General features: G+C 54.7%; 110 protein-coding genes, 3 tRNA genes and 2 pseudogenes (1 of these 115 only partly in view). 38 read left to right on the top strand and 77 right to left on the bottom strand.

What is annotated here, in order from left to right:
• Window positions 1–173: the final stretch of a DUF986 family protein gene (locus ACNQ0T_RS01245; RefSeq protein ID WP_022648449.1), read on the top strand. 286 nt of this gene lie to the left of the window's left edge; only the last 173 of its 459 coding nucleotides appear in the window; the start codon falls outside the window, past its left edge; it ends in the stop codon at window positions 171–173.
• Window positions 174–573: 400 nt separating this feature from the next.
• Window positions 574–1,140: a manganese efflux pump MntP gene (gene mntP, locus ACNQ0T_RS01240; protein ID WP_032622454.1), complete on the top strand. Its 567-nt coding sequence runs from the start codon at window positions 574–576 to the stop codon at window positions 1,138–1,140.
• Here mntP and rlmA read toward each other — a convergent pair.
• The 6 genes and pseudogenes from rlmA to mgrB form a co-directional block, all read right to left on the bottom strand.
• A complete protein-coding gene (gene rlmA / locus ACNQ0T_RS01235) occupies window positions 1,137–1,952 on the bottom strand; it encodes a 23S rRNA (guanine(745)-N(1))-methyltransferase (protein WP_023306472.1) in 816 nt (271 codons plus the stop codon). The two genes, mntP and rlmA, sit on opposite strands and share 4 nt — an antisense overlap.
• A gap of 39 nt (window positions 1,953–1,991) precedes the next feature.
• A complete protein-coding gene (gene ftsI / locus ACNQ0T_RS01230; RefSeq protein ID WP_023300357.1) occupies window positions 1,992–3,737 on the bottom strand; it encodes a peptidoglycan glycosyltransferase FtsI in 1,746 nt (581 codons plus the stop codon).
• A gap of 216 nt (window positions 3,738–3,953) precedes the next feature.
• Window positions 3,954–4,163 carry a transcription antiterminator/RNA stability regulator CspE gene (gene cspE / locus ACNQ0T_RS01225; protein WP_001062678.1) on the bottom strand — a complete coding sequence of 70 codons (210 nt, stop codon included), beginning with the start codon at window positions 4,161–4,163 and terminating at the stop codon, window positions 3,954–3,956.
• 12 nt (window positions 4,164–4,175) lie between these two features.
• A pseudogene (locus ACNQ0T_RS01220) lies at window positions 4,176–4,320 on the bottom strand (DUF2627 domain-containing protein).
• Window positions 4,321–4,989: 669 nt separating this feature from the next.
• Window positions 4,990–5,277 (bottom strand): YebO family protein, encoded by a 288-nt coding sequence (locus tag ACNQ0T_RS01215; protein WP_023300358.1) that lies wholly within the window; start codon window positions 5,275–5,277, stop codon window positions 4,990–4,992.
• 74 nt (window positions 5,278–5,351) lie between these two features.
• On the bottom strand, window positions 5,352–5,495 hold the full coding sequence (gene mgrB, locus ACNQ0T_RS01210) for a PhoP/PhoQ regulator MgrB (RefSeq protein WP_003859906.1): 144 nt from the start codon (window positions 5,493–5,495) through the stop codon (window positions 5,352–5,354).
• Between the two features lie 160 nt (window positions 5,496–5,655).
• Between mgrB and ACNQ0T_RS01205 the strand changes: the two genes are divergently transcribed.
• Window positions 5,656–5,895, top strand: a complete 240-nt coding sequence (locus ACNQ0T_RS01205; protein ID WP_022648454.1) for a YobH family protein — start codon at window positions 5,656–5,658, stop codon at window positions 5,893–5,895.
• 63 nt (window positions 5,896–5,958) lie between these two features.
• Here ACNQ0T_RS01205 and kdgR read toward each other — a convergent pair whose 3' ends face one another.
• Complete coding sequence (gene kdgR / locus ACNQ0T_RS01200) at window positions 5,959–6,750, bottom strand: DNA-binding transcriptional regulator KdgR (protein ID WP_022648455.1); 792 nt, start codon at window positions 6,748–6,750, stop codon at window positions 5,959–5,961.
• A gap of 178 nt (window positions 6,751–6,928) precedes the next feature.
• On the opposite strand from kdgR, the gene ACNQ0T_RS01195 reads away from it, so the two are divergent.
• Window positions 6,929–8,302 (top strand): MFS transporter, encoded by a 1,374-nt coding sequence (locus tag ACNQ0T_RS01195; RefSeq protein WP_417929412.1) that lies wholly within the window; start codon window positions 6,929–6,931, stop codon window positions 8,300–8,302.
• 52 nt (window positions 8,303–8,354) lie between these two features.
• On the opposite strand, the gene htpX is transcribed toward ACNQ0T_RS01195, so the two are convergent.
• The 4 genes from htpX to ACNQ0T_RS01175 form a co-directional block, all read right to left on the bottom strand.
• The gene (htpX, locus tag ACNQ0T_RS01190; protein WP_003859899.1) at window positions 8,355–9,236 is read right to left on the bottom strand and encodes a protease HtpX; all 882 of its coding nucleotides are present in this window, start codon (window positions 9,234–9,236) and stop codon (window positions 8,355–8,357) included.
• Between the two features lie 193 nt (window positions 9,237–9,429).
• Window positions 9,430–11,478, bottom strand: a complete 2,049-nt coding sequence (prc, locus tag ACNQ0T_RS01185) for a carboxy terminal-processing peptidase (protein ID WP_003859896.1) — start codon at window positions 11,476–11,478, stop codon at window positions 9,430–9,432.
• 19 nt (window positions 11,479–11,497) lie between these two features.
• Window positions 11,498–12,184 (bottom strand): RNA chaperone ProQ, encoded by a 687-nt coding sequence (gene proQ / locus ACNQ0T_RS01180; RefSeq protein ID WP_003859895.1) that lies wholly within the window; start codon window positions 12,182–12,184, stop codon window positions 11,498–11,500.
• 96 nt (window positions 12,185–12,280) lie between these two features.
• Entirely contained in the window at window positions 12,281–12,778 is a 498-nt protein-coding gene (locus ACNQ0T_RS01175; protein ID WP_006811006.1) for a GAF domain-containing protein, read from the bottom strand.
• A gap of 132 nt (window positions 12,779–12,910) precedes the next feature.
• Between ACNQ0T_RS01175 and yebS the strand changes: the two genes are divergently transcribed.
• From yebS to ACNQ0T_RS01155, 4 genes are all read left to right on the top strand, one after another.
• On the top strand, window positions 12,911–14,194 hold the full coding sequence (gene yebS / locus ACNQ0T_RS01170) for a membrane integrity lipid transport subunit YebS (RefSeq protein ID WP_022648459.1): 1,284 nt from the start codon (window positions 12,911–12,913) through the stop codon (window positions 14,192–14,194).
• Entirely contained in the window at window positions 14,163–16,796 is a 2,634-nt protein-coding gene (locus ACNQ0T_RS01165; RefSeq protein WP_022648460.1) for a PqiB family protein, read from the top strand. The genes yebS and ACNQ0T_RS01165 overlap by 32 nt, the downstream gene beginning before the upstream one ends.
• Window positions 16,797–16,852: 56 nt before the next feature.
• Window positions 16,853–18,316 carry a 16S rRNA (cytosine(1407)-C(5))-methyltransferase RsmF gene (rsmF, locus tag ACNQ0T_RS01160; protein ID WP_045308319.1) on the top strand — a complete coding sequence of 488 codons (1,464 nt, stop codon included), beginning with the start codon at window positions 16,853–16,855 and terminating at the stop codon, window positions 18,314–18,316.
• Window positions 18,317–18,420: 104 nt separating this feature from the next.
• The gene (locus tag ACNQ0T_RS01155) at window positions 18,421–18,660 is read left to right on the top strand and encodes a YebV family protein (protein ID WP_006811010.1); all 240 of its coding nucleotides are present in this window, start codon (window positions 18,421–18,423) and stop codon (window positions 18,658–18,660) included.
• Window positions 18,661–18,694: 34 nt separating this feature from the next.
• Here ACNQ0T_RS01155 and pphA read toward each other — a convergent pair whose 3' ends face one another.
• The gene (pphA, locus tag ACNQ0T_RS01150; protein WP_395036114.1) at window positions 18,695–19,339 is read right to left on the bottom strand and encodes a protein-serine/threonine phosphatase; all 645 of its coding nucleotides are present in this window, start codon (window positions 19,337–19,339) and stop codon (window positions 18,695–18,697) included.
• A gap of 167 nt (window positions 19,340–19,506) precedes the next feature.
• Between pphA and ACNQ0T_RS01145 the strand changes: the two genes are divergently transcribed.
• Window positions 19,507–20,487 (top strand): VirK/YbjX family protein, encoded by a 981-nt coding sequence (locus ACNQ0T_RS01145; RefSeq protein ID WP_417929409.1) that lies wholly within the window; start codon window positions 19,507–19,509, stop codon window positions 20,485–20,487.
• A 367-nt stretch (window positions 20,488–20,854) separates the two neighbouring features.
• Here the strand turns inward: ACNQ0T_RS01145 and ACNQ0T_RS01140 are convergent, their stop codons facing one another.
• The 3 genes from ACNQ0T_RS01140 to yobA are packed head-to-tail and all read right to left on the bottom strand — an operon-like array spanning window position 20,855 to window position 22,452.
• Window positions 20,855–21,193 carry a YebY family protein gene (locus tag ACNQ0T_RS01140; protein WP_022648464.1) on the bottom strand — a complete coding sequence of 113 codons (339 nt, stop codon included), beginning with the start codon at window positions 21,191–21,193 and terminating at the stop codon, window positions 20,855–20,857.
• A 16-nt stretch (window positions 21,194–21,209) separates the two neighbouring features.
• A complete protein-coding gene (gene copD, locus ACNQ0T_RS01135; protein WP_023300432.1) occupies window positions 21,210–22,079 on the bottom strand; it encodes a copper homeostasis membrane protein CopD in 870 nt (289 codons plus the stop codon).
• Between the two features lies 1 nt (window position 22,080).
• Window positions 22,081–22,452, bottom strand: a complete 372-nt coding sequence (gene yobA / locus ACNQ0T_RS01130; protein ID WP_058646906.1) for a CopC domain-containing protein YobA — start codon at window positions 22,450–22,452, stop codon at window positions 22,081–22,083.
• 137 nt (window positions 22,453–22,589) lie between these two features.
• Here yobA and ACNQ0T_RS01125 point away from each other — a divergent pair, with 137 nt between their 5' ends.
• From ACNQ0T_RS01125 to exoX, 3 genes are all read left to right on the top strand, one after another.
• Entirely contained in the window at window positions 22,590–22,820 is a 231-nt protein-coding gene (locus ACNQ0T_RS01125) for a DNA polymerase III subunit theta (RefSeq protein ID WP_003859784.1), read from the top strand.
• A gap of 111 nt (window positions 22,821–22,931) precedes the next feature.
• Entirely contained in the window at window positions 22,932–23,570 is a 639-nt protein-coding gene (locus ACNQ0T_RS01120; protein WP_023300434.1) for a nitrilase-related carbon-nitrogen hydrolase, read from the top strand.
• Between the two features lie 24 nt (window positions 23,571–23,594).
• Entirely contained in the window at window positions 23,595–24,257 is a 663-nt protein-coding gene (gene exoX, locus ACNQ0T_RS01115) for an exodeoxyribonuclease X (RefSeq protein ID WP_022648468.1), read from the top strand.
• Here the strand turns inward: exoX and ptrB are convergent.
• Window positions 24,239–26,314: an oligopeptidase B gene (gene ptrB, locus ACNQ0T_RS01110; RefSeq protein ID WP_063150087.1), complete on the bottom strand. Its 2,076-nt coding sequence runs from the start codon at window positions 26,312–26,314 to the stop codon at window positions 24,239–24,241. The genes exoX and ptrB overlap by 19 nt on opposite strands.
• Window positions 26,315–26,389: 75 nt before the next feature.
• Window positions 26,390–27,040, bottom strand: a complete 651-nt coding sequence (locus ACNQ0T_RS01105; RefSeq protein WP_022648470.1) for a tellurite resistance TerB family protein — start codon at window positions 27,038–27,040, stop codon at window positions 26,390–26,392.
• 172 nt (window positions 27,041–27,212) lie between these two features.
• Here ACNQ0T_RS01105 and purT point away from each other — a divergent pair, with 172 nt between their 5' ends.
• Window positions 27,213–28,391, top strand: a complete 1,179-nt coding sequence (purT, locus tag ACNQ0T_RS01100) for a formate-dependent phosphoribosylglycinamide formyltransferase (protein WP_417929407.1) — start codon at window positions 27,213–27,215, stop codon at window positions 28,389–28,391.
• Between the two features lie 61 nt (window positions 28,392–28,452).
• On the opposite strand, the gene ACNQ0T_RS01095 is transcribed toward purT, so the two are convergent.
• The 5 genes from ACNQ0T_RS01095 to zwf all read right to left on the bottom strand — a co-directional run bounded on the left by ACNQ0T_RS01095 (window position 28,453) and on the right by zwf (window position 35,493).
• On the bottom strand, window positions 28,453–29,799 hold the full coding sequence (locus ACNQ0T_RS01095; protein WP_417929406.1) for a hypothetical protein: 1,347 nt from the start codon (window positions 29,797–29,799) through the stop codon (window positions 28,453–28,455).
• A complete protein-coding gene (locus tag ACNQ0T_RS01090; protein WP_417929404.1) occupies window positions 29,720–30,958 on the bottom strand; it encodes a type VI secretion system Vgr family protein in 1,239 nt (412 codons plus the stop codon). Before ACNQ0T_RS01090 ends, ACNQ0T_RS01095 begins: the two co-directional genes overlap by 80 nt.
• Window positions 30,959–31,290: 332 nt before the next feature.
• Entirely contained in the window at window positions 31,291–31,932 is a 642-nt protein-coding gene (gene kdgA / locus ACNQ0T_RS01085; RefSeq protein ID WP_023300441.1) for a bifunctional 4-hydroxy-2-oxoglutarate aldolase/2-dehydro-3-deoxy-phosphogluconate aldolase, read from the bottom strand.
• A 39-nt stretch (window positions 31,933–31,971) separates the two neighbouring features.
• The gene (gene edd / locus ACNQ0T_RS01080) at window positions 31,972–33,783 is read right to left on the bottom strand and encodes a phosphogluconate dehydratase (protein WP_038416268.1); all 1,812 of its coding nucleotides are present in this window, start codon (window positions 33,781–33,783) and stop codon (window positions 31,972–31,974) included.
• Window positions 33,784–34,017: 234 nt separating this feature from the next.
• A complete protein-coding gene (gene zwf, locus ACNQ0T_RS01075) occupies window positions 34,018–35,493 on the bottom strand; it encodes a glucose-6-phosphate dehydrogenase (protein ID WP_022648481.1) in 1,476 nt (491 codons plus the stop codon).
• 354 nt (window positions 35,494–35,847) lie between these two features.
• Here zwf and ACNQ0T_RS01070 point away from each other — a divergent pair, with 354 nt between their 5' ends.
• On the top strand, window positions 35,848–36,717 hold the full coding sequence (locus ACNQ0T_RS01070) for a MurR/RpiR family transcriptional regulator (RefSeq protein WP_003859769.1): 870 nt from the start codon (window positions 35,848–35,850) through the stop codon (window positions 36,715–36,717).
• 114 nt (window positions 36,718–36,831) lie between these two features.
• A complete protein-coding gene (pyk, locus tag ACNQ0T_RS01065) occupies window positions 36,832–38,274 on the top strand; it encodes a pyruvate kinase (protein ID WP_003859767.1) in 1,443 nt (480 codons plus the stop codon).
• Between the two features lie 43 nt (window positions 38,275–38,317).
• On the opposite strand, the gene lpxM is transcribed toward pyk, so the two are convergent.
• From lpxM to znuA, 3 genes are all read right to left on the bottom strand, one after another.
• Window positions 38,318–39,289, bottom strand: coding sequence for a lauroyl-Kdo(2)-lipid IV(A) myristoyltransferase (lpxM, locus tag ACNQ0T_RS01060; RefSeq protein ID WP_022648482.1), 972 nt, complete (start codon window positions 39,287–39,289; stop codon window positions 38,318–38,320).
• 119 nt (window positions 39,290–39,408) lie between these two features.
• A complete protein-coding gene (gene mepM / locus ACNQ0T_RS01055; RefSeq protein WP_022648483.1) occupies window positions 39,409–40,728 on the bottom strand; it encodes a murein DD-endopeptidase MepM in 1,320 nt (439 codons plus the stop codon).
• A gap of 15 nt (window positions 40,729–40,743) precedes the next feature.
• Window positions 40,744–41,688, bottom strand: a complete 945-nt coding sequence (gene znuA, locus ACNQ0T_RS01050) for a zinc ABC transporter substrate-binding protein ZnuA (protein ID WP_032622452.1) — start codon at window positions 41,686–41,688, stop codon at window positions 40,744–40,746.
• Between the two features lie 77 nt (window positions 41,689–41,765).
• Between znuA and znuC the strand changes: the two genes are divergently transcribed.
• The gene (gene znuC / locus ACNQ0T_RS01045) at window positions 41,766–42,521 is read left to right on the top strand and encodes a zinc ABC transporter ATP-binding protein ZnuC (protein ID WP_003859757.1); all 756 of its coding nucleotides are present in this window, start codon (window positions 41,766–41,768) and stop codon (window positions 42,519–42,521) included.
• On the top strand, window positions 42,518–43,303 hold the full coding sequence (gene znuB, locus ACNQ0T_RS01040) for a zinc ABC transporter permease subunit ZnuB (protein ID WP_022648485.1): 786 nt from the start codon (window positions 42,518–42,520) through the stop codon (window positions 43,301–43,303). Before znuC ends, znuB begins: the two co-directional genes overlap by 4 nt.
• Window positions 43,304–43,355: 52 nt before the next feature.
• On the opposite strand, the gene ruvB is transcribed toward znuB, so the two are convergent.
• The 6 genes from ruvB to aspS all read right to left on the bottom strand — a co-directional run bounded on the left by ruvB (window position 43,356) and on the right by aspS (window position 48,611).
• The gene (gene ruvB, locus ACNQ0T_RS01035; protein ID WP_006811035.1) at window positions 43,356–44,366 is read right to left on the bottom strand and encodes a Holliday junction branch migration DNA helicase RuvB; all 1,011 of its coding nucleotides are present in this window, start codon (window positions 44,364–44,366) and stop codon (window positions 43,356–43,358) included.
• An 8-nt stretch (window positions 44,367–44,374) separates the two neighbouring features.
• Window positions 44,375–44,989 (bottom strand): Holliday junction branch migration protein RuvA, encoded by a 615-nt coding sequence (gene ruvA / locus ACNQ0T_RS01030; RefSeq protein WP_022648487.1) that lies wholly within the window; start codon window positions 44,987–44,989, stop codon window positions 44,375–44,377.
• Between the two features lie 80 nt (window positions 44,990–45,069).
• The gene (gene ruvC / locus ACNQ0T_RS01025) at window positions 45,070–45,591 is read right to left on the bottom strand and encodes a crossover junction endodeoxyribonuclease RuvC (RefSeq protein WP_014884319.1); all 522 of its coding nucleotides are present in this window, start codon (window positions 45,589–45,591) and stop codon (window positions 45,070–45,072) included.
• Between the two features lie 34 nt (window positions 45,592–45,625).
• Entirely contained in the window at window positions 45,626–46,366 is a 741-nt protein-coding gene (locus ACNQ0T_RS01020; protein WP_003859747.1) for a YebC/PmpR family DNA-binding transcriptional regulator, read from the bottom strand.
• Window positions 46,367–46,393: 27 nt separating this feature from the next.
• Window positions 46,394–46,837, bottom strand: a complete 444-nt coding sequence (nudB, locus tag ACNQ0T_RS01015) for a dihydroneopterin triphosphate diphosphatase (RefSeq protein WP_023300445.1) — start codon at window positions 46,835–46,837, stop codon at window positions 46,394–46,396.
• 1 nt (window position 46,838) lies between these two features.
• Complete coding sequence (gene aspS / locus ACNQ0T_RS01010) at window positions 46,839–48,611, bottom strand: aspartate--tRNA ligase (protein ID WP_023300446.1); 1,773 nt, start codon at window positions 48,609–48,611, stop codon at window positions 46,839–46,841.
• Window positions 48,612–48,874: 263 nt separating this feature from the next.
• Here aspS and ACNQ0T_RS01005 point away from each other — a divergent pair, with 263 nt between their 5' ends.
• Genes ACNQ0T_RS01005 through cmoB form a run of 5 tightly spaced genes read left to right on the top strand, consistent with a single transcriptional unit; the run spans window position 48,875 to window position 52,455 of the window.
• Window positions 48,875–49,441: a hydrolase gene (locus tag ACNQ0T_RS01005; RefSeq protein ID WP_023300447.1), complete on the top strand. Its 567-nt coding sequence runs from the start codon at window positions 48,875–48,877 to the stop codon at window positions 49,439–49,441.
• Entirely contained in the window at window positions 49,438–50,256 is an 819-nt protein-coding gene (locus tag ACNQ0T_RS01000) for a DUF72 domain-containing protein (RefSeq protein WP_023300448.1), read from the top strand. The genes ACNQ0T_RS01005 and ACNQ0T_RS01000 overlap by 4 nt, the downstream gene beginning before the upstream one ends.
• A gap of 51 nt (window positions 50,257–50,307) precedes the next feature.
• Window positions 50,308–50,703, top strand: a complete 396-nt coding sequence (locus tag ACNQ0T_RS00995) for an MAPEG family protein (protein WP_199126385.1) — start codon at window positions 50,308–50,310, stop codon at window positions 50,701–50,703.
• Between the two features lie 40 nt (window positions 50,704–50,743).
• Window positions 50,744–51,487, top strand: coding sequence for a carboxy-S-adenosyl-L-methionine synthase CmoA (cmoA, locus tag ACNQ0T_RS00990; RefSeq protein ID WP_003859735.1), 744 nt, complete (start codon window positions 50,744–50,746; stop codon window positions 51,485–51,487).
• On the top strand, window positions 51,484–52,455 hold the full coding sequence (gene cmoB, locus ACNQ0T_RS00985; protein ID WP_032648765.1) for a tRNA 5-methoxyuridine(34)/uridine 5-oxyacetic acid(34) synthase CmoB: 972 nt from the start codon (window positions 51,484–51,486) through the stop codon (window positions 52,453–52,455). Before cmoA ends, cmoB begins: the two co-directional genes overlap by 4 nt.
• Before the next feature lie 260 nt (window positions 52,456–52,715).
• On the opposite strand, the gene cutC is transcribed toward cmoB, so the two are convergent.
• Window positions 52,716–53,459, bottom strand: a complete 744-nt coding sequence (gene cutC, locus ACNQ0T_RS00980; RefSeq protein WP_023300450.1) for a copper homeostasis protein CutC — start codon at window positions 53,457–53,459, stop codon at window positions 52,716–52,718.
• A 78-nt stretch (window positions 53,460–53,537) separates the two neighbouring features.
• A complete protein-coding gene (locus ACNQ0T_RS00975; protein ID WP_015570274.1) occupies window positions 53,538–54,098 on the bottom strand; it encodes a VOC family protein in 561 nt (186 codons plus the stop codon).
• Window positions 54,099–54,336: 238 nt separating this feature from the next.
• On the opposite strand from ACNQ0T_RS00975, the gene argS reads away from it, so the two are divergent.
• Window positions 54,337–56,070, top strand: coding sequence for an arginine--tRNA ligase (argS, locus tag ACNQ0T_RS00970; protein ID WP_022648494.1), 1,734 nt, complete (start codon window positions 54,337–54,339; stop codon window positions 56,068–56,070).
• A gap of 45 nt (window positions 56,071–56,115) precedes the next feature.
• Here argS and ACNQ0T_RS00965 read toward each other — a convergent pair whose 3' ends face one another.
• The 18 genes from ACNQ0T_RS00965 to ACNQ0T_RS00880 all read right to left on the bottom strand — a co-directional run bounded on the left by ACNQ0T_RS00965 (window position 56,116) and on the right by ACNQ0T_RS00880 (window position 75,503).
• Window positions 56,116–56,556 (bottom strand): DUF3421 domain-containing protein, encoded by a 441-nt coding sequence (locus ACNQ0T_RS00965; RefSeq protein WP_022648495.1) that lies wholly within the window; start codon window positions 56,554–56,556, stop codon window positions 56,116–56,118.
• Between the two features lie 45 nt (window positions 56,557–56,601).
• Window positions 56,602–56,892: a hypothetical protein gene (locus ACNQ0T_RS00960; protein WP_022648496.1), complete on the bottom strand. Its 291-nt coding sequence runs from the start codon at window positions 56,890–56,892 to the stop codon at window positions 56,602–56,604.
• Between the two features lie 244 nt (window positions 56,893–57,136).
• Window positions 57,137–58,276 carry a glycoside hydrolase family 88/105 protein gene (locus ACNQ0T_RS00955; protein ID WP_280005053.1) on the bottom strand — a complete coding sequence of 380 codons (1,140 nt, stop codon included), beginning with the start codon at window positions 58,274–58,276 and terminating at the stop codon, window positions 57,137–57,139.
• A gap of 4 nt (window positions 58,277–58,280) precedes the next feature.
• The gene (locus ACNQ0T_RS00950) at window positions 58,281–59,864 is read right to left on the bottom strand and encodes an MFS transporter (RefSeq protein ID WP_022648498.1); all 1,584 of its coding nucleotides are present in this window, start codon (window positions 59,862–59,864) and stop codon (window positions 58,281–58,283) included.
• A gap of 261 nt (window positions 59,865–60,125) precedes the next feature.
• Window positions 60,126–60,518 (bottom strand): flagellar protein FlhE, encoded by a 393-nt coding sequence (flhE, locus tag ACNQ0T_RS00945; RefSeq protein ID WP_048966690.1) that lies wholly within the window; start codon window positions 60,516–60,518, stop codon window positions 60,126–60,128.
• Window positions 60,518–62,596, bottom strand: a complete 2,079-nt coding sequence (gene flhA / locus ACNQ0T_RS00940) for a flagellar biosynthesis protein FlhA (protein ID WP_003859723.1) — start codon at window positions 62,594–62,596, stop codon at window positions 60,518–60,520. The genes flhE and flhA overlap by 1 nt, the downstream gene beginning before the upstream one ends.
• Window positions 62,589–63,737 (bottom strand): flagellar biosynthesis protein FlhB, encoded by a 1,149-nt coding sequence (flhB, locus tag ACNQ0T_RS00935; RefSeq protein ID WP_022648500.1) that lies wholly within the window; start codon window positions 63,735–63,737, stop codon window positions 62,589–62,591. The genes flhA and flhB overlap by 8 nt, the downstream gene beginning before the upstream one ends.
• A 149-nt stretch (window positions 63,738–63,886) precedes the next feature.
• On the bottom strand, window positions 63,887–64,531 hold the full coding sequence (gene cheZ, locus ACNQ0T_RS00930; protein ID WP_022648501.1) for a protein phosphatase CheZ: 645 nt from the start codon (window positions 64,529–64,531) through the stop codon (window positions 63,887–63,889).
• A 10-nt stretch (window positions 64,532–64,541) separates the two neighbouring features.
• Window positions 64,542–64,931, bottom strand: coding sequence for a chemotaxis response regulator CheY (gene cheY / locus ACNQ0T_RS00925; protein WP_000763862.1), 390 nt, complete (start codon window positions 64,929–64,931; stop codon window positions 64,542–64,544).
• Window positions 64,932–64,948: 17 nt separating this feature from the next.
• Entirely contained in the window at window positions 64,949–65,998 is a 1,050-nt protein-coding gene (locus ACNQ0T_RS00920; protein WP_014884341.1) for a protein-glutamate methylesterase/protein-glutamine glutaminase, read from the bottom strand.
• The gene (gene cheR / locus ACNQ0T_RS00915) at window positions 65,995–66,861 is read right to left on the bottom strand and encodes a protein-glutamate O-methyltransferase CheR (protein WP_017384409.1); all 867 of its coding nucleotides are present in this window, start codon (window positions 66,859–66,861) and stop codon (window positions 65,995–65,997) included. Before cheR ends, ACNQ0T_RS00920 begins: the two co-directional genes overlap by 4 nt.
• A 19-nt stretch (window positions 66,862–66,880) precedes the next feature.
• Window positions 66,881–68,482 (bottom strand): methyl-accepting chemotaxis protein IV, encoded by a 1,602-nt coding sequence (gene tap, locus ACNQ0T_RS00910; RefSeq protein WP_417929401.1) that lies wholly within the window; start codon window positions 68,480–68,482, stop codon window positions 66,881–66,883.
• A gap of 44 nt (window positions 68,483–68,526) precedes the next feature.
• Window positions 68,527–70,194: a methyl-accepting chemotaxis protein II gene (gene tar / locus ACNQ0T_RS00905; protein ID WP_252065524.1), complete on the bottom strand. Its 1,668-nt coding sequence runs from the start codon at window positions 70,192–70,194 to the stop codon at window positions 68,527–68,529.
• A gap of 86 nt (window positions 70,195–70,280) precedes the next feature.
• Entirely contained in the window at window positions 70,281–71,243 is a 963-nt protein-coding gene (locus tag ACNQ0T_RS00900; protein WP_063147773.1) for a spore coat U domain-containing protein, read from the bottom strand.
• Entirely contained in the window at window positions 71,240–73,624 is a 2,385-nt protein-coding gene (locus tag ACNQ0T_RS00895) for a fimbria/pilus outer membrane usher protein (RefSeq protein ID WP_417929400.1), read from the bottom strand. The genes ACNQ0T_RS00900 and ACNQ0T_RS00895 overlap by 4 nt, the downstream gene beginning before the upstream one ends.
• Entirely contained in the window at window positions 73,600–74,361 is a 762-nt protein-coding gene (locus ACNQ0T_RS00890; protein ID WP_058677592.1) for a molecular chaperone, read from the bottom strand. Before ACNQ0T_RS00890 ends, ACNQ0T_RS00895 begins: the two co-directional genes overlap by 25 nt.
• Before the next feature lie 16 nt (window positions 74,362–74,377).
• A complete protein-coding gene (locus ACNQ0T_RS00885) occupies window positions 74,378–74,923 on the bottom strand; it encodes a spore coat U domain-containing protein (RefSeq protein WP_022648507.1) in 546 nt (181 codons plus the stop codon).
• Between the two features lie 7 nt (window positions 74,924–74,930).
• Complete coding sequence (locus tag ACNQ0T_RS00880; RefSeq protein ID WP_022648508.1) at window positions 74,931–75,503, bottom strand: spore coat protein U domain-containing protein; 573 nt, start codon at window positions 75,501–75,503, stop codon at window positions 74,931–74,933.
• A 427-nt stretch (window positions 75,504–75,930) separates the two neighbouring features.
• Here ACNQ0T_RS00880 and ACNQ0T_RS00875 point away from each other — a divergent pair, with 427 nt between their 5' ends.
• On the top strand, window positions 75,931–77,190 hold the full coding sequence (locus ACNQ0T_RS00875; RefSeq protein ID WP_023306494.1) for a dicarboxylate/amino acid:cation symporter: 1,260 nt from the start codon (window positions 75,931–75,933) through the stop codon (window positions 77,188–77,190).
• A 96-nt stretch (window positions 77,191–77,286) separates the two neighbouring features.
• On the opposite strand, the gene cheW is transcribed toward ACNQ0T_RS00875, so the two are convergent.
• The 6 genes from cheW to flhD form a co-directional block, all read right to left on the bottom strand.
• Window positions 77,287–77,790: a chemotaxis protein CheW gene (cheW, locus tag ACNQ0T_RS00870; protein WP_003859699.1), complete on the bottom strand. Its 504-nt coding sequence runs from the start codon at window positions 77,788–77,790 to the stop codon at window positions 77,287–77,289.
• A 19-nt stretch (window positions 77,791–77,809) separates the two neighbouring features.
• Complete coding sequence (gene cheA / locus ACNQ0T_RS00865; RefSeq protein WP_022648510.1) at window positions 77,810–79,819, bottom strand: chemotaxis protein CheA; 2,010 nt, start codon at window positions 79,817–79,819, stop codon at window positions 77,810–77,812.
• Between the two features lie 4 nt (window positions 79,820–79,823).
• Window positions 79,824–80,753 carry a flagellar motor protein MotB gene (motB, locus tag ACNQ0T_RS00860; protein ID WP_022648511.1) on the bottom strand — a complete coding sequence of 310 codons (930 nt, stop codon included), beginning with the start codon at window positions 80,751–80,753 and terminating at the stop codon, window positions 79,824–79,826.
• Window positions 80,750–81,637: a flagellar motor stator protein MotA gene (gene motA, locus ACNQ0T_RS00855; RefSeq protein ID WP_417929396.1), complete on the bottom strand. Its 888-nt coding sequence runs from the start codon at window positions 81,635–81,637 to the stop codon at window positions 80,750–80,752. Before motA ends, motB begins: the two co-directional genes overlap by 4 nt.
• Window positions 81,638–81,760: 123 nt before the next feature.
• Window positions 81,761–82,339, bottom strand: a complete 579-nt coding sequence (gene flhC / locus ACNQ0T_RS00850; protein WP_022648512.1) for a flagellar transcriptional regulator FlhC — start codon at window positions 82,337–82,339, stop codon at window positions 81,761–81,763.
• A 2-nt stretch (window positions 82,340–82,341) separates the two neighbouring features.
• Window positions 82,342–82,692, bottom strand: a complete 351-nt coding sequence (gene flhD / locus ACNQ0T_RS00845; protein WP_003859693.1) for a flagellar transcriptional regulator FlhD — start codon at window positions 82,690–82,692, stop codon at window positions 82,342–82,344.
• Between the two features lie 796 nt (window positions 82,693–83,488).
• On the opposite strand from flhD, the gene uspC reads away from it, so the two are divergent.
• A complete protein-coding gene (uspC, locus tag ACNQ0T_RS00840; RefSeq protein WP_022648513.1) occupies window positions 83,489–83,917 on the top strand; it encodes a universal stress protein UspC in 429 nt (142 codons plus the stop codon).
• Between the two features lie 15 nt (window positions 83,918–83,932).
• On the opposite strand, the gene otsA is transcribed toward uspC, so the two are convergent.
• From otsA to ACNQ0T_RS00810, 6 genes are all read right to left on the bottom strand, one after another.
• Entirely contained in the window at window positions 83,933–85,357 is a 1,425-nt protein-coding gene (gene otsA, locus ACNQ0T_RS00835) for an alpha,alpha-trehalose-phosphate synthase (RefSeq protein WP_058677595.1), read from the bottom strand.
• A complete protein-coding gene (gene otsB, locus ACNQ0T_RS00830) occupies window positions 85,332–86,135 on the bottom strand; it encodes a trehalose-phosphatase (protein ID WP_022648515.1) in 804 nt (267 codons plus the stop codon). Before otsB ends, otsA begins: the two co-directional genes overlap by 26 nt.
• 153 nt (window positions 86,136–86,288) lie before the next feature.
• Window positions 86,289–87,269: an arabinose ABC transporter permease AraH gene (araH, locus tag ACNQ0T_RS00825; RefSeq protein WP_022648516.1), complete on the bottom strand. Its 981-nt coding sequence runs from the start codon at window positions 87,267–87,269 to the stop codon at window positions 86,289–86,291.
• Between the two features lie 14 nt (window positions 87,270–87,283).
• Window positions 87,284–88,798, bottom strand: a complete 1,515-nt coding sequence (gene araG / locus ACNQ0T_RS00820; RefSeq protein WP_417929393.1) for an L-arabinose ABC transporter ATP-binding protein AraG — start codon at window positions 88,796–88,798, stop codon at window positions 87,284–87,286.
• Window positions 88,799–88,869: 71 nt separating this feature from the next.
• Window positions 88,870–89,859 (bottom strand): arabinose ABC transporter substrate-binding protein AraF, encoded by a 990-nt coding sequence (gene araF / locus ACNQ0T_RS00815; RefSeq protein WP_023300466.1) that lies wholly within the window; start codon window positions 89,857–89,859, stop codon window positions 88,870–88,872.
• Between the two features lie 315 nt (window positions 89,860–90,174).
• Window positions 90,175–90,732, bottom strand: a complete 558-nt coding sequence (locus tag ACNQ0T_RS00810) for a DJ-1/PfpI family protein (protein ID WP_048966695.1) — start codon at window positions 90,730–90,732, stop codon at window positions 90,175–90,177.
• Window positions 90,733–91,236: 504 nt separating this feature from the next.
• Here ACNQ0T_RS00810 and ACNQ0T_RS00805 point away from each other — a divergent pair.
• Both ACNQ0T_RS00805 and ACNQ0T_RS00800 read left to right on the top strand, forming a co-directional pair.
• Window positions 91,237–91,740, top strand: coding sequence for a non-heme ferritin-like protein (locus tag ACNQ0T_RS00805; RefSeq protein WP_022648520.1), 504 nt, complete (start codon window positions 91,237–91,239; stop codon window positions 91,738–91,740).
• Window positions 91,741–92,317: 577 nt separating this feature from the next.
• A complete protein-coding gene (locus ACNQ0T_RS00800) occupies window positions 92,318–93,661 on the top strand; it encodes an anaerobic C4-dicarboxylate transporter (protein WP_063147768.1) in 1,344 nt (447 codons plus the stop codon).
• An 80-nt stretch (window positions 93,662–93,741) separates the two neighbouring features.
• Here the strand turns inward: ACNQ0T_RS00800 and ACNQ0T_RS00795 are convergent, their stop codons facing one another.
• On the bottom strand, window positions 93,742–93,993 hold the full coding sequence (locus tag ACNQ0T_RS00795; protein WP_003859683.1) for a DUF2766 family protein: 252 nt from the start codon (window positions 93,991–93,993) through the stop codon (window positions 93,742–93,744).
• Window positions 93,994–94,099: 106 nt separating this feature from the next.
• On the bottom strand, window positions 94,100–94,183 hold the full coding sequence (gene azuC, locus ACNQ0T_RS00790) for a stress response protein AzuC (RefSeq protein WP_003859682.1): 84 nt from the start codon (window positions 94,181–94,183) through the stop codon (window positions 94,100–94,102).
• A 214-nt stretch (window positions 94,184–94,397) separates the two neighbouring features.
• Between azuC and ACNQ0T_RS00785 the strand changes: the two genes are divergently transcribed.
• Window positions 94,398–95,816, top strand: a complete 1,419-nt coding sequence (locus tag ACNQ0T_RS00785) for an MFS transporter (protein WP_417929391.1) — start codon at window positions 94,398–94,400, stop codon at window positions 95,814–95,816.
• A 42-nt stretch (window positions 95,817–95,858) separates the two neighbouring features.
• On the opposite strand, the gene ACNQ0T_RS00780 is transcribed toward ACNQ0T_RS00785, so the two are convergent.
• Window positions 95,859–96,497: an RpiB/LacA/LacB family sugar-phosphate isomerase gene (locus ACNQ0T_RS00780; RefSeq protein WP_003859680.1), complete on the bottom strand. Its 639-nt coding sequence runs from the start codon at window positions 96,495–96,497 to the stop codon at window positions 95,859–95,861.
• 245 nt (window positions 96,498–96,742) lie between these two features.
• Here ACNQ0T_RS00780 and yecR point away from each other — a divergent pair, with 245 nt between their 5' ends.
• Complete coding sequence (gene yecR, locus ACNQ0T_RS00775) at window positions 96,743–97,081, top strand: YecR family lipoprotein (RefSeq protein ID WP_022648524.1); 339 nt, start codon at window positions 96,743–96,745, stop codon at window positions 97,079–97,081.
• A 200-nt stretch (window positions 97,082–97,281) separates the two neighbouring features.
• Entirely contained in the window at window positions 97,282–97,779 is a 498-nt protein-coding gene (gene ftnA, locus ACNQ0T_RS00770; RefSeq protein WP_022648525.1) for a non-heme ferritin, read from the top strand.
• 36 nt (window positions 97,780–97,815) lie between these two features.
• On the opposite strand, the gene ACNQ0T_RS00765 is transcribed toward ftnA, so the two are convergent.
• Window positions 97,816–98,055, bottom strand: coding sequence for a YecH family metal-binding protein (locus ACNQ0T_RS00765; RefSeq protein WP_032622412.1), 240 nt, complete (start codon window positions 98,053–98,055; stop codon window positions 97,816–97,818).
• 188 nt (window positions 98,056–98,243) lie between these two features.
• Here ACNQ0T_RS00765 and tyrP point away from each other — a divergent pair, with 188 nt between their 5' ends.
• On the top strand, window positions 98,244–99,455 hold the full coding sequence (tyrP, locus tag ACNQ0T_RS00760) for a tyrosine transporter TyrP (RefSeq protein WP_417929389.1): 1,212 nt from the start codon (window positions 98,244–98,246) through the stop codon (window positions 99,453–99,455).
• Window positions 99,456–99,483: 28 nt separating this feature from the next.
• On the opposite strand, the gene ACNQ0T_RS00755 is transcribed toward tyrP, so the two are convergent.
• Entirely contained in the window at window positions 99,484–100,152 is a 669-nt protein-coding gene (locus ACNQ0T_RS00755) for a YecA family protein (RefSeq protein ID WP_038416285.1), read from the bottom strand.
• Between the two features lie 411 nt (window positions 100,153–100,563).
• Between ACNQ0T_RS00755 and ACNQ0T_RS00750 the strand changes: the two genes are divergently transcribed.
• The 6 genes from ACNQ0T_RS00750 to ACNQ0T_RS00725 all read left to right on the top strand — a co-directional run bounded on the left by ACNQ0T_RS00750 (window position 100,564) and on the right by ACNQ0T_RS00725 (window position 106,173).
• On the top strand, window positions 100,564–101,685 hold the full coding sequence (locus tag ACNQ0T_RS00750; RefSeq protein ID WP_417929387.1) for a branched-chain amino acid ABC transporter substrate-binding protein: 1,122 nt from the start codon (window positions 100,564–100,566) through the stop codon (window positions 101,683–101,685).
• A gap of 68 nt (window positions 101,686–101,753) precedes the next feature.
• Window positions 101,754–102,668, top strand: coding sequence for an ABC transporter permease subunit (locus tag ACNQ0T_RS00745; RefSeq protein WP_003859667.1), 915 nt, complete (start codon window positions 101,754–101,756; stop codon window positions 102,666–102,668).
• An 11-nt stretch (window positions 102,669–102,679) separates the two neighbouring features.
• On the top strand, window positions 102,680–103,954 hold the full coding sequence (gene livM / locus ACNQ0T_RS00740) for a high-affinity branched-chain amino acid ABC transporter permease LivM (protein WP_417929386.1): 1,275 nt from the start codon (window positions 102,680–102,682) through the stop codon (window positions 103,952–103,954).
• Entirely contained in the window at window positions 103,951–104,826 is an 876-nt protein-coding gene (locus tag ACNQ0T_RS00735) for an ATP-binding cassette domain-containing protein (protein WP_023300474.1), read from the top strand. The genes livM and ACNQ0T_RS00735 overlap by 4 nt, the downstream gene beginning before the upstream one ends.
• Before the next feature lie 8 nt (window positions 104,827–104,834).
• The gene (locus ACNQ0T_RS00730; protein WP_417929385.1) at window positions 104,835–105,539 is read left to right on the top strand and encodes an ABC transporter ATP-binding protein; all 705 of its coding nucleotides are present in this window, start codon (window positions 104,835–104,837) and stop codon (window positions 105,537–105,539) included.
• Between the two features lie 163 nt (window positions 105,540–105,702).
• A complete protein-coding gene (locus ACNQ0T_RS00725) occupies window positions 105,703–106,173 on the top strand; it encodes a hypothetical protein (protein ID WP_063146296.1) in 471 nt (156 codons plus the stop codon).
• Window positions 106,174–106,178: 5 nt separating this feature from the next.
• Here the strand turns inward: ACNQ0T_RS00725 and ACNQ0T_RS00720 are convergent, their stop codons facing one another.
• Genes ACNQ0T_RS00720 through ACNQ0T_RS00710 form a run of 3 tightly spaced genes read right to left on the bottom strand, consistent with a single transcriptional unit; the run spans window position 106,179 to window position 107,763 of the window.
• Complete coding sequence (locus ACNQ0T_RS00720; RefSeq protein ID WP_045308586.1) at window positions 106,179–107,105, bottom strand: LysR substrate-binding domain-containing protein; 927 nt, start codon at window positions 107,103–107,105, stop codon at window positions 106,179–106,181.
• A gap of 29 nt (window positions 107,106–107,134) precedes the next feature.
• Window positions 107,135–107,458 carry a hypothetical protein gene (locus tag ACNQ0T_RS00715; protein ID WP_045308587.1) on the bottom strand — a complete coding sequence of 108 codons (324 nt, stop codon included), beginning with the start codon at window positions 107,456–107,458 and terminating at the stop codon, window positions 107,135–107,137.
• 2 nt (window positions 107,459–107,460) lie between these two features.
• Window positions 107,461–107,763, bottom strand: coding sequence for a DUF4225 domain-containing protein (locus tag ACNQ0T_RS00710; protein ID WP_225303286.1), 303 nt, complete (start codon window positions 107,761–107,763; stop codon window positions 107,461–107,463).
• On the opposite strand from ACNQ0T_RS00710, the pseudogene ACNQ0T_RS00705 reads away from it, so the two are divergent.
• A pseudogene (locus ACNQ0T_RS00705) lies at window positions 107,701–107,832 on the top strand (integrase); the annotation flags it as partial. The gene ACNQ0T_RS00710 and the pseudogene ACNQ0T_RS00705 overlap by 63 nt on opposite strands.
• A gap of 133 nt (window positions 107,833–107,965) precedes the next feature.
• Here the strand turns inward: ACNQ0T_RS00705 and ACNQ0T_RS00700 are convergent.
• The 6 genes from ACNQ0T_RS00700 to uvrY form a co-directional block, all read right to left on the bottom strand.
• Window positions 107,966–108,052 (bottom strand) — tRNA-Leu (locus tag ACNQ0T_RS00700).
• A gap of 11 nt (window positions 108,053–108,063) precedes the next feature.
• A tRNA-Cys gene (locus ACNQ0T_RS00695) sits at window positions 108,064–108,137 on the bottom strand.
• 51 nt (window positions 108,138–108,188) lie between these two features.
• Window positions 108,189–108,264 (bottom strand) — tRNA-Gly (locus ACNQ0T_RS00690).
• Between the two features lie 163 nt (window positions 108,265–108,427).
• Window positions 108,428–108,976, bottom strand: a complete 549-nt coding sequence (pgsA, locus tag ACNQ0T_RS00685; protein ID WP_003859652.1) for a CDP-diacylglycerol--glycerol-3-phosphate 3-phosphatidyltransferase — start codon at window positions 108,974–108,976, stop codon at window positions 108,428–108,430.
• Between the two features lie 56 nt (window positions 108,977–109,032).
• Window positions 109,033–110,865 carry an excinuclease ABC subunit UvrC gene (gene uvrC, locus ACNQ0T_RS00680; RefSeq protein WP_022648536.1) on the bottom strand — a complete coding sequence of 611 codons (1,833 nt, stop codon included), beginning with the start codon at window positions 110,863–110,865 and terminating at the stop codon, window positions 109,033–109,035.
• Window positions 110,862–111,518 carry a UvrY/SirA/GacA family response regulator transcription factor gene (gene uvrY, locus ACNQ0T_RS00675; protein WP_017384478.1) on the bottom strand — a complete coding sequence of 219 codons (657 nt, stop codon included), beginning with the start codon at window positions 111,516–111,518 and terminating at the stop codon, window positions 110,862–110,864. The genes uvrC and uvrY overlap by 4 nt, the downstream gene beginning before the upstream one ends.
• Window positions 111,519–111,970 lie beyond the last annotated feature (452 nt).

Genomic DNA, 111,970 nt, shown 5'->3' with positions numbered 1-111,970 from the left:
AACACGGATTCTTCTTCGCCAATGTCTGGATAGAATATAACCGCATTAAAGAGATGAATTTATCCGAAGACGGAGTTCTGGTGATGCAATTAGAACAACGCCGCCTGCTCATTCGGGTCAAAAATATTGACGACCTGGAAAAAATCTACAAATTACTCCTTAAAACTCAATGAATTAATTTTATAGCATCGGCTATGCATTGTATTATTCTCAAACCAGAAATATAGCCGATGCTATATCTCCCCTGCGAATTAACTTATATTTATTAACGATACTTTTACGCATAAACCTAAATGAAAATCGTTATCAATATAGTGGCTATATAAAGCCACCTTCGTTGTTGTTTTATATTCTCAAAATATGTTAAGGTTGCGCCCGTCGTTGGGGAGTAGCCGATTTCCTGCCTGCGGGAAATGTACGTGTCAACATACTCGTTGCAAAACGTGGCGCGTACGGATCGTTTTCAGCACACTTACTGTGCCAAAAGCGATCAGGCGAGACCATAGATACATCAACTGCTGTTTACTGGGGGCAGTGATGTGTCATATGGATATCCCCGGTCTGGACGCACTTATGAATATCTCCGCTACGATCCTTCTGGCTTTTGGCATGTCCATGGACGCATTTGCCGCCTCTATCGGTAAAGGTGCCACCCTCCATAAACCTAAATTTTCCGAAGCCCTGCGCACCGGTCTCATCTTTGGCGCAATCGAAACGCTGACGCCGCTTATTGGCTGGGGTCTGGGGATGCTCGCCAGCCAGTTTGTGCTGGAGTGGAACCACTGGATCGCCTTCGTGCTGCTGGTGTTCCTCGGCGGACGCATGGTAATTGAAGGTTTTCGTGGCAACAGCGATGAAGATGATGCGCCGCTGCAACGCCACGGCTTCTGGCTTCTGGTGACAACCGCTATCGCAACCAGCCTGGACGCAATGGCCGTCGGTGTCGGTCTGGCGTTTTTGCAGGTCAATATTATCGCCACCGCGCTGGCGATTGGCTGCGCCACGCTGATTATGTCAACGCTGGGGATGATGGTGGGGCGGTTCATTGGCCCGCTGTTAGGCAAACGCGCCGAAATTCTGGGCGGTATCGTGTTGATCGGGATTGGTGCCCAAATACTCTGGGCACACTTCGCGGGTTAATCTTCGCGCTGCCAGCAATGGATGCTGAAATCCGTCTGGCAGCGAAATTCTGTCTGTGCTGCCAGCGTTTCCCACACCTCTGGTTTTGCCCGCCACGCAAACGGCGTCATTTGCAGTAACGCCACCGCTTCACTTCCCTGCAACGTCATCTCATACGCCACTGACTGCGCCTGCTTTAACGCGAAGCCCGCCAGCTGTTCAGAGTGCGGCGCATGCAGGTGAACTTCATCATAGATCAGCCCTTTTAGCTCCAGCAGATGACGCGGTCCCGGCGTAACGGTGATAACCCACCCGCCGGGCTTAACGACGCGCGCCAGCTCCTCTGCCTTGCACGGGGCATAGATACGCACTACGGCGTCCATACTCGCTTCCTCAAACGGCAGGCGGTGGCTGGAGGCCACGCAGAACGTTACCGCTGAGTAGCGTTTTGCTGCTGCACGGATAGCCACTTTCGACACGTCCAGCCCGTAAGTTTCGGCGCCCTTCCCAGCCGCGACGTCAGCAAACGTGGCGGTGTAGTAGCCCTCACCGCAGCCGATATCCAGCATGGCGGATGCGCCTTCTGTCAGATATTGACGGAGTAAGTCGACAACGGCATCCCTGAGCGGTTGATAGTGTCCGGCGTCAAGAAACGCCCGGCGCGCCTGCATCATCTCCGCGCTGTCACCCGGATCCCGGGAGCGCTTGTGCTGTACCGGCAGAAGATTGACATAGCCCTCTTTAGCCCGGTCAAACTGATGTCCCAGTGGACAGATAAACGTTTTCTCCGCGCGCGTCAGCGGCGCGTGGCAAAGGGGACAACTGAAAGACATGACAGCTCCAGGGCGAAAACCAAAAGGCGAAGTGTACCGCTATTCGCCAGGGTTATAAACGGCTGGGTGACGCATCACGATCAGATGGTCAGAATCTGCCGGCAGCCCGTCTGGCTTCACGTTTTCCAGGCGCAAGACGTTACCCATAATTTCGCTGAACACGGGCGCGGAAACGGCCCCGCCGTAGTAGGCTCCGTTTTTCGGATCGTTGATCACCACCACCAGTGCAAAACGGGGATCGCTGGCGGGCGCAACGCCTGCTGTGTAGGCGACGTATTTATCCACATACTTACCGTGTTCATCGATTTTTTTGGCCGTCCCGGTTTTAATCGCCACACGATAGTTACGCACCGCCGCTTTGATCCCGCCACCGCCGGGTAACGCGACGCTCTCCATCATGTGTTCCACCTCGTGAACAATCTCCCCGGGCATCACCCGTTTGCCAATCACGGGGGGATCGATACGGGTGATGGACAGAGGCCGTTCAATGCCATAGCTACCGATGGTGGCATACACATGCGCCAGTTGAAGGGGGGTAACCATCAGGCCATACCCAAAGGCAAAGGTCGCCCTGTCTAACTGACTCCAGAATTTTCGCTGCGGCAGTAAACCTGAGCTTTCTCCCGTTAAGCCAAGCCCGGTACTCTCGCCAAAACCAAAGTTTTTATAGGTATCAAGTAACCGTTGCACGGGCATCGCGAGAGAAAGACGGGATACGCCCGTGTCGCTGGATTTTTGCAGGATCCCGGTCATGGTCAGCTCGGGGTAGTAACCCACATCGCGAATACGATGACCATCAATGGTGTAGGGATGCGTGTCTATCACGCTGTCAGGCTGCACCAGCCCCTGCTGTAGCGCCGTCATCAGCACCAGAGGCTTAACGGTCGAACCCGGTTCAAAGGTGTCGCTGATCGCGCGATTACGAAAGTCATCCAGTGTTGCCCCTTCCCGATTGTTGGGGTTGAAGTCAGGGAAGCTCGCCATCGCCAGAATTTCGCCCGTCTGGATATTAATCAGCACCGACGCGCCTGACTCGGCTTTATTCCACGCCACGGCATTGTCCAGCGCGTCTTCGGTGATAGTTTGCAGGCGTTCATCGATACTAAGCTGGATATTATGTGCCGGTACGGGCGCCACCTCCGTGAGGTTCTCAACCACATGCCCGTAGCGATCTTTCCTGACCAGCCGCACGCCTGCCTTCCCGGTGAGCTGCGTGTTAAAGCTTTTCTCGACGCCCTCAATACCCTGACCATCAATATTAGTGAAGCCAATCAGGTTTGCCGCCACGTGTCCGGCAGGATAAAAGCGACGGGACTCATCGCGTAGGTTGATACCGGGAAGACGCAGCTTATCAATCCACTTTGCCTGGGAGGGATCAACCTGACGAGCTAGATAAATGAATCGCCCGTGCGGATTGCTGTTTATTCGCGATGCGAGCGTGCTCAGAGAAAGGTGTAAAGCATTTGCCAGGGCCTGCCAGCGCGAATCAAAGCCGATCCCCCCTTTATCAAGCACAGTTTTGGGATCGGCCCAGACGGCCTGGACAGGTACGCTTACCGCAAGGGGACGCCCTTCACGGTCAACAATCATCCCACGCGGGGCGTCTATCGCCACTTCGCGCAGGGAACGCATATCCTCCTGCTTCACCAGATTATCCGGTTTGATAATTTGTAGCCATGCCACGCGGCCTAACAGAAAAGCAAGGCTACAAAAGATGGCGAGACACAGAAGTGCAAAACGTGCCGGTGTAAAGTTTCCGTTGGCCGTTATTGTCTTTTTTTTCACTTTAACCCCAGGGCTGTTAATCAACGCCCTGATTTAACGGGAAAAAGGGATAATAAGGCGGGAAAACAATGCTAATAATCTCGCGGATTTGCAACAAGATAATAACAGAGGAGGAATACGTAACATTTTGAAAAATAAGTGAATAAAAAAGCCCCGCATCGGCGAGGCTTATGTCTGAGATCGAAGCGCTAAGCGCTTCAGTCAGCAGTGATTCGATCAGATAGCAGTTACGTTAACCGCAGCTGGGCCTTTCTGGCCGTCCTGAATTTCGAACTCAACGTTCTGGCCTTCAGCCAGAGTTTTGAAGCCGTTACCCTGGATTGCAGAGAAGTGTACGAACACGTCTTTGCTGCCGTCAGCAGGAGTAATGAAACCAAAACCTTTAGACTCGTTGAACCACTTAACTTGACCTTTAATCTTTGCCATTTGCAAAATTCCTTAGAGTGTTTTCTTAGCCCGCAGGCTTTAACATAGATAAAACTGAGACATTACTGCTTGAGGCACTAATATAAGGTTCGGCAGAGAAGCGGTATTCAACGACAACGTGTTTACTCAGGACTTCTTTACTGAAAATGCCACACATAAACAGAACTGTACCTCGTTTGACCCAAAACGTGTTATCACACACAACGTTTAATATGGCAAGCCATTTTTAAACGTGTCTCGATCCGCCGCACAAATTCAGGCGTTACTCCATAACAATCTGCACAGTTATGCGAATTGTCAAATGAAGCGCCACCTGACCTCACCGCCCACAGGGTGCGCTGACGCGCCCTGTAATCAAAGACTTTTTAAACATAGCTCAATCATTTCAAAGCGTCCATCCCAATCCCTGAATTTCTTTAAAGGAATGACTGAGTTAGAACATTTTGTGAAAAGTTATGCTGAAAACATCGCAATGCACCAGAGTGTGACAGTGAATAAACGATGTTAAATACATTTTGCTAACTGTATTAAAATCCACCATTTAATAAGCGTTATTCTGCACCAAAATAATGAAATTTTTATGACTCTGCCTCAAAACAAGGCAAGCAAAACGTTTCGATAAAAATAAAACACTTCAGGAAAGTTAAAGCTCACAATTTATTCAACGAAACGGTACGACTTGTATAAGGATAAATATTCGCCAGTTTTCAGTATACTGAAACAGTAGTTAACTGCTGCTTAATTATATGTTGGGATGTTATGGGTTACATTTGATAAGGGAGGAGATTTACGCCGTACGTCAGGCCACCTCCCCGTTCCGGGCAGACTATCGTTCGGCCACCAGGCGAATGAACTCTTCCTCGTCTTGTTTTTGAGCATCAGCTTCCTTCGGCACCGCTTTCTCCTCCGGCTCGTTGGCTTCGCACAGACGACGCAGCAACGCAGTCTGCCGTTTCTGCTGATCGAGCAATGCTTCCAGCAGCTCAATCTGCTCGTTTGTGCGGGAGCTGGCGCGATTAACGAAGAACCACAGCACCAGTCCAACGACCAGCACCACTAAAGACATTACCAGGGATGCAATGCTCAGCAGCCCCGAATTCATTAACTCACCCATTTCACCACCTCAGTAAAAACAGTCATTTTACCACTGCAGCCACGTAAGGACATCGCTCAGTGCAAAAATAGCCACTACCAGGGGATAAACTTATTGATTGAACAAATGCCGCTAAAGAACTGTACATCCTGATCGCACATCACATTGATAGTCTGCGTCCACAGCACCACGCATGCTATCAGCACTATAATCAGAATTACCCAGCGTATTTTTTTCACTCCACACTCCGTCTTATGACCTGATGTAGCCAGGTTATCACGGCTATCTTAAACAGGGGCTAACTGTACCTTCAACAGACGCTTTTCGGAATCGTGCACTTGTTTCACTGCGTAAACCCGTTACGCTTACTCCATGACAACAAAGAAAAAAGAGGCATCGATGCGTTTACTCGTTCGTACGATAATTGTACTGGCACTTGTGTGGATCGGCCTGCTGTTAAGTGGGTATGGCGTATTAATGGGAAGCAAAGAGAATGCCGCGGGTTTGGGTATTCAGTGTAAATATCTCACCGCCCAGGGGGTAAGCACGGCTCAGTACATCCATTCCGACAGCGGGATCATCGGGTTAACCAACTGTCCTGTGCTGCGTAAATCATCTGTTGTGGTGGATAACGGCTAATCAGAGCTAAATTTCGCTTACAAAAACGCCGCAAGAGTGCGGCGTTTTTATTGGAGGCATTGATCAGAACGGGTATTCGTTATAGCCCATCTGCTCTGAAATTTTGCGCGCTGCGGTATGCAGAATTGCCACATACTCATGAAGACGCTCTTCGGAGAAACGCAGCGTTGGGAAAGAGATGCTCAGTCCCGCAATGACAACGCCGAAGCGGTCAAACACCGGCACACCGATGCAGCGCAACCCTTCTTCCTGCTCTTCGTTATCTTCCCCATAACCCTGCTCACGCACTTTATCCAGCACGCTCAGTAGTTCATCCGTACTGGTAATCGTGCGATCGGTGCTGCGTTTGTATTCCACACCGTCAAGGATTTGCTTAACCTCTTCACGATCGCGCCAGGCCAGCAGGACTTTACCAATTGCGGTACTGTACAGCGGGTTACGACGACCGATGCGTGAATACATGCGCAGGTTGTACATGGAGTCAATTTTGTGGATGTAAACGATGCTGTCTTCATCCAGTGCGCCGAGGTGAATGGTCTCTTTCGTCAACCGCGAAAGTTCACGCATCTGAATGTCAGCGCTGCGGATCAGATCCACGTTCTGCAAGGCGCGGGCGCCCAATTCAAACAGTTTCAGGGTCAGAGAATATTTTTCTGATTCTCCTTCCTGCGCGACATAACCCAATGATTTCATCGTCTGCAAAAAGCGATAAACGGTGCTTTTCGACATCATCACACGCTGCGACAACTCTGTAATACCAATTTCACGCTCTTCTCCGAGCGCCTGCAAGATGCCAAACACCTTCAGCACGGAAGAAACAGAATCTGGCTGCTTATCCAAATCTGCGATTGCCATTTATCACCTCATGGAGAGTGTTTTATAAAAATCAGAACCGGTTTTTATTATAAATTCGTGTGATGCGCGCTGCAATCTATCTGGGTTTACTTCGTTACAAATCTGCGACATAAAACCGAAATAACGATGCTAAAATAGTTACTCTGAAAATAATTTCACACTGAGTCATTCTTTTCCCATGCAAAAAAACGTTTCTGATGGCCTGCCCTTACCACAGCGGTACGGGGCAATTGCCACTATTGTCATCGGCATTTCGATGGCTGTCCTTGACGGTGCGATTGCCAATGTGGCTCTTCCTACCATTGCCAGAGACCTTAATGCTTCTCCGGCAAGCTCCATCTGGATTGTGAACGCGTACCAGATAGCGATTGTGATTTCCCTTTTGTCACTCTCTTTCCTGGGCGATATGTTTGGTTATCGCCGGGTTTATCAGTGCGGGCTGGTGGTCTTTACTCTCACCTCGCTCTTCTGTGCCCTTTCCGATTCACTGCACACCCTTACGCTTGCGCGTATCGCACAGGGTTTTGGCGGTGCGGCGCTAATGAGCGTGAACACGGCCCTGATACGGCTAATCTATCCTCATCGCCATCTGGGGCGCGGCATGGGCATTAACTCCTTTATTGTGGCCGTGTCGTCCGCCGCCGGGCCGACGATTGCCGCCGCCATTCTGTCCGTTGCCTCGTGGCAGTGGCTGTTTGCCATTAACGTGCCGCTGGGCATTGTGGCGATCTTCTTCGCCCTGCGCTATCTTCCGGAAAATGGTCCGAAAAACACCATGCCACGTTTTGACCTGCCCAGCGCTGTGATGAACGCGCTGACCTTTGGCCTGCTGATTACTGCGCTGAGCGGATTTGCGCAGGGACAGTCTTTGTCGCTCATTGCCGCAGAAATCGTTGCCCTGCTTATCATCGGCTTTTTCTTTGTACGACGCCAGCTGGCGCTGCCCGTGCCGTTACTGCCGGTCGATTTGCTGCGTATTCCGCTGTTTTCGCTATCAATTTGTACCTCCATTTGCTCGTTCTGCGCCCAGATGCTGGCGCTGGTTGCGCTGCCATTCTTTTTGCAGAGCGTGCTTGGCCGTTCGGAAGTGGAAACAGGCTTGCTGCTCACGCCCTGGCCTTTGGCAACCATGGTGATGGCCCCGCTGGCCGGGTACCTTATTGAGCGCGTTCATGCCGGACTGCTGGGGGCTATCGGGCTGATCGTCATGGCAGCAGGACTGTTTGCGCTGTCGCTCCTGCCCTCCTCGCCGGGGGATCTGGATATTATCTGGCGCATGATCCTTTGCGGGGCAGGTTTCGGTCTGTTCCAGTCACCTAACAACCACACAATTATCACCTCTGCCCCACGTCATCGCAGCGGTGGTGCCAGCGGGATGCTGGGTACGGCAAGACTGTTAGGGCAAAGCACCGGGGCCGCAATGGTGGCGTTGATGTTTAACCTTGCCGGGCAAAATGCGACACACGTTGCGCTGATTACCGCAGGGACACTGGCGACCCTCGCGGCTATCATTAGCGGCCTTCGTGTGACCCAGCCAAAGGCGCAGGCATAAAAAAACCGGGCGGAGATTGTCTCCTGCCCGGTTTTTTTTCATCCGGCGGGTATTACTTCAGGTATTCGCCGCTTCGCAGCGCTTCAATACGTTTATCCAGCGGCGGGTGTGACATAAACAGCTCGCTCAGCGACTTTGATTTACCATTGATGCAGAAGGCCATCATGCTGTTTGCTTCCTGCGGCTCGTAGCTGGTTTTCAGACGTTGCAGCGCAGCAATCATCTTCTCACGACCCACCAGTTTCGCAGAACCGGCATCCGCGTGGAACTCACGATGACGGGAGAACCACATGGTAATGATGCTTGCCAGGATACCGAACACCAGCTCCAGCACCATTGAAACAGCAAAATAGATCAGCGGGTTACCGTTGCTCTCTTCACCCTCATCACGGTTGCCACCCATAAATCCGGCAGCAATCTGCGCCAGAATACGGGAAATAAAGATAACGAAGGTGTTCACCACGCCCTGGATCAAGGTCATGGTGACCATATCGCCGTTAGCGATGTGGCTGATCTCGTGAGCAATAACCGCTTCCGCTTCGTCACGGCTCATGTTTTGCAGCAGACCGGTACTGACGGCCACCAGGGACGCGTCACGACGCGCACCGGTAGCAAACGCGTTGATATCTGGCGCGTGGTAGATCGCCACCTGCGGCATGGCTATGCCCGCCTGCTTTGACTGCTGAGCAACCGTGCTCATCAACCACTGTTCCATATCGTTACGCGGCTGCTCAATAACTTCACCGCCCACGGATTTCAGTGCCATCCACTTCGACATCAGCAGTGAAATGAAAGAGCCACCGAAACCAAACAGCAGCGCCATAATCAACAGACCCTGAACGCTGCTCGACTGAATTCCCGTCAGGCTTAGCACCAGCCCGAATACCACCATCACCGCCAGGTTGGTGAGCAGGAAGAGCGCGATTCGCATCATAATATTCTTTTAACCTCAGTTTAACAAAACGCACTATGCGATTACCCACATCGTATGGGTATTGCGGCTATTTTCAAGCATCCAGACGGCGTAAGTCACCAGAAAGACACAACTTTACACAATTGGAAATCTGCCTGACGGAAGGATGAGGAACAAAAAGAAACAGGCACAATTTCTTGTGCCTGTTGGGGGATTATTTTGTCGGAGCAGGTTGTACGGCAGGTTTCTCTTTTTCCAGCTTCGCGAGATCAAGCGCGATATGCACCGTCTCGTCCAGATACGGATCGGGCTCCTGGTAATCCTTAGGCAGATCGTCCAGTTTTTTGAGCAGAGGCTTGCCTTCACGTTTGAAGCGATCGTTGATACGCGCCAGACGTGTCGCGTCATCTTCATTGTTCTCTTTCTCACGCTGGGCGTAGTTCAGAGAGACAATGTTCCGTTTCGCTTTCAGAGCGTTGAAACGCGCGATGTCCTTCATGATGTACTGGAATTCCGGATCCTTCCCGATGCGGTCGTTGTGATTTTTCAGCAGTTCCGGACCGAACTGTTTCATATCACCCGATTTCACGAATGTCGCGGCATCAATGCTATCCCACGGCAGCGCGTTATCTTCAAACTTCTCGCCCGTTTCCGTCTCTTCGGTACCTGTCGGCATCATGATGTCCGGCGTCACGCCTTTGCGCTGCGTACTGCCGCCGTTAACACGGTAAAACTTCTGAATGGTGTACTGTACTGAGCCCAGCGCCGGCCATTCAGGACGCAGCATCTGGTCGTAAATACGGTTCAGAGAGCGGTACTGCTGAACGGTGCCCTTGCCAAACGTCGGTTCGCCGACGATTAACGCCCGGCCGTAATCCTGCATGGCAGCAGCGAAGATTTCCGATGCAGAGGCGCTGAAGCGATCGACCAGCACCACCAGCGGACCCTTATAGTAGACCACGCCATCGGTATCGGCATCTTCACGCACTTTACCGTTGTTATCGCGCACCTGAACCACCGGGCCAGACGGGATAAACAGCCCTGAGAGCGAGACGGCCTCGGTCAATGCCCCGCCGCCGTTGCTGCGCAGGTCGATGATCACGCTGCTGACATTCTGCTTTTCAAGCTTCTGGAGCTGCACTTTTACATCATCGGTCAGGCCAACGTAGAAGCCAGGGATATCCAGAACGCCAACCTTCTCTTTACCCACGGTTTTCACCGACATTTTCACCGCGCGATCTTCCAGACGGATACGCTCACGGGTCAGAGTAACGATACGGGTTTTGGTCCCCTTTCCGGCTGGCAGGATCTCCAGGCGAACTTTGCTGCCCTTCGGCCCTTTGATCAACGCAACTACGTCATCAAGTCGCCAGCCAATCACGTCCACCATGCTCTTTCCGGTTTGACCTACACCGACAATACGGTCGCCTACGCTGATCGCTTTGCTTTTCGACGCAGGGCCACCGGCCACCATGGAGTTGATAACGGTGTAGTCATCATCCATCTGAAGCACAGCACCGATACCTTCCAGAGACAGGCTCATTTCGGTATTGAACTGTTCGGTGTTACGTGGAGAGAGATAATTAGTGTGCGGATCAATTTCGTGCGCAAACGCGGTCATCGCCAGCGAGAAAACATCTTCACTGTTGGTCTGCGCCAGACGACGAATTGCGAATTTGTAGCGACGGTTTAACGTCTCACGGATCTCTTTCTCGTCTTTGCCTGTGAGCTTGAGGCTCAGTTCGTCATATTTGACTTTTCCGTCCCACAGCGCATTCAGTTCAGCCTCATCTTTCGGCCATGGCGCTTTGCTGCGGTCCAGATTAAAGGTGTCGTTGCCGGTGAAGTCCATCGGACGTTCCAGCACTTTCAGCGCGTATTGATAACGCTCAAAACGGCGCTTTTGCGATAAGTTGTACAGATCGTAGAAAAGATCCAGCTTTCCGGAGCGCAGCTCATCACCCACTTCGGATTTGCGTTTAGCGAACTGTTCGACATCGCTGGCCAGCAGTACGTTATGGCTGTAATCCAGCAAGTTCAGATAACGGTCAAAGATTTTGGCCGAAAAGGCCTGATCGAGATCGAACTGACGATAGTGCGAACGAGTAAAGCGCGACGTCACGCGCTCACTCACCGTCGCGTGCTGAGTCTCTTCCTTGAGAACCGGAATTTGATCAACACGCGTAATATCGTCCACAGCGAAAGCGTGGCCTGTTATAGCAAACAGGCCAGCCAGCGCGGTGAGCTTAAAAAAAGTGTTCATGCCAGGCTCGGCCTCCGTTTCAGAACAACAAGTGTTCTGCGCGTACAATCATTGACATACCAGAAGTCAGCTGTACACGAACGCCATCTTTGGTGATTTCCAGTACGGTGGCATCCATCGCATTGTTACCCGCTTTAACCTTCAGAGACTGACCTACGCTCAGGGCGTTGATGTCCGAAACTGGGGTGTGGCGCGGCTCTTCGCGCGGCGCACGTGGGGCTTTAGCTGCTGGTTTGTCAGCACGCGGTTTGCGATCGTTATTTTCAGTACGACGCGGTGCCGGACGCGGTTTACGCTCGCGACGAGGGGCGTCTTCCTGACCGTTTGCCGCTGCGGCTTCGCGTTTTTTGGCCTGCTGTTCAGCACGCTGTGCCTGAACGCGAGCTTTGGCTTCTTCAAGCTGCTTACGCGCATGTTCTACGTGCTGCTCGTCCAGCTCACCACACGGGTTGCCGTCAAGGTCGACACGGGTCGCACCCGGCTTGATACCGTACAGGTAACGCCAGCTCGAGGTATAAAGGCGCAAGGCAGAACGAAGCTGCGTTTTGCTGAGGTTCATCTCCCCCTCAACGCGCGCGACCAGATCCTGAAAGATACCGACTTTCAGAGGACGCGCTTCACCTTCAGCGCTGAAGCACTGCGGGAAACGCTCGGCCAGAAATGCGATAACTTCTTTACTGCTATTCAACTTAGGTTGATTTTCCATGAAATTTCCTGATTACAACGGACGTTGCCAACAAGCGCAGGCATGAACAGGCGACATTATAATGACGCTATCAGTAAATGCTACGTTATCCGTTGATTATCCTGCGACGCTCGCAAAGAATTTATGATAATCGGTCTCTGCCAGAACATTTTCCAGGTTTGCGGCCAACGCGCGCAGCCCCTGCTCATCCTCGGCAGTAAAGCGGCTGAAGACCGTGCTGTCGATATCCAGAACGCCAATAATCTGATTTTTAACCACCAGCGGCAGTACGATTTCAGAATTGCTGCTGGCATCGCAGGCAATGTGGCCGTCAAACGCATGTACATCTTCGACACGCTGAACCTGACGGGTCGCCACTGCGGTACCGCACACGCCGCGACCTACCGGGATGCGTACGCAGGCGAGTTTCCCCTGGAAAGGCCCCAGCACCAGCGTGTCGCCTTCCAGCAGATAAAAGCCCGCCCAGTTCACGTCAGAAAGGCGTTCGAACAGTAACGCACTGGTATTTGCCAGAGTGGCTAAGAAACTGGTTTCCCCTGCCATTAATGCCTTAAAATCGCGATTCAGATCCGCGTAGAATTCTGTTTTGTTCATTATTCAATCACTTAGTTATCTTACATAATTACCGCATAGCCTATTAAAATAAGCATTAAATGCGCTCATGCTCAAGATGAATCCGTTCATGAGTTATTATAACTTTCAACAATACTTATCTGTGTGCGACTGATGGCCCTAAAAACACCCCAAATTACGCCGACAAGAAAGATCGTTGTCCGTACGGTAAGCCAGGCTCTGCCTCGTGCACATTATCAGCGTTGTCCCCAGTGCGATACGCTTTTTATGTTGCCGAAGATGAAATCGCACCAAAGTGCTTTTTGCCCTTGCTGCGATGCCAAAATTCGCGACGGCCGGGACTGGTCATTGACGCGTCTGGCGGCAATGGCGGTTACCATGCTGCTGCTGATGCCGTTCGCCTGGACCGAGCCGCTGTTAAAGCTCTACCTGCTTGGCGTGCGTATTGACGCTAACGTATTGCAGGGGATCTGGCAGATGACGCGCGAGGGCGATCCGCTCACCGGCGCTATGGTGCTGTTCTGCGTCGTCGGCGCGCCGCTGGTGCTGGTCGCGGCAATTGCCTACCTGTGGTTTGGCAACATTCTGGGGATGAACCTGCGCCCTGTCCTGCTCATGCTGGAAAAGCTCAAGGAGTGGGTGATGCTGGACATCTATCTGGTGGGCGTCGGCGTGGCCTCCATTAAGGTGCAGGATTATGCGTTTTTACAACCCGGCATTGGCCTTTTTGCGTTTATTTCACTGGTCCTGCTGAGTATTTTGACCCTGATTCATCTGAATGTTGAACAGCTTTGGGAGCGATTTTACCCTCAGCGTCCCGCGACCCGGCCTGATGAAAACCTGCGCGTCTGCCTGGGGTGCCATTACACCGGTTTTCCGGATAAACGCGGGAGGTGTCCTCGCTGCCACATTCCGTTAAGATTGCGGCGCAACAACAGCCTGCAAAAATGCTGGGCGGCGCTTATCGCCTCACTGATATTTTTATTCCCGGCCAATATGCTGCCGATCTCCGTAATTTATGTGAACGGCGCCCGACAGGAAGATACTATCCTTTCGGGGATTATCTCTCTGGCGCACAGTAACGTGGGGGTTGCCGCCATTGTGTTCATCGCCAGTATTCTGGTGCCCTTTACCAAAGTGGTGGTGATGTTTACGCTACTTATCAGCATTCACTTTAAATGCGAACAAGGACTACGCACCCGCATCCTGCTTCTGCGATTCGTGACCTGGATTGGTCGCTGGTCGATGTTGGATCTGTTCGTGATTTCGCTGATGATGTCGCTCATCAATCGCGATCAGTTACTTGCTTTTACCATGGGACCCGCAGCTTTTTATTTCGGCTCTGCGGTGATATTGACTATTCTTGCAGTGGAATGGCTGGACAGCCGCTTACTTTGGGACGCACATGAGTCAGGAAACGCCCGCTTCGCCGACTGAAGCGAGAATTAAAACAAAACGCCGCATTTCGCCATTCTGGTTGCTGCCTGTCATCGCGCTGATGATCGCAGGCTGGCTTATCTGGACGAGCTATGAAGATCGCGGAAGTACCATCACGATTGATTTCCAGTCTGCGGACGGCATTGTCGCCGGACGTACCCCCGTTCGCTTCCAGGGGGTGGAAGTGGGTACCGTGCAGGATATTTCCCTCGGCAAAGGGCTGAACAAAATCCAGGTCCGGGCGAGCATTAAGTCTGACATGCAGGATGCCCTGCGCGCCGAAACGCAGTTCTGGCTGGTCACGCCTAAAGCCTCCCTGGCCGGCGTTTCCGGGCTGGATGCGCTTGTGGGCGGTAACTATATCGGCATGATGCCTGGCAAAGGTGAGCCACAGGATCACTTTGTTGCGCTGGATACCCAGCCGAAATATCGGCTGAATAACGGCGATCTGATGATCCACCTCCGCGCGCCGGATTTGGGCTCGCTGAACAGTGGTTCTCTGGTCTATTTCCGCAAAATTCCGGTTGGCCGCGTTTACGACTACGCCATTAACCCGAACAAAGATGGCGTGACCATTGATGTACTGATCGATCGCCGTTTTACCAACCTGGTAAAAAAAGGCAGCCGCTTCTGGAACGTCTCCGGCGTCGATGCTGACCTGAGCTTAAGCGGTGCGAAAGTGAAGCTTGAGAGCCTGGCGGCGCTGGTGAATGGCGCTATCGCCTTCGACTCACCTGCTGACTCCAGCCCTGCCGCCGCAGAGGATACCTTTGGTCTGTACGCCGACCTGGCACACAGCCAGCGCGGTGTCATCGTCAAGTTGACCCTGCCGGATGCCAAAGGCCTGAAAGCCGGTTCGACCCCGCTGATGTACCAGGGTTTAGAGGTCGGGCAACTGACAAAATTAACCCTCAACGCGGGCGGCTCCGTTACCGGCGAAATGACGGTGGATCCGAGCGTTGTGGACCTCCTGCGGGAAAAAACACGCATCGAGCTGCGTAATCCGAAGCTCTCCCTCAGCGACGCCAGCATCAGTTCCCTGCTGACGGGAAGCACCTTTGAGCTGATCCCCGGTGAAGGTGCGCCGAATAAAAACTTTGTCATCGCGCCGGCGGATAAAGCTCTGCTGCAAAAACCGGGCGTGTTGACGGTTAAGCTGAATGCGCCGGAAAGCTATGGTATCGAAGCCGGTCAACCGCTAATCCTGCACGGTGTGCAGGTGGGTCAGGTTCTGGAACGAAAGCTGACGGAAAAAGGGGTCTCCTTCTCCGCCGCCATCGATCCGCAGTACGGCAACCTTGTGCACGGCGACAGTAAATTTGTGGTGAACAGCCGGGTCGACGTGAAGGTGGGTCTGGACGGCGTTGAGTTCCTCGGCGCCAGCGCCAGCGAGTGGGTTAACGGCGGGATCCGCATTTTGCCGGGCAGCAAAGGCGCGCTGCGTGAGAGCTATCCACTGTTCGCCAATCTGGACAAAGCCATTGAAAACAGCCTCGGCGACCTGCCGACCACCACGCTGACCTTAAGCGCTGAAACGCTGCCGGATGTCCAGGCAGGCTCCGTCGTGCTTTATCGTAAGTTTGAGGTCGGAGAAGTGATCACCGTTCGTCCTCGTGCGGACGCGTTTGATATCGAACTGCATATCAAGCCGGAGTATCGCAAGCTGCTCACGCCAAACAGCGTGTTCTGGGCTGAAGGCGGCGCGAAAGTGCAGCTCAACGGCAACGGGCTGACCGTACAGGCGTCTCCCCTCTCCCGTGCCCTGCGCGGTGCGATCAGCTTCGATAACCTGAGCGGCGCGGGCGGCAACATGCGTAAAGGTGACAAGCGGATCCTCTTCCCGTCTGAAACCGCGGCGCGCGCCGTCGGGGGACAGATTACCCTGCACACCTTTGATGCCGGTAAACTGGCAGAAGGCATGCCTATCCGCTATCTCGGAATTGATATCGGGCAGGTTCAGAAACTGACGCTGATCACCGCGCGCAATGAAGTTCAGGCTACCGCCGTGCTTTATCCGGAATATGTACAGACGTTCGCCCGGGCAGGCTCGCGCTTCTCGGTGGTTACGCCGCAAATTTCTGCCGCAGGGGTTGAGCATCTCGACACCATACTTCAGCCGTACATTAACGTTGAACCGGGTCGGGGCAACGCGCGTCGTGAGTTTGAGTTGCAGGAGGCGACCATCACCGATTCCCGTTATCTGGACGGTCTGAGCATTGTGGTTGAAGTACCGGAAGCCGGTTCGCTGGGCATCGGTACGCCGGTCCTGTTCCGCGGTATTGAAGTGGGGACAGTAACAAGCCTGACGCTGGGTAATCTGTCCGATCGCGTGATGGTCGGCCTGCGCATCAGCCAGCGTTATCAGCATCTGGTTCGCAACAACTCGGTGTTCTGGCTGGCTTCAGGCTACTCGCTGGACTTCGGCCTGACCGGTGGCGTGGTCAAAACGGGGACCTTTAACCAGTTCATTCGCGGCGGCATTGCCTTCGCGACGCCGCCTGGCACGCCTCTGGCGCCTAAGGCGCAGGCAGGAAAACACTTCCTGCTGCTGGAAAGTGAACCGAAAGAGTGGCGCGAATGGGGAACGGCGCTGCCGCGTTAATCTCGCAGGCTCCGGTGTCAACGCGCCGGAGCCTTTATGTTACACTGCGCGCCTGAATGTTTCCCTGTGGTGTGCCCGTGGCTCAAAACTCCGTATTTCTTCCTGAACAATTCCTCGCACAGATGCGCGAGGCGCTTCCTGCTCATCTCTCTTTCGACGATTTCGTCGCCGCCTGCCAGCGCCCTTTGCGTCGAAGTATTCGCGTCAATACGCTGAAAATCAGCGTCGGAGCGTTTCTGGATCTCGTCTCCTCCTACGGCTGGCAGCTGACGCCGGTGCCGTGGTGTGAGGAAGGGTTCTGGATCGAGCGGGATGACGAGGAGAGCCTGCCGCTCGGCAGCACCGCCGAGCACCTGAGCGGGCTGTTTTATATTCAGGAGGCCAGCTCCATGCTGCCGGTTGCCGCGCTGTTTGCCGACGGAAACCAGCCTGAGCGGGTGATGGATGTCGCGGCGGCGCCGGGCTCTAAAACCACGCAAATTGCCGCCCGGATGAACAACCGCGGCGCGATCCTCGCCAACGAATTTTCCGCCAGCCGCGTCAAAGTCCTGCACGCCAATATCAGCCGCTGCGGGATCCACAACGTCGCGTTAACACACTTCGACGGTCGCGTGTTTGGCGCTGCCTTGCCGGAAGCTTTTGATGCCATCCTGCTCGACGCGCCCTGCTCCGGCGAAGGCGTAGTGCGTAAAGATCCTGATGCGTTAAAAAACTGGTCCGTTGAAAGCAACCTGGAGATCGCCGCCACGCAGCGTGAACTGATCGACAGTGCGTTTCATGCCCTGCGCCCCGGTGGAACGCTGGTTTACTCCACCTGCACGCTGAACCGCGATGAAAACGAGGATGTCTGCCTGTGGCTCAGGCAACGCTATGCGGATGCCGTCGAGTTTCTGCCGCTGGACACCCTCTTCGATTCGGCCAGTCACGCGGCCACCCCTGAAGGCTTCCTGCACGTCTTCCCGCAGATTTACGATTGCGAGGGGTTCTTTGTCGCACGACTGCGTAAAACCCGCGCCGTCGATCCGCTGCCTGTCCCTAAGTTTAAGGTCGGCAACTTCCCGTTCGCGCCGGTCAAAGGCCGTGAGGCGGCACAGGCGCAAGCGGCTGCCAGCAAAGTGGGACTGCACTGGGATGAGAGCCTGCGCCTCTGGATGCGTGACAAAGAGCTGTGGCTGTTCCCGGTCAACATCGAACCGCTGATTGGTAAGGTGCGTTTCTCCCGCCTCGGTATTCGCCTGGCGGAGATCCACAACAAAGGCTATCGCTGGCAGCACGAAGCGGTCATTGCGCTGGCAGGCAATGAGAACACCTTCGCCCTGACGCATCATGAAGCGGAAGAGTGGTATCGCGGTCGTGACGTTTACCCGGAAGACGGCCCGTCACAGGATGAAGTCATCGTGACGTATCAGGGCTATCCGCTCGGGCTGGCGAAAAAAGTCGGCTCGCGGCTGAAAAATAGCTATCCGCGTGAACTGGTACGCGATGGTCGCCTGTTTACCGGTAACAGCCGCACTGACTGAAAAAACGCATTTTTTTACTGGCGATTTCGCTCTCCTTGTCTAGGATCAAAAATGGATGACTGCACTGGTCATACCAGATTTTGGGCAACAAACCGGAGAGCATTATGACGAAAACCAGCGTACGCATTGGCGCTTTTGAAATCGACGACGCTGAATTGCGCGGCGAAGCACAAGGCGAACGAACGTTAAGTATTCCCTGCAAATCCGATCCGGATTTGTGCATGCAACTGGACGCCTGGGATGCAGATACCAGCGTCCCGGCGATCCTTGATGGGGAACATTCCGTTCTGTACCGTGAACATTACGACAGTAAAACCGATGCCTGGGTCTTGCGTCTTGCATAACCCAAAGAGAACCCGCCCGAAGGCGGGTTATTTATTACTGAAGCTGCGTCAGCGTCAGAAAGCCCCCGAACACCGCTCCCGTATCAATGTAGTGCAGATTGTTGAAATCGTAGCGCTTGTCCACAGGCGTATGTCCGAACCAGAAGTGATCCGCACCGCTAATGCCCTGCCCTCTACCCACCATAAAGCCCATTAACCGGTCGCGATCCCACAGCACCCGCTGGGCATCTACCGGCTTATGCCAGGCATATTCGGCGGCGGGATAATCCGCATGAGCAATCACGTTCAGACCGTTTTTGCAGGTTATTTCAATAATGTGCGGTAAGTCCCGACACGCGTCGAGTAAATCCTTCGCCTGCTTTTGTTGAGCGACCGTAAGCCCGGTAAACCAGTTACCGCCATTTATCGACCAGAGACTAAAATCATTATTTTCAAGCGCATCTAACGCCATTTGCTCGTGATTACCGCGTACCGCATAAAACCACTTTTCCTGCATCAACTGTAAACATTTCACGCTGTCGGGACCGCGGTCGATAATATCCCCCACCGAGATAAGCAGATCCGAAGCAGGATTAAAATGCCGTCGTTTCAGCTCATCCATAAGCCACTGATAGCAACCATGAATATCGCTGACAACCCAGACATGACGCCAGTGTTCTCCCTCTATTTTCTGATACATAACGCCTCCTGTAAGAAGTATAGCTGCCACAGAAAATGTCATGCGCTGGCGTTGGATATCGCGAATCCAAACAAACCATAAACCAGCCGGAAATAAAGATCGCTGCGCTATTAATCCCTTATTCCCTGGCCTTTAAAATAATGCGGAATAAAAAGAGGGATTTTCACGTGTCAAACATACACCTGCAAAACGATGTTTTTTATCCGCATCGCACAAATATTATTTCTGAACTGGTAGGAGGGAAACGCGTTCCCGGCCCAATCTGGCACAAACGTGATTACCGGTTAAAGTTCCTTCTGCGCTCGCTTTTATTCTGGTCCTCCACCCATCGCATGCTGGAGGCGCTATCCGGGCGCGATGATTTCGACAGGCTGCTCACCTCTCAAATTACCTTGCCGAGCAAAACTCACCGCCAGTATCTGATGCGTGGCCTGAACTCAAACGACCGGGCCGATGCTATCGTCAGCCACTATCAGTGGATTGATAGTCTGACAAATACCGCCCTCGCCCACGCGCTGACTAATCCGCAAGAGGTGCCGGTTGTCCGGTTCGAGGCAAAAAACGGCGAAATCTATACCGTCCACGCCTCGTCCGCAGGTAAGGCTGAACGTGAAGGAGAAAGCACGCTTTGGCTGCATGACAATGACCACACGCTGCTTGCCAGCCTGACGTTCTGTGTCGCACGCAGTAACGGCCGTATGGTGCTGGTGATCGGCGGCCTCCAGGGTCCCCGTCGTCATGTTTCACGGGAGGTGATTAAGCAGGCTACCCGTGCCTGCCATGGGCTTTTCCCGAAACGCGTGCTGATGGAGGTGATCTTCCAGCTTGCCTCACGCTCGAACATCAGCGCGATTTTTGCCGTCAGCGATGAAGGCCATGTTTTCCGCGCGCTGCGCTACCGTCTGAGTAAAGGGCGTCATTTTCACGCCAGCTACGACGAGTTCTGGGAAGGCCTGAACGGAAAGAAACTCTCCCCCTTCTGCTGGCAGTTGCCGCTCCAGATGGAGCGTAAAGCGCTGGAGGAGATTGCCAGCAAAAAACGCGCCGAATACCGTCGCCGCTTTGCGTTACTTGATGATATTGCGGCTTCCGTACATGCGCGCATTGATCCCGCAGTCGTCTCAGGCAAAATACAAACAAAAATTTAACAAAACAGCCAAAAAGGACTGGACTTACGCCTGCCGGGTTGTGGTATGTTTGAAGCAGGCGCACAGGAAGTGAACCTTCTGCTGAGACGAAAACCGGATTTTATCGTTTAATTTCATGCAGATAAAAAGAGACCGAATACGATTCCTGTATTCGGTCCAGGGAAATGGCTCTTGGGAGAGAGCCGTGCGCTAAAAGTTGGCATTAATGCAGGCTCAATCGCCTTGCCCTTTAAGAATAGATGACGACGTCAGGTTTTCCAGTCCACAGTAAAAGTGGTCTGAAAAAAAGCGTCAGAACATCACTAAATGTGAAAAACCGCAGAGCTTTTACAAGCACCTGCGGTTTTTTTTACTGGAAACCTGACGGCTAGCAGAGCTTTTTAGCGCGCTCAATAAACGGTGCCAGACTCTTCTTCTGCCCGGGGTTTGCCGGGTCATCCACCTGGATCACGCTGACAGGCTGTCCGTTACTTTTCCCGCTGGCAACCTGCTGCTCCGCTACGTCATTTAACGGATACTGCACGAGCGTACTGGGATTGATGACATACAGCGCGTTACCGGGACGGCAGGTGAGCATGACCTCTTCACGATTAAATGCCCAGTTGTCCTTACCCACTTCAAACCGGCTGACGGTGATGACCTGCGGCGCGGCCAGCGCACTGCTGGCACAGGTGAGAAGTAAAAGAGAAAGCAGTGTCTTTTTCATAAGTTATTAAACCTTGTCAGAAGGGTTCCCAGGTCGCGAACAGGCTGACGGCCGCCAGTACCAGCGCGCCCAGCACCACTTCTGCCTGTGTCATCCTGATAAAAATCTGTTGTTCCCGCCCGGCATCAGGGCGAAAGCGTGGCACAAGAAAATACCGATTCGCCAGCGCAATTGCCACCATCATGATGACCAGCGCACATTTGAACAACAACAGCCGTACATAAGGCGCTTCCCACGGCACGTCTATGCCTACAATAAAGAGCGTATTGATTATCCCGGTCAGCAGCACGCCCGCCACTGCATAATGCCCCACGCGGGAGAAGCGCATCATGGTAAAGATAGCGGCTGGCTGCCAGCGGCCTTTCGCCAGCCGCATACAGAACAGCAGCGGCAGTAAACCGCCCACCCAGGTGGCGGCGCAGAGCAGGTGAAGCGCATGGTTCAGACGATGCAACGCACCCGGCGCGCCACCGTTCATCGCGGCATGTCCCACGCCCGCCAGCAGCACCAGTTGCCCCATCGCGAGCAGTAACAGCCGTGAGCCCTTTTGCGGGGTAAGCCATGCAGCGCCCGCGGTCACAGCGGCCAGCACCATTTGCCACAGCCAGACGCCACCAAACTGCGTGCCCAGCACGCTGCGCCAGACCGCCGGGCGAATGACATCACCCCAGCCGTTGCCCATTAACCCACTTTGCAGGCCGAACATCAGCAGAGCAGCCATCAGGCTGATTAAGGCCGCGATATTCTGCTGGCGCTGGAAACGCTGCGTCATGAGGCGCTGCAACGAAGACGGTGCAAACCAGACACTGTATAGCGCGTTGCCGAACAGTAGTATCAGCGCAACAAAATGGATAAAGCGAAACGCTACGTAGCTCAGGGCCAGCATACTATTTCACGCTAAAGTGATAGCTGCCCTTGGTTTTGTGGCCGTCCACGGAGACCACATGCCAGTCCACCGTATAGGTGCCGGTCGTCAACGGTTTCTCAAGAGGAACAATCAGCTTTGCGTTATCCTTCTCGTCACGCTTCACCCCGCCGGTCTGGATTTTGTGCTGCTGCGCGTCCGTCACCACGACGCCGCTGAAGGCAGGTTCAATGCCTTCCGAGAAATTCAGGGTAATGACGTCGGGTGCCGTCGCGACGGTATTTTCCTGCGGGGATTGTTGCTTAAGGTGCGCATGGGCCAGAGCTGATGGCGCGATTGCCGAAGAGAGCAGAAACACCAGCGCACACGCGACGCGGGAAGGGGTAAAGTGCATCACAATCATTCCTTTTCGTTATGCCTGAATGCTAAAGAATAACTCTGTATAATTTACGAGTCGAGGAACATCCTTTACTCCCTTGTCATCGTTGAACAATCGCGGTAACGTTGCCGCCGCAGAAAAAGGAGAAGGAAATGAACGTTAACCTGGCCGCCCTTCCTCAGGACGAGATGGACAAAGTGAATGTCGATCTCGCCGCCGCGGGGGTCGCATTCAAAGAGCGTTACAACATGCCCGTCGTGGCTGAAGTGGTAGAGCGTGAACAACCCGCGCATCTGCGCGACTGGTTCCGCGAACGTCTTATTGCGCATCGCCTCGCCTCCGTTAATCTCTCGCGCCTGCCGTACGAACCTAAAGTTAAATAAGCTTAACGTCCCGTTACACTTCCTTACGCGTTATGTGGCAGGATAAGAAAACCCTGATAAATTTAGGTGTAATCTTAAAATCCCAGCGACTTAGTGTATAAGGAAGTCACGATGTCACGATGGACTATTGCCGCGGCTCAGTATGCTCCGCGGCACAACTGTGTTGATGAGCACGTAAAACATCACCTGCACTTTATTGCCGAGGCTGCCTCGCATGGGTGCGATTTAGTCGTCTTTCCGGAGCTTTCGCTTACCGGCCCTGGCGGAACAACCTTACCCCCACCCCCCGACGATTTGCAGCTTGCCCCCCTCCTTCACGCGGCGCAGTCACGTTTCATCACGGTGATTGCCGGTATTACGCTCCAGCAACAGAAAGGACTCGCGCTTTTCACCCCTAACCTGTCGACCATCCGGCGTTATCCGCAGGGTAACGGTGCGGGTGTTATTCCTGGCAATAAACGGTTAACCATCGTTGATAATCAGGCTGACGCCCCGGAACTGGACCCAGAGGCAACGCTGTTCACCAGCAGCCTGGCGGTGGGTGAGCAACGCTGGCGGCAATCCATCAGTTCGTTACAACGCTTCGCGCATAAGTACGCCATCGCGGTATTAATGGCGAACGCGCGCAGCGGTAGCGCGTTATGGGATGAAAAAGGTCAGCTGATCGTGCGTGCCGATAAGGGAGAGTTGCTGTTAACCGGTTCTTTGGGCCGACAGGGTTGGCAAGGGGATATCATTCCATTAGGCTAGGCATTTTAGGATCAGGAGCGATCAATGCTGCGCGTTATCGATACCGAAACCTGCGATTTGCAGGGTGGAATTGTGGAAGTCGCCTCTGTCGACGTGGTTGACGGAAAGATAGTCAATCCAATGAGCCACCTGGTGCGCCCGGACCGTCCCATCAGTGCGCAGGCGATGGCAATTCATCGCATTACGGAATCGATGGTGGCGGATAAGCCGTGGATTGAAGAGATCATCCCTCTTTATCACGGTAGCCAGTGGTATGTCGCCCATAACGCCAGCTTTGACCGCCGCGTGCTGCCGGAGATGCCCGGTGAATGGATTTGCACCATGAAGCTGGCGCGCCGTCTGTGGCCGGGGATCAAATACAGCAATATGGCGCTGTATAAGTCGCGCAAACTAAGCGTGCGGACGCCGGAAGGGCTGCATCATCACCGCGCCCTCTATGACTGCTACATCACCGCAGCGCTCCTGATTGATATCATGAATACTTCCGGATGGACGCCGGACGATATGGCGACCATTACCGGCCGCCCCGCCCTACTGACCACCTTCACGTTCGGTAAATATCGTGGAAAACCGGTATCGGAAGTGGCGGACAACGATCCGGGCTATCTGCGCTGGCTGTACAACAACCTCGACAGAATGAGCCCGGAACTGCGCCTGACGCTGAAGCATTATTTAGGCGAAGCCTGAGTTCCCGCGCGGCCTGGCAGCGTATCCTGCGCCAGGCCAATCAAAAAGGCGTACTCCAGCGCCACCCCTTCATAGGATTTAAATCGCCCTGATTTCCCTCCGTGCCCCGAGTCCATATCGGTACACAGCAGCAGCAGATTATCGTCAGTTTTTAGCTCACGCAGCTTCGCCACCCATTTCGCGGGCTCCCAGTACTGCACCTGGGAATCGTGCAGGCCGGTGGTCACCAGCATATGCGGATAGGCTTTCGCCTCGACGTTATCGTACGGGCTGTACTCTTTCATGTAACGGTAATAGGTTTCATCCTGCGGGTTCCCCCACTCCTCAAACTCCCCGGTGGTCAGCGGAATGGTTTCGTCCAGCATGGTCGTCACCACGTCCACAAACGGCACCTGAGCGATAACGCCTTTAAACAGTTCAGGCCGCTGGTTTACCACGGCTCCCATTAACATGCCTCCGGCGCTGCCCCCCATGCCAAAGCAGAGTTGCGGATCGCCATAACCCTGCGCGATCAGCGCATCGCAGACATCAAGGTAGTCATTGAAGGTATTTTTCTTTTTGAGAAATTTTCCGTCTTCATACCAGTGCTGACCCAGCTCGCCGCCGCCGCGAATATGGGCAATCGCATAAACAAAACCGCGGTCGAGCAGGCTCAGCCTGCTGCTGCTGAAATCGGCGTCCATGCTGGATCCGTAGGAGCCGTAACCGTAGATGAGGATGGGGTTTTTACCTTTGTTGAAGTGATCCTTGTGGTAGACGAGAGACACGGGGACTTCAACGCCGTCGCGCGCGGTCACCCACAGGTGTTCACTGCGATAATTTTCCGACTCAAATCCCCGGACCTCAGCCTGTTTAATCACCTGACGCTGCCCGGTGTCCATATCCAGCTCAAACAACGTGTCCGGGGTAGTCATTGACGAATAGCCGTACCGCAGGCGGGACGATTCCGGTTCCGGGTTAAAGCCGATCCACGTCACGTAAGCCGGGTCATCGAACGCAATGCCCACCACTTCGCGGGTTTTGCGGTTGATTTGGCGGATACTGGTCAGTCCGCGCTGACGCTCTTCCACCACCAGCCAGTCGGTAAACAGGGTGAACCCCTCCAGCATCACCTGATCGCGCGCAGGAATTAACACTTCCCACTTCCGTTCATCGCGCACTTTGGTTTTATAAAGGCCAAAGTTTTTGCCCTCGCGGTTCGAACGCAGGTAAAAGCTGTGCTGGAAGTGATCCAGACTGTACTCATGATCTTTACGGCGCGGCAGGAAGCACAGCGGCTGGGCATCCGGCAGTTCGGCATCCAGCAGCAGCACCTCAGAGGTGGTGGCGCTGGCAAGGAAGATAATCACGTAGTGGCGAGACGAGGTTTTATGCAGGCTGACGTAGAACGTCTCGTCTTTTTCTTCATACACAAGCTCATCATCGGCGGAATCGGTCCCCACCGTATGACGCCAGACCTGATAAGGTAGCAGCGTTGAGGCATGCTTTTTAACGTAGTAGACCGTTTCTGAATCGTTACCCCAGACGAAATCGGGGGAGACATTATCCAGCATTTCGGGATACCAGTTTCCCGTTTCAAGATTGCGGAAACGCAAACCGTACTGGCGGCGGGAGAGGTAATCCTCAGCCAGCGCCATAATGGCGTTATCGGGGGAAATGGACATGCCGCCCAGCGTATAAAACTCACTGTGGGCAGCACGTTTGTTAGCATCCAGCAGGATCTCCCATTCGTCCCACTCGGCGCTTAGCACAGACTGGCGCTGGTAGATGGGATATTCGTTTCCCGGCTCATAAATATGGCGATAGCGATAACCGTTTTTGCACCACGGGGCAGAGACATCACGCTGGGGGATACGCTGCACCATTTCGTTCAGGAGCTGATCCTGAAGCGCCTGCTGGCTGGCCATGACCTGGCGGCCATAGTCGTTTTCCTCGTGCAGATAGTCGAGCACCTCTGGCCGGGAACGGGAATCGTCCCGCAGCCAGTAGTAGTTATCGATACGCGTATCGCCATGCGTGGTGATCGCATAAGGAGTACGTCGGGCTTTTGGAGGCATGGCATTCTTACTTTTTCGTTTTACATCCTATAAGGTTGGCAAAACACGCGTATGATGCAAGCGAAACATGGCCTTCTAGCCCGCGAGGGTCTGCTTCTGCTGCTGAATATCCTGCTCAATTCCCTCACGAACGTCCTGTGGGATCTTCAGCGCATCACCCAGGGCGTTCAGGTAGCTGCGCTCCATAAAGTGATCGATATCGATGGCAGCACAGCTCAGAAAATAGAGTTCCAGCGCCTCTTCTTCGTTTTTCACACTTTGCGCCAGCCGCTGCGGATCGAGCGGCTGTTCGATGGCCTGCGCCACCAGCGCCCTGCCCTGCTCCTCAACGCCCGCTTCCCGCATCTGCTGTTCAATCGCGGCACGTTCACTGGCATCAATATGTCCGTCGCTCTTGGCTGCAAAGACCAGGGCGAGGATCAGGCGCTCGGTACGTAAATCTAACGGCGAAACCTGCTTCCCGTACTGCGGTTCATCCTGATGCGCGTTGCGCACCTTGTCTTTGTATTTGTTCCATAAGACGGAGCCTGCAATAGCCCCTCCGCCCGCCAGCAGCGCGCCGGTACCGTATTTGGTAAGCAGTTTCCGCGATGATTTATTGGCAACCAGCAAACCGGCCAGCCCGCCGAGCGCACCCGGCACAAGCAGCTTGCTCAGACCCTGCTCGCCGGACGACGAGCCTTTTTGTCCCAACAGGGATTGCAGTTGATTCATCCAGCCTGACATATTTTTCCTCACGTAACAGTGCATAACCTTCACAGCCTAAGCGAGCGGGTGTCAGGAAATGTCTGTCAGTGCTAAAGAAGCGCAAATTTCTCCCCTGTCCGGGTTATCCCTATACAAGACATACGCAAACGTTTTCGTTTATACTGCCCGCATCTTTTTCAGGGGGATTTTTATGACTCGTTTAGGAACTGCGCTGCGTCCTGCCGCGACGCGCGTCATGCTGTTGGGATCGGGTGAACTGGGTAAAGAAGTGGCCATTGAATGCCAGCGTTTGGGTGTGGAAGTGATTGCGGTGGACCGTTATGCGAATGCGCCCGCCATGCACGTCGCGCATCGCTCGCACGTCATCGATATGCTTGACGGTAATGCCCTGCGGGCGTTAATTGCCGACGAAAAACCGGATTTCGTGGTACCTGAAATTGAGGCCATTGCCACTGAGATGTTGGTTGCCCTTGAACAGGAAGGCCAGCGCGTGGTGCCCTGTGCCACAGCGGCAAAACTGACCATGAACCGGGAAGGCATTCGTCGCCTGGCGGCAGAAGAATTACAGCTCCCGACCTCCAGCTACCGTTTTGCCGGGGATAAAGCTGCGTTTCTCCAGGCCGTAGAGGAGATTGGCTACCCGTGCATCATTAAGCCGGTAATGAGCTCCTCTGGCAAAGGGCAGAGCTTTATCCGCGACAGCAGCACGCTGGACAAGGCCTGGGACTATGCCCAGCAGGGCGGCCGTGCCGGTGCCGGGCGCGTCATCGTAGAAGGCGTGGTGAAATTTGATTTTGAAATTACCCTGCTCACCGTCAGCGCCGTGGACGGTGTTTATTTCTGCGACCCGATTGGTCATCGCCAGGAAGACGGCGATTATCGCGAATCCTGGCAGCCGCAGCGAATGAGCGCGCTGGCGCTGGCACGCGCGCAGGAGATCGCCCGCAAAACGGTGCTGGCGCTGGGCGGCTACGGCCTGTTCGGCGTGGAGTTGTTTGTTTGCGACGACGAGGTGATCTTCAGTGAAGTCTCCCCTCGCCCGCACGATACCGGGATGGTCACGCTGATTTCGCAGGATCTCTCTGAGTTCGCGCTGCACGTACGTGCTTTCCTCGGCCTGCCGGTTGGCGGCATCCGTCAGTACGGCCCGGCAGCCTCGGCGGTGATCCTGCCGCAGCTGACCAGCCAGAATGTCACCTTTGATAACGTCGAAGGTGCGGTAGGCGCAGGCTTGCAGGTTCGGCTGTTCGGCAAACCGGAGATCGACGGAAGCCGTCGTCTGGGCGTGGCATTAGCGACCGGGGAAAACGTGGACGAAGCCGTCGCGAGAGCGAAAAAAGCGGCCACTGCGGTGAAAGTGACAGGGTAAATAACTAAAGGCTGGTCAAGTAAGCGACCAGCCACATAGCATGATTAACGTAGTTTCGTTTCTATCGCTTCCATTCGTATTCCATGTCCTCGTAGGCTTCATTCGTTTTCGAGATGAAAACAAAACTACCGAGGCCTATAAAAATAACGAAGGGAATGATTATGCTCGCAATCAGTTCCCAGATTGCTGGCGGATCGTTTTGCGCCAGGAAACTGATACGATAGGCAATGAGGGATAACACGCAGAATAAAGCCGCCATCCCCGCAGGATAAAGGGGATTACTCCAGTTACACCAGGTAAGTTTTTTTGGGATAGCTGTCTTCAGGGAGGAAAGCGCAGTAATACAAAATTTGTTTTTGTCTGAATATGCTACCAGTTGCTCCCCCTGGGCATATTTTACCGCATCCGCCGCAAATGCCAGAGCCAGCCACCGATACCCGGCACTCTTTGCGCCCAGAGAGGGATCGATATCCAGCCGTTCCACCGTGAGCGCTTTTTTGTCCAGTGCCTGCATTAATGGATATTTTTCGATACGGGACAGCCCGGTATACCAGAGATTTTTCGGCGTAAGTACCGAACCCGTCTCAAGGAAGACCGCCATTTTGTCCTCTACATCGGTCACATCAGACATAGGCTGATATAAATATACCGGTTTTTCGCCCTCCTCCCGGACATAATGACTGGTCAGCAGGAATGCACATGCATTTTCCATGCTCTTTGATTCGCCGCTTTCTTCATGTAAATCAACGATAACAATCAGCCGGTTTTCAACTCTGTAATCAGATAAGTTCATCCATTGGCTAACGATCGCGTAGTCAGGGCATTCTGTGCTGTACTCAATTTTACACGTGCTGGCCGTTTCAATACCCAACCGCTCCAGAGTGCGTCTCAGTTCATCAATGCAGGATCCACTCCCTCCGCGAACCCAGACAACGGTTTCAAAAATACGGTAGTTATAGCCCTTCAATTTTTCTGCCATCGGGTCCAGTAAGCGGTAAAACATCTGTTCATTCCTGGTCTGGTCGAAGCGATCTTCCAGCTGAATGTTAACCGGCGTTTTCGGTGCCAGCGGAAATTCGCCTTCCAGTTTCAACATATTCAGCGCGGGTTGCTCCAGGGGGGTTATTGAAGACCATGCTGCGATAGCCATATTTTTCCGCGCATACGCCTTTAAATTAATCTCCTGCTCTTTTGCTATGAATTTTCGGGTTTCAGCATAATGAATGTTGGCGTCATGAAATATGAAACTTGTAAAAACTAACAACGACACAACACAGATGGGCAGAATAACTGAAGGCACAAAAAAGAGAGCCGTAACGTGTTCCTGTTCAGGCCAGGTTAGAGCCCGGATCGCGAGGCCCATTGCGACGGCTATCACATAGAGGAAAACAATCATGACGACTGGCACAGTGGAATTCGGGTCTGGCTGTTTTTTGTATATAGGGGATCCCAGAAAGTACGGCGCGATAGTGTTCAGCACGGCTGCCGCGGATAATCATCGCAGTTATCACAAACCCGGACTTAAACCCGTCAGGTACAGGCCCTGCAGGATAAAACATTATGCCTGGCTGAAGCTCGGGATCGCTGGTTGTCGCCCCCAGAACACTCTGTCCGTTCAACAGGCGTTCATAACGCAGACGAGCGTAAAATGCGGCGGTTTCCGCCTCTTCATCGTGAAAATCCCCCGCAGCAAGATAGTGATCGGCATAGTGATAGTGTTGGCCTGTCGTTACACCTTCGGGAATATCGCTCGTTTTAATGGTCTTATCCGTCTGCGGCGATTGCGGGTCACGGTAGTTATAGGTGCGAACCAACACATTTTTTGGGATCAGGCCGTGCTGCTCCTCCAGATCGGTGATGTATTCGTTATAACTGGTCATGCCTGAATGTCGGACATAAGGCATCTGTTTGTCGCTGAAGTTGTAACGACGCGCAGAATCCCCAAAAATAACGACGGTTTCCGTTTTCACTTTGTTGTGATTCTCAAAACGGAACCAGATCCCTATCTCTGCCAGCAGCCGACGGATGAACCGCAAATCGGTTTCTTTCCACTGAACGATCATTTCCCGTCGTGGATAGCTGTGGCTCAGTTGCTCAAAATCAATGTTGTAGCCGTCAAAGTGACCACTGTCCTTCATCAGCTTTGTAACGAGCTCCGGGACTGTCATGTTCATGTAAACCGCAGAACGGTAATTTTGATCCAGCAGCGCCAGCTCATGCTCCAGCACGCATTCATACAGTGCTTCGTCACCTGAAGACATCAGCCGGGAAAATTGGGTGATCGTGCCATTAATCTGGCGAACCGGCAGCCAGGAGGTTTGCCCATGCCATGAGGCTTCCAGATTGGGTGCACGCAGAATAAACTCAGCCCTTTGATTAAGAACAGCATTAATGGCAATGTTTTGATCCGGACTGGTAAAGCGAATGGTATAGCGATAAGGCTCGCTTAATATCTCTTTTCCTGTAAAAGAATGAACATCAGAAATAACATTTTTGCCACGCGGGAAATACAATAAATATCTGTTTAACGTGTCCCACCGTTGAGCCACCTCAGATTCCCCTGACATTATTATTTATCCTTTTAACAAACATTCCGTTTATTAAAAACAATACACCTATCGTTCTCCTATTAAAATACCCAACCTCAAGTTGAATTGACTCAAAGGAAGTAATATTATTCACAGAATAAATAAAAAGAGCCCAGGCAATTTCATCACAGATAAATTAAGGATGAATTATTCATCAAATATATAAGTGAGGGATTATTTAATAATGAAGAATGATACGCCTGGGGGTTAGGGATATTAAAAATGTTTGTGGGAAGAAGAACTTATACATGCTGGTCACATAAAGTGACCAGCATCAGGCCAGAGGGCCTGCTTTATGCATTGAGCATTTGTTACTGTTTCGCGCCTTCTACCGCTTCGCGAGCCAGTTTAGTAATGCGATCCCAGTCGCCTGCTTCCAGCGCATCCGCCGGAACCAGCCAGGAGCCACCGATGCACAGCACGCTTTTCAGCGCCAGGTAGTCGCGGTAGTTGGCCGGAGAGATGCCACCCGTTGGGCAGAAACGCACCTGGGAGAACGGGCCTGCAATCGCCTGCAACGCTTTGGTGCCGCCGTTCGCTTCAGCCGGGAAGAATTTAAACTCTTTCAGGCCGTAGTCCATGCCCAGCATCAGTTCAGAAACGGTGCTGATACCCGGGATCAGCGGAATAGTACCTTCGGTTGCGGCTTTCAGCAGCGGCTCGGTCAGGCCCGGGCTGATGGCAAACTGTGCGCCCGCTTCGGTCACTTCCGCCAGCTGCTGCGCATTCAGAACCGTACCAGCACCGATGATCGCTTCCGGCACTTCTTTGGCGATAGCGCGAATCGCATCCATCGCACAGGCAGTACGCAGGGTCACTTCCAGAACACGAACGCCACCCGCAACCAGCGCCTTCGCCATTGGGACAGCGTGCTCCAGTTTGTTTACCACAATAACCGGCACGACAGGGCCAGTAGTCAGGATTGCTTCTGCACTTGTTTTCCAGTTTTTCATCAGAGTTTTCTCTCGCCAGATCGTTAAAATCAAGTCGTCTTAAAACGTAATACAGGTTGCGCCCTGCTCCGCACCGGAGAGTTTCTCACGCAACGCACCAAACATTTCGCGTCCGGTACCCACGCGGGATGCGCTCAGGTCAGGAATATGTGGCTGACGCGCCGCCAGCTCTGCTTCGTCCACCAGCAGGGTTAACTCGCCTGTCTGACCGTTAACGCGGATCATGTCTCCATCATGGACTTTCGCCAGCAGGCCGCCGTCGTAGGCTTCCGGGGTGACATGAATCGCTGAAGGCACTTTACCGGATGCCCCCGAGAGGCGTCCATCGGTAACCAGCGCAATTTTGAAACGGCGGTCCAATAATACACCAAGCGGCGGCATAAGTTTATGTAATTCTGGCATCCCGTTCGCTTTTGGTCCCTGATGACGCACCACGACTACGCAGTCTTTATCAAGCAGACCCGCGTCGAAGGCAGGTAAAACGTCGTGCTGGCTTTCAAACACCACCGCCGGGGCTTCGATAACCTGATTCTCTTCCGGCACGGCAGAGGTTTTCATTACGGCACGCCCAAGGTTACCGCTCAGCACTTTGGTGCCGCCGTGAGGAGAGAACGGCTGTTCGAAGGTCGCGATAACCTGAGGATCGAGCGAGTTGCTCGCCCCCTCGCGCCAGTCCAGCTCACCGTTGTTCAGCCACGGCTCAAGGGTATAGCGATGCAGGCCAAAGCCCGCCACCGTGTTGACATCCTCATGCAGCAGGCCGCCTTTCAGCAGCTCGCGCATCAGCACCGGCACGCCGCCCGCGGCCTGGAAATGGTTAATGTCCGCCGGACCGTTCGGGTACAGACGCGCCATCAGCGGTACCACGGAGGAGATATCGGAGAAGTCATCCCAGTTGATCAGAATGCCCGCCGCGCGCGCCATCGCGACAAGGTGCATGGTATGGTTGGTTGAACCGCCGGTCGCCAGCAGGGCGACGATCCCGTTGACGATGACTTTTTCATCGACCATTTTGCCCATTGGCATCCACTCGTTGCCGTTACCGGTCAGACGCGTCACCTGACGGGCTGCGGCTTCGGTCAGCGCTTTACGCAGTGGCGCATCCGGCTGGATGAACGACGAGCCCGGTAGCTGCATCCCCATAAACTCCACCACCATCTGGTTGGTGTTGGCCGTACCGTAGAACGTACAGGTGCCCGGCGCGTGATAGGACGCGGCTTCCGCTTCCAGCAGCGCCTGACGGTCCGCTTTTCCTTCGGCATACAGCTGGCGGATACGGACTTTTTCCTTGTTTGGCAGACCGCTTGCCATCGGGCCTGACGGCACAAAAATCGCTGGCAGATGGCCAAACGACAGCGCGGCCATCACCAGCCCCGGGACGATTTTGTCGCATACGCCCAGGTAGAGCGCGCCATCAAACATATTGTGAGAGAGGCCCACTGCCGCCGACATGGCGATCACTTCGCGGCTCAACAGAGACAGCTCCATACCGTCCTGTCCCTGAGTCACGCCATCACACATGGCCGGCACGCCGCCTGCAACCTGGCCCACCGCGTTCACGCTGTGCAGCGCATTGCGGATGATAGACGGGTAAACCTCATACGGCTGGTGGGCTGAAAGCATGTCGTTATAGGAGGTAATGATGGCGATATTGTTACGCAGCATGCTTTTCAGCGCGTCTTTATCACCAGGCTGGCAGGCGGCAAAGCCGTGGGCCAGATTCCCGCAGGCCAGCTGTGAGCGATGGACCGTTTCACTCTTCGCCTGTTCGATGCGGGCAAGGTAGGCAGCACGGGTCTCTTTCGAGCGTTCAACGATGCGTTGTGTTACGCGTAACAATGTCGGATTCATAAAAGCTCCTCTAATTTATCTGTCCAGGCTCGGGAGTTTACACAGTTTCTGACGGTTGTTAACAACGCTGAAACGCCTGATATCCGGAGCGCAGGGGCAAAATGTCTGAAGGGAGTGTAATAAAAAAAGCTCCGCGGGTGAATCCACGCGGAGCTTAAAAGATTAAAAATTATGCCACTTGCTGTGTTAGATCATGTTACCGGTAAAATAACACCTTTGGGCTAGAGATGGGGGTTATTCAAACTCGTTCCAGGAGCGGCCATCACGGGTGATCATCGCAACGGAGGCGACAGGTCCCCATGTTCCCGCCTGATACGGTTTTGGCGCGTCCTGGTCGGCTGCCCACGCTTCGGTGATTGAGTCCACCCACTTCCACGCCTCTTCCACTTCATCGCGGCGGACGAACAGCGCCTGGATACCACGCATGGTTTCCAGCAGCAGACGCTCGTAAGCATCGGCCAGATGCGTCTGGTTGAAAGTTTCAGAGTAACTCAGGTCGAGCTTGGTGGTTTGCAGGTTGTGTTTGTGATCAAGACCCGGCACTTTGTTCAGGATCTGAATATCCACACCCTCGTCCGGCTGTAAACGGATGGTCAGTTTGTTCTGCGGCAGTTCCTGCCAGGATTCTTTGAACAGGTTCAGTTCCGGATTTTTGAAGTAGACCACCACTTCGGAGCATTTTGCCGGCAGACGTTTCCCGGTACGCAGGTAGAACGGCACGCCGGCCCAGCGCCAGTCGTCGATATCCACGCGGATCGCCACAAACGTCTCGGTGTTGCTGGACTTGTTCGCGCCCTCTTCTTCCAGATAGCCAGGGACTTTTTTCCCCTGGGCAAAACCTGCGGTGTACTGGCCGCGCACGGTTTTCTCACGCACGTTGGAGCGGTCAATACGGCGCAGTGATTTCAGCACTTTCACTTTGGCGTCACGAATACTGTCGGCCGTCAGATCTGACGGTGGAGACATGGCAATCATGCACAGAATTTGCAGCAGGTGGTTCTGGATCATGTCACGCATCTGGCCGGCCTGGTCGAAGTAGCCCCAGCGGCCTTCGATGCCCACTTCTTCCGCCACGGTAATTTCCACGTGGTCGATAGTGCGGTTGTCCCAGTTGTTCACAAACAGGGAGTTGGCAAAACGCAGCGCCAGCAGGTTCAGAACCGTCTCTTTACCCAGATAGTGGTCAATACGGTAAACCTGACACTCCTCAAAGAACTCGCCCACCTGGTCGTTGATTTCACGCGAGGTTGCAAGCGACGTACCCAGCGGCTTCTCCATCACCACGCGCGCCGGTTTGGCGTTCAGCTTCGCTTCGCCCAGACCTTTGCAGATGGCGCCGAAGGTGCTTGGCGGCATGGCGAAATAGTTAATGGTGACGCGATTTTCCTGGTCCAGCATTTCACCCAGACGGGTAAAGGCGCTTACATCGTTGACGTCCAGATTGCAGAAATCGAGACGCCCGCTCAGCTTATCCCAAAGGCTTTCATCGATTTTCTCTTTCATGAAGGTTTCGAGCGCCTCGCGCACGACTTTGGTATAAGCCTCCTTATCCCAGTCGGCGCGCCCTACCCCAAGAATTCGGGTATCGGGATGGATCTGGCCCGCTTTTTCGAGCTGATACAGGGAAGGCAGCAATTTTCGGCGTGCAAGATCGCCTTTCGCGCCGAAAATGACCAGGTCACATGCCTGGGCTGTTTGCGTTACCGCCATGTCATTCTCCTCAGTTAGATCTCCTGGTACTCTGCCAGGTATCGTTGTAATTTTATTACAATGCACTGTACTGCTTTTACGCGTTTCCTGAAACCATTAGCGCTTAACGTCACGTGCGATACGGTGATTTTTCGTCGCCGTTGCCATAATGCCCGTCTGGTGACGCAACTAATGTCGATTCTTTGCGCAACAGGGTCAGAGCAAAACCCGACGTCGATCAAGTAATGAAAAAAAACAACAACATTTCTTGTCGACGATTACCCTTTCGGGTGTCCCGGGGGTAATATCGGCTAAATCGAATCAAGGTTTCATCTCTATGAAATCGTTTATGCCCTCATGAGCGTCTTGTTAACAATGAACATGCTGGAAAAAATCCAGTTTCAACTGGAACACCTTAGCAAATCCGAGCGCAAAGTGGCTGAAGTTATTCTCGCCGCGCCCGCTCAGGCGATTCATTCAAGCATCGCCGCTCTGGCACAGGAATCAGGCGTCAGCGAACCGACGGTCAATCGATTCTGTCGTAGTCTGGACACCCGCGGCTTTCCTGATTTTAAACTGCATCTGGCACAAAGTCTGGCAAACGGTACCCCGTATGTTAATCGCAATGTAGATGAAGACGACAGCGTTGATGCTTACACCGCAAAAATATTTGAATCGGCAATGGCCACGCTCGACCATGTTCGCCAGTCTCTGGACATGAGTTCAGTGAATCGCGCGGTCGATCTTCTTACGCAGGCCAAACGGATTGCCTTCTTTGGCCTTGGCTCGTCCGCCGCCGTGGCGCATGACGCCATGAATAAGTTCTTTCGCTTTAACGTGCCGGTGATTTACTCCGATGACATTGTGCTGCAACGCATGAGCTGTATGAATTGTAGCGAAGATGATGTCGTGGTACTCATCTCCCATACGGGCCGCACCAAGAGCCAGGTGGAGCTGGCGCAACTCGCGCGTGACAACGATGCGATGGTCATCGCCCTGACGACGGCAGGTACGCCGCTGGCCCGGGAAGCAACGCTCGCCATTACCCTGGACGTACCGGAAGATACCGACATGTACATGCCGATGGTCTCCCGCCTGGCGCAGCTGACGGTCATCGACGTGCTGGCGACCGGTTTTACCTTACGCCGGGGCGCAAAATTCCGGGATAACTTGAAGCGGGTCAAGGAAGCCCTGAAAGAATCGCGTTTTGATAAAGAATTGCTTATAAAGAGCGATGTTCCCTAATAACGACGATGTACGATTTACGGCATTCGGTCCCCTCGCTACTGCCTTGCGATAGATGAAGGCCGATTCTATGTTCACGCAACACCAAAGTTGTTTCAGTCAACGGAGTATTACATGTCCAGAAGGCTTCGCAGAACCAAGATCGTCACCACCCTAGGCCCGGCCACCGACCGCGATAATAACCTCGAGAAGATTATCGCCGCGGGTGCCAACGTGGTGCGCATGAACTTCTCTCACGGTACGCCAGAAGACCATAAATTACGTGCCGACAAAGTGCGTGAAATCGCAGCTAAACTGGGCCGCCATGTTGCTATCCTCGGTGACCTGCAAGGTCCAAAAATCCGCGTATCGACCTTTAAAGAGGGCAAAGTCTTCCTCAACATCGGCGATAAATTCCTGCTGGATGCCAACCTGAGCAAAGGCGAAGGCGATAAGGAAAAAGTGGGTATCGACTACAAAGGTCTGCCTGCTGACGTTGTGCCTGGCGACATCCTGCTGCTGGACGACGGACGCGTACAGCTGAAAGTGCTGGAAGTTCAGGGTATGAAGGTGTTCACCGAAGTGACCGTCGGCGGCCCGCTCTCCAACAACAAAGGCATCAACAAACTCGGCGGTGGCCTGTCTGCCGAAGCGCTGACCGATAAAGACAAAGCGGATATCGTGACCGCAGCGCAGATCGGCGTGGATTATCTGGCCGTCTCCTTCCCCCGCTGCGGCGAAGATCTGAACTATGCTCGCCGCCTGGCGCGTGATGCAGGCTGCGATGCGAAAATTGTTGCGAAAGTGGAACGCGCTGAAGCGGTCTGCGATCAGGACGCGATGGACGACGTGATCCTGGCGTCTGACGTGGTGATGGTTGCCCGTGGTGATCTGGGCGTGGAAATTGGCGACCCTGAACTGGTCGGTATCCAGAAAGCGCTGATCCGTCGCGCGCGTCAGCTGAACCGCGCGGTGATCACCGCCACCCAGATGATGGAATCCATGATCACCAACCCAATGCCAACCCGTGCGGAAGTCATGGACGTGGCGAACGCCGTGCTGGATGGTACTGACGCAGTGATGCTGTCAGCAGAAACCGCTGCGGGTCAGTATCCGGCGGAAACCGTGGCCGCCATGGCGCGCGTCTGCCTGGGTGCGGAGAAGATCCCAAGCATTAATGTCTCCAAGCACCGCCTGGATATCCAGTTCGACAATGTGGAAGAAGCGATTGCGATGTCCGCGATGTACGCAGCCAACCACCTGAAAGGGGTCACGGCGATCATCACCATGACCGAATCTGGCCGTACCGCGCTAATGACGTCTCGCATCAGCTCTGGTCTGCCGATCTTCGCCATGTCCCGTCATGAGCGTACGCTGAACCTGACGGCGCTGTATCGCGGCGTGACGCCAGTCTACTTCGACAGCACCAACGATGGCGTGGCCGCCGCGCACGATGCCGTGAATCTGCTGCGCGACAAAGGTTATCTGGTATCCGGTGATATCGTTATCGTGACGCAGGGTGACGTGATGAGCACCATCGGCTCAACCAATACCACCCGCGTACTGACCGTAGAGTAAGCTCCGATCCCCTCTCCCCTAAGGGGAGAGGGGTGAAGGTTTCCTATTTCTTCGGGAAAAGCTCTTTACGCTTGTACGGCTCTGTTTCGCCAGGTTTACGCGTTTTGAGCAACTTCAGGATCCACGTATATTGCTCCTTATGTGGCCCCACCAGCACTTCCACCTCTTCATTCATGCGGCGTGCAATGGTGCGATCGTCCGCGGTCAGCAGATCGTCCATCGGCGGACGTACCTCAATGCTCAGGCGATGCGTTTTACCGTCATAAACCGGGAACAGCGGGATCACGCGGGCACGGCAGACTTTCATCAGGCGACCAATCGCGGGTAGCGTAGCTTTATAGGTCGCGAAGAAATCGACGAACTCGCTGTGCTCAGGACCGTGGTCCTGATCGGGCAGATAGTAGCCCCAGTAACCCTGACGTACCGACTGAATGAAAGGCTTAATGCCATCGTTACGGGCGTGCAGACGTCCGCCAAAGCGACGGCGCACGGTATTCCAGACGAAATCGTAGATTTTGTTTCCCTGATTATGGAACATCGCCGCCATTTTCTGGCCCTGCGATGCCATTAACATTGCCGGAATGTCGACCCCCCAACCGTGCGGCACCAGGAAAATCACTTTTTCATCATTGCGACGCATCTCGTCGATGATTTCCAGCCCTTTCCAGTCAACGCGGTCGACGATCTTTTCCGGCCCTTTCAGCGCCAGTTCCGCCATCATCGCCATGGCCTGTGGCGCGGTGGTATACATGTCATCAATGATTGCTTCGCGTTCGACGTCGGTTTTATCCGGGAAGCAGTACAGAAGGTTTATTTGCGCCCGGCGGCGTGCGCTTTTACCTAAGCGCCCTGCCAGGCACCCCACTTTACCGAGCACCGGATCGCGGAGGGAAGCAGGTAGTAACGCCATGCCAGCAAACGCGTATACGCCAAGCCAGGCGCCCCAGTTACGCGGGTGGCGAAAGGATTTTTCAAACTCGGGAATGTACTCAATATTGTTTTTTTTGGTTTCCATGCGGGTTCCAGGATCTGGTGACGCAAAAATATATTCAGATAGTGTAGCGAGGCAGCCGTCCGCGTACAAAAGAAAAAGCCGGCGCACACTGACGCCGGCTTATTTTTGAGGGTGTTAGCTTAGTCGAAGCGCAGCTGTGGCATCACCTCTTTCACCTGCGCCAGGTAATCTTTGCGATCTTTCCCGGTCAGCCCTTCGGTGCGCGGCAGTTTCGCCGTCAGCGGGTTAACCGCCTGCTGGTTGATCCACACTTCGTAGTGCAGGTGCGGGCCCGTCGACCGGCCGGTGTTACCAGACAGCGCGATGCGATCGCCACGTTTCACCTTCTGGCCCGGTTTGACCAGCAGTTTACGCAGGTGCATGTAGCGGGTGGTGTACGTGCGACCGTGACGAATAGCAACGTAATAGCCAGCAGCACCGCTGCGTTTCGCCATGACCACTTCACCATCGCCTACCGCCAGCACTGGCGTGCCCTGCGGCATGGCGAAGTCAACGCCACGGTGCGGCGCAACGCGGCCCGTTACCGGGTTCAGACGACGCGGGTTAAAGTTGGAGGAGACGCGGAACTGTTTCGCCGTTGGGAAACGCAGGAAGCCTTTTGCCAGGCCCGTACCGCTGCGGTCATAGAACTTACCGTCTTCCGCGCGAATGGCGTAGTAGTCTTTGCCGTCTGAACGCAGACGAACACCCACCAGCTGGCTCTGCTCGCGCTTACCGTCCAGCATTTCGCGGGACATCAGGACAGAGAACTGATCGCCTTTTTTCAGTTTGCGGAAATCCATCTGCCACTGCATGGCTTTGATCACCGAGCTGATTTCAGCGCTGGTCAGGCCAGCATCGCGGGCACTGGAAACAAAGCTGCCGCCGACGGTCCCTTTCATCACGCTGTTAACCCAGTCGCCCTGCTGCATTTCACTGGTCATTTTGAAACCGTTTGCGGTGCGATCGTAGGTGCGGGTTTCGCGACGGGACATCTCCCAGGTCAGACGTTGCAGATCGCCGTCGGGCGTTAAGGTCCAGGAAAGCTGCTGACCAATTTTCAGGTTACGCAGCTCTTTATCGGATGCGGCAAGCTGGCTAATGTTGCCCATGTCGATACCGTACTGGTTCAGGACGCTGCTCAGCGTATCGCCAGTAGAAACAACATATTCATGAATGCCGGTTTCATTCTGGATCTTGTCATCCAGCTCATCCTGGGGAATAGCTTCATCTTCCTGTGCGGCCTGATCGATAGGCTCGCTGGCCTCAGGCAGCAGAGAGCGGATCTCGCTCTTCTCCAGTTCGATGGTTTTAATAATAGGGGCAGAACTCGGGTGGTAAACATAGGGCCGCCAGACGGCGACCGCTAACGTGAGAACTGTAAGCGACCCCAGCATAACGCGGTGGGGTCGAGGCAGATTGTTAAATGCCAGGGCGACAGAGCGGGCTATCTGTTGCACGTATTCACTTCCTCGTTAATCTCCTTTCAGGCAGCTCGCATACTGATTCGCCAGTTGGCTGAGGAACTGCGAATAGCTCGCTTTGCTCAACTGGATGTTCGTACCTAGCGGGTCAAGGGTTCCCATGCGCACGGATGTTCCCCTGGCCACGGCTTCTACGACCGCTGGCCTGAACTGTGGCTCAGCAAAAACGCATGTCGCTTTTTGCTCAACCAACTGTGTTCTGATTTCATGTAAACGCTGCGCACCAGGCTGAATTTCAGGGTTGACGGTAAAATGCCCCAATGGGGTCAGACCGTAATGTTTCTCGTAATACCCGTAGGCATCATGAAAAACGAAGTACCCTTTTCCTTTAAGCGGTGCGAGCTCGTTACCTACCTGTTTGTCGGTTGCGGCTAATTGAGCCTCAAAATCCTTCAGGTTGGCGTCGAGTTTGATTCGACTTTGCGGCATAAGTTCCACTAATTTGTCGTGGATTGCAACCGCTGTAAGCCGCGCTATCTCTGGGGAGAGCCAGAGATGCATGTTGTATTCACCGTGATGGTGATGGTCGTCACCTTTTTCGCCATGAGCATGGTCGTGGTCGTGTTCGTCGCCCTCGTCCTCAGCCCCTTTCATCAGTAACGGTTTCACAGCGGACAGCTCACCAATCGTCACCTGTTTCTCCGCAGGGACCTGTTTAGCGGATTTCTGCATGAACGCTTCCATCTCAGGACCAATCCAGACGACTAAGTCCGCGTTCTGTAAGCGTTTTACATCAGACGGACGCAGAGAATAATCATGCTCGGAGGCCCCGTCAGGCAGAAGAACCTCTGTGTCCGTCACACCGTCGGCGATGGCAGCGGCGATAAAGCCAAGTGGTTTAAGCGAAGCGACAACGGCAGCGTTAACATCTTGTGCTGTTGTCCCCCAAAGAGCAGCGGATAAAGCTGCGAAAAGAAGCGTATTTTTCTGTAACATAATGCGACTAATCATCGTAATGAATGCGTGGAATGTGATATTATAACATTCGATGACTTCTGCAAGCTTAAATTGACATGACGACTTTAGTTTCTCTTGAAAATGTTTCGGTCTCATTCGGCCAGCGCCGCGTCCTTTCTGACGTGTCGCTGAATCTGAAGCCCGGCAAAATACTCACGCTGCTCGGCCCTAACGGTGCAGGCAAATCGACGCTGGTGCGCGTCGTATTAGGCCTGGTAGCCCCTGACGCAGGTGTTATCGTCCGCGAGGACAAATTGCGTATCGGCTATGTGCCGCAAAAATTACATCTTGATGCCACCCTGCCCCTGACGGTGAGCCGCTTCCTGCGTCTCCGTCCCGGTACGCGTAAAGCGGATATCCTACCGGCGCTAAAACGCGTTCAGGCGGGACATCTTGTTGAGGCGCCTTTGCAAAAGCTGTCGGGCGGTGAAACCCAGCGCGTATTGCTTGCCCGCGCCCTGCTCAGCAGCCCTCAGCTGCTGGTCCTGGACGAGCCGACGCAGGGTGTCGACGTCAACGGTCAGGTTGCGCTGTACGATCTTATCGACCAGCTCCGTCGGGAGCTTAACTGCGCGGTGCTGATGGTCTCCCACGATCTGCATCTGGTAATGGCCAAAACCGACGAAGTGCTGTGCCTGAACCATCACATCTGTTGTTCCGGCACGCCGGAAGTGGTGTCAATGCATCCCGAATTTATCTCCATGTTTGGCCATCGTGGCGCCGAACAGCTGGGCATCTATCGCCATAATCACAATCACCGCCATGATTTACAGGGACGAATTGTCCTGCGTCGGGGAAATGGACACTCATGATTGAACTGTTACTGCCCGGCTGGCTGGCCGGGATTATGCTTGCCTGCGCCGCGGGTCCACTCGGCTCGTTTGTCGTCTGGCGCAGAATGTCCTATTTCGGCGATACGCTGGCCCATGCGTCATTGCTGGGTGTCGCGTTTGGTTTGTTGCTGGACGTGAACCCTTTTTATGCGGTGATTGTCGTCACGCTGCTGCTGGCCGCCGGTCTGGTCTGGCTGGAAAAACGCCCTCATCTGGCCATTGATACCCTGCTCGGCATTATGGCGCACAGCGCCCTGTCGCTGGGCCTGGTGGTGGTGAGCCTGATGTCCAACATCCGCGTGGACCTGATGGCCTATCTGTTCGGCGATCTGCTGGCCGTCACGCCCGAAGATCTGATTTCGATTGCCATTGGCGTGGTGGTGGTGCTCGGGATCCTGCTGTGGCAGTGGCGGAATTTACTGGCAATGACCGTCAGCCCCGATCTGGCCTTTGTCGACGGCGTGAAGCTTCAGCGCGTGAAGCTGCTCTTGATGCTGGTGACGGCGTTAACCATCGGGGTGGCGATGAAATTTGTTGGCGCGCTGATCATCACGTCGCTGTTGATAATCCCTGCCGCCACGGCGCGTCGTTTTGCGCGTACGCCGGAGCAAATGGCCGGTATCGCGGTGATTATCGGAATGATCGCGGTGACGGGCGGCTTAACCTTCTCGGCGTTCTATGACACGCCAGCAGGGCCGTCGGTGGTATTGTGCGCGGCGGTGTTGTTTATTTTCAGTATGATGAAAAAAACCGCGCAGTAGTCAGCATGTCCCCGGTGGCGCTTCGCTTACCGGGGCTACCATTAATCGCTACTTACGGCATCGCGGGCGGCGTAATACCGAAATGATTCCACGCCCGCACCGTCGCCATACGACCACGCGGGGTACGCTGTAAAAAGCCCTGCTGGATCAGATACGGCTCCAGCACGTCCTCGATAGTCTCACGCTCTTCGCCAATTGCCGCCGCCAGGTTATCCAGCCCCACCGGCCCGCCAAAGAACTTATCCAGCACCGCCAGCAGCAGCTTACGGTCCATATAGTCAAAGCCTTCGGCATCAACGTTCAGCATATCCAGCGCCTGCGCAGCAATGTCAGCCGAAATGGTGCCATCGTGCTTCACCTCGGCAAAATCACGCACGCGACGCAGCAGGCGGTTGGCGATACGCGGCGTACCGCGGGAACGTTTCGCCACTTCAAACGCTCCCTCTTCGCTCATATCCAGCCCCATGTAGCGCGCGCTGCGCCCCACAATATGCTGAAGGTCGGGCACCTGATAAAACTCCAGACGCTGCACGATACCAAAACGGTCGCGTAGCGGTGAGGTCAGCGAGCCGGCGCGGGTCGTGGCACCAATCAGGGTAAACGGTGGCAGATCGATTTTGATCGAGCGCGCGGCCGGGCCTTCGCCGATCATGATATCCAGTTGGTAATCCTCCATCGCCGGATAGAGCACTTCCTCCACCACCGGTGACAGGCGGTGGATTTCATCGATAAACAGCACGTCATGCGGTTCGAGGTTGGTCAGCATCGCCGCCAGGTCCCCTGCTTTCTCCAGCACCGGGCCGGAGGTGGTACGCAGGTTAACGCCCATTTCGTTGGCGACGATATTCGCCAGAGTGGTTTTACCTAACCCCGGCGGACCAAAAATCAACAGGTGATCGAGCGCATCGCCGCGCAGCTTTGCCGCCTGGATGAAAATCTCCATCTGAGAACGAACCTGCGGCTGGCCGATGTACTCATCCAGCAGTTTGGGACGGATCGCGCGATCCACCACGTCATCTGGCTGAATGGTGCCTGCCGATACCAGGCGGTCTGCTTCAATCATCCTTTACCTCACAATGCAGCGCGCAGCGCTTCACGAATCAGAGTTTCACTGCTGGCATCCGGTTTGGCAACTTTACTCACCATACGGCTGGCCTCCTGAGGTTTATAGCCCAGCGCCACCAGCGCGGCAACCGCTTCCTGCTCGGCATCATCATCCGTCGCTGGCCCGCCCGGTGAAGTCAGCACCAGATCGGCCGCCGGAGTGAACAGATCGCCATGCAAACCTTTAAAGCGGTCCTTCATCTCGACAATCAGGCGCTCGGCGGTTTTCTTGCCGATGCCCGGAAGTTTAATTAACGCAGCCGGATCTTCGCGCTCAACGGCATTCACAAACTGTGGCGCTGACATACCGGACAGAATCGCCAGCGCCAGCTTGGGCCCGACGCCGTTGGTTTTGATTAATTCGCGGAACAGGGTGCGTTCCTGTTTGTTATTGAATCCGTACAGCAGCTGAGCGTCTTCACGCACCACAAACTGGGTAAAGACAACCGCCTCTTTGCCCGCCTCCGGCAACTCGTAGAAGCAGGTCATCGGCATATGGACTTCATAGCCCACGCCACCCACTTCCAGCAGCACTAACGGGGGTTGTTTTTCAATGATGATGCCTCTGAGTCTGCCTATCACGTGACGCTCCTGCGTTCTGGATGAAATTAACTGCCGACATAATAAAAAAAGGCTGGATAAACATCCAGCCTGATTTGTCATTATCGTAATCTGCCTCGCGCCAGATTGAGCCGCGACTCACTCATTTGCATCGCGTTCTGGCTGACGTGGCAGTGGGTAATCGCAATGGCCAGCGCATCGGCGGCGTCGGCCTGCGGGTTCGCCGGGAGCTTCAGCAGGGTACGCACCATGTGCTGCACTTGGCTTTTCTCCGCGCTACCTATGCCCACCACCGTCTGCTTAACCTGACGGGCCGCGTATTCAAACACTGGCAGGTCCTGGTTCACGGCGGCAACTATCGCCACGCCGCGCGCCTGCCCGAGCTTTAACGCCGAGTCAGCGTTCTTCGCCATAAAGACCTGCTCGATGGCGAAAAAGTCCGGCTGAAACTGGGTGATGATCTCCGACACGCCCGCATAAATGAGCTTCAGGCGCGACGGCAGATCGTCCACTTTGGTACGAATACATCCGCTGCCGAGGTAGGTTAGCTGGCGTCCCACCTGACGGATAACGCCATACCCGGTGACGCGTGAGCCGGGGTCAATCCCGAGGATAATCGACATCACGCGTCTCCCGTAAACGGTTTACAGGCTCTCATCAGAGAGTCGCTGCAACCTCATCAGAGATTTCACCGTTGTGATACACTTCCTGCACGTCGTCGCAGTCTTCGAGCATGTCGATCAGACGCAGCAGTTTCGGTGCGGTTTCTGCATCCATGTCCGCTTTTGTGGAAGGGATCATGGACACTTCAGCGTTATCCGCTTTCAGACCTGCCGCTTCCAGCGCATCGCGCACGGCCCCCATCTCTTCCCATGCGGTGTAGACATCGATAGCGCCGTCGTCGTAGGTCACTACGTCTTCCGCACCGGCTTCCAGCGCCGCTTCCATGATCGCATCTTCGTCGCCTTTCTCGAAGGAGATGACGCCTTTTTTGCTGAACAGGTAAGCAACGGAACCGTCAGTGCCCAGGTTACCACCGGTTTTGGTGAACGCGTGGCGCACTTCCGCAACGGTACGGTTACGGTTGTCGGACAGGCACTCAACCATCACCGCCGTACCGCCAGGACCGTAACCTTCATAAATGATGGTTTCCATGTTCGCGTCTTCATCACCGCCCACGCCACGTGCGATTGCACGGTTCAGGGTGTCTCGCGTCATGTTGTTGGACAGGGCTTTATCAACCGCCGCGCGCAAACGTGGATTAGAGGCCGGATCGCCGCCACCCAGACGCGCCGCTGTTACCAGCTCACGAATGATTTTGGTAAAGATTTTACCGCGTTTGGCATCCTGTGCCGCTTTACGGTGTTTGGTGTTGGCCCACTTACTATGACCTGCCATAAAAAGTTCTCCAAAAATCGCGCCTTCTCAGGCAGCGTTAATTACAAATTCTTCTATCGCCTGCCGGTTGCTCCATGACTTGGTCAGTGCGGCGGCATCCGCCGCATCCACCCAGCGGTAGGTCAGGTGTTCCGTGAACACGATCTCCCGCTCATGGGGAAGCGCAAGGCAGAACCACGATTCCGTATTGCGCTCAATTCCCGGTGCATAGCGATGACGTAAATGGCTAAAAATTTCAAACTCCACCGTGCGCTGACAGTCCTTCAGGGTCAGTTGCTCGCGAGCAACGTCAATGGCGACCTCTTCCTTTACTTCACGCGCGGCGGCCTGCGGCGCGGACTCTCCCTCTTCCAGACTGCCGGTAACCGACTGCCAGAAATCAGGATCGTCGCGCCGCTGCAACATCAGCACCCGCTTCGAGTCTTCTGCATAAATGACCACCAGAACCGAAACGGGACGCTTATATGCCATATCAGTTTTTCTCTTCCTTCTTCACCACCTCAATGCCCAGCTCAGCCAGCGCGGCCGGGTTGGCAAAGCTTGGCGCTTCAGTCATCAGACACGCCGCTGCGGTGGTTTTCGGGAAGGCGATAACATCACGGATGTTGTCGGTGCCGGTCAGCAGCATGGTCAGACGGTCAAGACCAAAGGCCAGACCCGCGTGCGGAGGCGTACCGTATTTCAGGGCGTCCAGCAGGAAGCCAAACTTCTCGCGCTGCTCCTGCTCGTTAATGCCCAGAATGCCGAACACGGTCTGCTGCATTTCACCGCTGTGAATACGCACGGAGCCGCCGCCCACTTCGTAGCCGTTGATAACCATATCGTAGGCATTCGCTACCGCATCTTCCGGTGCAGCCTTCAGTTCCGCCGCCGTCATGTCTTTTGGCGAGGTGAACGGGTGGTGCATCGCGGTCAGGCCGCCTTCACCGTCGTCTTCAAACATCGGGAAGTCGATCACCCACAGCGGCGCCCATTTGCTTTCATCGGTCAGGTTCAGGTCTTTGCCGAGCTTCAGACGCAGCGCGCCCATCGCATCCGCAACGACTTTCTTGTTGTCTGCGCCGAAGAAGATCATGTCACCGTCCTGCGCGCCGGTGCGCTCCAGAATAGCTTCCACGATGTCCGCATTCAGGAATTTCGCAACAGGGCTGGTAATGCCTTCCAGACCTTTAGCACGCTCGGTTACTTTAATATAGGCCAGACCTTTCGCACCGTAGATCTTGATGAAGTTGCCGTAGTCGTCAATCTGCTTACGGCTCAGCGCAGCACCGCCCGGTACGCGCAGGGCAGCCACGCGGCCTTTCGGATCGTTAGCCGGACCAGCAAAGACCGCGAACTCAACGGCTTTCACCAGGTCTGCCACGTCCACCAGCTCCATCGGGTTACGCAGGTCTGGTTTGTCGGAGCCGTAGCGACGCTCGGCTTCCGCGAAGGTCATGATTGGGAAATCGCCCAGCTCAACGCCTTTTACGTCGTTCCACAGGCTACGCACCAGGGCTTCCATCACCTCACGCACCTGCTCGGCGGTCATGAAGGAGGTTTCCACATCGATCTGGGTAAATTCTGGCTGACGGTCTGCACGCAGATCTTCATCGCGGAAGCATTTCACGATCTGATAGTAGCGGTCGAAGCCGGACATCATCAGCAGCTGCTTGAACAGCTGTGGTGACTGTGGCAGCGCGTAGAATTTGCCCTTATGGACGCGGGATGGCACCAGGTAGTCGCGCGCGCCTTCCGGCGTGGCTTTGGTCAGCATCGGAGTTTCAATATCGAGGAAACCGTGGTCATCCATAAAGCGACGCACCAGGCTGGTGATTTTCGCACGGGTTTTCAGGCGCTGAGCCATCTCCGGGCGACGCAGATCCAGGTAGCGGTATTTAAGACGCGCTTCTTCGGTGTTGACGTGGTTGGAGTCCAGTGGCAACGCTTCTGCGCGATTGATAATCACCAGATCGGACGCCAGCACTTCGATAGCACCGGTCGCCATATCGGCGTTGATGTTTTTCTCGTCACGCGCACGCACGGTGCCCGTCACCTGAATGCAGAACTCATTACGCAGCTCAGAGGCCAGCTTCAACGCATCAGCGCGATCCGGATCGAAGAACACCTGAACGATACCTTCGCGGTCACGCATATCAATAAAGATAAGGCTACCAAGATCGCGACGACGATTGACCCAACCACACAGGGTGACCTGCTGCCCGACGTGGGACTGACGCAGCTGCCCGCAATATTCTGTACGCATGAGATATCCCTTAATTAGCCGCAGGCTGATTGTCGCCTGTCTTACAGGCTACGATGTCGCAGCTTTCTGTATGTCACAACTGGATGAAAAAAGGCGGCTATTATACTGGAAATTCTGCCGCACGATAAGAGCGAAGCACGGCCTGACGCGTGTTTGCTGTGCTCTTATTGTCTATTCTCACAAAAATTAACAAAATTATCCGACCGATAACAGGCCATCCCGTCGTAAGGTGTAAAAAAGCAATTAATTTTACTGGAGTGACAATGTTAACGCTTGATGCCACCAAAACCGCCCTTGTGGTCATTGATTTACAGGAAGGGATCCTGCCTTTTGCCGGTGGTCCACACACCGCTGACGATGTTGTAAGCCGTGCTGCGCGTCTGGCGGAAAAATGCCGGGCCAGCGGTGCGCCTGTCGTCATGGTGCGCGTCGGCTGGTCCACTGATTTCGCCGAAGCGCTAAAGCAGCCGGTTGATGCTCAGGCCCCGGCGCATGCGCTGCCGGACAACTGGTGGACATACCCGGTCTCACTCGGTAAACGCGACAGCGATGTAGAAGTCACCAAACGCCAGTGGGGCGCATTCTATGGCACTGACCTGGAGCTCCAGCTGCGCCGTCGCGGGATAGACACTATTATTCTGTGCGGGATCTCCACCAACATCGGTGTGGAATCCACCGCCCGTAACGCCTGGGAGCTGGGCTTTAATCTGGTGATAGCGGAAGATGCGTGCAGCGCAGCCTCTGCGGATCAGCATCAGGGCAGCATGACCCATATCTTCCCGCGTATTGGTCGCGTGCGCAGCACGGATGAGATCCTCAGCGCGCTATGATGTACGTGGGTTTGCCCCAGTGGTCGCACCCGAAATGGGTGCGCCTGGGTATTACTGGCCTTGAAGAGTATGCCCGACACTTTAACTGCGTGGAGGGCAATACCACGCTGTACGCTCTGCCACGCACGGAGATCGTCGAGCGCTGGCGCGAGCAAACCACCGACGATTTCCGCTTTTGCTTCAAATTTCCGGCAACCATCTCCCACAACGCCGCGCTGCGAAACTGCGATGATTTAACCCACGAGTTTTTCACCCGGATGTCGCCCCTGGCAAACCGTGTTGGCCAGTACTGGCTCCAGCTTCCCGCCACGTTCGGCCCGCGCGATCTACAAGCCCTCTGGCAGTTTCTCGACGCCCTGCCCCACGATTTCACGTACGGTGTGGAGGTGAGGCATCCAGATTTCTTTGCCAAAGGCGACGCGGAGAAAGCGCTGAATCGCGGCCTGCATGAACGATCGGTCAACCGCGTGATCCTCGACAGCCGCCCCGTGCACAGCGCAATCCCGCACAGCGAAGCCGTTGTTGATGCCCAGCGCAAAAAACCGAAAGTACCGGTTCACGCCATTGTTACCGCGCAGAACCCGATGGTCCGGTTTATCGGCAGCGATAACATGCAACAGAATGAGGAGATGTTCGCCGTCTGGCTGCAAACGCTCGCGAAATGGGAGCAAACCACCACTCCGTACCTGTTTTTACATACGCCGGATATTGCCCAGGCACCTGAACTGGTCGATGCTCTCTGGCAGGCCTTGCAGCAGGCGGTTCCGTCGGTTGGCCCCGCGCCGTCCATCCCACAACAATCTTCTCTTTTCTGAAATCACCCCCTATCATAGAGACGTGCCATCTGCCAAAAACAGGGAGTTAGTATGGTCAGCGCGCTGTATGCGGTGTTAGGTGCATTACTGCTGATTAAATTTTCATTTGATGTTGTGCGCCTGAGAATGCAGTACCGCGTCTCCTACGGTGACGGGGGCTTTTCTGAGCTGCAAAGCGCAATCCGAATCCACGGCAACGCGGTCGAGTACATTCCCGTCGCGTTAATTTTACTGCTGTTAATGGAGATGGATGGCGCAGAAACCTGGATGGTGCACGTCTGTGGGCTGCTGCTGATTGCAGGGCGTTTGATGCATTATTATGGTTTTAACCACCGCCTGATCCGCTGGCGTCGTTCCGGCATGAGCGCAACCTGGTGCTCGCTTTTGCTGATGGTGCTGGCTAACCTTTGGTATATGCCTTGGGAGTTGGTTTTCTCCTTCCATTAGCGCACAATATGCCCCTTTATTTTTCCCGGATTTTTACGTTATGTCAGATCGCGACACGCTTTTTTCCGCGCCTATCGCCAGCCTGGGCGACTGGACCTTTGATGAACGGGTAGCCGAAGTCTTCCCGGATATGATCCAGCGCTCTGTTCCCGGTTATTCCAATATCATCTCCATGATCGGCATGCTGGCGGAGCGTTTCGTTCAACCCGGCACGCAGGTCTATGACCTGGGCTGTTCGCTGGGAGCGGCAACGCTGTCCATTCGTCGTAACGTTCATCACGAAGGCTGCAAGATTGTGGCTGTCGATAACTCACCGGCCATGGTTGAACGCTGCCGTCGCCACATTGACGCGTATAAAGCCCCTACGCCTGTGGAGGTGGTGGAAGGCGATATCCGCGATATCGACATCCAGAACGCCTCGATGGTGGTCCTGAACTTTACCCTTCAGTTCCTGGTGCCGGACGATCGTCAGCGGTTGCTGGATAAAATTTATCAGGGCCTCAACCCGGGCGGCGCGCTGGTGTTGTCTGAGAAATTCAGCTTTGAAGACGCCAGCGTGGGCGAATTGCTGTTCAATATGCACCATGATTTCAAGCGTGCAAACGGCTACAGCGAGCTGGAGATCAGCCAGAAGCGCAGCATGCTTGAAAACGTCATGCTGACGGATTCCGTTGAAACCCACAAAGCGCGCCTGCGCAAAGCCGGATTCGAACACAGCGAACTGTGGTTCCAGTGCTTTAATTTTGGTTCTCTGGTGGCGCTGAAAGCCGGAGACGCAGCATGATCGAGTTCGGTAATTTCTATCAGCTGATTGCCAAAAACCACCTATCCCACTGGCTGGAAACCCTGCCTGCGCAAATTGCCACCTGGCAGCGCGATCAGCAGCATGGTCTGTTGAAGCAGTGGTCCAACGCCGTGGAGTTTCTGCCTGAACTGACGCCTCATCGTCTGGATTTACTGCACAGCGTGACGGCGGAGAGCGAAGAGCCGCTCCCGGCCGGGCAGATCAACCGCATCGAAACGCTGATGCGTAACCTGATGCCGTGGCGCAAAGGGCCGTTCTCGCTGTACGGCGTGAACATCAATACCGAATGGCGCTCAGACTGGAAGTGGGATCGCGTTCTGCCGCATTTATCCGACCTGACCGGGCGCACCATTCTGGACGTGGGCTGCGGTAGCGGCTATCACATGTGGCGCATGATCGGCGCAGGCGCGCATCTGGCCGTCGGTATCGATCCGATGCAGCTGTTCCTGTGCCAGTTTGAAGCGGTGCGAAAGCTGCTGGGTAACGACCAGCGCGCGCACCTGCTGCCGCTGGGCATCGAGCAACTCCCTGCTCTGAAAGCCTTTGATACCGTGTTCTCGATGGGCGTGCTGTACCACCGTCGTTCCCCGCTGGAGCATCTCTGGCAACTGAAAGATCAGCTGGTCAGCGGCGGTGAGCTGGTGCTGGAAACGCTGGTCATCGAAGGGGATGAACATGCCGTTCTGGTGCCAGGCGATCGCTATGCGCAGATGCGCAACGTTTACTTCATCCCTTCCGCGCTGGCGCTGAAGAATTGGCTGGAGAAATGTGGGTTTGTCGATGTACGCATCGCCGATGTGTGCGTGACGTCGGTTGAGGAACAGCGCCGCACCGACTGGATGATCACCGAATCGCTGGAGCAGTTCCTCGATCCGGACGACCACAGCAAAACCGTCGAAGGCTATCCGGCCCCGATGCGTGCGGTATTGATTGCGACCAAGCCGTAGTTTGTGCCGGGTGGCGGCTGCGCCTTACCCGGCCTACGCGTCGCACGTTTTCTCCAAAATAGTTCAAGTTGCAGCAAGGCGGCAACGCAGCGAATCCCCGGGAGCTTACATCAGTAAGTGACCGGGGTGAGCGAGGCGGCCAACGCGGCTGCGGCTTGAAATATGAAGGAGAAAAAAAGGCCCCTGTGTAATTTGCAGGGGCCTGGTACAAGCAAGCATCATATTGGGCGACATGATGCGCGGTAAAAATCGGTACGTTGCTACACGTGATGACGTTCAATCAGCGATTTCATTTCCGCAACCGACTCTCCATCCACACCGTAGCGCGAGTACTCATCCGCTTCAGCATCCGTCGACATTGACAACCCTGTATTGCGATAACGCATGGGTGAAGGTATCCATTTACCCGCCGAGCTGTGTAGCTCTTCCACCCCTGCGTTTAAAAACAGTTCCAGATTGCTGGCGCGTACTCCTGCGCCCGCCATGATTATTGGAACACCGGAATGTGCTTTTAGTTCCGTAATTAATTTCAGTCCTTTTTCAGCCGAGGGCTGCTGGCCCGACGTCAGAACGCGCGCCACGCCCAGTTCTGCCAGCGTATCAAAGGCTTGTATCGGATCCTGACACATATCGAACGCACGATGAAAAGTGACCGCCATTCCCTGGGCTGCGCGCATGACCTGGCGCATACGCGAAAGATCGATGTTTCCGTCTTCGTCCAGCACACCGATCACCAGCCCCGGAAAACCGGAATCACGGACGAGGGCGATATCCTCAAGCATGGCACTGAACTCACCCGCCGTATAACAAAAATCACCGCCGCGCGGGCGAATAATCGGGTGCACCGGAATAGTGATGGCCTGACGGGCTGATTTCAGCACGCCAAAGGACGGGGTTAATCCCCCTTCTTTCGGTGCCGCGCAAAGCTCGATGCGATCGGCCCCCTGCCGTTGCGCAGTGACGGCACACTCCACGCTGTAACAACAAATTTCCAGCAGCGCCATGTCATCCTCCTTAAATTTCACTCAACGTACCATCGTGGCACGTTGCCCGATTCGTGTCTGGATCGACGCTCACAGTGCTTACGCTTCGCTGGCGACGATCTGCTCAATAGTCCAGGGATGGAATTTCACCGTCACGTTGCCGTCCGTTACGGCAAGCGTAGGGTTCGGTAAGCGTTCGCGCTCACCTTTCGGCGAGCTGGTTTTGACGAAAATACCCGGCTGGCTTAACCCCTCGTCGGAAAGCAGCGCCAGCGCACGGGCGTTCAGCGTCTCGGGCTCCCCAGGCAGAACAATTTCGATATGCTCCCAGCCTTCGTGCGGATAACGCTTCTCTCCTGGCCAGGGCAGTTCCACAACGGTGAATTGCCAGTGCGCCACCGTAACCGGCGCGTGAAGTTTGAACAGGCAAATCGGGCGACCGTTAATGATATTCTCCGACAGCAGTTCTCCGCACTGTTCAAAGCCACGCCGCCAGCGTTCTGCGGTGGCATTCTGGTGGCAGCGCAAAGAGATGTGATCGGCCTCAAGCGGCGCGATATCCAGCCCGAGACGGGTGGCAAGTTCTGTGAACGCCTGGGTGAAGCGCGGTAAATCTGCGGAAATATCATGCAGTTCGTCAATGGTGTGCCAGTTCGCCATAGGTCAGTCTCGTTTCATGTCGCAAAGCCGCTAATTTACTCTGTTGACCTCTGTCGACCAACCGCAGAATCACGGTTTTTTTGACTGCATGATTATGCATACCGTCTTCGCCTGGATTCTGAGCAATCTTCGCCCCCCGCAGGGCTGACGCCCGAGGCCATTTGCAGTATACTCCCGCCCTAAATTCTTAAACTGGCGTGGGTGTTTTTTACCCGCATCAAAAACGTAAGGTATCCAGGTGAATATTCAGGCTCTTCTCTCAGAAAAAGTCAGTCAGGCACTGATTGCCGCAGGTGCGCCTGCGGATTGCGAACCACAGGTTCGTCAGTCAGCGAAAGTACAGTTTGGCGACTATCAGGCTAATGGCGTGATGGCAGTGGCTAAAAAACTGGGCATGCCGCCGCGACAGCTCGCTGAGCAGGTACTGACGCATCTGGACCTCAACGGCATCGCCAGCAAAACCGAAATCGCCGGTCCGGGCTTTATCAACATTTTCCTTGAGCCTGCGTTCCTGGCAAGCCACGTTGACGCGGCGCTGAAATCTGACCGTCTGGGCGTGGCTCAGCCAGAAGCGCAGACCGTGGTGGTTGACTACTCCGCGCCAAACGTGGCGAAGGAGATGCACGTCGGTCACCTGCGCTCCACCATCATTGGTGATGCGGCCGTGCGTACCCTGGAGTTCCTCGGTCACAAGGTGATCCGCGCTAACCACGTAGGCGACTGGGGCACGCAGTTCGGTATGCTGATCGCATATCTGGAAAAACAGCAGCAGGAAAACGCAGGCGAAATGGCGCTGGCAGACCTGGAAGGTTTCTACCGTGAAGCCAAAAAACACTACGACGAAGACGAAGCCTTTGCCGAGCGCGCGCGCAGCTACGTGGTGAAACTTCAAGGCGGCGATCCGTACTTCCTCGAGATGTGGCGCAAGCTGGTGGACATAACCATGTCCCAGAACCAGCTTACCTATAACCGTCTGAACGTGACCCTGACCCGCGACGACGTAATGGGTGAAAGCCTGTATAACCCGATGCTGCCGGGCATTGTGGCGGACCTGAAAGCCAAAAACCTGGCGGTGGAAAGCGAAGGCGCAACGGTAGTATTCCTTGATGAGTATAAAAACAAGGAAGGCGAACCGATGGGCGTGATCGTCCAGAAAAAGGATGGCGGCTATCTCTACACCACCACCGATATCGCCTGTGCGAAATACCGTTACGAAACCCTGCATGCAGACCGCGTGCTGTATTACATCGACTCCCGTCAGCACCAGCACCTGATGCAGGCGTGGACTATCGTGCGTAAAGCGGGTTATGTGCCGGATTCCGTGCCGCTGGAACACCACATGTTCGGCATGATGCTGGGTAAAGACGGTAAGCCGTTCAAAACCCGTGCGGGCGGCACCGTGAAGCTCTCCGATCTGCTGGATGAAGCGCTGGAGCGCGCCCGTCGCCTGGTGGCCGAGAAGAACCCGGACATGCCTGCTGACGAGCTGGAGAAACTGGCTAACGCGGTTGGGATCGGTGCGGTAAAATACGCGGATCTCTCCAAGAACCGTACCACCGACTATATCTTCGACTGGGACAACATGCTGGCGTTTGAAGGCAACACGGCGCCATACATGCAGTACGCTTACACCCGCGTACTCTCCGTCTTCCGTAAAGCCAGTATTGACGAAAGCGTGCTGGCGAACGCCACGGTGACCCTTACCGAAGACCGTGAAGCACAGCTGGCTGCCCGCCTGCTTCAGTTCGAAGAGACGCTCTCTGTGGTCGCGCGCGACGGTACGCCGCACGTTATGTGTGCTTACCTTTACGATCTGGCCGGTCTGTTCTCTGGCTTCTACGAACACTGCCCTATCCTGACCGCCGAGAGCGAAGCGGTGCGTAACAGCCGCCTGAAGCTGGCGCAGCTGACGGCGAAGACCCTGAAACTGGGTCTGGATACTCTGGGTATCGAAACCATAGAACGTATGTAAAAAAGAAACCCGGCGGTTGCCGGGTTTTTTTATAAATGAACGCCATCAGTCGTGAACGAGTACCTGGAAGGTATCTAATTCATACTCTCTGCCGTTATAGCCGATGCAGCAACCTCTGCTGAGGTGACTTCCAGCTTTACCCACAAAGAGACCGTTATCGAATTTTGCACGGGCAACGTAGAGCTTAGTGCCATTGGCTTCATGTCCCGCCTCAACCATATTCGGTGGGAAATGTTTATCCTTAACGTCTACCCATTTTAAAGCGCCCACGTAAACTTCAAATTCATTACAAAAGTGCTCTCTTCCTCCCCATGGGACCCATGCCGTATTGCCGAACACCCATTTCCCCGGATGAATCCCACCATTCACTTTTGCGCGAATAATAAACAATGGAGATGGTCCTTTGATACCAGGAACACCTATTTCATAACCTGCTACAGGCGCGTCCAATGGGATAAACTCATCCCTTTTCGCTGATTTCCACATAATGATGTCCTTTTCAGTCTAAATAATCATCCGTAGTTAAAATCATTAAAACTCAGAAATTGAATGAATGGCAAAGTCATTATTCAGGCTTTGAAAAATAATCACCTTAACCAGTGATTTTTCCGGGCCTTCCGCATGGATAAAACGGCGAAGCGCAATAAAGGTATGGAACTGGCCAGCCACAAGCTGGCTTCCGACATACAGTAGTGGGAAATAACCCGCACCATCAATATCCTTGAAAACCGTGTCGAACATATTGATATGTTCATCAGACATTTTATCGGCATGCATATTTACAGCAGGGTTAACGATAATACCGCCCATTGTATTTTCCATTGCAACACTCCTTGTATGAATATTAGAAGAATCTTAACGCAGATAAAAAATAAGATAAATACGGATTGTGTTTTGTGAAGAAAATCACGATTTAATACTAAGCGTAATGTATTTTCAGCCTAGTATTCACCCCATCAATATATAACACACCTGATATTGATAGCGTAAGGTATTTTCCCGGTGCCATTATAAAAAAAGCCTCTTCTAAAAGAGGCTTTGCAGTAATGAGATTATTATTCAGGTATTAAAAATATTTCCGTAAATATTCCGTCAGACACAGAATCGCCATTGCCTGGCCATACGGCATCGAGGTCAGCGGTATCTGGCGGTAAAACGCCAGATCGCTGCCCATCCCCGTCCCGAAGGACGTTTGCAGCAGTTCCCCTTCCGGCGAGATGTTTTGCACGATACCGCGGATCGCTTTCTCCGCCACCTCTGCATACTCTGCACCGACATACCGCTTGCGCACGGCTTTCAGAATGCCGTAGGCAAACCCTGCCGTGGCCGACGCCTCCAGATAAGAATCAGGATCGTCCAGCAGCGTATGCCACAATCCACTCTCATCCTGACATTTTGCCAGTGCGGCGATCTGCGCATTTAGCACCTGCACCAGATAGCGACGAACGGCGTTGTTTTCTGGCAGATCCACCAGTTCGAGGAAATCCGGGATCACGATGGTCAGCCAGCTGTTGCCGCGCGCCCAGCGGGCCCGGGCAAAGTTGTGATTGCCGTCGTAATTCCAGCCGTGGAACCACAGCCCCGTCTCACGATCCATCAGGTTCTGTACGTGGAGCAGGAACTGATAGATCGCCTCCTCGACGTACTCCGGCTTATTAAGCAGCTTGCCGATTTTCGCCAGCGGCAGCACCGTCATCATCAGCGTGTCATCCCACATCTGCTGATGGTTCTCTTCCGCCAGTGTGATGTGCTGCATGCCGCCATGTTCGGTGCGCGGCATCTCATTCATCGCCCACTCCGCCCAGCTTTCCAGCCACGGCAGCCAGGCCGGGTTTTTGGTCTCTTCGTAGCGATACGCGAGCGTCAGGAACGGCGACATGGTATTCACGTTTTTGGTGGTTGCGCCTTCTGCGAAACGGTCAGTAAACCAGCTGTCGATAATCTCGCGCATGCCTGCGTCACCGGTCTGGCAGTAATACTGCCAGATACCGTACAAACCAACGCCGTGCGTCCATTCCCATCCGGCCCAGCCTTTGGTGTCGATCACGCGCCCGTCGTCCAGCCGCAGCAAAAACTCACCCGTTTTGTCGTGGATATTGACCAGATTATGCGTCACCTTTTGAATCAGCGATTTCAGTTCATCCCTGGCGATAAAGCACTCAGGCTGACGCAGTAACGGGCTATGTTTGACAGGCCAAACTTTCATCATCTTAACCTCTGTTGTATGTCGAATTCAGTACCGCACGATCCTTCAGTGAAGGGGCCGCCGGCTTGTTGCGATTCAGGTAACCGATATTGTTGTTGCCCCACAGGGATTCATACGGCATACCGGCCAGCATCTCCACGGTGGCGCGGGCCTGCGGGGTCGCCGCCTCCGGCATCGCATGGCCGGACTCGCGCATTTTCGCGGTCTCTTCACGCAGGGTGCTGTGGGTCTGCAAATTGAGTTTGAAGCGCAGGGAGACCAGGAAGCCGCAGAACAGTACCAGAATGGTGCCGACGCTCAGGATCATCAGGATAGTGTGGCTCACTTCCGCAGGCTGCACTTTTTGACCGCTGACAAAGCCAGACATCTGCATCACGATCCCCACCAGCATTACCGCACCGGCCTGGGACGCTTTACGGGTCAGCGTCATGATGCCCGCGAAGATCCCTTCGCGACGCTGACCGGTGATCACTTCGTCCACGTCAGCAATGTAGGTGTAGGTATTCCACGGTACGTAGTTGATACCCCCGCGGCCAAGACCGGCAACCGCAGAGATCAGCAGCAGCAGAGCGTAAACGTCGCTCAGGCCCGCGTAATAAAGCACCGCGTAAGAGAGCGAGGCCAGGCCAAACAGCACGACCACCATGCGGTAAGACGGCGCAGGTCCGAAGCGAATGCACAGCGGGATCATGCCAATCACGGCGAGGAACTGGAAGATGGCCATCGTGCCCAGCAGGTTGGACGCCATGGATGCTTCCTGCATCAGCACAAACACCACGTAATAGGTGAATACGGCGTTGAACACATCCTGGGCAATATAGCCGCCGAGATACATGCCCAGATGCTGGCGGAAAATCTTGATACGCAGCGTCGAACTTAATTCGACAAAAAGACGGTTCAGGCTCTGTCCCAGGGTCAGCTTTTTCTTCTCTTCTTCAGCGCGCAGGGCTGCTTCAGACCACTCTTCCCGCGGACGCTCCCAGGTGAAGAACCAGACGAAAGTAAGCATCAGCGCGCAAAGTACGGAGAAGACCAGGCTTGCATAGAAGAAGGAGATCGCGTTGTCTTTGCCGAAATGCGTGAGCAGGATCCCCGGCAGAAAGGAGGCCAGAATGGCTGACATCTGGGCCATGGAGATACGCGCCCCGGAGAATTTGGTTTTTTGTTTGAAATCGTCAGTCATTTCCGGCACCAGCGTTTCATACGGCACCAGAATCATGGTGTAAACAATATCAAAGATCAGATACGTCAGCAGGTAATACCAGAAACTCATGTCCCCTACCCACATCAGCGAGTAGCTGAAAACGCAGGGAATACCGAGCAGGATGAAGAACTTACGCCGGCCAAAACGCTTACCCAGCCAGGTAGTACCAAAATTATCGGTTAAAAAGCCCATTAACGGACTGACAACCGCATCCAGCACCCTTGCGGCAGCGAAGATAAAGGTTGCTTCAATCGGTGTGAGTCCACAGAAGGTCGTATAAAAATACAAAAGCCAGGCGGCCGTCAGGGCGGTAGTCCCCGCTCCGAGGAAGTCCCCTGAACCGTAAGCAAGATAATTTGCGAGTCCAATTTTACGTGTTTTCATTGCCGTCAACCCTAATCAGTTTTGGGAGACTCCCTGTAAGCAAACCTCGTCCGGGAGCTTTTACACGGCTACAGTAAAAGTATCGACCTGGTGAAACCTTTCTGTTTCTGCCATCACAGGGTGGTGAATGGCAAAAATGCAAAGAGTGTCAATACGCGTGTCACTGATTTATAAAACAGCGTTTCTTTTGTATCAAAAGGGAAGGTCAATTTTGCGAGCCAGCCTTCAGAAATGCCTGAAGACTGGCGAAAAGGCGGGCAGTTAGCGGTAGTTGACGAGCACCTCGTTGCGCTGAACCTTCAGCGCCGGGATCAGGCGTCCGCCGCCTGGCACTTCCCAGATAAAGCGTAAAGGTTCCTGAGCAGACACCCCGTTGAAGGCCTGGGTGATGCCACTTTGGCCCTCGATTTCCGCGCAGCGGGTCAGCGAGCACAGCCGCACCCGCAACCCGGCCGGTGTGGGCCCCGTCAGGGTGTAATTCCAGGCCACCAGCGTCATCTGCCCGGAGACGGGCTCAGAGGCTGACAGCGGACGGGAGGAGATCGACTCCCCCCGATGGTTGAGCGTTAAGCCGATACTGCTGGCCTGCCATGCCCCCTCGCCTGCGGCCTGCACCGCCAGCGGGAAAAATAAGATCCACAGCCACTTACGCATTATTTCCCTCCTATGGTCGCCGTCATGCGAATATTGCGGTTATCGGACAGCTCCATATTCGACAGCACCACCAGCTGGTTCAGGCTCCGGCGCAGGAAGCGCGACAGCAGCGGACGCAGCGCATGATTCACCAGCAGCACCGGCGGCGCGCCCAGCATCTCCTGACGCGCCAGCGCCTCCTGGGTTTGCGCCAGCAATCTGTCCGCCAGACCCGGCTCCAGCCCGCCACCGCCCTGTAGGGCCTGAAGCAGCAGACGTTCCAGCGGCGTGTCCAGGCCAATCACCTGCACTTCGCCGGTTCCCGGGAACCATTGCTGGGTTATGGCGCGCCCGAGCGCCACGCGCACCACCGCCGTCAGCTCATGTGGATCGCTCTGGAGCGGCGCATGCTCGGCCAGTGTTTCCAGAATGGTGCGCATATCGCGGATCGGCACCTTCTCATCGAGCAGATTTTGCAGCACTTTGTGCAGGGTGGTTAAGGTCAGCACGCCCGGCACCAAATCTTCGGTCAGCTTCGGCATCTCCTGCGTTACGCGGTCAAGCAGCTGCTGCGCCTCCTGACGTCCAAACAGTTCCGCGGAGAACTGGCCAATCAGATGGTTGAGGTGCGTCGCGACCACGGTACTGGCCTCAACAACCGTGTAACCCTGGATCTGCGCCTGCTCTTTCAGGGCGCTCTCAATCCAGATGGCCGCCAGACCAAAGGCCGGGTCGGTCGTCTGCTCACCCGGCAACGTGCCAGCGGCAGTGCCAGGGTTAATCGCCAGCCAGCGGCCGGGGTACGCATCACCGCTGCCGATTTCCACCCCTTTCATCAGGATGCGGTAGCGTGCGGGCGGGAGATCCATATTGTCCCGGATATGCACCACCGGCGGCAGGAAGCCCATGTCCTGGGCGAATTTTTTACGAATGCTGCGGATACGGCCAAGCAGTTCGCCATCCTGCTGGAAGTCCACCATCGGGATAAGGCGGTACCCCACTTCCATCCCCAGCGAATCTTCGAGCTGAACGTCGTTCCAGGTGGCTTCCACCGCCTGGGTGTTCTCAGGCATTTTGACCGGCGCTGGCTCTGCCTTAGGCTGAGTTTCACGGCCACGCATCCACCAGGCAAGGCCCAGCAGCGCGGCAGTGAACAGCAGGAATACCAGGTTTGGCATGCCCGGCACCATACCGAGCAGGCCCAGTACCGCCGCGGAGAGCAGCATAACGCGCGGGTTGCTGAACAACTGCCCCACCATCTGCTCGCCTACATCCTGATCGGTGCTGACGCGGGTCACAATCACCCCCGCCGCGGTGGAGATCACCAGTGCCGGGATCTGTGCCACCAGACCATCACCAATGGTCAGCAGCGTATAGCTTTCCGCTGCGTGGCCCATGTCCATGCCGTGTTGCAGCACGCCGACCAGCAGGCCGCCGACGACGTTAATCACCATGATCAGAATGCCCGCGATGGCGTCACCGCGCACAAACTTACTCGCACCGTCCATGGAGCCGTAGAAATCTGCCTCCTGGGTCACTTCGGCACGGCGTTTTTTTGCTTCATCTTCCGCAATCAGCCCGGCATTCAGGTCGGCGTCGATTGCCATCTGCTTGCCCGGCATCCCGTCGAGCACGAAGCGCGCGCCCACTTCTGCGATACGCCCCGCCCCTTTAGTGATAACCATGAAGTTGATAATCACCAGAATGACGAACACCACGATACCGATGGCGAAGTTGCCGCCCACCAGGAAGTGACCGAAGGCTTCGACCACCTTGCCCGCCGCCGCCGCGCCGGTGTGCCCTTCCATCAGGATGATACGCGTGGAGGCAACGTTCAGCGCGAGGCGCAGCAGCGTGGTGAACAGCAGGATCGTTGGAAACGCGGCGAACTCCAGCGTGCGCTGGGTGAACATCGCCACCAGCAGCACCATGATGGACAACGCAATGTTGAAGGTGAAAAGCAGGTCGAGGATAAATGCCGGTAACGGCAGCACCATCATCGACAGAATTAGCAGGATCAGAATCGGTCCGGCAAGGATCTGCCATTGCGTCGATTTCAGGTTGCCGGGCAGGCGCAACATTGCCACCAGATTAGCCATCAGTGTCCTTCTCGTTCAAAAAATCCAGTGCTTCAGGCACCGGAAGGTTCTCAGGTTTTACAGGTCGTTGACCGCCCGCTAAACGCCAGCGTTTCAGTTGCCACACCCAGGCCAGCACCTCTGCGACAGCGGCGTAGAGCTGGCCCGGGATCTGTTGTCCAATTTCCGCGTGGCGATACAGCGCACGGGCTAATGGCGGTGCTTCAAGGATCGGTACGCGGTTTTCCGTCGCGATTTCACGAATGCGCAGCGCAATCAGCCCGGCCCCTTTCGCCACCACTTTCGGTGCGCTCATTTTGTTTTCGTCGTACTGAAGCGCCACGGAGTAGTGGGTCGGGTTAGTGACAATCACATCGGCTTTCGGCACATCTTCCATCATGCGACGACGCGCGGCAGCACGTTGCATCTGGCGGATACGGCCCTTGACGTGCGGGTCGCCTTCCATCTGTTTATATTCATCGCGAATATCCTGACGCGACATTCGTAGCTTCTTGATATGGGAAAAGATCTGGAAGATAACGTCGAACGCCACCATCGGAATAATGCTGAGAACCACCAGCAGCGAGCCTAATCCGACCAGGTTCAGGGCATTCTTCATCGCCGTCATGGGGGATTCACTAATCAGACGCATCATCTCCGGCCAGTGGTGCCACAGAAAAAACCCGGCAGCACTGCCCATAAGAAGCGATTTCAGGATCGCTTTAAGAAGCTCAGCCCCGGTTTGAGCTGAAAACATTTTCGCAATACCGGGTAGCGGGTTGAGCTTGGAGAATTTTGGTTGCAGCGATTTACCGCTGAACACCAGGCCACCGAGCATGACCGGCGAAACAAGAGCCACGATGACCACCCCGGCAATCAACGGCAGCAGAGCGATCATGGCGCTTTTTACCAGGTTGATGATCTGAATGAGGATCAGATTGGGGTCATTGACCATGCTGTGATCAAAACGTAAGCCAGCAGAGAGCATTCCCGCCAGTCTGCGGGCAAGCATCTCCCCGCCCCACCAGATTATGCAGACGCCCACCACCAGGATCAGCAGGGAGGTCAGCTCTCGGGATCGGGGGATCTGCCCATCCTCACGGGCTTTTTCAAGTCGGTGGGGTGTGGGGGCTTCTGTTTTGTCGTCGTTCTCTTCTGCCACTGTGCCTGCTCGCAGCCCATTAATTCACGGGTATCATGCCAGCGCAGAGAAAATCCAATGGCGGGAAAAGCCCGTTTATTCGGGCTCTTTTCGCTGTTTTTGTTCTGAACAACCTCAGGCCGCGTTCACAGCCTGAGGCAGAAGGGCAATCAGAAACCAAGACTGTCCAGCAGATCGTCCACCTGATCCTGGCTTGCCACCACGCCCGCTTTGCTGGTGTCAAGCTGTGGACCATTGAGCAAGCTTTCGTTCTCGCGTTTCGGACGGGCAGCCGGTTCCGGAATATTTTCCAGCAGCACCATCAACAGCTGACGTTCAATCTCCTGAATCACATCCATCATGCGCTTGATCACCTGGCCGGTGAGGTCCTGGAAATCCTGCGCCATCATGATGTCCAGCAGTTGCGCATTGGTGAAGCTGGTGTGCCCTGGCACATCGCCCAGGAACTGACGGGTGTCCGTTACCAGTTCGCGGGCATCCGCCAGCTCAATGGGGTTCTCAAACCACTCATCCCAGCGTTGGGTCAGCGCTTTCGCCCCCTTCTCCATCGCATCCTGGTGCGGCTGTGACGCCTCAACGCTGTTCAGCGCACGTTCCGCCGCCTGCGCGGTCATCTGCACCACGTAGTCCAGACGGTCGCGCGCGTCGGGGATGGCTTCCGCCGCTTCGGCGATAGCCTGGTCCAGCCCCAGCTCACGGAGGCTGTCGCGCAGCATGCGGGTCAGGCTACCAATACGGGCAATAATGTCGCTCGGCGAATGTTCTTCAACGGGTTTCATAGCAGGTTGCAACATTTCCATCACCTCACATGCCGAGTTTCTCGAAGATCTTCCCGAGCTTCTCTTCCAGAGTCGCCGCGGTGAATGGCTTCACCACGTAGCCGCTTGCGCCCGCCTGTGCAGCGGCAATAATGTTCTCTTTCTTCGCTTCTGCGGTCACCATCAGCACCGGCAGAGAGGCCATGCCTGCATCCGCGCGGATGGTTTTCAGCAGTTCGAGACCGTCCATGTTCGGCATGTTCCAGTCGGAAATCACAAAACCAAACCCGCCAGCCTGGAGTTTGTTCAGCGCATCCACCCCGTCTTCTGCTTCTTCAACGTTGTTGAAGCCTAGCTCTTTTAGCAGGTTGCGCACAATGCGACGCATGGTGGAAAAGTCATCCACAACCAAAAACTTAAGCTCTTTATCCGCCATAAAATAATACTCCTGAGTCAAATACGTATTGCCTGTCCGGCACTGATTTTCGCCAGCATCTGCTGGCTTACCTGGCTAAGATCGACCACTTCGCTTACGCCACCCATATTGATGGCCTCGCGCGGCATGCCGAACACCACACAACTTGCTTCATTCTGCGCAATCGTCCAGGCGCCAGCCTGGTGCATCGCGAGCATTCCGGCGGCGCCGTCGTTGCCCATCCCCGTCAGGATCACCCCCACGGCGTTGCGCCCCGCATGTTTCGCCACCGAATGAAACAGCACATCCACCGACGGACGGTGCCGGTTAACCGGCGGCCCGTCATGAATTTTGATTTGATAGTTAGCCCCGCTGCGCGCCAGCTCCATATGTTTGTCACCCGGGGCGATATACGCGTGACCTGGCAGCACGCGCTCGCCGTCTTCCGCCTCTTTCACGCTGATCTGGCACAGCTTATTCAGGCGCTCCGCGAATGAGCGGGTAAACCCCGGCGGCATATGTTGCGTAATCAGGATACCCGGGCTTGAGAGCGGCAATGGCTGGAGTACATGGCGAATTGCCTCTGTTCCTCCGGTTGACGCCCCTATGACCAGCAGTTTTTCCGAGCTGAGTAACGGTCCGGCCTTCAGGGTTGCCGGCGCGGCCATCGGCTTGTGGGCCGCCAGTTTTGCGCGCGACGCGGTACGGATTTTCTCGGCGATCATCTCGCTGTACGCCAGCATCCCCTCGCGAATGCCGAGCTGCGGCTTGGTGACAAAATCCACCGCCCCCAGCTCCAGCGCGCGCAGGGTGATTTCTGAACCTTTACCTGTCAGAGATGACACCATCACCACCGGCATCGGGCGCAGGCGCATTAATTTTTCCAGGAAATCGATGCCATCCATGCGTGGCATTTCGACATCCAGCGTCAGCACGTCGGGGTTATATTTTTTGATTAAATCCCGCGCGACCAGCGGATCGGGCGCTGTTGCCACCATCTCCATATCGCTGTGGCTATTGATGATTTCGGTCATAATCTGACGCATCAGCGCAGAATCATCGACAGACAATACCCTGATTTTACTCATGCTTTTTCCTTACTCAACGCATAAACCGTTTGCCCACGCAGGCTAAACTCACGCACGAGGTTGCTGAAGTTTTCCGAGTGCCCGGCAAACAGTAAACCGTCAGGCTTGAGCAACGGAACAAAGCGACGCAAAATGTCCTGTTGCGTCGTTTTATCAAAATAGATCATCACGTTACGGCAAAAAATGGCGTCGAATGGCCCCGGCACGTTGTACTGCTTATCCAGTAAATTAACGGGGGCGAATTCCACGCAGTTCGCCAGCTCCTGGCGTACGCGCACCAGTCCTTCATGCGGGCCGGTACCGCGCATGAAGTAACGCTGTAGCTGCTGAGGAGACAGCGTTTTTAGTTCATCCTGGCGATAAACGCCGTTACGGGCTTTTTCCAGCACTTCGGTGTCGATGTCGCTGGCGTACACTTTCCAGCGGCCCGGCGCCATTCCCAGGGTGTCTGCAAGGGTGATGGCCAGCGAGTACGGCTCTTCCCCGGTAGAGGCTGCCGCGCTCCAGACGCGATACTCTCCGCTACGGCGACGGGCGTGTTCCGCCAGCACCGGGAAGTGATGCGCCTCGCGGAAAAACGCGGTCAGGTTGGTGGTTAATGAGTTGATAAATGCCTGCCATTCGGCGCTGTTCTGGTTCGCTTCGAGCATGCTCAGATAGCGGCCAAAATCATCCAGCCCCAGCGTGCGCAAGCGCCGCACCAGCCGGTTGTAGACCATGTCTCGCTTATGGTCCGCAAGCACGATCCCCGCACGCTGGTAGATTAACTGACATATCCGACGAAAATGCGCGTCGGACAGCGCGAGGCGCTGTGTCATCTGCAACAATAATGACGTTTGCCCTGAGGGCATGGGTGATGTCATAGCGCCTTCTCAATCACATTCAGGATACAACGGGCACGGCCTGTGACCGTCCGACTTCTGTTACTGCTTCAACGTGCTCTTTCACATTAAATACGGCGACCAACCCGGTAAGGTGATCCGCCTGGTTTGCCAGCTGATCGGTAGCCGCCGCCGCCTCTTCCACCAGTGAGGCGTTCTGCTGCGTAACCTGATCCATCTGTGTAACGGCCTGCGCCACCTGCTCAATACCACGGCGTTGTTCATCAGACGCCGAGGCAATCTCGCCCATAATGTCGTTAACCCGCGTCACGGAGGTGACAATCTCGTGCATGGTCTGCGCGGCGGTATCCACCAGCGCGGAGCCCTGCTGAACGCGGGAGACCGACTCTTCTATCAGCCCTTTGATCTCTTTCGCCGCGTTGGCGCTGCGACTGGCGAGGTTTCGGACTTCACCGGCAACCACCGCGAACCCGCGCCCCTGCTCTCCGGCACGCGCCGCTTCAACGGCCGCGTTCAGCGCCAGAATATTGGTCTGGAACGCGATACCGTCGATGACGCTGATAATGTCGCCAATTTTCTGCGAGCTGGCGGCAATCTGCTGCATCGTGCTGGCGACGTGAGAAGCCTGGTCGCCCCCACGTTTCGCCGTCATCGCCGCCTGTTTTGACAAGTCGGACGCCTGACGCGCGTTATCGGCGTTCTGGCTTACCGTCGCGGTCAGTTGCTCCATGCTGGCCGCCGTCTGCGCCAGCGATGCCGCCTGCTGTTCGGTGCGGGATGAGAGGTCGTTATTGCCTGCCGCAATCTCGGAGATCCCGGTATGCATGGCGTAACTGCCCTGACGAACGTTGCTTACCGTTTCCCGCAGCGAACTCTGCATCGCCTTCAGGCTGGCGAAAATCGCTGATATTTCATTCCTGCCATACACGGCCACCGGACGCGCCAGGTCGCCCTTCGCCATACTGTCGAAGTGGCTGCTGACGATCGCCAGCGGCTGGACGATCATTTTGCGCGACCACCACAGCGAGCCGCCGGTCAGCAGGGCGGCCAGGATCACCATGGTCAGGAAAATCACCCCTGACATGCGGTAGCTGGTACGGCTGTCCGCACCGGCACGCGCCACAAACTGGTTAATATCCTGCTGCCATGCGTTAAAGCTGTCGTCAAATGCCGCCTGAGACGCCTGCACCGGCGCGGTCAGGAAGTCAGAAAGCTGGTTGTTCTCCAGCCACGTCGCCTGATGGTTGAGATCGCCGTACCACACATCAAAGGTCTTTTTCATGGCGACTTTCAGCGTTTTCTCTTTCTCACTCACCGCCTCCTGCGCCGTAAACGTCTTAAACTGCGCGTCGGCCTGCTTCAGGCTGCTGCGGGCCACGACCATCAGCGCCTTAATATCATCCGGCGGATAGCTCAGCGCGGTTAACGTCCCTGCTTTGTTCAGCGCAGTGCTTGCCTGCAACAGCACGGCACGCGTTTGTGCCAGTGCGGAGCGCTGCTGATTACTCGTCTCAACTTCCTGCAAATTCTGATAGCCATCGCGAAACGCCCAGAAAGACAACCCGTTACTGCCAACCTGCAAAACCCCACACAGGATCAGAATCAAAAACAGTGTGGTCGAGATACGAATACGATTTAACATCCACGCTCCCATCAAGCGGCAAGCAGCCGCGGTTTAATTGTCAGTCAAAATGTTTCCCAGTTTTCATCTTGTCCGGTCACCGCTGCGCGCGTAGGTGTTGTCACGGGCGCCGGGGTTGCTTCGCTGTACGCTGACCGCGAGCTGACCGTATTTGTTGTTTTTGAAGTAAGACGGAACGCCGAGACGGCCATTTTCAGGCGGCTCGCCTGATCCTCAAGCGCAGCGGCCGCGGCAGCGGACTCCTGCACCAGGGCGGCGTTTTGCTGCGTCACACGATCCATTTCCGATACCGCCAGAGCGACCTGGTCAATACCACGACTCTGCTCATCCGATGCAGAGGCGATTTCACCCATGATGTCCGTCACGCGCGTCACGGCATTCACGATGTCATTCATGGTTTCACCCGCACTTTCCACCAGCACCGAGCCGGTATCCACGCGTGAAACAGAGTCTTCAATCAGGGCTTTGATCTCTTTCGCCGCATTGGCGCTGCGGCTGGCGAGGTTACGTACTTCGCCAGCGACCACGGCAAACCCACGTCCCTGCTCGCCCGCACGCGCCGCTTCAACGGCCGCGTTCAGCGCGAGAATGTTGGTCTGGAAGGCGATGCCGTCGATAACGCTGATGATATCGGCGATTTTCTTCGAGCTGTCGGCAATGTCATGCATGGTTTTCACCACGCCGTCGACCACCCGACCGCCGCGCTGGGCGGTGTCGGACGCGCTTTCTGCAAGCTGCGACGCCTGACGGGCGTTGTCGGCATTCTGCTTCACGGTCGCGGTGAGCTGCTCCATGCTTGCCGCCGTCTCTTCCAGAGCGGACGCCTGCTGTTCGGTACGGGACGAGAGATCGTTGTTGCCCATCGCGATTTCACTCGTGCCGGTATAGATGGCATCCGCCCCCTCGCGCACGTTGGCGACGGTATCAATCAGCGAACGCTGCATATGGTCGACGCTGGTCGCCAGCTCGGTGATCTCGTTGCGACCAGAAACGGTCAGCGTTTTCGTGAGATCGCCCCGGCCAATATCGCGGATATGGGCAATGACGCGGCCAAGCGGATTAAGAAGGATATGACGAATGCCGTACCACACGGCCACCAGCACGATGACCAGCGCGAGGGCGAGCACCGCCATCTGCCATTTCGCGAAACGGTAGTCGTTCTGGCTTTGCGTAAAGGCGGAGTGATAAAGCTCGCCGCTGGCTTTGGCGTACTCGCCGAGCGCCGCGCCGAGTGCGTGCTGCATGCCCTGGGTCGGCTGCGCGAAATAGGCATCCATATTGCCCTTTTCCAGGAACTGCACCAGCTCCGTGAGGCCGGCGAAGTAGGCCAGATATTTTTCATCTATGTTCGCGCTCGCCTGCGCCATTGCGGGCTGAGGGGCGATTTTTTTGAAGGCCTCGTAATGTTTCGCCGCGTCTGCCAGCGTGGCGCGCGCATTCTTCAGCAATTCCGTTTTTGCGCTGCTCTGCTGGTTGTTCGGATCCATCATCATGCGGGCAGACGAGCGGCTCAGATTGATACGCGTCTGCAACATCAGATCCCAGGTTGTGGTCAGTTCGCTTTGCTGCATCCGCAAATCGTTCGAGGCCGCGAAGCTGTCCTGGTTCTGTTTTAACGAGGAGAAAAAGAGGCCGCCAGAAATAAGCTGAAGAAGTGCGAAAATGACCAGCACCATCATAAGCATTGTGACAACGCGGATACGGTTCAACATACAACACCTTCTCATCGATTGATTAACGGTGTTATCGGCAGGGGCCACGGGAACTTTACATTTGCGAAAAGGAAAAGCGCGGGGAGTCAGAACGCGACGTCAACGATCAGCGTGTCGGTGTAGGTTCCGGCAGGCGGCGTGGCCTGGCTGGTCAGGACCTTAGCGCTGTAGTTATAGGTGCGTAAAAGCCCGTCGGTACTGACCTGGGATGAGCTGGCGCTGGCCCAGCGCTCGCTGCCACTGCCGCCCCAGCGGTTGCTGGTCGCCTCTTTATAGATGTCGTAACTCATAAAATTGCTGCCGCTAACCATACGACGAACGTTGTTCAGGGCGTTTGCTCCATTATTAATGCCTATGGTGTAAGTGCTGCCCTTGGTGCAGGTGACGGCGATCGACTGCGAAACGGTGGGAAAATTTTGCACCAGCGGCGCGCTGTTAAAATTCACGTCCGGCGTGGTCATCGTGCTGCAATCATTGGTGACGGTCATGTTGAGGAGAATGGAGGTAGTTGCCGTGCCGGTTTGCGGGGTCAGGCATAGCCCGCCCGCGCCAACGGCGCACACGTTGTAGTTGATGCTGAACGTTAACAACACCTGGTACGGCCCGGCCGTGACGTTCTGCCCCGGCACAGTACGGAAATAAAGCGGAATGTTGTAGCGCCTTGACCCCAGCAGCCCGAGCAGGGTGTTGCCATTCCAGGTATAGGTTTTGCTGATTTGTACTTCACTGTTTCCGCCGCAGCCAGTGGCACCGCACAGGCGCGTGGGGATAACGTCCGCGATGGCCGCATTATCGGTACGTTTCATGGTGGCGCGGCTGTTGGCGGCTATCGACGCCGAGGTGTAGGTCAGCGTCACCGAGTCGTTGGTTAGCAGGTTGAGAACAGTATCGCAGGACACCACCAGCGTGCCGGTGGTTTGCACCTCCCCCGTACTGCTCAGGGCGAATGAGGTGACGCTGCCAAACGAGGCGTTCACCGTACTGACGGTGCAGGCCGCCCAGCCGCTGCCCGAGAACAGCAGCAGTATGGCTATCATCAGGCGTTTCACGGTGCCTCCCGGCAGGTCAGCGGACCGTAGGTTTGCAGCTTATGCTCGGGATTTGCGCCCACGTTCAACGTTGCGATACAGCGTTTACCGTCCGGGGTGATGACCTCCAGAGGATTCACATCGTTGAGGTTTTCCAGCCAGGCGAGGCCGTCGTAGCCAACAACCGCGCTACTGCGGGACGCGCGTTTGACCTGGCTTCCCACCGGGATCGCATTGCCCTGCGTGTCATGCAGGATCACGCTGGCAACCCGCTCCTGCTCCATCGGGAAATCCACCAGATAACCGTTATGCCGACGAATCGCCACCCGACGCTCGGTCTCTTTCAGCCGGGTATCCGCAGGTAAGTTCAGGGTATCAATGCGGTAGCTCGCCGGGTAATAGGCGGAAACGCCGCTGACCAGCAGATAACCTTTGTTATTGGTTTTACCAACCGGCTGGTTCTCGTAGCTGACGGGTACGTCCGGATGTCCGTCGGTGCTGATCACCACAAACGCATCGTTGATTTTGTTCGCCGCAAACAGCTCACCGTCCATCAGGACGACAGAGCCCATCGCCTCGCCCCACCAGGTCATCATCCCCTTCTCACCGTAGCCGCCGCCCTGAAGCTCAACATTGTTATTCCGCCAGCCGAGCGTGGCCTGTTGATAGTTACTCGACCGCGACTGGTTGGCCCAGGCCATGTTCCAGCTAAAGCCGCCGTCAGACGGCATCGAGTGGTTGTAGTTAATGCGTTGAGTGCTGCCTGCGTCAGGCGTGTTTTCAAAGGTAACGGCGGCGCTGTCACGTTCGCCCAAAGGGACCTGCAACGACAGCGCAACCGTCCAGTCGTCCCGCTGCTGGTCACGGCTGGCCGCCAGGTAAATACTGCTTGAGCGCCACAGATTTCGGCTCCAGGAGAGGTTGAGCAGCTCGGTTTTCCGGCTGTCAAAACTCTCCACGCCGATCCACGCCGCACCGATATTGCCGTAATCACCGAGGTTAAAGGTTAAGGAGTACTGGTCGGTATTGCGGCTCAGGCTGGCAACGGGGTTATCATATTCATCATAAACGGTGGGCTGATCGTACAGGGCGAGGTTGCCGAAGCCGCGGTCGCGTCGGGTATGCTGGGTCGCTACGCTAAACTCGCTGGTGCTGTACTGATAGCCCCAGTTCATCTGGCCCCCTTCGTCGCCGCGCATCCGGCTTTGGGTATAAGACGTATTCACCACGCCAAAACGCCCGAGCTTCAGCACCGTGCCCGCGCCGCCGAGCGCCAGCGACTCCGCCCCTTCCGCATGCCCCTCCAGCGTCAGCCAGTCGGTCACCCCGTAGCGATACGATCCGCTGCCCGCCGCCGGGCCATAGTCAAAATTCTCTATACCGTAGTTGCGCCGCAGGCTGCCCAGCGTCACGGCGCCGTCGCTTAACCCCTGCTTCAGCAGATCGCTGCTGACATAAAACGGCAGCGTGGTGCTCACCTGACGTCCCAGCGCGTCGGTGGTGACCAGTACCGCATCCCCTGCGCCGTTGATGTACGGCAGATTAGTGAGGGTAAACGGCCCCGGCTGAAGGCGGGTGGAGCCGGAACGGTAGCCATTAATAAAGAGATCGACCGAGGTCGGGACGGCCGCCTCACCGGAAAACGCCGGCAGCGGCCAGGTCACCAGATCCGGACGTAGGGAGAAGTCGCGCCCATAGCTGATCCCGCCCATCCGCACGCTGGTGCTCCAGCTCAGCGCATCGCTGATGACGTCCCCAACGGTCCAGGTGGTGGCATCCTCCTCGTTGGTGATCAGCAGGGTTGAGTCATAGCGCACGTATCCTTCCTGCTGCCCGCTGCTTCCGGCGAAATTCTGTCGGGCGTACCCTGTCGAAGAAAACGAATAGTCTTCGTTGAAATAGCGGAACTCATGCCACACCGACGCCTGGCCGCCCGTGTGTTCGGTATGGTTGGTATAAACGTCGTAGTTGAGCAGCGCGCCCCGGCCATAATGCGGCTTGCTTTGCGCGTTCTGACCGCTAAACGACGTGATCCGCGCCGCAACCCAGTCCCGGGGGACCGTCAGCATGAGCCGCTGGGCGCTGCTGTCATACTCTACGCGTACCGATGAGAGCGTTGAAAGGTTCACCTCTCCGGCAGGCACATGCTCCTGCGGCAGTCCGGCGCGAAGCAAATCCGCTCCTGAAATAAACCAGGCGCCCTCGCGCTGCGTCACCGGCACCACCAGACCCGTGTCATAGTGGTTCAGCACCAGGGCGAGCTGGAATACAGCTTCGCCGTTCATCGTCCGCGCGTCCGGCGGCGGCGGTAAACTGTCGTCGCCGGTTTCGGCAAATGCGCTGGTACTGACGCAAAGCAGGATCATCATCGCCGGTTTCAGTTGACGGGCGTCGATTGCCATTGCGTATCCCTGGCATTAATTTGCGCGCTCATCCGATTCGGCTGATAAATCCCTGCCGGAAGCGGCCAGCTTCGGGTGCTGCCTGGCAGCACATAACCCAGCAGCCCCTCGGCAACCGTGCGTTTTTGCCCGCCCTGCTCAACCGCAACCTGGCTGAGCCTGACGTGAACCTTCCCCTGATTGCGGACCTCAAGCGCGGGTTTCCCCTCCTCCTGAATGACCCGCCAGTTGAGCTGCTGAGTGTTCGCCAGCGCGTGATGCTCTCCTTCGTTGAGGGTGGGGATCCCCTGTCCATAAACAAATAAGGGAATGGAATAGCGCATTTGCAGTTTGAGGCCCATAGACGGTTCCGCTTTGGCATCCGGCTGGGGAATCTCATCCACAATGATGCGGTAGGCTTGCTCGACGCCGGACGGGATCGTCCCCTGCTTAATCAGGCGAATAAGCTGTTTACTGCCTTTAGCGATAGTCACGATCGGCGGGCTGGCGACCACATCCTGCTGGGCGGTGTAACGCTCATATCCGCCCTCCTGTTTCCAGCGCACAATGCGTATCTGCATTGTCGTGGCGCTGTTGCCCTGATTCTGGATCCACAATTCAGTTGCTCTGGCGTCTGCCGAAAGCCACGGATCGATAGGCCAAAGAAGAATGGTTGCGGCTGCTTGCGCCTTAACCGCTGTAAGGGCCGTTATCCCCAACAGACTCAACAGGCCTGACCGCCTGAAAAATGGCTTCATCAATGCTCTCCCTTTCCTACCATGACAAGGTCACGGTGAGTTGATCTGAATACGTTCCTGACGGGCTAAACCCGGTCAAAAGCGCGACGCCAAAAAGAGGCAGCGCGATGTTATTGCTGTTGGTATAGGTAATCGGTATTGCCTGGTTAACCCCAATTTCACTGTTTGCGGCCAGAGAGCTGCTGCTGTAGAGCCGGTAACCGACCACCTCTGTCCCGCCTGAACGCGTCATCCGCCGCACAGAGCTATAATTCTGACCGCCATTAATGCTCATACTTAGCGCCACACCCGGTGTGCAGGCGATGGACAACGCGCCGTCGGCAACAAAGCTGGTGCTGACCGGTGCGCTCTCCACGCCGCTGCGGGTCCCGAAATTCAGCGTACCGAAACGCCCGCCGGTGCCGGTGCTCACCGAGCATCCAGGCACAACCGTCGCGCTCACCCTGAATGACTGAGACGTCACCGCCCCGGCGTCTGGGATCAACATCAGCCCGACCAACAGGGTCAAAAAAGGGTGCACGACGCCCTCTGCGCTGTCGCGCAGACATAACAATGCCTTCATGGCTGAATCAGTAGGTGACGCTGACGTTAATCGTGTCGGTATAGGTTCCCGGTACGACCGTCACGCTATTGCCGCCGCCCGTAATGCGTGCATAGAGGGTGTAGCTATCCACCCCACCCGCAGTAGAGGCGACCGGCAACGCGGCATTGTTCGCAACCACGTTGTTGTAACCGCTATCGCTGAACAGGCTGTAGGCAACGCCCTGCGCCGCATTGGCGGTGTTGACCAGATAGCGGCCCGGCGTACCTGGGGTGCCGACAACGGTTCCGGGTGCGGTAGCGTTGGTGTTGCCGGTGATCGCCACCGTGTAACTGGCAGTGGTACATTGAATGGTAAAGGTGTTTCCTCCGCTGGCACCGGTTAACTGGGTTGTCAGGGTGGAGAATGTTGCAGGATGAGTGCCGAAATCCAGCGTCCCGAAGTTAATGCCGTTTTGCGTTGGCGAGCCGTTGATCAAGCAGCCGTTTGTCAGCGTCAACGTCGCGCCGATAGTGCCGCTACTGGTGACCGCGAGAGCCTGACCGACCGTTGCCGCCGTCAGCAGCGTGCCCGCGCAGATAAAAAGAAGTTTTCTTTTCATTTACCACCCTCCAGAAGAAATATAGGTTCGCTTGCCATATTTTATTCATACTGTTCAGTATGTTAGCCCCGCTTAAACATTCCCCGGCGCGGTTACTGAGAATTTAGTTTATGGTTAGCACTTCAACCACTTTCATCAAAAAGAGGGCAACCCCGCTCGAATTAACAGGTTATTAACAAACATTACAAAGGGTTAGCAAAAAAAAATGGGCATTATTCTTGCTTAACTTGAGGATATATCGCCTGTAGTGTGATCTGAGTCACAATATATCGTCATGATAAAAACAACGAATTTCATAAAAATTAAAAACAAGTTGTAACTCACGCAGCTTTACTTCAATTTATGCCCCGAATATTTTCCTGCGCTTAAATAAAAATTTTGTATGCATTGACGCAGGAAACTCTTTTAGCGCATAGAGGATCTTTTTGTGGCAAGTGCAAACAAACTCACGCTCTTCATCGTGATTTTCATGCTGGCGGGCATTCTTTCCGGTGCGGCGATCCATGAGTATGCTTCGTCCGACGCGATACAGGCCTGGTCGGAGAACATCACCCTGCTGACCGATATTTTCCTGCGGCTGATCAAGATGGTGATAGCCCCGCTGGTGTTCAGCACCCTGACGGTGGGCATTATGAGGCTGGGTGAAACGTCTACGATTGGGCGCGTCGGGGGTAAAGCGATGGTGTGGTTTATCAGCTCATCCGTACTTTCCATTCTGGTGGGGCTGTTTATTGTTACCCTTGAACAACCCGGCAGCGGTCTGAACCTGAGCATTCCGACAGAGACGGTTGATACCGGCCTGGCCGTGAGCGGGATGTCGCTGAAAGCCTTCCTGTCACACACCATTCCAACCAGCATTGCCGGCGCGATGGCGAACAATGAGATCCTGCAAATTGTGGTCTTCTCGATGTTCTTCGGCATTGGCGGCGCGTCACTGGGCCAAAAATTCAACGCCCCGCTGGTCGCGGCGCTGGATGTGGTATCCCACATTATGCTGAAGGTGACGGGCTACGTGATGTACGTTGCGCCGCTGGCCATTTTCGCGGCGATTTCGTCCGTCATTGCCACCCAGGGGCTGGGCATTTTGCTGAACTATGCCTCGTTTATTGGCGGTTATTATGTGGCGATCCTCCTGACCTGTCTGGTATTGCTGGCCGTGGGTTACATGGTACTGAAGAAAGAGATTTTCCGTCTGGTGGCGATGCTGAAAGATCCGGTGCTGGTGGCGTTTACCACCAGCAGCTCTGAAGCGGCATACCCTAAAACGCTGGAGCAGTTAGCGCGCTTTGGTTGTTCACGGAATATCGCCTCTTTCGTCCTGCCGATCGGCTACTCGTTTAACCTGGTCGGCTCCATGGTGTACTGCTCGTTCGCCTCAATGTTTATTGCCCAGGCGTACAACATTCACCTGAGTTTTACCGAGGTGACGGTGCTGATGTTAACGCTGATGCTGGCCTCGAAGGGCATTGCGGGCGTACCGCGCTCGTCGCTGGTGGTGCTGGCGGCAACCATTCCAGGCTTTAACATTCCGGTAGCCGGGATCCTGCTGCTAATGGGGATTGACCATTTCCTGGATATGGGGAGATCGGCCATTAACGTGCTGGGGAACGGGATTGCGACGGCGATGCTGTCGCAGAATGAAGGGGCGCGGGAAGCGGAGGCTGAGCTGGTGGAGCAGGAGGCGTAAAGATACAAAAGAGCCGGGTGGCGCTGACGCGTACCCGGCCTACGTGTTCGAGCCATTTGTAGGCCGGGTAAGGCGAAGCCACCACCCGGCATTATTTTATGCCACGTGATTCGCCGCAATATCCAGCAGCGCCATCTCTTCGCTGTTCAGCAGCTTCTCAATATTCACCAGAATCAGCATACGCTCGCCGAGCGCACCCAGCCCTGTCAGGTATTCCGTCGACAGCGTGACCGCAAACTCCGGCGCAGGACGGATTTGATCGGCGGTCAGCGACAGCACATCTGACACGCCGTCCACCACAATCCCCACCACACGCTGCCCCAGATTCAGAACAATCACCACCGTGTTATCGTTGTACTCCACATCGCCCTGGCTGAACTTCACGCGCAGATCCACGATAGGCACAATCACACCGCGCAGGTTGGTCACACCCTTGATAAACGCTGGCGTGTTCGCGATGCGCGTTACCTGATCGTACCCGCGAATTTCCTGCACTTTCAGGATGTCGATACCGTACTCTTCATCACCTAAAGTGAAAACCAGGAATTCCTGCCCAGATGGCTCGCCCGCCAGTTTCGTTACGTTACTCATACCGGTCATGTTATTACCTTTTACTTAATCAGGCGGCTGTGTTCGCCACACGTTGTTCACGATTTAATCCCTGAAGTGCCGATACATCGACGATCAGCGCGACGCTACCATCACCCAGGATGGTGGCAGCAGAGATCCCCGGCACTTTGCGGTAGTTACTTTCCAGGTTCTTAACCACCACCTGATGCTGACCAATCAGCTGATCGACCAGCAGCGCGTAGCGGCGTCCGGCGCTTTGCAGGATCACAACGATACCCTGCGTGGCCTCGGTTTTTGCCCCGTCCACTTCGAACACTTTCCACAGTTCCACCAGCGGCAGGTACTCGCCGCGCACTTCGAGCACGCGCTCGCCGCCCGCCAGCGGATGCAGATCTTCTTCGCGCGGCTGGAGGGATTCCATCACCGCGTTCAGCGGCAGAATAAAGACTTCATCCGCCACTTTAACGGACATGCCGTCAAGAATGGCCAGCGTCAGCGGCAACAGGATACGGATCGTGGTGCCCGCGCCCTGCTTAGACTGGATCTCAACGTGACCGCCCATCTCCTGAATGTTACGTTTCACCACGTCCATGCCCACGCCGCGGCCGGAAACGTCGGTGACCTGCTCTGCGGTTGAGAAGCCTGGGGCAAAAATCAGCATGCCCACTTCTTCATCAGTCATGTTTTCGTTGACCGCCATGCCCTGCGAAATCGCCTTCGCCAGAATACGCTCGCGGTTCAGGCCCGCGCCGTCATCGGTCACTTCGATGCAGATGTTGCCGCCCTGATGTTCTGCTGACAGGATCAGGTTGCCCACTGGCGATTTTCCGGCTGCCACGCGGTTTTCCGGCAGCTCAATGCCGTGGTCGAGGCTGTTACGCACCAGGTGCGTTAACGGGTCGATAATGCGTTCAATCAGGCTCTTATCCAGCTCGGTGGAGCTGCCCATCAGCGTGAGTTCGATCTGTTTGTTGAGCTTGCTGGCCAGGTCGCGCACCAGGCGCGGGAAGCGGCTGAAGACATATTCCATCGGCATCATGCGGATGGACATCACCGATTCCTGCAAATCGCGGGCGTTACGTTGTAACTGGCCCATGCTGGTGATGAGATCGCCGTGGGTCACCGGGTCCAGCTCGTTGGAGCGCTGGGCCAGCATCGACTGGGTGATCACCAGTTCACCCACCAGGTTGATCAGCTGATCCACTTTCTCCACCGCCACGCGAATGCTCGTTGACTCGCTGGAGCGCGCCGCCGGTTTTTCACCGCGGGCCGGGGCGGCCGTCTCTTTGGGCACGGCTTTCAGTGCAGGGGCAGCGGCAACTACCGCAGGGGCAATTTCTGCCGGCGCGGGCACTTCAACGGCCGCCGCCTCGGTTTCAAACGCAATTTGATCCGCTTCAATCACGAAGCACAGCACCGCCACAATGTCATCCTGACCGATCCCGCCGTCGAGCGTCGCGGCCAGGCTGTCTTTACCCTTCACCACGTTGCTGAGCGTCGCCAGGTTACCCAGCTCCTCTTCCAGCAGGTTGACCTCGTTCTCTTTCAGCCGTGACAGCACTACGCGCAATTTTCCTGCGGGCGCATCAGGCGCACTGTCTGGTTTGGCCGCGGCGTCAACAACGCTCAGTTTTGCCGCAGGGACAACGGGCGCAGACGCCTCACCTTTGGCTTCCAGCGCTAACTGACGCAGCGCGTTGCAGATGTATTCAAAGCTGGCGGCATCAGGCTCTGCCGAACTTTTATAGGCGTCGAGCTGTTCCTGCATAATATCTTTCGTTTCCAAAAACAGGTTGATAATGTCGGTATTGAGCTGCATCTCACCGCGTCGTGCTTCATCCAGCAGGTTTTCCATTAAATGGGTCGTTTCCTGCAAAATGGTAAATCCAAACGTTCCGGCTCCGCCTTTAATGGAATGCGCCGCACGGAAGATGGCGTTGAGCTGTTCTGAGTCCGGTGCCTCGGGCACCAGATCCAGCAAATGTTGCTCCATATCGGCCAACAATTCGTCGGCTTCATCAAAAAATGTCTGGTAAAAATCGGTAATATCCATGCTCACGCTATCACCTCGGATTGGCTGGTGGCGATGTTGGAACGGCAGCCGAAGGGACGGCCCCAGGCTGTTTTAAATCGTCCAGTGACTCATTCTGACTTTCGGCGTTTTCATGCAGGATGGCCTGCTCCGCCTGCTGGTTCAGCACTAAAAGACTGATACGACGGTTGATGGCGTCATCCGGTCCGCGGTCGGTCAGGCGCATGGTTGCAGCCATGCCGACCACGCGCAGGACCTTGCCATCATCAAGCCCACCCGCCACCAGCTCGCGACGCGAGGCGTTGGCGCGATCGGCAGAAAGCTCCCAGTTGCTGTATCCCTTCTCTCCCGTGGCGTACGGGAAATCATCCGTGTGACCGGAGAGGCTAACGCGGTTCGGAATGCCGTTCAGCACCGGTGCAATCGCACGCAGAATATCGCGCATGTAGGGCTCCACGTCGGCACTGCCGGTTTTGAACATCGGTCGGTTCTGGCTGTCGATGATCTGAATACGCAGCCCTTCCTGCACCAGGTCAATTTTCAGATGCGGACGCAGCGCGCGCAGTTTAGGGTCCGCCTCAATCAGCTGATCCAGGTCACCGCGCAGTTTTTTCAGGCGCGCCTGCTCCATCCGTTTTTTCAGCTCGTCGATGTTAGGCTGTTTTTTCACTTCGCCCTGCTGCTGGGTGTAATCGTCACCGCCGCCGGGGATCGGGCTGTCGCTGTTCGAAATGCGCGGCCCGCCGGTGACCGCCGTCGCCAGCGGCGTTCTGAAATATTCCGCAATCTGAATAAGCTCTTTCGGGCTGGAGATGGAGATCAGCCACATCACCAGAAAGAAGGCCATCATGGCGGTCATAAAGTCGGCGTACGCGATCTTCCATGAGCCGTGAGAACCGTGCCCGTGCCCCTTATGCTTGCGTTTTTTTACGATGACGATCGGATGGGACTGGTTTTTCATGCGTCCTCAGTTGTCGTCTGTTGGTTGGGGTTTTTCACCGCGCGCACATGCTCTTCCAGTTCGATAAACGACGGACGTTCGCTGGAGTAGAGCGTCTTACGGCCAAATTCGACGGCGATCGGTGGCGCATAACCGTTGAGGTTTGAGAGCAGCGTAATTTTCACGCACTGCATCATTTTGGTGGTTTCAGCGCTCTTCTGGCGCAGCACGCTCGCCAGCGGGGAGATAAAGCCGTATGCCAGTAAAATACCGAGGAACGTCCCCACCATTGCGTGGGCAATCAGGGCGCCCAGTTCAGCCGCCGGGCGATCCGCCGAGGCCAGGGCATGAACGACGCCCATGACCGCCGCCACGATACCGAACGCTGGAAGCGAGTCGCCCACCAGCGCCAGGCTGTTGGCCGGCACTTCGGATTCGCTCTCGTGGGTTTCGATCTCTTCGTCCATCAGGGCTTCAATTTCGAAGGTGTTCATGTTGCCGCTGATGATCAGCCGGAGGTAATCGACGATAAAATCGAGCATCATCGCGTCAGCCAGAATACGCGGGTAGCTGGCGAAAATTTCGCTCTCTTTCGGGTTTTCAATGTCCCGCTCCAGCGAGAACATTCCTTGCTGACGTGACTTCGCCATCAGGCGATAGAGCAGCGCCAGAAGATCCATATACATGCTTTTGGTGTATTTCGAGCGACGAAACAGCAGCGGAATCGCCTTCAGCGTGCCCTTGATCGATTTACCGTTGTTACCAACGATAAAAGCCCCTATCCCTGCACCGCCGATGATGACAAGTTCAGCCGGTTGATAGAGTGCTCCAAGGTGCCCGCCGGTCATCATGTAACCGCCGAAAACTGTACCGAGAACTACCAGGTAACCTAATAAGATAAGCACGACATCATCCTTCCGCTAGTGACTATGGCAGGACGTTCATTTCGAGCGCGTGACCTGAACGCAGGGTAAAAAAAAGCAGCGGTAATCGCTTACCGCTGCTGGAATCTTGCCCACAGGTTCGGGTTAAACAGCGTGTTCGATCTGTTCATCCAGCAGTTGTGGAATAATATCGGCAGCATCCCGGGAAAGTTTACGTCTTTTTACGGCTCGGGATGGAGGCTGGCATAAACTACAGGCGAAGCTGCCCGCAGGCTGGTGCGCGTGGGTAATAAAATTGCCGTCACAGCAGTTGCAGCGCGACAATTCAAGCATTCCGCTTTCAACAAAACGCACCAGCGTCCAGGCGCGGGTCAGCGCCAGCAGGGGTCCCTGTTCCTGCTGCGGGCATTGCTCAAGGTAAAGTTTGTAGGCTTTAATCACGGCATCCACGCCGCTGCATAAGCCCGTTTTAAGCAGGTACTGCCAGGCGTTACAGAACATGGAAGCATGGATGTTCTGCTCCCAGGTCATGAACCAGTCAGTCGAAAACGGCAGCATGCCTTTTGGCGGTGGGCTACCACGCAATTCTTTGTACAGCTTGATCAAACGACCACGGCTCAGTTGCGTCTCGCTTTCCAGCATTTGTAAACGCGCACCCAGCGTGATGAGTTCCATTGCCAGCTGGATATCACGGGCTTCCTGAACAATGCTTTTTTCGCTCATTGTTAAGCCCTTTTCTTCCGGGCTACGTCGTCAGGCTGGCTGATTTCGTTGAGCAGGCGGGTGGAGAGAAGAATACCGGTGTGGATCTGTTGCAGATCGTCCACGCGGGATTCCTGAGTCAGACGCGTAATGGTCTGCGGGTTATCGAAACGGAACTGGCAGACAAGCTGATTGGTTTCAGCCAGCTTGACCATCTGCGGAAGTGTTAATCCCCCCAGCATGGTTGCCATCTCTTCGTTAACACCCAGACGAAACATCGCTGACGGTTTGTCCTGACTAATCAAACGCTGCGCGAGCAATAAATACGACAAATTGATGTCGTAAATATGTTTTAGCAACTCGGATGTATGCATTTTTCCCATCCCGAATAACCAACTATTATTTTTATGCGGAAAGACCGCACCCCGTGATGTCGCCGGGAAATCACCCGGTATAAAAAGAAAAGGCCAAATGCATAGTTGAATTTAGGTTTGTACGTCGTAAAGCGCGTGACCGGTTAACATGGCCAAAATGTCGGTTACACATTTTATCTTTTCTTACAAATAACTAAGATTTTTCCTAATTCGACGCAAACTCTACTCGTCAGTTTTGACACATACAATGCAGCCCCCCCTGGAATTTAAAAAAAATGTGATCTGTGTCACATAATTTACGCGAATGTAACCCATAAATCCATCAGCGTGACTTGTAATTTGGGTGTTTTTTATCCAACCCAAGCTTGTTTATATTCTTCAGGAACGAATACTCATGCATCCTGACGGGGGAATTGGGTCTGGGAAATGTAAAGACAGGGCAAATCCGCATTGATCTGCTATGGGGAAAACTTCACGTTGAAACTACCATTAATTAATAAAGTAAAAACAGGGGGTTAACGCTGGCAACACAAAAATCAGTTTCGTTGCGTAACGATCTACGCCGGGTTGATGATGAGTTAAGGCGTGTTAACCACCCGGAAGGGAAAATGTGTAATTTACGTTAAGCTGTTAATTTTTTTCATTTAGGCCATCTTTTCAGTTATTCTTCTTATAAGAATAATTAATGAATAATTATGATAAGCTTCACACTAATGACGCATTCACCTCTTGCAGTAATGACATTTTCGCGGTAAAGCTGGGAAAACTTGTCATTCTGACATCAAAGGAGTGCGTGATGAGTTACTCCCATCTGCTTGTTTCAGTTGCTGTTTCTCCCGAAAGCCACCAGCTTGTCGCCCGAGCCGTATCCATCGCCCGCCCCGCCAATGCCCGCATCAGCCTGATCACGCTGGCCGCGGAACCCGAAATGTATAATCAGCTGGCTGCGCCGATGCTGGAAGATATACGTGAGGTATTGCAGGAGGAAACGCACCAATTCCTGCAAGAGTTGGTGGAGAGGGCAGACTATCCGATTCATCAGACCGTTATCGCGACCGGTGAATTAAGCGCGCATATACTCGACATCTGTCAGAAAGAGAATATTGACCTGGTTATTTGCGGAAATCATAACCAGAGTTTTTTTTCTCGTGCGGCATGCTCGGCAAAATCTATCGTTTCGTCAAGCCAGGTTGATGTCCTGCTGGTGCCTCTTGGGGGCAATTAATGCCCCCGGAGAAAATCAGGCGAGTTTAGGGAAGGTCGCGATCTTTTTTTGCAGATCACCTTCCTGACTTTGCGGCTGGATCGCGCGCAAATCGTCAATAAAACGCGCCTGCCAGCGGTTAATATCATTCTTCATGATGGTCTCCATCATTTCCGAATGGCGTGAAATACGTTCCGCAAGCGGCATAGTTAACGCACGGTTCAGGGCATTTGCCACGTCATCGCGATCGTAAGGGTTTACAATCAGCGCTGAGGTTAACTCGTTTGCCGCACCGGCAAATTGAGACAGCACCAGCACACCCGGGTCAGCAGGATCTTGTGCTGCAACATACTCTTTTGCCACCAGATTCATCCCGTCGCGTAGGGGCGTGACCAGCCCGACGTCCGCATAGCGGAACACTTTCATCAGAATTTTGCGCTCAAAGTGCTGATTCAAATAGAAAAGTGGTGTCCAGCCAAGCTGCCCGTAGCGCCCGTTGATGCGCCCTGCTTCGGTCTCAAGCTGGTGACGGATATCCTGATAGGCCTGAACCTCACCGCGTGAGGTCGGCGCTATCTGGGTATAACGAATCTTGCCGTGATGCTGCGGGAATTTTTCCAGCAGGGTTTCGTACGCGAGGAATCGCTCCGGCAACCCTTTGGAATAATCAAGTCGTTCAACCGAAAAGATATTCTTAACGTGCTTGAGTTCATCCTTAAGCTGGGCAAGCTTCGGAGGCAATGGACCGGAGGCCTGCTCGGCAATTTCGTCTGGCTCAATACCAATCGGGTAGACCTCGGTATGGAAATGACGTCCCCACGCGGTGTGAGATTTGCCGCCGTGAGTAACCAGTCGGGTTTTACCGGACACGCTGTCGAGGAAGGCCAGCCTGTCGTTTTCCGTCTGGAAACCGAGCAGGTCGTAATCGGACAGCGCCTCAAGGATCTCTTCATGCTGCGGCAGTGCCGTGAAAATCTCCGGCGTCGGGAAAGGGATGTGCAGGAAAAAACCGATTCGGTTATTCACACCACGTTTTCGCAGCTCTCTGGCGAAAGGCAGCAGATGGTAATCGTGGATCCATAAAATATCGTCTTCTTCGATCAGCGGCAGCAGTTTATCTGCCAGCAGCGCATTAACGCGCATATAGCCTTCATAGGATTCACGCTGGAATTTCACCAGGTCCAGACGATAGTGAAACGCTGGCCACAGCACGGCGTTTGAGAACTCGGAATAATATTCATCATAGTCCTTCTCACTGAGTGCGAAGGAAGCCCACGTGATATTGCCCCGTGACACCTTTTTAAGCGGTTTCTCATCATTACTGATTTCCCCGCTCCAGCCAAACCAGAGACCACCCGCGGCTTTGAGGGCACCTAATACCCCGACCGCCAGGCCACCGGCACTGGCTTTTTTATCATCCGGCGGTGCGATGCGATTAGAGACGACGACTAAGCGACCCATAATGATTTCTCCCGTTGTTTTGCGCTATTTGTTGTTGTTGCTGGTTAGCGACATCAGATATCCACTGCCAGACGCTGGCGACGTTTTCCAGCCGCCATCCGGCAACGGTTTCACCCGGCCCTACCTTGACAGACATGCCACTGGCCTGGTTTACCACGCTGAACCCGGCCTCATCGGTCAGGTCATCCCCAAAAAATACTGGCGTACGCCCTTTAAACGGCGCTTCCGCCATAAACGCTGCAATGGCAGCGCCTTTATTAATTCCTGCTGGTTTAATCTCGACCACACATTTACCCGGCTGTAACGCCAGCTCCGGATGGGCTTCCGCCACGCTTCTTGCTACCGAAAAGATCGCCGCCTCATGGTGAGGCGCCTGACGGTAGTGCAGCGCAAAGGCCATGCCTTTGGCTTCCAGTTCCGTACCTGGAAGCAGTTCCAGAGCAGAAGAGAGTTGCGCATGCAGCGCCTGAACCAGCGTATCGGGGAGTGAAACTATATGCAGTTGATCATGGATATCGCGGCGCTCCGCTCCGTGCACACCGGCCAGCGGAAAGTGATAAGGACTGGCGAGCACATCCAGCTCGGCCATTGAGCGCCCTGAAATCAATGCCAGTGCCCCCTCGTTCTGTCGGGAGAGCTGCTGCAAATTCTCTAACACCAGATCCGGTACAACGACGTCGTCAGGATGCGGTTCAATTCCGGCGAGCGTCCCGTCGAGGTCAAAAAAGAAAGCAAATTTTCCGGGCAGTACAGGCGGTGCGGTTAACAAGTCAGCCACCCTAATCCTCCTTACAGTGAACAAAACAGCCATGTAAGTATAGACAGTGTGACGGCGCTCGCCATTTAGCAACCGGCCCGTCAGCATAACTGGCGGGCCGGTCAGGGGGTCAACTATGGTTAATAGTTGAGCAGATGAGTGGCTAAAAATAAATCAGACGGTACGCTTAGCTTTTTGCTTGTAACGGTCGAAGATCACTGCTGCCAGCAGGATCAGGCCGCGTACGACGTACTGAGAGAACGGAGAAATATTAAGCAGGTTCATGGCGTTCTCCACGGTCCCCAGAATCAGGATCCCCGCCACCACATATGAGATTTTTCCGATGCCGCCCTTGAGGGATACACCCCCCAATACGCAGGCTGAAATGACAATCAGCTCATAACCGATAGAGGTCATTGGCTGGCCGCTGGTCATACGCGACGCCAGAATAATCCCCGCCGCTGCCGACACAAGCCCGGAAAGCACGAAGATAATGATCTTGGTCCGTACGACCGGGACACCCGCCAGACGCGCCGCTTCCTCGTTCCCGCCAATCGCCAGGGTATTACGACCAAAGGTGGTGCGGTTAAGCAGGAAACCAAACAGGATCAGACAGGCTACCGTCAGCCAGATAGGCGCAGGCAAGCCCAGCCAGTTGGCATAGCCCAGCGTAAAGAAGCGCTCGTCTTCAATCCCCACCGCCTTACCGTCGGAGATGATATAGGCCAGACCGCGCACGATTTGCATGGTCGCAAGCGTCGTGATTAGGGCGTTAATCTTCAGGCGCGCAATCACAAAGCCGTTCACCAGCCCGCTCAGCACGCCGAGCATCAGCCCCGCCAGCACGCCGATCCACAGGCTTTCGGTCATATTGATCACCACGGCAGTGGTGACCCCGGCACAGGCAATCACCGAGGCGACCGACAGGTCAAAATCGCCGGAGGCCAGGCAGAATAGCATTCCGCAGGCCACCATGCCGGACATGGAGATGGCCAGCCCCAGCCCCTTCATGTTGATGAAGGTCGCGAAGTTTGGCACAAAAATCGCGCACGCAACGAACAGGGCGGCAAAAACCACCAACATGCCGTACTGGTCCCAGATGCGGCCAAAACTGAAAGCCGACTTCGGCGCTCCGGATGTAGTAACAGAGGACATCATTGACTCCTTACTCAGGCGACAGCCTGGCTAACTTTAGGCATGGCGAGACTCAACGCCTGTTGTTCATTCGCCTGTTCATGCAGCAATTCACCGGCAATTTCGCCTTCACGCATCACTACAATACGGTCGGCGACGCCCAGCACCTCGGGCAGATCGCTGGAGGCGAACAGCACCGCCACACCGCGTTTTGCCAGCTCATAGATGACGTTATAGATTTCGTGTTTCGCCCCCACGTCGATACCGCGCGTTGGTTCATCCAGCAAAATGACCTTCATGTCTTCCGACAGCCAGCGCCCCAGAATGGCTTTTTGCTGGTTGCCGCCGGACAAATTCATGATCAGCTGTTCAGCCCCGGGAGTTTTGATGTTCAGCGAACGGATATGGTGATCAGCGTTGCGCGCCTCCCAGCCGTCGTTAATCAGACATCCCGCGCGGATGAACTTGCGCCGGGCAGAGATGTTGATGTTGTCGCGCACCGAGTGCACTGGAATAATGCCTTCGGCCTTTCGATCCTCCGGACAGAGCATGATGCCCGCGTTAATCGCCTGCGCAGGCTTCTGTATATCGACCTTTTTCCCGTCGACGAAGACCTGGCCCTGGGCAATGCGCGTACCGCCAAACAGCCCTTTCATCAGCTCGCTGCGCCCTGCCCCGACAAGGCCAAACAGCCCGACGATTTCGCCGCTGCGCACCGAGAGTGAAATAGGTGTGCGCACGCCTGGGGCTTTAACGCTATCCAGACGCAGACGCTCAGGGCCGTACTCGCGCGGCTTCCAGTGGTAAATATCCCCCAGATCGCGCCCGACCATCGCCTGCACCAGCTGGTCATGATTGACCTGCTGCATATCGGTGAAGGTGCGCACGTAGCGGCCATCCTTAAACACGGTGATGGCATCGCTTAAGGCAAAAATTTCTTCCATACGGTGGGAGACGTACAGAATGATGCGGCCCTCTTTGCGCAGCTCGCGGATCACGCGAAAGAGGTTTTCAATTTCACGCGCCGAGAGCGAGCTGGTTGGCTCGTCAAAAGCGATGATCTTGGCGTTACGCGCCAGCGCTTTGGCAATTTCCACCATCTGCCACTGGCCGATGGAGAGATACTTAAGGGGCGTTTGCGGATCGACATCCAGCCCAAGGTGCCTGAGCTGCAAGCCCGCTTCATAGTTGAGCAGCGAGCGGTTGACCACGCCGCTTTTATGCGGAAGCTGGCCCAGGTAGATGTTCTCCGCCACGGTCATTTCAGGAATGAGATGCAGCTCCTGATAGATGATGGCGACGCCCGCGTTTAACGCTGCCGTGGTATCGGCAAAGGCCACCTCTTCGCCGCGAATGGCCAGCGTGCCGGTGGTGGGCGTGTAGTTGCCGCTGAGAATTTTTAGCAGCGTGGATTTTCCCGCGCCGTTCTCCCCCATCAGGGCATGAACCTGACCGGCATAGCAGTCGAAGCTGATATCGGTCAGCGCGTTTACGCCGGGGAATGTTTTACCGATGCCGCGGAAAGAGAGATACGGATCAGACTGTTGCATAACGACTCCGTGATTCCTGTAGTGTGTACGTCAGGCCCCTCACGGCGTGTGAGGGGCGCAATCACAGCGTATTACTTACCGCCCAGTCCTTTTTTCGCCAGCTCCTCTTTGAAATTATCGCGGGTGATCAGCACCACATCGGTTACTTCGGTGAATTTCGGCGGCTCAACCCCCTTGGTCACCCAGTTGTAAAGCATTTCGCTGGATTTATAGCCGTGGACATCCGGGCTTGGCAGCAGAGAGCCGTAGAAGCCGGTCGCCTGCGCTTTAGACAGTTCGCTCACGGCGTCCACGCCGTTGATGCCGATCCCGATAATGTCCGGTGCTTTAAAGCCCTGGCCTTCCGTTGCACGCACGCCGCCCAGCACGGTGTTATCGTTCATCCCCACCACCAGCCAGTGTTTCACCTCCGGATGCTGGACGAGCATGGAGTTCGCCGCATCAAAGGCGCCCGGGATATCGTTGGATTTGGTCGGGACTTTGTAGATTTGTTTTTCCGGGAAGCCAGCCGCTTTTAGGGCGTCCATGGAGCCCGTGGTACGACGACGGGCGGTATCCAGCTCGTCAGCGGTAATCGCCATCACGGCGGTCTCTTTTACATCCCAGCCGCGTTTTTGCATCTCTTTATAGAGCTCCTGGCCCTGACGCTCGCCGATTTTGGTGGCCGCCATCATCACCAGCGGAACGGTATCCATCGGTTTGCCTTTGGCATTCACGAACTGATCGTCCACCGCAATCACTTTCATGTCATAACCGCGCGCTTTCGCGGCAATCGCTGAACCCAACTTTGGATCCGGCGTACAGATAACGAAACCTTTCGCGCCGCTCGCCGCCAGGCTATCAATGGCGTTAAGCGTTTTCTCGCCGTCAGGTACGGCGATTTTAATTACCTCAAATCCCAAATCTTTTCCGGCTTTATCAGCAAATTTCCATTCGGTCTGGAACCACGGTTCTTCCGGCTGTTTAACCAGAAAACCGAGCTTTAAATTTTCAGCGATAGCGGATTGTGACATAACGGCAGCCAGGCCGATGGCCGCCAGCGCTTTAGTAAATTTGTGCATGGTAAACTCCAGCTTTAGCATTCTTATCTGTAGGGAATAATGGCGAACAACTTATTTAATCGGACTTAAAACAAGGCATTAGCGCTTACCTCGTCATAAGCGTTATTGCTGGTGATAGTTTTAGCGGGAAATTAATCATCCATAAGAGAGCGACATCACACCGCAGAATTACAGTAATTGCGTACATAAATTCAGCGAAAAATGACATAAAAAAGGACGTAATTGTCCTACAAATGGAAAGGAGTTAAGCAGGATTATCCATAAGGTCAGCTAAGAAATCCCTGTAACCCGGACGCCTTAGCGTCCGGCAGAAATTTACCAGCGGTAATAGATGTGTTCAGCATGATCGCGCACGGGGGCGTCGTCGCCCAGCAGACGCGCAGAGAGCGTCAGCGCAAAGTCAAAAGCGTGCCCCAGCCCCTTGCCGCTGATGAGGTTGTTATCCTCCACGACCGGCGCATCTACATATACTCCATCATCAACGGTCTGCCAAAGATCGCCGGAACAGACGTAGCGCCGCCCCTTCAGTAGCCCGTTTGCGCCCAGCACCCGCGCGGCCGCAGAGCAGATCGGGCAGATGAGTTTGCCGTGCTCGTCATGCGCGGAAACAAAGCGGATCACCTCCTGGTTAGCCGCAAGATTGATACTCCCCTGCGGCCCACCGGGTAACACGACCGCGTCATACAGCCTATTAATACGTTCCGTTAATGTACTGTCAGCCACCATGGGGATATTGTGGTAACTCACTACCGCACGGGACTCCGCGCAGGCCAGCGTTTCCACCTCGATCTGCAAGCGACGCAGGATATCCACTGTGATAATCGCTTCTGCTTCTTCAAAACCAGGTGCCAGCAGCACCGCAACTTTTGTCATCATAAACCTCTACGGGTGAAAAGATATAAAACATCGTTTCATTTTCCAGATTTGTTAGATAACAATCTTACGACGCGATCACAGAACCGTATATTATGTGAAAATTGATTTAGCTCAAATTTGCTACAGCAGGATATATTTGCAGTTATTATTTCTGATTTAACACTTTCACAGAATTTCCCGCCACAGAAGGTTTCCTGAAACGATAAAAATGGGAAGTACTGATTTTAATATCATTAAAAACATAAAGATAAAAAATATTTTATCTCGTCACCTGTTTTCTGTTCTGCGCTATATTTAAATTTGTAATGTATGGTAAACACAGCCCAACTAAGAGTTTTCTTAATTCCAAGAGAAGCGTATGCTTATTTAAATCGAACACAGGACGTGAATTTTCGAGTTTGTTTACCTTGCAGAAATCTTTTTCTGTTATTCAATCGTCAGTACCTGCCGGGTCAGGTTTCGTAGCGGACATCAAGTCCCACAGTCAATAAGGATATGAGTATGACTACCCAAACGATGATGCAAAAACTGAATGCCCAGATGAACCTGGAGTTTTATGCTTCAAATCTGCATCTGCATTTGAGCGCCTGGTGTTCCAGAAAAAGCCTCAACGGCACTGCCACCTTCTTTCGTACTCAGGCGCAAAGTAACGTCACGCACATGATGCGTGTCTTTAACTTTTTGAAAGCCATCGGCGCCAATCCCACAGTCAAAGAGCTTGAAACGATTGAAGATAATTACTCCTCTCTGGAGGAACTGTTCCAGAAAACGCTTGAAGAGTATGAGCAACGCTGTACAAAGCTGAACAAGCTGGCCGATGAAGCCAAAGCGCAACAGGACATCATTACCCTCAAGTTTTTACGTGATATGGACAGAGAGCAGCAGCAGGATGGCATGCTGCTGAAAACGCTCGCAGACGAAATCCGCAACGCGAAACGCGCGGGGATCTGTCTGGAGCAGACGGACCGCCATCTTCTCGACATTGCTACCGTGCAACACCACTAAGTTCCTTCACCCGCTCCCGTCAGGGCTGAGAGTTCCCCACAAAATAATGCCTGCACAGACGGCCCCCTCTCCCTTGAGGGAGAGGGCTGGGGTGAGGGGGAACATACGGCTCTGGTGGTCATTCCGTTCACTTTATGTTCCTTGCTACTCTGTCACGGCATAACCGGTGAACGTGCCAGGGTGGCTCAGTCGCCACCACCCTGGCGACCCGGGCTTCCGGCGGAAAATCGCCGCTGCGCGGTACCTTCGGCTTATTCCTTCCGGCTTATCGGGGACGGGCGGAGGTAACATCCCTGTAAAGCCCGCCCTCTCGGCGCATCCCTGCGCCTCGCCCCGGCCTACAGGAAACGCCTCAGCGATTTACAGCCGGACCGAGGCATCGCTGAAAGCCTTCAGTTATTCTGAAGGCAACGTTATCGCTTTTGCTTTCAAATTACTGGGGATCCCTCAGCCCGTCAGGGAGTGGGTGCCAACTCCCTGCTTTTGCTGACATTTAACAAATCAGATCTTGCTCCCAATGAATAACCACACATCGTGTAATGATTTGTTTAATTACATTCATTAACGAGGGAGCATCATGATCACCATTGAGTTTATTGTCATTATCCTCTGCCTGCTGGTAGGTACCCGCTTCGGCGGGATGGGCCTGGGGCTGATAAGCGGCATCGGCCTGTTTATTTTGAGTTTTGTCTTTGGTCTGCAACCCGGTAAACCGCCGGTTGACGTGATGCTCACGATCCTCGCCGTCATCGGCTGCGCGGCAACACTACAGACCGCCGGTGGCCTGAACGTGATGATGCAATTCGCAGAGCGCCTGCTGCGAAAACATCCCCAGCACATCACCCTTCTCGCGCCGTTTACCACCTGGATGTTGACCTTTCTCTGCGGGACCGGCCACGTCGTCTACACTATGTTTCCCATTATCGCGGATATCGCCCTGAAAAAAGGCATTCGCCCGGAACGGCCGATGGCGGTGGCCTCGGTGGCCTCACAGATGGCGATCACCGCCTCCCCCGTTTCCGTGGCCGTCGTTTCGCTGGTCTCAATTCTGGGTGCGCAGAACGGTATCGGCCACGCGTGGGGGATCCTCGAAATCCTCGCCGTTTCCGTACCGGCCTCACTGTCTGGCGTCGCCATTGCGGCACTGTGGAGCCTGCGCCGGGGGAAAAACCTCGCAGACGATCCTGAATTTCAGGAAAAGCTGAAAGATCCGAAACAGCGTGAGTTTATCTATGGGGGAACGGAGACGTTGATGGATCAGCGTTTCCCTAAACAGGCCTACTGGTCAACGTGGATCTTCTTCGCCGGGATTGCGGTTGTGGTCCTGCTGGGTGCGTTGCCCGAGTTGCGTCCGGCGTTTGAGATCAAAGGCAAAATGACGGCCCTGTCGATGAACCTTGTCATTCAAATGATGATGCTTATTGCCGGGGCCATCATGCTGATGACCTGTAAGGTTAATGCGTCGGCCATTTCAAACGGAGCGGTATTTAAGGCGGGGATGGTCGCCATCTTCTCGGTGTTTGGCGTGGCATGGATGAGCGATACCTTTTTCCAGGCGCATCTCGACGAACTGAAAATGGCACTGGAGGGGGTAGTGAAGAGTCATCCCTGGACGTATGCCATCGTGTTGTTTCTGGTGTCGAAACTGGTCAACAGCCAGGCCGCGGCCTTAACCGCAGTCGCCCCGATGGGGTTGATGTTAGGCATCGATCCGAAAATGCTGGTGGCCTTCTTCCCGGCCTCCTACGGCTACTTTGTGCTGCCCACCTATCCGAGCGATCTGGCCTGTATTGGATTCGATCGCTCCGGCACCACCCGCATCGGTAAATTCATCATCAACCACAGCTTTATTCTGCCGGGTCTGATTGGCGTCAGCTGTGCCTGCGTGGTGAGCTATCTGCTGGTGCAGACGTTCTTTTGAGCCTTCTGTGGGCGACAGACTCTGTCGCCCTTCGACGTAAAATCAGAAAACGGTTTCTAATTTTAAAACATCGGTTTATTTTAATGTGACTCACCCTGCGGCGTGAAGCGCAGTTCAATCAGCGCGATCGCTTTCTGGATCGCGCGGAGCGTAACCGGGTCCGCCGCAGCAGGATGATTGGTGAAATCGATGTTTTTTAGCTGGGTCGACATCTTTTCGCGTACCTCAACCGGCGCGATAACGTCAATCACATCAAGGATTTGTTTGATAACCAGCTGGCAGGCGACGACGTCAGATACCAGTTCCTGATCGGCGCTCAGGTTTTGTGACATGGGGTTCTCCTTATTCAAAGGCCGCCATAGTAGCAAAACAGACGCCCTTCCATCTCCCTCTCGTCGTCCGCAGACATAAAAAAACCTGCCGAAGCAGGTTTTTTTATCAGAACATCGCACCCGGTGGGACGTCTTTAAACGTTGTGCAGTAGTTAGCCCACATGCTTTTCAGGATTTTGCGCAGTTTCATTATGTTGCTCCAGTAACGTGTTATGCAGGTGTTATTATCAATACGCTTATAATATGACCGCCATCACAAAAATCAACCATTTTGTGACCTGCATCACGGTTAATAAACCCTCAGTGCTGCCAGTTTGTTAAAAAAAGGCATGATAAATCCGCAGGTTACAGACTTATAAATTCCAGTAAATTTTTATAAAATTTTTTGAGCGGGCAGGAAGAGAATGAGTGAAAACCTATCCGGCAAAGAGAGCCATGGATTATCGCCTGCGGCACTGCTGGTGGCCGGTGCTTTCTTTATGGAGTTTCTGGACGGGACGGTGATCGCCACCGCATTGCCGGATATGGCAAAAAGCTTTGGCATACAGGCCGTGGATCTGAATATCGGCATCAGCGCCTACCTGATCACCCTTGCCGTGCTGATCCCCGCCAGCGGCTGGATCGCCGACCGTTTCGGCGCGCGAAAAGTATTTGCCCTCGCGCTGGCGATCTTCACGCTGGCCTCGGTATTTTGCGGCCTGTCCACCACGCTCGAGGAGTTTGTCGCAATGCGCGTCTTCCAGGGCATGGGTGGCGCGCTGATGGTGCCTGTGGGTCGCCTGGCCGTGTTACGTACAACGCCAAAGCATCAGCTCATCACGGCAATCGCCACCCTGACGTGGCCTGCGCTGGTCGCGCCGATCATCGGCCCGCCGCTGGGCGGGTTCATTACAAGCTATGCCGACTGGCGCTGGATCTTCTTTATTAACGTGCCGCTGGGGATAATCGCCATTTTGCTGGCACTGCGAATCATTCCAGACCTGCATGAAGATACGCGCCGACCGTTTGACTTGCCGGGTTTTGTGGTCACCACCCTTGCCATGGTGAGCCTGGTTTATGCGATGGAGTTGATGGGCGCAGAGCCTCTGCGGATAGAATTAACCGCCACGCTGTTTATCGTCGGTGTCGTCGCGTTGAGCCTGGCGCTTCGCCACTTTAAGCGGGCAACCTGGCCGATGATCAGGCTCGATGCGATGCAAGTGCCGACGTTTCGCGTCACCCTGTACGGCGGATCGCTGTTTCGCGCCTCCATCAGCGCGGTTCCGTTCCTGTTACCGCTGATGTTCCAGGTCGGCTTTGGCATGGACGCGTTCCATTCTGGCCTGCTGGTGCTGGCCGTTTTCGTAGGCAATCTCACCATTAAACCGGCGACGACGCCCCTGATCCGCAGCCTGGGGTTTAAGCGGCTGTTGCTGATTAACGGTTCACTGAATGTCCTGGCGCTGCTGGCCTGCGCCTTTCTTACGCCGCAGACTCCTGTGTGGCTCGTCATGCTGATCCTCTATCTGGGTGGCGTTTTTCGTTCGATCCAGTTTACAGCCATCAGTACGCTGGCCTTTGCGGATGTACCCTCTGCGCAGATGAGCTATGCCAATACGCTGTTTTCAACCGCAACGCAGCTTGCCGTGGGACTTGGGATCACGCTCGGGGCCATTGGTATTCGTATCGGGGAAAAAGTCAGTGAGACGATGGGGATTGCCGGCATGCCGGGAATGAGCTTCCGGCTGGCATTTGTGGCGATCGCGCTGATCTGCCTGGTGGGAATGGTTGACACGCTGCGTCTGACCAAAAATGCAGGCAGCGCGGTATCATCGAAAAAGTAAGGCTCTGTGCCGGGCGGGCAACGCACCGCCCGGCAAAGGAAATCAGCCAACAATACCGCGCACGAAGGCTTCGATCTCTTTGTCCTGGCAGTTCTCGAAGAAGCACTGCTGGAAGCGCTGGCCTGAGACGGCGGTTTTAACCAGCTCAGGATCGATTGCACGCAGGGTATCCAGATAGTTTTCTTTTACCACCGCCGCTTTCACCTGGTTCAGAATACCGGCGTTACGCACCTGCGGCTCCTTACGCTCTGGTGGATAGCCTTCGCCATTGCGTCCGGTAAACGCTTTCTCAAAGATAAAGCGTACGTTCAGTTCTGCTCCCCAGCCGAAGCCTTTCGCAAACGGCAGAGAAAGCGCGTTACCGTTGTTGATTTGCGCAAACAGGAAAGCATCCGCAGGATCGATGCAGTAACCGCAAATCACACCCGGATGGATGTTCAGGGACATTAACGCGCCCTGCCCGGTACCGCAGCCGGTGACAACAAAATCAACGGCTTTAGCGTTAAGCAGAATGCTCGCCATGATGCCCAGGTGAATATAAGTGAGATGATGATCGTTCTCATCACTCATACCGACGTTATAGACCGGGAAACCTTTCTCATCAGCAACGGCTTTCAGCTCATTAAGGATGATGGGATTCTTAGCGGCCTGGCTGTTTTCCATCATCAGTGCAATTTTCATCTTGTCTCTCCTGAATGCATGGCGGGCGATCCCGCTGTGGATACCTTTTCAACTTAACCTTACTATCAAACAAACGCACTTTCAAATTAAGTGAAAACTTGTTTTAAAAAACAAAGATGCGCTCACAATTTCGCGCGGTGGCCCGGCTCGTTGTACAGTGAAAGGGCAGATCCTCCGGCTATTCCGGCCATTGCGTCCCGTCGCGTTGGTTACAATGGCGTATTTCCCGTCACGCAGAGTGAAACATGAAACGTGTAATCATAGCCGGAACGATCCTGTTGCTCGCCGGGTGCAGCATCAACCGTCAGGCAGAAGTCAGTAGTACTGATGCCCCAAACGGAATTGTGCGCCTCGACTATGGCCAGACCATGCTCCAAAACGCCTGGTCTGATGACTATGTTAATAACGGTACGGCAACAAAGGCCTGCCAACGTATGGGCTACGCCTCCGCGTCAGCCTACGGGCAGCCGATTAAAACCTGCACCCTGATCAGCGGTTCACTCTGTCTGAACGAAAGTGTGACCATTCAGTATAAATGTCAGGGATATGCCGTTACCTCTTCCAGCCAGAATCCGTGGTATTAACCGCGACTGCCAGTCACGCTGGCAGTTTATTTAATAAGAACAAAAACAATTCTCATTAATAAATACAAATGGCGGCAATGCGTTTTATTCCCATTCGTATTTTTAATAAATAAATATTTGTTTTACTTTTTGCAAATAATTAAATAACAAATTATAGTGTCGCTCTTCGTGAACCAGAATTAATAAACCGGAGCTGCACCATGTTAAAAACTGAAATGATCGACAAGCTCAATGCGCAAATGAATCTTGAGCTATTTTCTTCCCTGCTTTATCAGCAGATGAGCGCCTGGTGCAGCTATCACAGCTTTGAAGGGGCTGCCGCCTTCCTGCGTCGTCATGCCCAGGAAGAGATGACGCACATGCAGCGTCTGTTTGATTACCTGACGGACACCGGCAGCCTGCCGCGCATTGATAACGTGGTATCGCCTTTCGCCGAGTACGGCTCTCTTGATGAACTGTTCCGTGCCACCTATGAGCACGAACAGCTGATCACCCAGAAAATAAATGAACTGGCTCATGCCGCCATGACCAGTCAGGATTATCCAACCTTTAATTTCCTTCAGTGGTATGTGGCTGAACAGCACGAAGAAGAGAAGCTGTTTAAATCCGTGCTGGATAAATTATCTCTGGCAGGTAAATCCGGGGAAGGTCTGTACTTCATTGATAAAGAGCTGTCGACGCTCGACACGCAGAATTAATAGAAAAGCGGTGCTGAGTTTTCAGCACCGCTTTATTCAATGACGGCAAATTTTACTTTCGTGCGTGGAAAATCCGTCTGCTGCCGGAATGAATTTTCCGCGCGCCGCCAGAAACGCCACCAGCTCCGCGGCTGTCATTTCCGAAGCTGAACAGGTATGGAAACGCGCCGCTTCGCCAAAGCGGGCATGTATCGCCTCAACCAGACTCTCCTTCGTATAACGCTCACCTGACTCAATCATCATATTCAGCACGTCGTGTCCGTGAATTGACATCATTACCTCTCGCAAATAAAAAGCAGACTAAATGCTCCCTCCACGGCACGCTTTGCGCTGGCGCAGGTTCCCCCTTTCTTTTTGTAAATTAATCATTACACCCTATGTAACGGTGATTTGACGAGATGGTGCTTTTCCCTTACTCTGCGCCGCAGAATGAGTCGCGGTATGGAAGCGTTGTAGAGGAAAGCGTGAAGAACAGAACTCTGGGAAGTATTTTTATCGTCGCCGGAACGACAATTGGCGCAGGAATGTTGGCCATGCCGTTGGCTGCCGCCGGCGTCGGGTTTGGGGTTACCGTAGTGCTGCTGGGCGGTCTTTGGGCCCTGATGTGTTTCACCGCGCTATTATTGCTGGAGGTTTATCAACATGTCCCTGCCGATACCGGCTTAGGCTCCCTGGCTGCACGCTATCTTGGACGCTACGGGCAGTGGATCACCGGTTTCAGCATGATGTTCCTGATGTACGCGCTGACCGCCGCCTACATCAGCGGCGCCGGGGAGCTAATTGCGTCAAGTATCAATGACGGCTTCGGTGCGTCGCTTTCACCGGAAACAGGCGCCATTGTCTTTACGCTGATCGGTGGCGGTGTGGTTTGTGCGGGCACGTCGCTGGTCGATCTGTTTAACCGTTTTTTGTTCAGCGCCAAAATTCTCTTCCTTGTTGTGATGCTGGTGCTGCTGGCACCGCATGTGCACAAGGTTAACCTGCTCTCCCTCCCGCTTGAGAAAGGTCTGGCGCTTTCGGCCATCCCGGTGATTTTCACCTCTTTCGGTTTTCATGGCAGCGTGCCGAGCATCGTGAGCTATATGAACGGGGATATTCGCAAGCTGCGCCGCGTCTTTGTGATCGGCAGCGCCATTCCGTTGATTGCTTACCTGTTCTGGCAGCTGGTGACGCTGGGCAGTATTGATTCCACCACCTTTATCGGCCTGATGGCAGAGCATTCTGGTCTGAATGGATTCCTGGTTGCCCTGCGTAACGTGGTGGCCTCTTCACACGTGGAGCTGGCGGTACATCTGTTTGCAGACCTGGCGCTGGCAACCTCCTTCCTCGGCGTGGCGCTTGGCCTGTTTGACTATATGGCGGATCTGTTCCAGCGTCGCAATACCGTTGCCGGACGCTTACAGACGGGGGCGATGACCTTCCTGCCGCCGCTGGCCTTCGCGCTCTTTTATCCGCGCGGGTTTGTGATGGCGCTAGGGTATGCTGGCGTGGCGTTATCGGTACTGGCCCTGCTGCTGCCTTCCCTGCTGGCGTGGAAGAGCCGCCAGCAACATCCGCAGCAAGGATACCGCGTGGCGGGTGGTAAGCCGCTGCTGTGCGTGGTGTTTGGTTGTGGGGTTGTAATTATTCTGGTGCAGGTGCTGATTGCAGCGGGAATGCTGCCGGAAGTGGGATAAAAAAAGGGGCTATGAATAGCCCCTTTTTTCAGTGCAGACAGCAACTCTTAAACTTCTTCCCGCTCCCGCACGGACACGGATCGTTACGTCCCACCTTCGACCCGTTCACGATCGGCTTTTTCGCTTCCGGCTGCTGCGGATTAGCCACCCAGTAGTTGTACAAACGCAGCGCCGCAGGCTGAATGCTCTCGATGCTGGCCATATACTCCTCTTCGGTCAGCGCTTCCAGCTTCTCGCTGTGCTCTTCCGTTCCGTGCAGGGCAATCACCGCCAGATCCGCTTCCAGCGCTTCCGGCAGGGATGACCAGTCCGTCAGCGCCACGCCGCGCATGTAGCCATAGCACCACTCTTCCACTACGGTATAGCTCTGACCGTCAACGTCGTTATAGCCAAACAGCGGTTCAAACTGATCCGGGTATTCGCTCAGGCGCTCGGCAATATCGTTCATATGCTTAAAGCAGAGATCGATAAAACGGTTCATCTCACGATCGTTTTTCCAGCGCGGAATATACTTCTCGCCACCCCATACCGCCACCAGCCAGGTGTCGGGCTCCACCACAACGGGACCGGAAAGTACTGCGGTAAGCATGCCGTCCAGTTCGGACACGTCAATCACGGATGCATCGTCGTGTCCGTAAGAGATTAATGTCTCTTCCAGCCACGCCATCTCGCTTTCATTTAATGGGCCTTCAGCCATTGCTGATACTCCTGATAAAAAAAACGATCCTGACATATATCGCCGCGCATGCCTATCTGAAGTTTAGGTCTTTATTGCTGCAAAAACGTGCAAATCGTGACCGTTGCACAACTTATGGGCTTTGTTGTTAAGGAGATGTGATCTCCGCTGTAAATTCATCTCATCCCGCAAAGGCGCATAAAACGGCGCTCTATACTCAACGTGTTGTGACCCGGTCAAGGGATTAACCATTCTGGCAACCTTTTTGCTTAATGTTCTGCGCGCTTCGCGGTGCGTGGGATCCTCGCCGTATTAAGCACGAGATTGCTTCTAAAGTGCATTTTGTTCTCGCTCTTGTTTTTGGATTTACGATGCCATCAGGCGTTCGGGTTTATACCTGGTGCAAAAACCTCTTTGCTAAGGAACATAATAATGTCGCTGAAATTTACCAAAACTCCCCTCTCCCTGTTGCTGGCCGGTTGTCTGGTGACGGCCTTTTCTGCACAGGCCGATATCGTGATCGGCGTGGCCGGGCCGTTCACAGGCCCGAACGCAACCTATGGCGATCAATACTGGCATGGCGCTACGCAGGCGGCGGAAGACATTAACGCCGCTGGCGGGATCAACGGTGAGAAAATCAAACTGGTTCAGGGCGATGACGCCTGCGAACCCAAACAGGCCGTTGCCGTCGCCAACCGCTTAGTCGATCAGGATAAAGTGAAAGCGGTCGTCGGCCACTTCTGCTCCTCGTCGACCATGCCCGCCTCCGAGGTCTATAGCGATGCCGGGATCCTCTCCATCACCCCCGGCTCAACGAACCCGCTTATTACCGAGCGGGGCATGAGCGATATGTTCCGCATGTGCGGACGTGACGACCAGCAGGGCCAGGTCGCCAGCGATTTTATTCTCGATAAGCTGAAAGCCAAACGGGTCGTCATCATCCACGATAAAGACACCTACGGTCAGGGGCTGGCGGACGCCACTAAAGCGGCGCTGGCGAAACGCGGCGTTAAGGAAGTGATGTACGAAGGGTTGTCCCGCGGGGAGAAAGACTTTAACGCGCTGGTGACCAAAATTGGCGCACAAAAACCAGACGTGGTGTTCTTCGGTGGCTGTCACCCGGAAGCGGGCCCGCTGGTTCGCCAGATGCGTGAACAGGGCGTGCAGGCGAAGTTCTTCTCGGGAGACTGTATCGTCAATGAAGAGATGGTCACCGCCGCCGGTGGGGCGCAGTACACCAACGGTATTTACATGACCTTCGGTAAAGACCCGCGCCTGATCCCGGACGGAAAAGCCGTCATCGAGAAATTCCGCGCCGGTAAATTTGAACCAGAAGGATACACCCTCTACGCCTATGGGTCTGTGCAGGCTATCGCAGCGGCATTCAAGGCCACGAAAGGGACGGATTCCGCAAAAGCCAGCGAGTGGCTGAAGGCCAACCCTGTCGACACGGTGATGGGTAAAAAAGCCTGGGACAGCAAAGGTGACCTCAAAGTGTCTGACTACGTGGTCTACCAGTGGGACGACAAAGGCAAATATAAAGAAGTGCCATAACGGGACGGAATCTGCTCAACGCCGGCAGGTCTGACTGTCGGCGTAACCCTTTATTCAGGTGCGCGACCATGAGTACATTCTTCCTGCAACAATTAATTAATGGCTTAACGCTGGGTTCGGTCTATGGTCTTATCGCCATCGGCTACACCATGGTGTACGGCATCATCGGTATGATCAATTTCGCCCACGGCGAAGTGTATATGATCTCCGCCTATCTCTCGGCCATTGGCCTGGCCCTGCTGGCGTTTTTTGGACTCCACTCCTTTCCGCTGCTGATCCTGGGAACCCTTGTTTTCACCATCGTGGTCACCGGCGTTTATGGCTGGACGATTGAGCGCATCGCCTATAAGCCGCTACGCAATTCGACGCGTCTGGCGCCGCTGATTTCGGCCATCGGGATGTCGTTGATACTGCAAAACTACGTCCAGCTCAGCCAGGGCCCACGGCAGCAGGGCGTACCGACCATGCTGGATGGCGTGCTGCGTTTTCACCTCGGCGAAGGGTTTGTCCAGATAACCTATACCAAAGTCTTTATTCTCATCGCCTCGTTCGCGGGCATGCTGGTGCTGACCTGGATTATCAACCGTACCCGCTTAGGGCGCATGTGCCGTGCGGTGCAGCAGGATCGTAAGATGGCCTCCATTTTGGGTATCAACACCGACAGAATTATTTCGCTGGTGTTTGTTATCGGCGCAGCCATGGCCGGGCTGGCGGGCGTGCTGATCACCATGAATTACGGCACCTTTGATTTTTACGTCGGGTTCGTTATCGGCATCAAGGCCTTTACGGCGGCGGTGCTGGGCGGCATCGGCTCTCTGCCCGGTGCGATGCTTGGCGGGCTGATTCTGGGCGTCGCAGAAGCGCAATTCTCCGGGATGGTGAACTCGGATTATAAAGACGTGTTCTCGTTTGGATTGCTGGTATTAATCCTGATCTTCCGTCCTCAGGGGCTGCTGGGCCGCCCTGTCGTGGCTAAAGTGTAAGGAACAACGCGATGACCTCTGACGGCTTTTCCCTGAAGCGCTGCATTCTGGACGCGATTTTTTCCGGAATGATCGCCCTGATTATTTTCGGCCCGATTGCGGGCGTCATACTGGATGGTTACAGCTTTAACTTTGACGGCCAGCGGCTGGCGTGGATTGTAGGCACGGTGATGCTGGGACGCTTTTTGCTGAGCGCCTTTTCAGCTACGGCGGCCGGAGGACGTTTACAGGCGCGGTTTGAATCCGACAATGAGGGGGTGTATGTCCGGCCACCGGCGTATAAAAGCCGCATGCGCTGGATCATTCCGCTGATTGTCACGCTGGCGATCTGCTTCCCGTTTGTGGCCACAAAATACGTTCTGACGGTCGCTATACTCGGACTGATCTACGTCCTGCTCGGTCTTGGGCTGAACATTGTCGTTGGCCTGGCAGGGCTGCTGGATCTGGGTTATGTCGCCTTCTATGCCATCGGCGCTTACGGGCTGGCGCTCGGGTATCAGTATCTGGGGTTTGGGTTCTGGAGCATGCTGCCTCTGGCGGCGCTAATGGCTGCGGGCGCGGGCGCCCTGCTCGGCTTTCCGGTGCTGCGCATGCACGGGGATTATCTCGCCATCGTCACGCTCGGGTTTGGCGAGATCATCCGCCTGGTGCTGAACAACTGGCTCACCTTCACCGGCGGGCCTAACGGCGTTTCAGCCCCTGCTCCGACCTTTTTTGGCCTGGAGTTTGGCCGACGCGCCAAAGAAGGTGGCATCCCCTTCCACGAGTTCTTCGGCCTGACCTATAACCCCAACATGAAGTTTATTTTCATCTATGCGGTACTGTTCCTGGTAGTCATGCTGGTGCTGTACATTAAACACCGGCTGACCCGAATGCCCATTGGACGGGCGTGGGAAGCGCTCCGTGAGGATGAGATTGCCTGCCGTTCCATGGGGCTCAACCACGTTCTGGTCAAACTCTCGGCCTTCACCCTGGGCGCATCGACGGCAGGTATCGCCGGGGTGTTTTTTGCCACCTGGCAGGGGTTTGTTAACCCCACCTCTTTCACCTTTTTTGAATCGGCTCTCATCCTCGCGATTGTGGTCCTGGGCGGGATGGGCTCCACCGTCGGCGTCGTACTGGCCGCCTTTGTGCTGACCGTCACGCCGGAACTGCTGCGCAGCTTTGCGGAATACCGCGTGCTGCTGTTTGGCATGCTGATGGTGGTGATGATGATCTGGCGTCCTCGCGGTCTGATCCGCATCAACCGCAGCGGATTTGCCGTGCGTAAAGGAGTGGCGCCATGAACGCAACGATTTTGCGTGTAGAACATCTGATGATGCACTTCGGCGGGATCAAGGCCTTAAACGACGTCAATCTTGAGGTGCAGCGCGGCTCTATTACTGCACTCATTGGGCCTAACGGCGCGGGAAAAACAACCGTCTTTAACTGCCTGACCGGTTTCTACCGGGCCTCCGGCGGCAACATTCTGTTCAATGCACGAAATAAAACCACCAATGTCATTCAGGTGCTCGGCCAGAAACTCCAGCCGGGCGACTGGCTCAGCCCGGCGCAGCTTGGTCAACGCCTGTTCTATAAGATGTTTGGCGGCACGCATCTGGTGAACCGCGCGGGTCTTGCGCGCACGTTTCAGAACATCCGCCTGTTCCGCGAGATGTCCGTTGTGGAAAACCTGCTGGTGGCACAGCACATGCGCGTCAACCGCAATCTGCTGGCGGGGGTGCTGAACACCCCTGCGTATCGTCGGGCAGAGAACGAGGCGCTGGACCGGGCGTTTTACTGGCTGGAGGTGGTGGATCTGGTAGATTGCGCGAACCGTCTGGCCGGGGAAATGTCCTATGGCCAGCAACGACGCCTCGAAATCGCCCGCGCCATGTGCACCGGCCCGGAGATGATTTGTCTCGATGAACCTGCTGCCGGTCTGAACCCGGTGGAGACGCACAAGCTGAGCGAGATCATCCGGTTCCTGCGCGACCACCACGACATCACGGTTTTGCTGATCGAGCATGATATGGGGATGGTGATGGGCATTTCTGATGACATCATTGTGCTCGATCACGGCGATGTGATTGCCAGAGGTAAACCGGCTGAGATCCAGCACAATGAAAAAGTGATTGCCGCGTATCTGGGCACCGACGAAACCGAGGTAAATCTGTGAGCGCACCGATGCTTCAATTACATAATGTGGACGTTTTTTACGGGGTGATCCAGGCGTTGAAGCAGGTTTCACTTGAGGTAAACAAAGGGGAAACCGTGGCCCTGATTGGCGCTAATGGCGCGGGGAAGTCAACATTACTGATGTCTGTCTTTGGTCAGCCCCGGATCCGCAACGGGCAGATCCTCTTCTGCGGCGAGGATATCAGCCACAAATCCACCCACTATGTTGCCACCGGCGGCATCGCGCAGGCACCTGAGGGACGACGCATTTTCCCGGATATGTCTGTAGAAGAGAACCTGCTGATGGGGACAATCCCCGTCGGCAATCAGCATGCAGCTGAAGATATGCAAAGCATGTTCGACCTCTTCCCTCGCCTCAAGGAGCGGCGTAACCAGCGGGCGATGACGCTTTCCGGCGGTGAACAGCAGATGCTGGCTATTGCCCGGGCACTGATGAGCCGTCCTAAACTTCTGCTGCTGGATGAACCCAGCCTCGGCCTCGCACCAATCGTGGTTAAACAGATCTTCCAGACGCTGCGCGAACTGGCCCGTAACGGAATGACGATTTTTCTGGTCGAGCAGAATGCCCACCACGCGCTGAAGTTGTCCGACCGCGGCTATGTGATGGTTAACGGGCAGATTCGGTTAAGCGGCAGCGGCGAGGCGTTGCTAAAGGATCCGGAGGTGAGGAAGGCGTACCTAGGCGGCGTGTGAAGCCTGGAGGCTATAGTGAGAAAAACTCACAGTGATTGCCATTATTAATCGTTTTTCTGATGCGACCGCATTCAAATATCATCTTCACGACCCGCCTTTGCGCGGGTCGATAAAACGTTCAGCCGCAAACTGAATAATAATGATAAGAGGATCCAGGGCAAATATGACACTTGATGCGTTATATCAGTTAATGAAAACTGTATTACCACCTGACACCAATTCAGCCGATGATTTACAGGATTTTATGGCCATGCTTATGGCTAAGAAACATCACTCAGAGGCTCTGTCACCGTTTTCGCAGCGCGTATACATGCTGTCCGTTGCCCATCGCGACCCTAAGCAAGCGGCTGCGCTGATTTCAGCCTGTCATCCTGAAGCAGGAAAGCCCCTTCCGCTGCTCGACTTCTCCGGCTGGCCGCACGTGCGCTACGCCACGTCGGGTGAATTACAGACGCCTGAGACTGAAGAATATTTTCACAGGATTTCGTCTGCTGCCACGATATTACGCGGTGCAATTATTGACGCTGAGCAGCAGAAAAACACGCCAGCATTTTATATTCTGGATAAGGTACTCAGCCTGAACAGCGCTTTGCCAGAACGCTATAAAAAGATGGCAAACATCTCTTACTCATAACGGTATTAATAAACCCGGCTTTCATCGTATTCCAGGTAATCGATATCCAGAGCCGGAACGACCGGGGTATGGTTTTGCAGCCAGCCCAGAAGGTGCTGGATGCTCTCTCTTTTGAGCGAATTTTTTGGCCAGACGAGGTAGTAACCATCTCCCGTCGCGATAGCTTCCCTGAACGGCAGGCCCAGCAGGCCGCTTTTCAGGGCATCAAGCGTGAGATGCAGGTCGGCGATAGCGATGCCGTGCCCGTTCATCGCGGCGATACTTCCCTGTTCAAGGGTATCAAACACCATGCCGCTGCTCATATCGAGCCCCGGAAACAATCCTGTTCTTCGCAGCCAGCGCCGCCAGTCACGTCTGTCCGGTGAAGGATGGATCAAATCGCATTGCGAAAGCTGCTGCCGGGCCGGTTCGATAAGCGATGGGGTGCAAACCGGGATAAGCCATTCATGAAAAAGCAGCTGGCTTTCCGTTGTCTCACCAAAACGGCCATTACCGAGAAGGATGGCGCAGTCGTATGGCTCAAGACTGAAATCAACGGTGTCAATGTCCATCCAGACGCTGGCAATCTCCACCTGCGGTTTTGGATGGTTGTTGCGAAAAGATCGCAGCACGTCGAGAAGCCATCTCATGGTCAGGGTGCTGGGTGTTTTTAACCGCAGCAGATGGTTTTCACTGCGGAATGCCCGGCAGGCCCATTCAATGCTCGTGAAGCTTTCGTTCAGCTGTCCGGCAAGCACTCGCCCGGCTTCAGTGACCTCCACGCGAGGACCTTGCCTTTTGAAAAGCTCGCAGTCGAACCACAGTTCAAGGGTACGGACATGTCTGCTGACCGCGCCCGGCGTAATATTGAGCGTTTCAGCGGCTTTACTGAAGGAGTTCAACCGCGCAGCAACTTCAAACGCACGCAGTGCATACAATGGCGGTAAAGACATAGCGTCCCTTAAATGAAAAATTCATTATGCTAAAACTTGTTACGGGGCAATGCCAGCAAGTAAATTATGGAGAAAAACAATGAGCCCCAATATACCGAGTCATAGCGATAGGGGTCAAAATCTATATGCAAAAAGCTGCTGACAAACTCGTAGCCATTGGCAAAGATGTTTATCTGAACGGCTGCAATAGTGATTACAAACACCCTATACGCGATAAATAGCGGGTATTTATGCAGCCTGTTAACTTTTAGTTTGCCGAGATAAAGCAAGAGAAAAATTGCAATAGATACAATGAAATAGGCCACGGCAGGCCAAACAGGTGGATGAAGCGAAAATTCTAACTCTTGAGACATAATCAATTCTCTTTTGCTATCTGGTACATCTGCCACCCCGTAATGCTCCCACTGGTCAAATCCAGCGCCATTGCGGTTTTAAAAGCCTCTTGCCAACCTCTGATATAATCGTGGAATAAACTCCAGGACCTCTCTCTGGGACCCAAAACTTTTCTGCCCGCACCATATGCCGATAAAGAGAGATCAACGACGCCATAGACTAAGTCAGCCTGGTTATTACCATAACCTAACTTCGTAGCAGCAAATCTAAAGGGATATCGGATCTGGAAGGCACGCTTAACGAAAAACAGGGAATCGCTGGTCATAAAAACGCGTCACAGACAGCACGTTATGATAGAAAAATTCCTATAGTTCCGGTAGTCGGAGGGCAGTAATGCCCTCTTTTTATGGTGAAGCCGAATGGCGAAAGAATGGCGAATGGCGAATGGCGAAAATTAGGCAATAAAAAACCACCTTTCGGTGGTTTACACGACACTGCTTATCATTGATTTTATTCTAGTTTTCCCATGGTAGCCGGAGTGGGACTTGAACCCACACAGCGCGAACGCCGAGGGATTTTAAATCCCTTGTGTCTACCGATTCCACCATCCGGCCAGGGAAGAAAGTGGAGGCGCGTTCCGGAGTCGAACCGGACTAGACGGATTTGCAATCCGCTACATAACCGCTTTGCTAACGCGCCTTAAATCTTTTGTCTTTCGACCTGCACCCGCAAACTGCCGATGCATTAATCTGGAGCGGGAAACGAGACTCGAACTCGCGACCCCGACCTTGGCAAGGTCGTGCTCTACCAACTGAGCTATTCCCGCATGTTATCAAGTAACTATTTAACGACTTGCTAAGCACTTGATTTCATTATCGTCCGGCTTACTGTGCCGCCGTTCGATGCGTTGCATTCTACTGATATGACGTTATGAGTCAACGTTATTTTTTGCATCTCAGGATCGTTTGCTGAAAATTAAGCCGAAACGATCACTGTTCAAGCAAATCACCGCGCGCAGCGTTCAAATATTGCAACATTGACCACAATGTCAGCACCGCCGCAACCCACAGCAGACCAATGCCGGCCCACTCTACCCAGGCATTCGGACGCCACAGCATCCACACCAGCGCCGCCATCTGCGCAGTGGTTTTAACTTTACCGATCCAAGACACCGCCACGCTGCTGCGTTTACCCAGCTCCGCCATCCATTCGCGCAGGGCAGAGATAATAATCTCACGGCCAATCATGGTCGCGGCAGGCAGCGTCACCCACCAGGTATGATAATGTTCCGCCACCAGCACCATCGCGATTGCCACCATCACCTTATCCGCAACCGGATCGAGGAACGCGCCAAAGCGGGTACTCTGGTTCCAGCGACGCGCCAGATAACCGTCAAACCAGTCCGTCACGGCGGCAATCAGGAAAATAAGCGCACAGGCAAAAGGCGCCCAGACGACCGGCAGGTAAAATGCCAGGACGAAGAACGGAATGAGCACAACGCGAAAGAGAGTAAGCAACGTAGGGATATTAAATCGCATGATGACGGTAACTGTCTGTTGTCAGTAAAATTTAGCTCTATGTTGCTACAGAGCCCTCAATGTTTCAACGAGTAGTAGATCTTTTCTGCCAGCCCTTGCGAAATACCCGGCACTTTTGCAATTTCTTCCATACTGGCGTTGAGTAATCCTTGCAATCCGCCCATATACTTCAACAGCATCTGGCGACGTTTTGGCCCGACGCCTTCAATCGTCTCAAGGGTACTGGTATTTTTCACTTTCGCCCGTTTTTTGCGGTGTCCGCTAATGGCATGATCGTGCGACTCATCTCGGATGTGCTGGATCACGTGCAGTGCAGGGGAATCTGGCGGCAGGCTAAAGCCCTCGCCTTCCGGCTCAAAGAACAGCGTTTCCAGGCCAGCCTTACGATCTGCCCCTTTCGCTACCCCTAGCAGCAACGGATGGTTCTTATCCCACTCCACGTCGAGCGATTCGAATACCGCCTTCGCCTGCCCCAACTGCCCTTTACCACCGTCGATAAGGATAACGTCCGGGATTTTGCTCTCTTCAATCGCTTTACCATAGCGACGACGCAGCACCTGATTCATGGCGGCATAATCGTCACCGGGCGTAATGCCGGTGATGTTATAGCGACGATACTCTGCCCGCAGTGGGCCATTGGCATCAAAGACCACACACGACGCCACGGTCTGCTCACCCATCGTATGGCTGATGTCGAAGCATTCCATGCGTTTCACTTCCGGCAGCTTGAGCAGCGCAGCAAGCGCGGTTAAACGTTGGCTGACGGTCGATTGCTGGGAAAGTTTGGTGGTCAGCGCCGTGGCGGCATTGGTTCGCGCCAGCTTCAGATAACGCGCACGATCGCCGCGCGGTTTCGTCTGGACATTCACCCGGCGACCTGCCAGCTCTGAAAGTGAGTCCGCCAGCAGGGTTTTATCGTCCAGCGTGAAGTCGAGCAGGATCTCCGAGGGCAGCGTACGCATCTGGCTGCCCTGCAAATAAAACTGGCCGACAAATGTCTCCACCACTTCACCCATCTCAGTCCCGCCCGGCACTTTCGGGAAGTAACTGCGGCTGCCGAGCACTTTGCCCTGACGAATAAACAGCACGTGAACGCAGGCCAGGCCGGCGTCAAAGGCAACGCCGATGACATCGAGGTCGTCGCCCGTATTGGAAACAAACTGCTTCTCGGTCACCCTGCGCACCGCCTGGATCTGGTCGCGGATGCGTGCGGCCTCCTCAAATTCCAGCGCCGCGCTGGCTTTTTCCATGCGGGTAATCAGTTGCGTCAGCACCTGATCGTCTTTCCCGGCTAAAAACAGGCGGACATATTCCACCTGCTGCGCGTACTCTTCTTCGCTCACCAGCCCTTCAACGCACGGCCCCAGGCAGCGGCCAATCTGATATTGCAGGCATGGCCGGGAGCGGTTGCGATAAACGCTGTTTTCGCACTGGCGAACAGGGAAGATTTTTTGCAAAAGCGCCAGCGTTTCCCGCACGGCATAACCGTTCGGGAAGGGGCCGAAATATTCACCTTTCGCATGCTTAGCGCCACGATGCATCGCCAGCCGCGGGTGCGTGTCGCCGCTCAGGAAGATAAACGGATAGGACTTGTCATCACGCAGCAGAACGTTGTAGCGCGGCTGATACAACTTAATGTAGTTGTGCTCAAGGAGCAGCGCTTCCGTTTCCGTGTGCGTTACGGTGACATCAATGTTGTGTATAAGTGCGACCAGCGCTTCGGTTTTACGGGAGGCAAGGTTGCTGCGGAAATAGCTTGAAAGGCGTTTCTTCAGATCTTTCGCCTTACCGACATAGATAACCGTACCGCCAGCATCGTACATCCGGTAGACGCCTGGCTGGCTGGTGACGGTTTTCAGAAATGCTTTTGAATCGAACGCTTCACTCACTGACTTATTAACGACTCCGCATTGCACAAACCATGGCGAATGGCCAGGTGAGTCAGTTCGACATCACCGTGAATGTTCAGTTTACTGAACATCCGATAGCGATAGCTGTTGACCGTTTTCGGGCTGAGATTCAACTGCTCAGAAATCTCATTCACCTTCTGACCTTTAGTGATCATCAGCATAATCTGCAATTCGCGCTCAGACAAACTGGCAAACGGAGATTCCGTTTTTTCCGGTTCAATCTGACTCAACGCCATCTGTTGAGCAATATCAGAAGCGATATAGCGCTGCCCTGCGTGAACGGTGCGGATCGCATTGACGACTTCCTGCGGCGCAGCGCCTTTACTGAGATACCCCGCAGCCCCCGCCTGCATGACCCTGGCGGGCAGCGGATTTTCGGTATGGACGGTCAGCATGATGACTTTGGTATCAACGAACATGCGCGCGATTTTGCGCGTGGCTTCAAGCCCGCCAATACCGGGCATGTTCATATCCATCAGCACCACGTCTGCGGAGTTCGCGCGACACCATTTGACGGCATCTTCGCCACAGCACGCCTCGCCGGCTACTTTAATACCCTTTATATCTTCAAGAATGCGTCGTATCCCTGCGCGCACCAGTTCGTGGTCATCAACAAGAAGGACGTTGATCAAAGGAAATGTCTCCAGAATAGGGATAACGCTACTGACTGCTAATTGGGTTTATATTAACGGTTTTCCATGCAAGATTAAAACGCTAAAAAATCGGCTATACGATTCGGGTCTCGTTTTTGGAAATTAGGCTGTACAGCAAGTGGAAAGAAAACCCATGTGTAGTGGGCTTTACCGCTATTTTTTTAGCACCAGCATTCAAAAAGCCACCAAAACATTTTTAACGTAAACTAAAAAATGCTCTCATTTTTTTGTAACAACAATTAACGGATGGCGTACCGGCGATAAACATTTAATTGTCGCTAACATATTGGGCAGATTACCTTCATAATCCGCACCGGCCAATAATCAATACGCGTAAAAGTATAAAAAACAACCACTGCATTTTTTGCCGCAGCTTGTGGTATACTCCGCCGCCTTAACTTTCATCGTCGCGCTCATGCGCTGTTTTATAA

The sequence above is a fragment of the Enterobacter cloacae complex sp.6700776 genome (assembly GCF_048284255.1).
Lineage (GTDB): Bacteria > Pseudomonadota > Gammaproteobacteria > Enterobacterales > Enterobacteriaceae > Enterobacter > Enterobacter intestinihominis.
Note: the sequence above shows the minus strand (reverse complement) of the source record. Positions and strands in the feature narration are given on the sequence as shown.

What these genes read in the sequence shown, in the direction of transcription:
- cheW (WP_003859699.1), bottom strand. Translation starts at nt 77,790, where the DNA reads ATGACCGGTATGAGTAACGTAACGAAACTGGCGGGCGAGCCATCTGGG.
- ACNQ0T_RS01175 (WP_006811006.1), bottom strand. Translation starts at nt 12,778, where the DNA reads ATGAACAAAACAGAATTCTACGCGGATCTGAATCGCGATTTTAAGGCA.
- edd (WP_038416268.1), bottom strand. Translation starts at nt 33,783, where the DNA reads ATGAATCCGACATTGTTACGCGTAACACAACGCATCGTTGAACGCTCG.
- ACNQ0T_RS00725 (WP_063146296.1), top strand. Translation starts at nt 105,703, where the DNA reads ATGACACTTGATGCGTTATATCAGTTAATGAAAACTGTATTACCACCT.
- ACNQ0T_RS01215 (WP_023300358.1), bottom strand. Translation starts at nt 5,277, where the DNA reads ATGGGTGAGTTAATGAATTCGGGGCTGCTGAGCATTGCATCCCTGGTA.
- cmoB (WP_032648765.1), top strand. Translation starts at nt 51,484, where the DNA reads ATGATCGAGTTCGGTAATTTCTATCAGCTGATTGCCAAAAACCACCTA.
- ACNQ0T_RS01165 (WP_022648460.1), top strand. Translation starts at nt 14,163, where the DNA reads ATGAGTCAGGAAACGCCCGCTTCGCCGACTGAAGCGAGAATTAAAACA.
- ACNQ0T_RS01070 (WP_003859769.1), top strand. Translation starts at nt 35,848, where the DNA reads ATGAACATGCTGGAAAAAATCCAGTTTCAACTGGAACACCTTAGCAAA.
- ACNQ0T_RS00890 (WP_058677592.1), bottom strand. Translation starts at nt 74,361, where the DNA reads ATGAAGCCATTTTTCAGGCGGTCAGGCCTGTTGAGTCTGTTGGGGATA.
- cutC (WP_023300450.1), bottom strand. Translation starts at nt 53,459, where the DNA reads ATGGCGCTGCTGGAAATTTGTTGTTACAGCGTGGAGTGTGCCGTCACT.
- ACNQ0T_RS01155 (WP_006811010.1), top strand. Translation starts at nt 18,421, where the DNA reads ATGACGAAAACCAGCGTACGCATTGGCGCTTTTGAAATCGACGACGCT.
- araF (WP_023300466.1), bottom strand. Translation starts at nt 89,859, where the DNA reads ATGCACAAATTTACTAAAGCGCTGGCGGCCATCGGCCTGGCTGCCGTT.
- ptrB (WP_063150087.1), bottom strand. Translation starts at nt 26,314, where the DNA reads ATGCCTCCAAAAGCCCGACGTACTCCTTATGCGATCACCACGCATGGC.
- zwf (WP_022648481.1), bottom strand. Translation starts at nt 35,493, where the DNA reads ATGGCGGTAACGCAAACAGCCCAGGCATGTGACCTGGTCATTTTCGGC.
- ACNQ0T_RS01090 (WP_417929404.1), bottom strand. Translation starts at nt 30,958, where the DNA reads ATGTCAGGGGAATCTGAGGTGGCTCAACGGTGGGACACGTTAAACAGA.
- ACNQ0T_RS01020 (WP_003859747.1), bottom strand. Translation starts at nt 46,366, where the DNA reads ATGGCAGGTCATAGTAAGTGGGCCAACACCAAACACCGTAAAGCGGCA.
- flhE (WP_048966690.1), bottom strand. Translation starts at nt 60,518, where the DNA reads ATGCGTAAGTGGCTGTGGATCTTATTTTTCCCGCTGGCGGTGCAGGCC.
- aspS (WP_023300446.1), bottom strand. Translation starts at nt 48,611, where the DNA reads ATGCGTACAGAATATTGCGGGCAGCTGCGTCAGTCCCACGTCGGGCAG.
- azuC (WP_003859682.1), bottom strand. Translation starts at nt 94,183, where the DNA reads ATGAAACTGCGCAAAATCCTGAAAAGCATGTGGGCTAACTACTGCACA.
- ACNQ0T_RS00750 (WP_417929387.1), top strand. Translation starts at nt 100,564, where the DNA reads ATGTCGCTGAAATTTACCAAAACTCCCCTCTCCCTGTTGCTGGCCGGT.
- tar (WP_252065524.1), bottom strand. Translation starts at nt 70,194, where the DNA reads ATGTTGAACCGTATCCGCGTTGTCACAATGCTTATGATGGTGCTGGTC.
- copD (WP_023300432.1), bottom strand. Translation starts at nt 22,079, where the DNA reads ATGCTGGCCCTGAGCTACGTAGCGTTTCGCTTTATCCATTTTGTTGCG.
- znuB (WP_022648485.1), top strand. Translation starts at nt 42,518, where the DNA reads ATGATTGAACTGTTACTGCCCGGCTGGCTGGCCGGGATTATGCTTGCC.
- ACNQ0T_RS00730 (WP_417929385.1), top strand. Translation starts at nt 104,835, where the DNA reads ATGCTTCAATTACATAATGTGGACGTTTTTTACGGGGTGATCCAGGCG.
- ACNQ0T_RS00745 (WP_003859667.1), top strand. Translation starts at nt 101,754, where the DNA reads ATGAGTACATTCTTCCTGCAACAATTAATTAATGGCTTAACGCTGGGT.
- ACNQ0T_RS00780 (WP_003859680.1), bottom strand. Translation starts at nt 96,497, where the DNA reads ATGAAAATTGCACTGATGATGGAAAACAGCCAGGCCGCTAAGAATCCC.
- ACNQ0T_RS01125 (WP_003859784.1), top strand. Translation starts at nt 22,590, where the DNA reads ATGAACGTTAACCTGGCCGCCCTTCCTCAGGACGAGATGGACAAAGTG.
- prc (WP_003859896.1), bottom strand. Translation starts at nt 11,478, where the DNA reads ATGAACACTTTTTTTAAGCTCACCGCGCTGGCTGGCCTGTTTGCTATA.
- pyk (WP_003859767.1), top strand. Translation starts at nt 36,832, where the DNA reads ATGTCCAGAAGGCTTCGCAGAACCAAGATCGTCACCACCCTAGGCCCG.
- araG (WP_417929393.1), bottom strand. Translation starts at nt 88,798, where the DNA reads ATGCAACAGTCTGATCCGTATCTCTCTTTCCGCGGCATCGGTAAAACA.
- ACNQ0T_RS00735 (WP_023300474.1), top strand. Translation starts at nt 103,951, where the DNA reads ATGAACGCAACGATTTTGCGTGTAGAACATCTGATGATGCACTTCGGC.
- ACNQ0T_RS00810 (WP_048966695.1), bottom strand. Translation starts at nt 90,732, where the DNA reads ATGACAAAAGTTGCGGTGCTGCTGGCACCTGGTTTTGAAGAAGCAGAA.
- flhD (WP_003859693.1), bottom strand. Translation starts at nt 82,692, where the DNA reads ATGCATACATCCGAGTTGCTAAAACATATTTACGACATCAATTTGTCG.
- pphA (WP_395036114.1), bottom strand. Translation starts at nt 19,339, where the DNA reads ATGTATCAGAAAATAGAGGGAGAACACTGGCGTCATGTCTGGGTTGTC.
- otsA (WP_058677595.1), bottom strand. Translation starts at nt 85,357, where the DNA reads ATGGGTCGCTTAGTCGTCGTCTCTAATCGCATCGCACCGCCGGATGAT.
- htpX (WP_003859899.1), bottom strand. Translation starts at nt 9,236, where the DNA reads ATGATGCGAATCGCGCTCTTCCTGCTCACCAACCTGGCGGTGATGGTG.
- ACNQ0T_RS00955 (WP_280005053.1), bottom strand. Translation starts at nt 58,276, where the DNA reads ATGAAAGTTTGGCCTGTCAAACATAGCCCGTTACTGCGTCAGCCTGAG.
- ACNQ0T_RS00755 (WP_038416285.1), bottom strand. Translation starts at nt 100,152, where the DNA reads ATGGCTGAAGGCCCATTAAATGAAAGCGAGATGGCGTGGCTGGAAGAG.
- mntP (WP_032622454.1), top strand. Translation starts at nt 574, where the DNA reads ATGAATATCTCCGCTACGATCCTTCTGGCTTTTGGCATGTCCATGGAC.
- ACNQ0T_RS00805 (WP_022648520.1), top strand. Translation starts at nt 91,237, where the DNA reads ATGACTACCCAAACGATGATGCAAAAACTGAATGCCCAGATGAACCTG.
- yecR (WP_022648524.1), top strand. Translation starts at nt 96,743, where the DNA reads ATGAAACGTGTAATCATAGCCGGAACGATCCTGTTGCTCGCCGGGTGC.
- ACNQ0T_RS00720 (WP_045308586.1), bottom strand. Translation starts at nt 107,105, where the DNA reads ATGTCTTTACCGCCATTGTATGCACTGCGTGCGTTTGAAGTTGCTGCG.
- znuC (WP_003859757.1), top strand. Translation starts at nt 41,766, where the DNA reads ATGACGACTTTAGTTTCTCTTGAAAATGTTTCGGTCTCATTCGGCCAG.
- flhC (WP_022648512.1), bottom strand. Translation starts at nt 82,339, where the DNA reads ATGAGCGAAAAAAGCATTGTTCAGGAAGCCCGTGATATCCAGCTGGCA.
- ACNQ0T_RS01195 (WP_417929412.1), top strand. Translation starts at nt 6,929, where the DNA reads ATGCAAAAAAACGTTTCTGATGGCCTGCCCTTACCACAGCGGTACGGG.
- tap (WP_417929401.1), bottom strand. Translation starts at nt 68,482, where the DNA reads ATGTTAAATCGTATTCGTATCTCGACCACACTGTTTTTGATTCTGATC.
- uspC (WP_022648513.1), top strand. Translation starts at nt 83,489, where the DNA reads ATGAGTTACTCCCATCTGCTTGTTTCAGTTGCTGTTTCTCCCGAAAGC.
- exoX (WP_022648468.1), top strand. Translation starts at nt 23,595, where the DNA reads ATGCTGCGCGTTATCGATACCGAAACCTGCGATTTGCAGGGTGGAATT.
- ACNQ0T_RS00800 (WP_063147768.1), top strand. Translation starts at nt 92,318, where the DNA reads ATGATCACCATTGAGTTTATTGTCATTATCCTCTGCCTGCTGGTAGGT.
- ACNQ0T_RS00950 (WP_022648498.1), bottom strand. Translation starts at nt 59,864, where the DNA reads ATGAAAACACGTAAAATTGGACTCGCAAATTATCTTGCTTACGGTTCA.
- ACNQ0T_RS01005 (WP_023300447.1), top strand. Translation starts at nt 48,875, where the DNA reads ATGTTAACGCTTGATGCCACCAAAACCGCCCTTGTGGTCATTGATTTA.
- lpxM (WP_022648482.1), bottom strand. Translation starts at nt 39,289, where the DNA reads ATGGAAACCAAAAAAAACAATATTGAGTACATTCCCGAGTTTGAAAAA.
- flhA (WP_003859723.1), bottom strand. Translation starts at nt 62,596, where the DNA reads ATGGCTAATCTGGTGGCAATGTTGCGCCTGCCCGGCAACCTGAAATCG.
- rlmA (WP_023306472.1), bottom strand. Translation starts at nt 1,952, where the DNA reads ATGTCTTTCAGTTGTCCCCTTTGCCACGCGCCGCTGACGCGCGCGGAG.
- ACNQ0T_RS00975 (WP_015570274.1), bottom strand. Translation starts at nt 54,098, where the DNA reads ATGGCGAACTGGCACACCATTGACGAACTGCATGATATTTCCGCAGAT.
- ACNQ0T_RS01205 (WP_022648454.1), top strand. Translation starts at nt 5,656, where the DNA reads ATGCGTTTACTCGTTCGTACGATAATTGTACTGGCACTTGTGTGGATC.
- yobA (WP_058646906.1), bottom strand. Translation starts at nt 22,452, where the DNA reads ATGCACTTTACCCCTTCCCGCGTCGCGTGTGCGCTGGTGTTTCTGCTC.
- pgsA (WP_003859652.1), bottom strand. Translation starts at nt 108,976, where the DNA reads ATGCGATTTAATATCCCTACGTTGCTTACTCTCTTTCGCGTTGTGCTC.
- cspE (WP_001062678.1), bottom strand. Translation starts at nt 4,163, where the DNA reads ATGGCAAAGATTAAAGGTCAAGTTAAGTGGTTCAACGAGTCTAAAGGT.
- rsmF (WP_045308319.1), top strand. Translation starts at nt 16,853, where the DNA reads ATGTTTCCCTGTGGTGTGCCCGTGGCTCAAAACTCCGTATTTCTTCCT.
- ruvC (WP_014884319.1), bottom strand. Translation starts at nt 45,591, where the DNA reads ATGTCGATTATCCTCGGGATTGACCCCGGCTCACGCGTCACCGGGTAT.
- kdgR (WP_022648455.1), bottom strand. Translation starts at nt 6,750, where the DNA reads ATGGCAATCGCAGATTTGGATAAGCAGCCAGATTCTGTTTCTTCCGTG.
- motB (WP_022648511.1), bottom strand. Translation starts at nt 80,753, where the DNA reads ATGAAAAACCAGTCCCATCCGATCGTCATCGTAAAAAAACGCAAGCAT.
- purT (WP_417929407.1), top strand. Translation starts at nt 27,213, where the DNA reads ATGACTCGTTTAGGAACTGCGCTGCGTCCTGCCGCGACGCGCGTCATG.
- yebS (WP_022648459.1), top strand. Translation starts at nt 12,911, where the DNA reads ATGGCCCTAAAAACACCCCAAATTACGCCGACAAGAAAGATCGTTGTC.
- ACNQ0T_RS01000 (WP_023300448.1), top strand. Translation starts at nt 49,438, where the DNA reads ATGATGTACGTGGGTTTGCCCCAGTGGTCGCACCCGAAATGGGTGCGC.
- ACNQ0T_RS00765 (WP_032622412.1), bottom strand. Translation starts at nt 98,055, where the DNA reads ATGATGTCAATTCACGGACACGACGTGCTGAATATGATGATTGAGTCA.
- araH (WP_022648516.1), bottom strand. Translation starts at nt 87,269, where the DNA reads ATGTCCTCTGTTACTACATCCGGAGCGCCGAAGTCGGCTTTCAGTTTT.
- ACNQ0T_RS00785 (WP_417929391.1), top strand. Translation starts at nt 94,398, where the DNA reads ATGAGTGAAAACCTATCCGGCAAAGAGAGCCATGGATTATCGCCTGCG.
- ACNQ0T_RS00715 (WP_045308587.1), bottom strand. Translation starts at nt 107,458, where the DNA reads ATGTCTCAAGAGTTAGAATTTTCGCTTCATCCACCTGTTTGGCCTGCC.
- ACNQ0T_RS00710 (WP_225303286.1), bottom strand. Translation starts at nt 107,763, where the DNA reads ATGACCAGCGATTCCCTGTTTTTCGTTAAGCGTGCCTTCCAGATCCGA.
- cmoA (WP_003859735.1), top strand. Translation starts at nt 50,744, where the DNA reads ATGTCAGATCGCGACACGCTTTTTTCCGCGCCTATCGCCAGCCTGGGC.
- ruvB (WP_006811035.1), bottom strand. Translation starts at nt 44,366, where the DNA reads ATGATTGAAGCAGACCGCCTGGTATCGGCAGGCACCATTCAGCCAGAT.
- ACNQ0T_RS01120 (WP_023300434.1), top strand. Translation starts at nt 22,932, where the DNA reads ATGTCACGATGGACTATTGCCGCGGCTCAGTATGCTCCGCGGCACAAC.
- cheZ (WP_022648501.1), bottom strand. Translation starts at nt 64,531, where the DNA reads ATGTTGCAACCTGCTATGAAACCCGTTGAAGAACATTCGCCGAGCGAC.
- ACNQ0T_RS00965 (WP_022648495.1), bottom strand. Translation starts at nt 56,556, where the DNA reads ATGTGGAAATCAGCGAAAAGGGATGAGTTTATCCCATTGGACGCGCCT.
- ftnA (WP_022648525.1), top strand. Translation starts at nt 97,282, where the DNA reads ATGTTAAAAACTGAAATGATCGACAAGCTCAATGCGCAAATGAATCTT.
- znuA (WP_032622452.1), bottom strand. Translation starts at nt 41,688, where the DNA reads ATGTTACAGAAAAATACGCTTCTTTTCGCAGCTTTATCCGCTGCTCTT.
- proQ (WP_003859895.1), bottom strand. Translation starts at nt 12,184, where the DNA reads ATGGAAAATCAACCTAAGTTGAATAGCAGTAAAGAAGTTATCGCATTT.
- nudB (WP_023300445.1), bottom strand. Translation starts at nt 46,837, where the DNA reads ATGGCATATAAGCGTCCCGTTTCGGTTCTGGTGGTCATTTATGCAGAA.
- ACNQ0T_RS00885 (WP_022648507.1), bottom strand. Translation starts at nt 74,923, where the DNA reads ATGAAGGCATTGTTATGTCTGCGCGACAGCGCAGAGGGCGTCGTGCAC.
- ACNQ0T_RS01105 (WP_022648470.1), bottom strand. Translation starts at nt 27,040, where the DNA reads ATGTCAGGCTGGATGAATCAACTGCAATCCCTGTTGGGACAAAAAGGC.
- ACNQ0T_RS01140 (WP_022648464.1), bottom strand. Translation starts at nt 21,193, where the DNA reads ATGAAAAAGACACTGCTTTCTCTTTTACTTCTCACCTGTGCCAGCAGT.
- ACNQ0T_RS00960 (WP_022648496.1), bottom strand. Translation starts at nt 56,892, where the DNA reads ATGGAAAATACAATGGGCGGTATTATCGTTAACCCTGCTGTAAATATG.
- kdgA (WP_023300441.1), bottom strand. Translation starts at nt 31,932, where the DNA reads ATGAAAAACTGGAAAACAAGTGCAGAAGCAATCCTGACTACTGGCCCT.
- cheR (WP_017384409.1), bottom strand. Translation starts at nt 66,861, where the DNA reads ATGACATCACCCATGCCCTCAGGGCAAACGTCATTATTGTTGCAGATG.
- ACNQ0T_RS00795 (WP_003859683.1), bottom strand. Translation starts at nt 93,993, where the DNA reads ATGTCACAAAACCTGAGCGCCGATCAGGAACTGGTATCTGACGTCGTC.
- livM (WP_417929386.1), top strand. Translation starts at nt 102,680, where the DNA reads ATGACCTCTGACGGCTTTTCCCTGAAGCGCTGCATTCTGGACGCGATT.
- ACNQ0T_RS00995 (WP_199126385.1), top strand. Translation starts at nt 50,308, where the DNA reads ATGGTCAGCGCGCTGTATGCGGTGTTAGGTGCATTACTGCTGATTAAA.
- cheY (WP_000763862.1), bottom strand. Translation starts at nt 64,931, where the DNA reads ATGGCGGATAAAGAGCTTAAGTTTTTGGTTGTGGATGACTTTTCCACC.
- ACNQ0T_RS00880 (WP_022648508.1), bottom strand. Translation starts at nt 75,503, where the DNA reads ATGAAAAGAAAACTTCTTTTTATCTGCGCGGGCACGCTGCTGACGGCG.
- ACNQ0T_RS00920 (WP_014884341.1), bottom strand. Translation starts at nt 65,998, where the DNA reads ATGAGTAAAATCAGGGTATTGTCTGTCGATGATTCTGCGCTGATGCGT.
- ACNQ0T_RS00895 (WP_417929400.1), bottom strand. Translation starts at nt 73,624, where the DNA reads ATGGCAATCGACGCCCGTCAACTGAAACCGGCGATGATGATCCTGCTT.